Origin of the sequence: Streptomyces sp. NPDC048696, assembly GCF_043198895.1 — a bacterium.
GTDB lineage: Bacteria > Actinomycetota > Actinomycetes > Streptomycetales > Streptomycetaceae > Streptomyces.
Genome location: NZ_JBICVJ010000003.1, coordinates 1 through 109,592, shown reverse-complemented (window position 1 = coordinate 109,592; position 109,592 = coordinate 1). Strand labels below are relative to the sequence as shown.

Genomic DNA, 109,592 nt, shown 5'->3' with positions numbered 1-109,592 from the left:
CAGGTCCATTCCCTCACCGATCAGCGGCAGTTCGTGCACCGGCAGCCCCAACTCGCCCACCACCCGCCGCTGTTCCCGTTCCAGCTCCACCCGCTCCGCGTGCTCGGCGGCCTCCTGGAGCAGCGGTGTGACCAGCTTGGCCGAGCCGGTGACCCCGGCGCGGGTGAGCGCCTTGGCGACCTCCTTGCGCCGGTCGCCGGTGACGCCCCGGACCGCCTCCTCGTCCAGCAGGTGCGGGCGGACCATGTTCACGATGACGGCGCCGGTCGGCAGCTCGGCGGCGCGCAGCTCGGCGATGCCGTCGGCGGTCTCCTGGACCGGCATCTCCTCAAGCAGCGTCACCAGGTGCACGGCCGTCTCGGGCGACTTGAGGACGCGCATCACGGCCTGCGCCTGGTTGTGTATCGGCCCGATCTTGGCGAGCCCGGCGACCTCGTCGTTGACGTTGAGGAAGCGGGTGATCCGGCCGGTGGGCGGTGCGTCCATGACCACATGGTCGTACGCGTACCGCCCCTGCTTGTCCTTACGCCTGACGGCTTCGCACGCCTTGCCGGTCAGCAGGACGTCGCGGACGCCCGGCGCGATGGTGGTGGCGAAGTCGATGGCGCCGAGCTTCTTCAGGGCGCGGCCGGCCGAGCCCAGCTTGTAGAACATCTGGAGGTAGTCGAGCAGGGCCCGCTCGGCGTCGATCGCCAGCGCGTACACCTCCCCGCCGCCCGGCGCCACGGCGATCTTCCGCTCCTCGTACGGGAACGCCTCCGTCTCGAAGAGCTGTGCGATGCCCTGTCTGCCCTCGACCTCGACGAGGAGCGTGCGCTTGCCCTCCGTCGCGAGGGCGAGCGCGAGGGCAGCGGCGACCGTGGTCTTGCCGGTACCGCCCTTGCCGCTGACGACCTGGAGCCTGCTCACACAGTCGAGCCTAACCAGTCGCCCGACGGCCTACGCATGAGGCTGCCTCCGGCAGCGGCTACAGTCGGCCACATGACCAAGTGGGAATACGCGACCGTGCCCCTTCTCGTGCACGCGACCAAGCAGATTCTGGACACCTGGGGCGAGGACGGCTGGGAGCTGGTCCAGGTCGTTCCCGGGCCGAACAACCCCGAGCAGCTGGTGGCCTACCTGAAGCGGGAGAAGCAGGCATGAGCGGTGCGGTTGAGGCGAAGCTGGCCGAGCTCGGCCTGACGTTGCCGGAGGTCGTGCCGCCGCTGGCCGCGTACCAGCCGGCCGTGCGGTCGGGTGTGTACGTGTTCACGGCCGGGCAGCTGCCCATGGTCGACGGGAAGCTGACGCTGACCGGCAAGGTGGGCGCGGAGGTGACGGCCGAGGAGGCGAAGGACGCGGCGCGTATCTGTGCGCTGAACGCTCTCGCGGCGGTGAAGTCGGTCGCGGGTGACCTTGATCGCATCGCGCGCGTGGTGAAGGTCGTGGGGTTCGTCGCCTCGGCGAGCGACTTCACGGGGCAGCCCGGCGTGATCAATGGTGCGAGTGAGCTGCTCGGCGCGGTCCTGGGCGACAAGGGTGTGCACGCCCGCAGCGCGGTCGGCGTCGCGGTCCTGCCGCTGGACGCGCCGGTCGAGGTCGAGATCCAGGTCGAGCTGACGGAGTAGTCGCGGCGGGTGGGGGGCGTGGGTTTTCGCCCGCGGACCGTGCGGCGTTGCTCGCGCCCCTTCGTTTGTCCGCGGACCGTGCTGGGCTGGTCGCGCAGTTCCCCGCGCCCCTGAAAGCCTGCGGCTGAGCTGAGTCTTCGGCTGCGGCGTACTACCTAGGGGCGCGGGGAACTGCGCGACCAGCCCCCACCGGCCCGCAGCCGAAATCCGCGCACCCAAGCGGAGCTATTAGCAACCGCAGGAGCGGCGGATCACCAGGCGGGACGGGAACTGCTTGAGGCGTTCGCGGCGGGAGCCCGCTACGCGGAGTGCGTCGTCCAGGACCAGGTCCACCGCCGCGCGGGCCATCGCGGGGCGGTCGGAGGCGACCGTGGTGAGGGGCGGGTCCGTCAGACCGGCCTCCTTCACGTCGTCGAAGCCCGCCACCGCCAGCTCCCCGGGCACGTCGATCCGCAGCTCACGGGCGGCGCGCAGCACCCCGATCGCCTGGTCGTCGGTGGAGCAGAAGATCGCCGGGGGCCGCTCGGGCCCGGCGAGAATGTCCAGCGCGACCCGGTACGCGTCGTACCGGTTGTACGGGGCTTGAAAGAGGCGGCCTTCGAGGGAGCGGCCGGACTCGACCATCGCCCGCCGCCAGCCCTCCACGTGGTCCGCCACCGGGTCGCCGACCGCCGGGGTCGACTCGACCCCGCCGAGGCACGCCACGTACGCGTGACCGTGTTCCAGCAGATGACGGGTGGCCAGCTGCGCCCCGCCGATGTCGTCCGTGACGACCGCCACGTCGTCGATCGCCTCCGGCCGTTCGTGGAGGAGCACCACGCGCGCGTCCCAGGCGTCGATCTCCGCCGCCGCGCGCTCGCTGGGGCCCTGGCTGACCAGGATCAGACCGGCGACCCGCATACCGAGGAAGGCCCGCAGGTAGTGGACCTCGCGGTCGTCCAGATAGTCGGAGTTGCCGACCAGGACCATTTTTCCGCGCTCGGCGGCCGCCTGCTCCACCGCGTGCGCCATCTCCGCGAAGAACGGCTGGCGCGCGTCCGGGACGATCATGCCTATGAGGTCCGTGCGCCGCGACGCCATCGCCTGGGCAACCCGGTCGGGCCGGTAGCCCAGCTCCTTGATCGCGGCGAGTACCCGCTCGCGCGTGGCCGGGGCGACCGGCCTCGGTCCGTTGTTGATGACATAGCTGACGACCGCGGTCGACGTACCCGCCAGTCTCGCCACATCATCCCGCGTCACCTTGGCCACGAGCGGGAGTCTACGCGGGGTGACCTACCTCTGGGCAGGGCGTACGGAGGCTTCCTCCGCCTCCGTCCGGGCCGGGACCGATGGGGAGGCCACGGATTCCGCGGCCGCCTTGGCCTTGGCCTCCGCCGCCGACTTCGCCTTGGCCTCCTCGGCCGCCCGTTCGACCTTCTCGGGCGTCACGAACCGGTATCCGACATTGCGGACAGTGCCGATCAGGGACTCGTGCTCGGGGCCGAGCTTGGCCCGCAGCCGCCGTACGTGGACGTCGACCGTGCGCGTACCGCCGAAGTAGTCGTAGCCCCAGACCTCCTGGAGCAGCTGCGCGCGCGTGAAGACCCGGCCCGGGTGCTGGGCGAGGTACTTCAGGAGCTCGAACTCCTTGAAGGTCAGGTCCAGGACCCGGCCCTTCAGCTTCGCGCTGTACGTCGCCTCGTCCACGGACAGATCGCCGTTGCGGATCTCCATGGGGGAGTCGTCCGAGGTGATCTGCTGGCGGCCCATCGCGAGCCGCAGCCGCGCCTCGACCTCGGCGGGACCCGCGGTGTCGAGCAGTACGTCGTCGATGCCCCAGTCGGCGGTGACGGCGGCCAGACCGCCCTCGGTGACCACCAGGAGCAGCGGACAGCCGGGCCCGGTGGAGCGCAGCAGCTGGCACAGCGACCGGATCTGCGGCAGATCGCGGCGGCCGTCGACGAGGATGACGTCGGCACCGGGGGTGTCGACGAGGGCCGGGCCCTCGGCGGGGGCCACCCGCACGTTGTGCAGCAGCAGGCCGAGGGCGGGAAGCACCTCCGTCGACGGCTGGAGGGCATTGGTCAGGAGCAGCAGAGAGCTCATCGCACCCCACCTGCCCAGGTCGTCGGCTTCGTATCGTGCACGGTCTGCTCGCCCATAACGTCGGTTCCTCCTCGGTCCCTGCGAGGACGTTTACGGCACTGCTTCGTACTTCTCGTACTGCTTCCCGTACTCGCGTACGGACGTCTCTTCCGTACTTCGTACGGTCGGCTCCCGCGCCCCCGGAAGCCTGTCGAGTCTTCTTTGTGAGCCTTCGGTCACCTGCCTGTAACAACGGGCCGGAAACGCAAAAGGACCCGGGGGCTGCGCTGCCCGGATCCTCTGCCCAGCAGAATAGCCCACATGAGTTCCGAGCCAGAGGGCCGATTTCACACTGTGGATGTTTCCTCGATCACCAGGGGACCTCGGCGGGCCACTCTGCGCACCTCGGACGGCGTGCCGATCGAGGCGGTCCACGATCCGTGCGCGGCGGGTGCGACGGACACCGTGATCGTGGTCGCGCACGGCTTCACGGGCTCGGCGGACCGCCCGGCGGTGCGGCGGGCGGCGGGGGTGTTCGCCCAGTACACGGGCGTGGTGTCGTTCTCGTTCCGGGGCCACGGCCGCTCCGGCGGGCGCTCCACGGTCGGCGACCGGGAGGTCCTGGACCTGGCGGCGGCGGTGGAGTGGGCGAGATCACTCGGCTACGCGCGCGTGGCGACCGTCGGGTTCTCGATGGGCGGCTCGGTGGTGCTGCGGCACGCGGCGACGCACAAGGGGAGCACGGAGGCGTGCCCGGCGCACACGGATGCCGCGGTTTCGGTGAGTGCGCCCGCCCGTTGGTACTACCGGGGGACCGCGCCCATGCGGCGGCTGCACTGGCTGGTGACCCGGCCCGCCGGCCGCCTGGTCGGCCGGTTCGGCTTCGCGACCCGGATCGACTCCGAGGAGTGGGACCCGGTGCCGCTCTCGCCGGTCGAGGCGGTTCCGCTGATCGCGCCGACCCCGCTTCTGATCGTCCACGGCGACCGCGACCCGTACTTCCCGCTGGACCACCCGAGGATGCTGGCGGCGGCCGGGCCCGCGCGGTTGTGGCTGGAGCCGGGCATGGGGCACGCGGAGAACGCGGCGGGCGAGGAGCTGCTGAGGCGTATCGCCCAGTGGGTGTCGCAGTGGGTGTCGGTGGCGTAGCCCATCATGGGGGGCGACGAAAGGAGTGTCGCCATGGCAGCGGGAACCATCCGCTTCTGGGCCGCGGCCAAAGCCGCCGCCGGTGTCGCCGAGGAGCCGTATACGGCGGCCACGCTGGCGGAGGCGCTCGACGCGGTGCGCGAGCGCCACCCGGGCGAGCTGACCCGGGTACTGCTCAGATGTTCGTTCCTCGTCGACGGCGATCCCGTCGGGACCCGCGGGCATGAGACCGTACGGCTTGCCGAGGGCGGCACGGTCGAGGTGCTCCCGCCGTTCGCAGGAGGGTGACCCCCCAGTCATGAGCGATCAGCAGTACCCGCCGTATCCGTACGACGAGCGCTATCCGCAGTACGACCAGTACGGGCAGCCGGTCCAGCAGCAGCATCCGCAGCACCAGCACCAGCAGCAGTACGAGGCGTACCAGCAGTACGACCAGTACGGGCAGCCGGTCCAGCAGCACGCGGTCCAGCAGCCGGTCCAGCACCAGCAGCACCAGCAGCCGCAGCAGTTCCCGCACGACCCGTCGTACCAGGAGCAGCAGCAGTACACGCAGACGTGGGAGGGCCAGACCTGGGACACCCAGTACCAGCCCACCATCCAGCCGCAGCCCGTGCAGCAGCCGGTCCAGGAGCAGTACGCGCAGGCGTACGCGCAGCCCGCCGCCGACACCGCGTATCCGCCGCCGCGGGCGGAGTCGGCACCGCTGCCTCCGGAGGCGCCGGCCCGGGAACCGGCGCCGGCCGAGCCCGTCCGGGCCGACGGCCCCGCGTACGGCTCGCCCACGATCGTCGGCAACACCCGCGTCACCGACGCCCAGCGCGCGCGTGCCGAGGGGCGTTCGCCGATCATCGCGCCGGGGATGCAGCCCGCCGCGCTCACCGCCGTCCTCGGCCTGCTGCTCGCGGGCGGGGCCGCGCTCGGCAACTACGCGCTGGTGGCGCCGCTGGTGCTGCTCCAGGCGGTCACGGCCGCGGGCTGGTTCCGGCTGAACGGGATGTGGCCCGCCCGCCAGGGCATCGCGCTCGCCTTCGCGGGCGGCCTGGTGGCCGACGTGGCGCTCCTGGCGGTCGGCGACGACCACGGGCCCGCCGCGATCCTGGGCACGCTCGGAGTGTGGGTGCTGCTCACCCTCGTCCTCCAGCTGCGCAGCCACGCGGATCCGGACGAGCGGATGTACGGCCTGATGGCGTCCGTCACCTCGGCGGCGCTCACGGTCCTGGCGGCCGGATACCTCGCCGCGATCCCGCACGCCGTCTCGGTGGGCGCGGTCGCGGTGGCGGTCGCGGTGCCCGCGCGCGCGTTGCCGCTGCCGGGCCCCGTCTCGGTCGCCGTCTGTCTGCTCGCGGCCGCGGGCGCCGGGATCGCGGTCGGCCAGATGACCGACATCGGTGCCTCCGGCGCGCTGCTGGGCCTCGCGGCCGGGGTGTGCGCGCTGATCGGGCTGCGGGTGGCCAGCTACGACTACCCGTCGCGCTTCGTGCACATGACCGCCGGAGTGGCAATGCCCCTCACGGCGGCTGTTCCCGCTTTGTATCTGATCGGTCGAGTGATCGGGTAATTCCGGAGGTTAGGCTCGCATCCGTACGACCGGGCCGATCGGCAGCGGGCTTGATCGCCGACAGATTGAACGACCACGGGTGGGGGACACGTACGCAATGCGCGCACTCCGAATATGGCTGATCGTCGCGGTGGTCCTCGGCGGCCTCTTCGTCGCCGCGGACCGCATCGCGGTCAATGTGGTCGAGTCGAAGGTGGCCGACCGGATCAAGAGCAGTCAGGGGCTGAACGCCACCCCGGACGTCTCCATCACCGGGTTCCCCTTCCTCACCCAGGCGCTCGGCAAGGAGTTCGACGAGGTCGACGTGCGCCTGGGCGGCGTCACCGCCACCGCCGACGGCCACTCGGTCAACGTCACAGAGGTCAAGGCGAAGCTGCACGACGTGAAGGTGAACGGCGGCTACTCGTCCGCCACGGTCGTACGGGCCGACGGCTCGGCCCGTATCTCCTACGCCGACCTGGCGAAGGCCGCGCCCAAGGGCGCCACCGTCTCGTACGCGGGCCCCGAGCGGGCCGCCAAGGGGCAGATCCAGGTCAGCGGGCAGCTCACCGATCTGCTCGACGGGGCGGGTGTGCAGGTCCCGACGAGCCTGCGGCTGCTGCTGGCCGGTCGTACGGTCAGCACGTACAGCACCGTCACGCTGGAGGGCGGCTCCACCGTGCGGGTGCGGTCGGAGGGGCTGCCGAAGCTGCCGGTGGCGGGGTTCGACGAGAAGTTGCGCAAGGCCGTGGACTACGACCTGAAGATCGCGGGGATGCCGCGGGGGATCAAGCTCGACAAGGTCGAGGCCGCGCAGGATGGACTCCGGTTCAGTGGGACTGGGACGAACGTCTCCCTGGCCGGCTGAACCTCTCGGAGGCTGTGTTTCGTCTGCGGGCCGGTGGGGGCTGGACGCGCAGTTCCCCGCGCCCCTAAAGGCCCCAAAGCAGCGGGTGCGGCCCCGGCAGCACGTCCGTGCGGGTCATAGCCGGATTGTGAGACGAGTGTGTCCGGTGGGTAGATGGCTTGCCGGGTGACGGCGCTCCTACCGCCCCGGAAGGCCTTCTTCGGCCAATCTTGTCCCGGATCATGGACGATCGTGTCTCAAAATACGACACACCGGTGACAGGGGCGCGTCCGCGTCCCTACGATCGGGGCTATGAAGCGACAGGCGGATCTCACGAAGCGGCGGGCAGTCGACCTGTGCCGCGTCGCCGCCATGCTCTGTCGCCGCGCCTGAGCGGAACGCTCAATTCCCGCATTCCCCAGGCCCTTTCGGGCGATCCGTTCCGTTCCGGATCGTCAGGGCCCGCGCCGCAGCACTCCGCGCACGCACACAGCGCACCCGCACCCCGCGCAACCCCGCCGCACACTGCCCCGGAGGAGAACCCGCATGAGCCGCAGCGACGTCCTGGTAGACGCCGACTGGGTCGAGGCCCACATCGACGACCCGAAGGTCGCCCTCGTCGAGGTGGACGAGGACACCTCGGCGTACGAGAAGAACCACATCAGGAACGCGATCCGGATCGACTGGACCAAGGACCTCCAGGACCCGGTCCGCCGTGACTTCATCGACCAGGAGGGCTTCGAGAAGCTCCTGTCGGCGAAGGGCATCGCGAACGACACCACCGTCGTCCTCTACGGCGGCAACAACAACTGGTTCGCCTCGTACGCCTACTGGTACTTCAAGCTCTACGGCCACGACAGCGTCAAGCTGCTCGACGGCGGCCGCAAGAAGTGGGAGCTGGACTCGCGCGACCTGGTCGACGGGTCGCAGGTCCCGAGCCGCCCGGCCACCGAGTACAAGGCCAAGCCCCAGAACACCGCGATCCGCGCCTTCCGCGACGACGTGGTGGCGGCCATCGGTTCGCAGAACCTGGTCGACGTGCGCTCGCCCGACGAGTTCAGCGGCAAGCTGCTCGCCCCGGCCCACCTCCCGCAGGAGCAGTCGCAGCGCCCGGGCCACGTCCCGTCCGCCCGCAACATCCCGTGGTCGAAGAACGCCAACGACGACGGCACCTTCAAGTCGGACGACGCCCTGAAGGAGCTGTACGCGGCCGAGCAGGTCGACCTGGCGAAGGACACCATCGCGTACTGCCGCATCGGTGAGCGCTCGGCCCTGACGTGGTTCGTGCTGCACGAGCTGCTCGGCGTGACGAACGTCAAGAACTACGACGGCTCGTGGACCGAGTACGGCTCCCTCGTCGGCGTGCCGATCGAGCTCGGCGCCAACAAGTAACAGCGCGCAGCCCGTTCGGCCCCCCCAAGAACACAAACCGTAAGGAAGAACCATGTGTGGAGCGAAGGCAGGCGGCCCCGACGCCTCGACGATCAAGCCCGGTGAGACCACCATCCAGGGCCAGGTGACCCGCGACGGCGAGCCGGTGGTGGGCTACGTCCGCCTCCTGGACTCGACCGGTGAGTTCACCGCCGAGGTCCCGACCTCGGCGACGGGCCAGTTCCGCTTCTACGCGGCCGAGGGCACCTGGACCGTGCGCGCGCTGGTCCCCGGCGGCCAGGCCGACCGCACGGTCGTCGCTCAGACGGGCGGACTCGCGGAGGTCGCCATCGCCGTGTGACGGCGCGGCGACGCGTGAACCGGCCGGAGGGCCGCACCCCAGGGGGTTGGACGCTTACCTGGACCGGGTGCGGCCCTCCGTGCCGTTTTCGGGCGGCCGATACGGTCGTACGCTGGATTCATGTTGGCCCGTCGGCGGCGCGAGTACTTCTGGCTGATGGGCGGATGCCTGGTCCTGTTCGTGTCCGCCTGGGGCTTCGTACGGCTGTGGTCGGTCCCGGCGGCCGTCGCGATGTGCGTGGTCGCGATGGTGATCCCGCCGGTCGCGGCGATGGTGGCGAACCGGCGCGGCCCGGACGACCGCTGGTGGGACGACCCCTCCGGGGACCCGAAGTCCGACGAGTGGTGGGACGAGCTGGACGGGAAGAAGAAGTACTGAGCCCGTACCTGGATGCGCGAGCCGTACGTGTTCTCAGTACACCAGCGCCTGCGTCTCGTCCTTCATCACTTCCTGTACGAAGACCTGCGCGCCCGCGATCCGTACGCCGTCCAGGACGTCCTTCTCGGTGATGTCGCGCCGGACCGCGCACTGTGTGCACAGGGTGATCGTGCCGGCCGCCAGGATCGACTCGATCAGGTCGGGCAGCGGCGCGGCGTGCGGCAGCTCGAACTCCGCCGCCCGCCCCGGCAGCGCGAACCACGACGACTCGCCGGTCAGCCAGAGGGAGACCTCGACCCCGCTGGCGACGGCGACCGCCGCCACGGTGAACGCCTGCGAGCACCGCTCGGGGGCGTCGGCCCCGGCGGTCACCTTGATCACGAGCTTCTTCGCCATGTGCGGAACTGTACGGGGGCGTACCCCCGCGGTGATCGCTCCCACCGCCGCCGCGCGCCTCGCGGCCCACCTCACAGAGAGCGCCGTGGCCGAACCCATTAGGCTGGGGTACGGCCCTTTACTGCCCACACGCTCATCCGAGGAGCACCCCGTGCTTGAGGCTTTCTTCGAAACCCTGCTGGTCCTGGTCTGCGTCGGTGTCCTCGCCTTCGCCGGTCTGGCCGTGAAGAAGCTGTACCAGGGCCAGCGCTGACCGCGCCCCAGCCGCAGACGTAACGAAAGACTGATCGAAGCCTCATGATCGAGATCCCGTCCGACCTGAACCCGGACCTCGTCCCCCTCGCCTTCCTCCTTGGTACGTGGGAGGGCGCCGGTGTCACCGACTTCCCGGGTGCCGAGAAGGCCAATTTCGGCCAGTCCGTCACCTTCAGCCACGACGGCCGGGACTTCCTGGAGTACGTGTCGCACTCCTGGATCCTCGACGCCGAGGGCAACAAGGTGCGGCCGCTGGAGTCCGAGTCCGGCTACTGGCGCATCGACAAGGACCGCAAGGTCGAGGTCGTCATGGTCCGCGACCAGGGCGTCGTGGAGATCTGGTACGGCGAGCTCGCCCACCAGAAGCCGCAGATCGACCTGGTCACCGACGCCGTGGCGCGCACCGCCGCCTCCGGCCCGTACACCGGTGGCAAGCGGCTCTACGGCTACGTCAAGAGCGACCTCATGTGGGTCGGCGAGAAGGCGACGCCCGAGGTCGAGCTGCGCCCGTACATGTCCGCGCACCTGAAGAAGGTCGTCACGCCCGAGGAGGTCGCGGCCATGGCGCGCGGTCTCGGCGACCTGCCCGACGACGGGATCGCCTTCTTCAAGTAGGCGATCGGGGCCGTCGAGGCCATCGGGGCGATCGAGAAGTACGCGATCAAGCCGGTAATCCCGCCGTGGCTCCTACACTGGGCGTGTGGTGACCACCGACTGGCAGAGCGACCTCCGCAGGCGCGGGTACCGGCTGACCCCTCAGCGCCAGCTCGTGCTGGAGGCCGTCGACGTACTGGAACACGCGACGCCCGACGACATCCTCACCGAGGTGCGGAAGACGGCGGGCGGCGTGAACATCTCCACCGTGTACCGGACCCTGGAGCTCCTGGAGGAGCTGGGTCTGGTCTCGCACGCCCATCTGGGCCACGGCGCCCCGACGTACCACCTGGCCGACCGCCATCACCACATCCATCTGGTCTGCCGGGACTGTACGTCGGTGATCGAGGCCGATGTGGACATCGCGGCCGAGTTCACCGCCAAGCTCTGCGCGACCTTCGGCTTCGAGACGGACATGAAGCACTTCGCGATCTTCGGGCAGTGCCGCAAGTGCGCGGAGGCCTCGGCCTCGGCCGAAGGCGCGGCAGCCTCGGCCCCGGAAGCTCCGGCTGAGGAATCTTCAAGTACCGCGTCGTAGGCTTGCGTACATGCAGCGACATTCAACGACCAGCCCTCTGCTGTCCCTGCCCGGCGCCGTGCCCGCCGAGGCGCCGGACGAGGGTGTCGCCGCGCATTACGGCGACCTCTTCCGGGAGCAGCGCGCACTCGCCGACGGCGCCGGCTTCGTCGACCTCTCGCACCGCGGTGTCATCACCGTCACCGGCGACGACCGGCTGAGCTGGCTGCACCTGCTGCTCACCCAGCACGTCAGCGATCTGGCGCCGGGCCTGGCCACCGAGGCGCTGATCCTCTCCGCGCACGGCCACGTCGAGCACGCGCTCTACCTCGTCGACGACGGTACGACGGTGTGGGCGCACGTCGAGCCCGGTACGCAGCAGGACCTCATCGCGTATCTGGAGTCGATGAAGTTCTTCTACCGCGTCGAAGTCGCCGACCGGACGGGCGAGTTCGCGGTGGTGCACCTGCCCGCCGGGTCCATCGCCGAGGTGCCCGCCGACACGGTCGTACGGGAGACCCCGCACGGGCGTGACCTGTTCCTGCGCCGCGCCGAGCTGGAGAAGTTCGCCGCCGAGCACGGGCCCGCCGCCGGGATCCTGGCGTACGAGGCGCTGCGGGTGGAGTCGCACCGGCCCCGGCTCGGCCTGGAGACCGACCACCGGACGATCCCGCACGAGCTGGGCTGGATCGGGACCGCCGTGCATCTGCAGAAGGGGTGCTACCGGGGGCAGGAGACGGTCGCCCGGGTCCAGAACCTCGGCAAGCCGCCGCGCCGCCTCGTCTTCCTGCACCTAGACGGCAGCGAGGTGCTTCTGCCCGCGCACGGGACGCCGCTGCGGGTGGCGGCGGACGGCGAGGAGGGCCGCCAGATCGGCTTCATCACGACGTCGGCCCGCCACCACGAGCTGGGCCCGATCGCCCTGGCCCTGGTCAAGCGCAACGTACCGCTGGACGCGGAGCTGCTGGCCGGGAACACGGCGGCGGCCCAGGAGGTCGTGGTCGAGCCGTAGCCGGGGCTGCGCCCCCTGCGCCACCGCTTCGGGGCTGCGCCCCATGCCCCGTCGTCATTCGTCCGCGGGCCGGTGGGGGCTGGTCGTTCCCCCAAGTTCTCGGCTCCGCTCGAACAGGGGGGACCCCCATCGCGGCGGAGCCGCACAATGTCGCAGCCCCGCGCCCCTTATCGGCGGGGGCTAGACCTCCACCAGCACCGTGAACGGGCCGTGGTTCGTCAGGGACACCCTCATGTCCGCGCCGAAGCGGCCCGTTTCCACCGTCGCGCCCAGGGCTCGCAGCTGGGTCACCACCTCGTCGACCAGGGGCTCGGCCACCTCGCCGGGCGCGGCCGCGTTCCAGGTGGGGCGGCGGCCCTTGCGGGCGTCCCCGTACAGGGTGAACTGGGAGATCACCAGAAGCGGCGCGGCCACGTCCGAGCAGGACTTCTCGTCCGCCAGGATCCGCACCGACCACAGCTTTCGCGCCAACTGCGCCGCCTTCTCGGGCGTATCGCCGTGGGTGACCCCCACCAGCACACACAGGCCCTCGCCCACGATCTCGCCGACCGTCTCACCGGCCACGACGACGCTCGCGCCGTCCACCCTCTGTACCACCGCTCGCATGAGGCCCAACCTATTGCACCGGCCAATCCAGTCTCACGGGGGCCGAACGGGTGGTGTGTGTCTGCATATGCACCACTGGGAGTGGCACGATGCTGACAGGCGGTGCGATCCATCCCGCACCGGTCGAGGGGACGGTAAGACGCATGAGCACTTCTGGCGGCGGGCCGCAGTCGCCCGGCCCCGTATCGCTGACCCGGACGAGCCCGCGGGCCGAGCGGTCGGCCATCACGAGGCCGCCCGCACAGCGTGCCGGTGACCATCTGCCCGTACCGAAAACATACGATCTGACCACCTTGCGGCTGCCGGAGCTGCGGACGCTGCGGCGTCAGTCGCAGCGCGACGAGGCCGACCTCAGCTATGTGCGGCGGCTGCTGCACGGGCGCATCGACATCCTGCGGGCCGAGCTCGCCCGGCGCACCGGCCCGCACACGCCCGTGGTGGACCGGCTCTCCGAGATCCTGGCGGACGCGCCCTCCTCGCACCGGGCCTCCGCCCGCCACGTCACGCTCTCCACCCCGCGCAGCGCCGAGTACCGGCTCCTCGCGGCGGAAATGGACGCCGAGGTCCAGCTCTCCGACCTCGACGCGCGTACGGACGACGAGCTGCACACCGCCATGGGGCGGCTCATCCGCTACGAGCAGCAGGTCTCGCGGCGCCGCCAGCACCTCCAGCGCACGGCGGACGATTGCAGTGCCGAGATCGCCCGCAGGTACCGTGAAGGCGAAGCACAAGTAGACGACCTGCTCATCTGACCACCGATTCTGACCATCGAATCGAAGGACACAAGGCGGGTCCACGCCCGGAAGGCCCCGCCATGACCATCGACACCGTCATACCCCCGGTCCTCGCCGAAGTCGTACGTTCCGGTTTCGTCGAGGGCCACCATCGGGGCTCGCTGGTGGTGCTGGCGGCCGACGGCAGCGTGGAGCTCGCGCTCGGCGACCCGGCGGCGCCCGTCTTCCCGCGCTCCAGCAACAAGCCGATGCAGGCCGCGGCCGTCCTGCGGGCCGGGCTCGACCTGTCCGGGGAGCGCCTGGCGCTCGCCGCCGCCAGCCACTCCGGCGAGGGCTTCCACCTCGACCTCGTCCGCAAGATGCTCACCGAGCACGGGCTGACCCCCGACGACCTCCAGACCCCGCCCGACCTGCCGCTGGACCCGGCGGAGGCCGAGACGTACCTGGCGGCCGGGCACGTACGCGACCGGCTCACCATGAACTGCTCCGGCAAGCACGCGGCCATGCTCGCGGCCTGCCGCCTCAACGGCTGGGACGAGGCGACCTACCTCGACCCGGCCCACCCGCTCCAGCGCCTCGTCCACGACTGCGTGGAGTCGGCGGCGGGCGAGCCGGTGGCGTCGGTCGGCACGGACGGTTGCGGGGCGCCGCTGATGGCGATCTCGCTGACGGGTCTGGCCCGAGCGTTCCGTACGTTCGTGCTCGCCGAGCCGGGTACGCCCGAGCGCCGGGTGGCGGACGCGATGCGCGCGCACCCCGAGTACGTGGCGGGCACCCGCCGCCCCGACACCTGGCTGATGCGCGAGGTGCCCGGGGTGCTGTCGAAGATGGGCGCGGAGGCGGTCCAGGCGGTGGCCCTGCCGGACGGCCGCGCGCTCGCCTTCAAGATCGACGACGGCTCGGCGCGGGCTCTCGGCCCGGTCCTGTCCCGCGCCCTGCGCCTGCTGGGCGTGGACACCCCGGCGCTCGACCGCATCGGCGACGCACCGCTGCTCGGGGGGCCGGTGCGGGTGGGAGAGGTGAGGGCGGCGTTCTAGTCGCTCGGCTTTCGTCCGCGGACCGTCTTGGGCTGGTCGCGCAGTTCCCCGCGCCCCTGAAGGAGGGCCCGAAGGGCCCATCCAAGGGGCGCGGGGAACTGCGCGAGCAACCCAGCACGGTCCGCAGACGAACAGGTCCCTCGGAGAGTTTCGGGAAGGGGCGGGGTGGGGGAAGAAGGGCGTCAGCCCCCACCGCCCCGCGGCCGCAAAAATCAGGCGACAGCCAAACCGCCCGCTGCCTAGCGTGACCGTATGAGCCCCGACGCACAGGCCGACGTACCGGTCCGCAAGGTCGCCGAAACCGAGTTCACGGACTGGCTGAAGGCCGTGAACGTCGGCTTCCTGCGCCCCCCGCTGGTGTCGGAGACCGACGCGGCGGGGCGCCGCGAGAACACCGACCTCGCCCGCACGCAGGGCGCGTTCGACGGCGACCGCTGCGTGGCCACGTTCCGCAGCTTCGCCCAGGAGCTGACGGTCGTCGGCGGCGCCGCGATACCGACGAGCGCGGTCACCAACGTCACCGTCTCGCCCACGCACCGCCGCCGCGGCCTGCTCAGCCGGATGATGGCGAACGAGCTGGCCGAGGCGAAGGAGCGCGGCGACGTCGCGGCCACGCTCATCGCCGCCGAGTACCCGATCTACGGCCGCTACGGCTTCGGCCCGGCCACCTCGGTCGCCGAGTGGGAGATCGAGGTCGGCCGGACGGGCCTGGACCCGCGCTGGTCGGGCCCCGAGGACGGCGGCCGTATCGACCTGATCACCTCGGAGGACGTACGCAAGCTCGGCCCCGAGCTCTTCGAGCGCTTCCGGGCCGTCCAGCCCGGCACGGTCAGCCGCAACCAGCGCTGGTGGGACCTGAACACGGGCGCGACCCAGCGCACCGGCCACCCCTGGACCGAGCCGTTCTGGGCGCTCCACCGCTCGGCCACGGGCGAGCCGGAGGGCCTGGCGGCGTACACGGCCGACGAGACGTGGACCGACGCCAAGCAGCCGCTCAACACGGCGACGGTCAGGGGCCTGATAGCCCTGACCCCGGCCGCCGAGCGCGCGCTGTGGCACTTCGTCTGCTCGATCGACTGGATCACCAAGGTCCGTACGGGCCACCGCGCCCCCGACGACCTCCTCCCGCACCTGTTCCCGGACCCGCGGGCGGCCCGCCCGGTGACGCAGGCGGACTTCCTGTGGGTGCGGCTGCTGGACGTCGTACGAGCCCTCGAATCCCGTACGTATCCCACGACGGACTCCCTGGTCCTGGAGGTCGTCGACGCGACGGGCCCGACCGCCGGCCGCTACCACCTGGCCGCCACCCCGTCCGGCGCCACCTGCGCCCCCACCTCGGCGTCGCCGGATCTGATCCTGGACGTACGGGAGTTGGGGACGCTGTACCTGGGCGACGAGTCGGCGGTACGGCTGGCGGCGCTCGGCCGGGTCGCGCAGGGGACCCCGGGGGCGGCGACCCGGGCGGACGCCCTGTTCCGGACGCCCCGGCGGCCGTGGTGCCCGGACATGTTCTGAGCGGTGTCCGAACGGGTTCCGCCGGGTTCCGCGGGGTCAGTTCAGTCCGGGCTGCACGATCAGCACGGCCAGGATCACCGCACCGAGGCTGGTGCAGGTGTGGTTGTGGCCCTTGAAGCCGATGCTCAGCAACAGCAGCGCCACCATGCCCATGACCCCGAACTGCCACTGGACGAGCTGTTCGAAGCCGACGGCGAAGATGGCGAACGTGAGCGTGATCAGAGGCATGGGGTCCCTCCTTGTCGAGGCCCGGCGAGTCCGCCGGGGTCCGGTCGGGTGAGGACCGGTCCGCTCGGGGCGAGCGGGCCGGGCGTGCGGGGAAGTGCGCTGCAAATCGGGCCGGGCGAGGGTGCGTTGTAGCGTGCGAGTGTGATTGACCCTCGGGAATTGCTCTGCGATGCCAAGTACGTGTTCTTCGACTTTGACGGCCCCATCTGCCGGTTGTTCTCCGGCCACCCGGCGAGTGTGATCGCCGAGCGGATGCGGCGAGCCATGGCCGCTCACGGGATCCCGCTGGATCCGGTGGCTGATCCGCACGCCGTGCTCCGCGTTGCGGCAGAGCTCGCCGACCGGACTGTCGTGGCCGAGCTGGAGCAGATGCTGACCGAGGAGGAAGTGCGCGCTGCGGCCACGGCCCGCCCCACCGCGTCTGCCGACCCGCTGATCCGTGCGCTGCACGGGACGGGTCGTCGGCTCGCCGTGACGACGAACAACTCGGCGGCAGCGGCGGCAAGTTATCTTGCGTCGAGGGGCCTCGCCGGCTGCTTCGGGGGCCAGGTGTACGGCCGGTCCGGCGATCCCGCGCGACTCAAGCCGGACCCGGACTGCGTGATCCGAGCGCTGGAGGGGACGGGCGCCCACGCGTCGGATGCCTTGCTGCTCGGGGACAGCCGGAGCGACTGGTTGGCGGCACGGGCGGCGGGCGTCGCCTTTCTCGGCTATGCCCGCAACGAGAGGAAGTGGGAAGAGCTGCGGCCTGCGACGGTCGTCGTCCGTTCCCTGGAGCAGGTGCTGGATGCGGTGCTGCGTACACACGGAGACTGACTCGGCCATGTTCATCTCCAGTCGGGCCGAGGCGGCTAGGCAGTCTAATTAGACTGCGCTAGTGCTTATTTGACAGTAAGCCAGATAAACCAGCTTGATCGGCAGTCAAATAAGCAAACCTTGACCGAAAGTCGTGTGCGCCACTCGGTCAAGTTGTACGGTTTCCCTATGGCCACTGAACGCCCAGGCGCCCAGGAGGGCGAGGTTCCGCAAGGGGGCAAGTGGACGGCTAAGAAGATCGCCGGCGAACTGCGCTCCCGGATCAACCGAGGTGTCCGAGGCTACGAGCTCGGACAACGACTCCCCACGCACAATGAATTGGCGAACGAGTTCAGCGTTTCCCTGAGTACGGTCCAGGGAGCGATGGACGAGCTCAAGAGCGAGGGCTGGATCGAGTCCCGCCAGGGCAGCCAGGCGAAGGTGCTGCGCGCGCAGCAGGTCTACACGCCGCCCGCACCGGACGGGCGCTCCGCACCCGAAGGATTCCAGTCCATCCTCGCGAACGCGTTCACGGCACAAGAGGTGACGCTGGACGCCTTCTGTCTGACGACCGAGTCCCTGGCCGACCACCTCGGCGTGCTGGCCCGTGGGCTCGCCGGTCAACGGACGCGCGACGAGGCCGGGGTGCCGCGCAGCATCGCGATGAGGCTCCTGCTGCCCGCAGCCGATCCGAAGCCGGTCTTCCCGTCCGCGGCCGACGATCCGGACGACAGCCGACCGTACGAACGCTGGGCCGCCATGGTGGATCTGCATATCCTGCGGCTGCGCCGGACGCTCGACGCGCTGCGCCGGGGCGGGTTCGTGTCGGAGGTGCGCATCGAGGTCCGCCGGGTGCCGGTTACACCGGCTTTCAAGCTCTACCTGTTCAACAAGGTGACCGTGCTCCAGGGCTATTACATGGTGGAGCAGCGCGAGATGCTGCTGGACGACGATGAGCGAGTGCAGGCGCTGGACGTTCTGGGCCTCCAGTCGAGGCTCTTCCGCTACGAGAAGAGCGTCGACACGGAGTCTCAGGGATCGCTCTTGGTCGAGGCTGCGCAGAAATGGTTCGACTCGTGGTGGGAGCATATCGGGGTGGCGTCCGGCCCGGCCGCTAAACGCTCAGCAGCACCTTCCCCACCACCCCCCGCCCCTCGATAGCCGCATGCGCGTCCGCCGCCCGTTCCAGGGGGAACACCGCGCCGATCACCGGGCGCAGGCGGCCCGCCGCCGCCTCCGACAGGGCGCGGGTGACCAGGGCGACGCGGCGTTCGGGGGTGAGCTGGACGTCGGGGATGCCGAGGAGGGTGATGGTGCGGCGGGCCGCCTCCGCCGGGTCGACGGGGGCGAAGCCGCCCGTGGGGGCGCCGTGGGCGGAGAAGCGGCCGCCGGTCGCGGTCAACGGGAAGGCCCGTACGCCCAGTTCGCCGCCCACCCCGTCCAGGACCACGTCGGCGCCCGCCTCGCCCAGCACCTCGCGGGCCTGGGTCGGCCAGTCGGGCGAGCCCGCGTCGATCACTTCGTGCGCGCCCAACTCCCGTACGAGAGCCAGCTTTTCCTCGCCCCGCGCCACCGCCACCACCCGCGCCCCCATCGAGCGGGCGAGCTGGACCAGGAGCGTGCCCATGCCGCCGGACGCGCCCGTGATCAGGACCGTCTCGCCCGCCTTGAGGGCGGTGAGGTCGAGCAGGGCCAGTGCCGTCACGCCGTCGTGGACCAGCGCGGCCGCCTCGCGCAGGCCGAGGCCGTCGGGGATGGGGGCGAGGTGGTCGGCGGGGACGGCGGCGAGCGAGGCGTAGCTGCCGGGTTCGACGGCGGCGACCACCCGGCGGCCGGCCCAGGCGACCGCGTCCACCGCGGCGCCGGTCGACGTCACCGTGCCCGCGACGGCGCCGCCGGGCACGTACGGCGGTGCCACGTCGAAGTACTCGCCGAACGCGCCCGCCCGTATCTGCGTCTGCACGAAGAGCGTGTCGATGTGGTCCACGGCCACCACCACCTCGTCCGGTCCGGCCACCGGGTCCGCCAGCTCCGCCGGAACCAGTACCTCCGGGCCACCGAACTCCTTGACCTGTGCCACGCGCATGCCGATCCCCACTTCCGTACTCCGTTGTCACCGGTACGGGACGAGTCTTCGACCTCAAGCGGACTTCAGGTCAAGCGCGGGTCCGCACGGCCGCACGGCCGCCCGTACGCCCGCTTCAGCTGCCCGTACGCTCGCCTCATGGGTTTGCGGGAGCAGAAGAAGCAGCGGACGTACCAGTCCGTCTCGGACGTGGCGATCGCGCTCTTCCTTGAGAAGGGCTTCGACAACGTGCCGGTCGCGGAGGTGGCGGCGGCCGCCGGGATCTCCAAGCCCACCCTCTTCCGCTACTTCCCGGCCAAGGAGGACCTGGCCCTGCACCGGTTCTCCGACCATGAGGACGAGGCCGCCCGGGTCGTCGCGCAGGGCCGCGCCGACGGCCTCGCGCCGCTCGCCGCCCTGCGCCGCCACTTCCTGGCGGGCCTGGCCGACCGCGATCCGGTGACCGGGCTGAACGACGACCCGCGCGTACGGGCCTACCACGGGCTGCTCTACGGCACGCCGAGCCTGGTGGCGCGGCTGTTCGCGTACCAGGGGCGGGCCGAGGACGCGCTCGCCGCCGCCCTCGGCTCCGACATCGGGGCGCGCCTCGCGGCGGGCCAGATCGTCGCCGTGCAGCGGATCCTCGCCGAGGAGAACTGGCGGCGGATCCAGGCGGGCGAGAGCGCGGAGGCGGTGTATCCGACGGCCGTGGAGGCGGCCGAGGGGGCGTTCGCGCAGCTGGGGGAGGGGTTGGGGCGGTATGCGTAACCCCTGCGTCCGGCGCGTCCGGTCGGTGATCTTTCGTTACTGAGTAAATAATTTAACCGGGTTGCGTTATGGTGGATGCATGACGCCACTCGACCGCGAACTCACTCGGGAACGGGCCTATCACCAGACCTGCCGCGAGGCCCTGACCGGCATGGTCGAGGGCGCGGACGTGCAGGTCGTCCAGGGCGAGAACGCGTTCGCCTCCGGCGCGGACGCCGAAGTGCTCGGCTATCAACTGCGCAGCTGGGCCAAGGAGTTGCGGGAGGAGCCGGACGGGCCGCTGTTCTTCGGACGGCTCGACTTCGCGGCGGCCAGCGGACCCGGCGGACCCGGCGGACCCGGCGACCACGCCGGGCAGAGCTATCACATCGGGCGCCGCCGCATCAGCGAGCACCCCTCGGCGCCGCCGCTCGTCGTCGACTGGCGGGCGCCGGTCTCGCGGACGTTCTACCAGGCCGGGGCCCGCGACCCGATGGGCGTCGCGGTCCGCCGCCGCTTCGGCTGGGCCCCCGGCAGCCGGGGCGCCGCCGAGGACCTGACGAGCCTGGAGGACGAGCGGCTGGGCGAGGCGGCACCCGGCGGGATGCCCACCGGCGGGATGCCCACCGACGGGACGCCCGCCGACGGCGTCGACGCCCCCGACCCGGCCGCCGCCCGCCCCGGCACCATCCTCGCCACCGAGATCGAGCGCCCCCGCGTCGGCCCCATGCGCGACATCGCCGCCACGATCCAGCCCGAACAGGACGACCTCGTACGCGCCGGGCTCGACCGTTCGATCTGTGTGCAGGGCGCCCCCGGCACCGGCAAGACGGCGGTCGGGCTGCACCGGGCCGCGTATCTGCTCTACACCCATCCGCAGCGCATCCGGCGCGGCGGACTGCTCGTCCTCGGGCCCAACCGGACCTTCCTGCACTACATCGCCCAGGTCCTGCCCGCCCTCGGCGAGGCCGGGATCCGGCAGTCGACGGTCGACGAGGAGATCGCGCGCGTGCCGGTCCGCGCGGTGGACGAGCCGGACGCGGCGGCCCTCAAGCACGACGCCCGGATGGCGCGGGTGCTGCATCGCGCGCTCTACGCGCGCGTGGGCGTTCCCGAGGCGCCCGTCGCGGTGCCGGACGGCTCGTACCGGTGGCGGGTGTCGCTGGGGGAGCTGACGGAGATCGTCGAGGCGGTACGGGCCGAGGAGCCGCCGTACGCGGTCGGGCGCGAGCGGGTCCGCAGCCGGGCCGTGCGCGTCATCCAGCTCCAGGCCGAACACCGCGCCGGTCCCATGAACAACACCTGGCTGCAACGGATTTCGCGGGCCCGCCCGGTCTCGGCGTTCGTGGACACCGCCTGGCCGAAGGTCACGCCCGAGGAGGTGCTGGCGGCCCTGTTCACCGACCCGGACGCGCTGGCGGCGGCCGCCGACGGCATCCTCGCCGCCGACGAGCACAAGCACCTGCTGTGGCCGAAGCCGCCGCGCTCGTACAAGTCGGCCAAGTGGTCGGCGGCCGATCTGGTCCTGCTCGACGAGCTCGCGGGCCTGATCGAACGGCCCGAGGGGTACGGCCACATCGTCGTCGACGAGGCCCAGGACCTCTCGCCGATGCAGTGCCGCGCCATCGCCCGCCGCTCCGGCTTCGGCTCGCTGACCGTGCTCGGCGACCTGGCCCAGGGCACCACGCCGTGGGCGGCCCGCGACTGGCCCGGACAGATGGCGCATCTGGGCAAGCCGGACGCGCGCGTAGTGCCGCTCACGACCGGCTTCCGCGTCCCGGCGGCGATCGTGGCGCTCGCCAACCGCCTCCTCGGCGACCTCGACGTCTGCGTACCGCCGTCGCGATCGCTGCGCCGGGACGGCGAGTTGACGATGACGCGGGTGGCGGACGTACGGGCCGGGGTGGTCCGGTCCGTACGGGCGGCGCTGGCGCACGAGGGCTCGGTGGGCGTGATCGCGCGCGACGCGGACGTGCCCGCGCTGCGCGAGGCGCTGGCGGCGGCGGGCGTGGCGACGGCCGAGCCGGACGACCTGACGTCGGCGGCGCGGGTGACGGTGCTGCCCGCGACGGTCGCGAAGGGGCTGGAGTACGACCATGTGGTGGCCGTGGAGCCGGCCGCGATCGCGGAGGCGGAGAAGCGGGGTCCGCACCGCCTGTACGTGGTCCTGACGCGGGCGGTCTCGCGCCTCGACGTACTGCACAGCAGGCCGCTGCCGACGGCGCTGGACGGGGCGGGCGGGGCGGGCGGGGTCAACCTGGCGGATCCATAAGGCGATTGGTGCGCGAAGGGCGTCGGGTCACTATGTTGTGGAGCGTTCAAGCAAGGATCGAGCAAGCGCGACACACGACCGCTTACCTCTCCTGGGGGACCCACAGCCATGTCCACTTCTCCGTCTTCTCCCTCTCCCGAATCCCCGGCCGTCGGTCCGGCGGCCGCCGCCCTGCCCGGCTACACGCCCGGCACCTGGACGATCGACCCGATCCACTCCGAAGTCGCCTTCTCCGTACGGCACCTGGGCATCGCCAATGTGCGCGGCCGGTTCGACGCGTTCGAGGCCGAGATCGTGCTCGCCGAGGACCCGCTGGAGTCCTCGGTCACCGCGGCGATCCAGATCGCGTCCGTGTCGACCGGGCACGAGCAGCGCGACAACCACATACGGTCGGAGGACTTCCTGCACGCGGCGGAGTTCCCCGAGATGACCTTCCGCTCGACCGGCGTCCGGGCGGCGGACGGCGACGGCTTCCTGGTCGACGGCGAACTGACCGTGCGCGGCGTCACCCGTCCCGTCACCCTCGACCTGGAGCTGATCGGCTTCGGCAAGGGCTACGAGGGCCGCTCCGTGGCGGGCTTCTCCGCGACCACCCAGATCAGCCGCAAGGCGTTCGGCGTGCACGGCGGCGCGGGGGGCGCGGCGCTCGGCGACACGGTGAAGATCACGCTGGACGTGGAGGCGGGCCAGGCCTCCTGAGCGCAGGCTTCCTGAGCCCGGACGGTACGGCCTCTCTCCCCGCGATGCCCGCCCCGGCACGTGGCGCGGCACACTTTTGCAAGCACCTGCTTGCAAAAGTTAGCGGGGAGGGGGCAGTATCGGGGTATGGCATCGCTCAACGTCGGCAATCTCGGCGAGTTCCTGCGCGAGCAGCGGCGTAATGCGCAGCTGTCGTTGCGGCAGCTCGCGGATGCCGCCGGGGTGTCCAATCCGTATCTGAGCCAGATCGAGCGCGGGCTGCGCAAGCCGAGCGCGGACATTCTGCAGCAGCTCGCCAAGGCGCTGCGGATCTCCGCCGAGACGCTGTACGTGCAGGCCGGGATCCTCGACGAGCGGGCGCCGGAGGCGGCGGAGACGCGCAGCGTCATCCTCGCCGACCCGTCGCTCGACGAACGCCAGAAGCAGGTGCTGATCCAGATCTACGAGTCCTTCCGCAAGGAGAACGGGCTCGACGCACCCCAGGCTTTTGGCGGCGAGAGCGGCGAGAGCGGCAAGGGCTCCGGCGACAGCGACGACGGCGATGCCGCATCGGCTCCCCCGAGCTGATCCACGTACCGATCCGGGAGGAAACCAGCATGGCCGTCACCGATGAGCTGCGTAATGTCCTGACCGACCCGAAGCCGGGCTACTTCGTCGCCGGCGCCCTCGACCTCGGCGTGAAGCAGGCCGCGAAGGTACCGGCGCTCGTGGAGCGGTTCCAGGCCGAGGTCCCGGCGCGTATCGAGGCCGTACGGAACACGGACCCCAAGGCCGTCCAGGACAAGGTCGTCGACCGGGCCAAGGAGGCGCAGGCCGCCGTCACCGCGAAGGTGACCGGGGTCGTCGGCGCCCTCGACGGCGACGTGAAGAAGCTCGGCGACTCCGTGCAGCACCTCGCCCTCCAGGTGGTCGGCATCACCGCCGAGTCCCTGGTCAAGGTGCGCGAGGGGTACGACAAGGTGGCCGAGCACGGCAAGGGCGTCGTCAAGGAGTGGCGCGGCGAGGCCGCCGAGGAGATCTCCGAGATCGGCCAGGCGGTGGAGCCGAAGGAGTCGGAGCCCGCGGCGGACTCCGCCTCGTCCGAGGACTCCGCGGACGCCAAGCCCGCCGCCAGGAAGACCACCGCGCGCAAGAGCGCCGCGAAGAAGACGGCGGCCAAGCCCGCCGAGTGAGCGAGCGGCGAGTGGGCGACCGGCCAGGGTGCCGGACCGGCGCAGGGGCCGGTTCCGGCGGCGGGCACGTTTTCGTCGCCCGGAGCGTTTGACGGGTACCTTGGCCGCGTAGGGACGACCCGTACGGAAGGTGGTGGACAGCGGTGCTGATGCAGGGTTTCGCGGGGTTCATGTGGCTGCTGAGTACAGCCCTGACCGCATTGAGCCTCTTCGCGCTCCTCGACGCGGCCTTCCGCCGGGAAGACGCGTTCCGCGCGACGGACAAGCAGACGAAGCCGTTCTGGCTGATCATTCTGGCCATCGCGCTGTTCGTCAGCGTGCTGTTCCCGCTGCTGTCGTTCCTGCCGATCATCGGCGCGGTGGCCGTGATCGTCTACATCGTGGACGTACGTCCTGCGGTACGGGCGATTTCCGGCCGTGGCGGCCGTGGCGGCGGCCGCCGGGGCGGCTCCAGCAGCGACGGTCCGTACGGGCCGTACAACGGCGGACGGTAGATCCGGGGCCCCGAGCGGGTTCCGCGGGGCGCCCGCGCCCCGGCCGTGCCGTCCCCGCCCGCCTCACGACGCCTGCGTCGCCCCCGTCCGCTCAAGCAGCAACACCGCCACGTCGTCGGTGAGTTCACCGCCGTTGAGCTCGCGGGCCTCCGTCACGGCGGCCTCCAGCAGGGCCTCGCCGCGCAGGCCCGCCGTCAGGCGGCGGTTGATCATGTCGAGCATGCCGTCCTGACCCAGGCGCTGGTCGCCCTGGCCGGTGCGGCCCTCGATCAGGCCGTCCGTGTACATCAACAGGCTCCACTCGGCGCCCAGTTCGACCCGGCGGCGCGGCCACCGCGTCTGCGGCAGCAGGCCGAGGGCCGGGCCGCCGCTCTCGTACGCCAGCAGGCTCGCGGGGCTGTCCGCGCGGGTGACCAGCGGGGCCGGATGTCCCGCCAGGCTCAGCTCGGCGCGGTGGCCGTCGGGGGCGATGTCGACCGTGCAGAGCGTCGCGAAGATCTCGTCGCTGTCGCGCTCGTGCTCCAGCACCTGCTGAAGGGTCGTCAGCAGCGCGTCGCCGCACAGACCCGCCAGCGTCAACGCCCGCCAGGCGATGCGGAGTTCGACCCCGAGGGCGGCCTCGTCGGGGCCGTGGCCGCAGACGTCGCCGATCATGGCGTGGACGGTGCCGTCGGGGGTGCGGACCGTGTCGTAGAAGTCGCCGCCGAGCAGGGCGCGGGAGCGGCCCGGGCGGTAGCGGGCGGCGAACCGCAGGTCGGAGCCGTCGAGGAGCGGGGTCGGCAGGAGGCCGCGCTCCAGGCGGGCGTTCTCCTGCGCGCGCAGCCGGGACTCGGCGAGCTTGTACTGCGCCACATCGGCGCGCTTGCGCTCCACCGCGTACCGGATGGCGCGGCTGAGCACCTTGCCGTCGAGCTCGTCGCGGAAGAGGTAGTCCTGCGCGCCGACACGGACGGCTTCCGCCGCGCGTTCGGCGTGCGTGGAGGGCGTGAGCGCGAGGACCGCGTGGCGCGGGGCGAGCCGGAGCAGATGCCGTAGCGCGGCGAGCTCGTCGTCGGGGTCGCGGCCGGGCAGCGCGAGGTCGAGCAGGATGCAGTTCACATCGTCGGTGAGCAGCCGCTCGGCCTCGGTGAGATTACGGGCGGTACGGATCCGCACCCGCGTCCCGGCCGTGTGCAGCAGCTCGGACACCGCGAAGGGGCCGACGGGGTCGTCCTCGATGACGAGCAGATTGAGCGCGCTCGTCCCCGCGGCGGCACCCGTCCCGGCGACGACACCGGCCCCCGCCGGGACACCGGTCCCGACCAGCCCGCCGGTCCCGCCGGAGACACTGGTCCCACCGGAACCCCCCGCCCCGGCAAGCGCTCCCGCCGCCACAGACGCACCCGTCCCCATCGCCGCTCCCGGAAACCCCGCCCCCGCAGCGCCCCCGGGGACGCAGGCCCCCGGCAGGACGGGCGCGGGCGAGGCAGGATCCACAGGCCTGGCCAGAGGGCTCCGCCCGGGCAGGGGCGGCTGCGCGGCCGGATCCGTCGTGTCGGCCGAAGGGGACCGTCCGGCCACAGGGGCCCGCCCGGTCGGGTCGGTCGGTCCGCCCGGCGGTGTCGCCCCGGCCATGGACGTCCGCCCGGCCGGGTCCGCAGGCCCGGTCGGCAGTGCCGCCCCGGCCAGGGGGTTCGGCCCGGCCGGGGGCGTCGGAGGCCATATGTGAGGTGCGGGCATCGTTCCGGTCCTTCCCTCCCCCCGAGGGCGCCGCGGAACGCAAAGCCACGTGCCGCCAGTCCCGGACCTTAGCCTCAGACGCCCGGGCAACGGAATGGCGCGCGGTGACTGTTCGGCAAATGCCCATCGGCATATGCCGCATGCCTCACTTGTCCGGGCGGACGACCCCCAGGATCGGCATCGTGCCCGCGCCCGTGATCGTCACATTCCGCCCCGGCCGCGGGGCGTGCACGATCGCGCCGTCGCCGATGTACATCCCGACGTGCGTCGCGTCCGCGAAGTAAATGATCAGATCGCCCGGTCGCATGTCCTTGATGTCGACATGCCGCAGTTGCGCCCACTGCTCCTGCGAGGTGCGCGGGATGCCCTGGCCCGCCGCCAGCCAGGCCTGCGAGGTCAGGCCGGAGCAGTCGTACGTCCGCGGCCCCTCCGCGCCCCACTCGTACGGCTTGCCGATCTGGTCGGTGGCGAACTTCACCGCCCGCTTGCCCTGTTCGCTCGCCCTGCCGTTGATCTCCCGCAATATGCCCGAACTGAGCCAGTCCGTCTGGGCCTTGAACTGCTGCTCCTGCTCCAGCTGGGCCAGCCGCTCGCGCTCCTTCGCCTCCAGCTGGGACTCCAGCTTCTCGGCGGCCGCGATCTTGTCGGTGATCTCCTTCTTGGCGGTCTCCTTCTTGACCCGGTTCGCCTCCAGCTTGGTCCACTGGGCGGAGGCGTCCTTCGAGTACTGCGCCAAGTCGGCCTGCGTGCGGTTCAGTTCGGCCAGCATCCCCTGGGTGGCCTGCTGGCCCTCGCGCAGCCGGTCGGCGCCGTCCAGGAACGCGTCCGGGTTGCCGCTCAGCATCATCTGCGCGCCCAGCGGCAGCCCGCCCGTGCGGTACTGCTGCCGGGCCGCGGCGCCCGCCTGGTCCTTGAGCCGCTTGATGCGCTCCTCGCCCTTGACGATCTCCTGGGCGATCTTCACGATCTGCGCGGACTGGACCTTGGTCTGCTCCTCGGCCAGGTTGTACGCCTCGGTCGCGACCGCCGCCTGTCGGTACAGCTCGTCTATTTCCTTGCGCACGTCGTCAAGGCTCTTCGTCCCCGGGGCGGGCGGGGTCGAAGGCGGCGTCGCCGTGGTCGTCGGCTCCGGCTTCGGGCTCGGCGCGGCGAACGCCGTGGTCGGCATCGCCAGCACGGTCAGGGCGCACACCACGGTGATCGCGGTGGCCAAACGGCGTTGTCGCACGAAAACTCTCCCCCTCCGGACATCCGGAATCCCCAGGTCCCACATCACGTCGGACAGCAAGCACGCACCACATCCCGCAGGTCACGCGGAACGTGGATGTGATTAACCGTCAGTAACATCTCGCAACATCGCGATGGTGCCACGCCGTTCGCCAAAACGACAGAGGCGGACGGGCACCTGACGGGTCACTCCCCGCATGTGGGACGAACGGCACGACGTGTGCGTTCCCCGTGCGGGGGTGACGTGTGGAGTGACCGGCAGGGTCCGTGCGTACGCCAGCGCAGTGCCCCAAGGCCGAGCCCGGGCCCGTCACCCCCGAGGCGCCAGCGCTTCCCACTCCACCGTGACCTCCCCCTGGCGCCAGCGCCTGGGCCCGTCCGTGAGCGGCCAGTTGGCCGCCAGGTCCCGGACCGCCCGCATCCAGCGCTGGCGCGCGCCCAGCGACGCGTACGGCGCCGCCGCGGCCCACGCGCGGTCGAAGTCGCGCAGGAACGCATGCACCGGCTCGCCCGGCACATTGCGGTGGATCAGCGCCTTCGGGAGCCGCTCGGCCAGGTCGGAGGGGCGCTCCAGGGACCCGAGGCGGGTCGCGAAGGTCACCGTGCGCGGCCCGGACCGATCGAGGGCCACCCACACATGCCGCCGCCCGATCTCGTCGCAGGTGCCCTCGACGAGCAGTCCGCCGTCCGCGAGCCGGGCGCACAGCCGCGCCCAGACCGCCGCGACCTCGCCCTCCTCGTACTGCCGCAGCACGTTCGCCGCCCGGATCAGCAGCGGCGGACGGGGCAGCGGGACCTCGAAGCCGCCGTGCACGAAGGTGAGCCCGTCCCGCTCGTACGGCTTCGCGGCGGCGACCCGGGCCGGTTCGATCTCGATCCCGACGACGGATACGGCGGGCGCGGCGGTGCGCAGCCGCTGGAGCAGTTCCACGGCCGTCCAGGGGGCCGCCCCGTACCCGAGGTCGACCGCGATGGGCGCCTCGGCGCGGCGCAGCGCGGGCCCGTGCGCGTCGGCGATCCAGCGGTCCATGCGGCGCAGCCGGTTGGGGTTGGTGGTGCCGCGCGTGACGGTGCCGACGGGCCGGCGGGGAGCGGGTGGAGCCATGTCCCGAGCCTACGGCGGCCGCCTCGCGCGCTCCCGCCCGGGCAAAATTTTCGGCAAACCGGAAAGAAACGAAGGCGAGCGGAAATGAAAAAGAGGCTTCCGGTGGTTACGCGTTCTTGAGGGGACGCCCGCGTCCCTTCCGCGCCATGCCCCTGTCGAGCGCAGTCCGACGAGCGCAGTCCAGTCGAGGAGGACGTCGACCGTGAGCCAGTACGTGTCCCGGTTCGCCGGCTCCCTGGCGGGGCCGCCCAGGCTCCGCCTCCCCGGCGGCCACCGCAGGCCGCGCCGGATCGCCATGCTCAGCGTCCACACCTCCCCCCTGCACCAGCCCGGCACGGGCGACGCGGGCGGCATGAACGTCTACATCGTGGAGCTCGCCAAGCGCCTCGCAGCGATCAACATCGAGGTCGAGATCTTCACGCGCGCGACCACGGGCGGGCTCGCCCCGACGGTCGAGATGGCGCCCGGGGTACTGGTGCGGCACATCGACGCGGGCCCGTACGAGGGTCTGGCCAAGGAGGAGCTGCCCGCGCAGCTGTGCGCCTTCACGCACGGCGTGATGCAGGCGTGGGCGGGCCACCGCCCCGGCCACTACGACCTGGTCCACTCCCACTACTGGCTCTCCGGCCACGTCGGCTGGCTCGCCGCCGAGCGCTGGGGCGTCCCCCTCGTCCATGCCATGCACACCATGGCCAAGGTCAAGAACGCGGCGCTCGCCGACGGCGACACGCCCGAGCCCGCCGCGCGCGTGATCGGCGAGACGCAGATCGTCGACGCGGCGGACCGGCTGATCGCCAACACGGCCGAGGAGGCGGACGAGCTGGTCCGCTTCTACGACGCCGACCCCGGCAAGGTCGCCGTCGTCCACCCCGGCGTGAACCTGGAGCGCTTCCGCCCGGCGGACGGCCGGGCCGCGGCCCGGGCCCGCCTCGGGCTGCCGCAGGACGCCCTGATCCCGCTCTTCGCGGGCCGCATCCAGCCGCTGAAGGCGCCGGACGTCCTGCTCAGGGCGGTGGCGGTGCTGCTGACCGAGAACCCCTCGCTGCGCTCGCGGATCGTGGTCCCGGTGATCGGCGGCCCCAGCGGCAGCGGCCTGGCGAAGCCGGAGGGCCTGCACAAGCTGGCCGCGCGGCTCGGCATCTCGGACGTGGTGCGGTTCCATCCGCCGGTCGGCCAGGACCGCCTCGCGGACTGGTTCCGCGCGGCATCGGTGCTGGTCATGCCCTCGTACAGCGAATCCTTCGGCCTGGTCGCCATCGAGGCGCAGGCGGCCGGCACCCCGGTCGTGGCGGCCGAGGTGGGCGGCCTTCCGGTGGCCGTGCGGGACGGCACGACCGGCTTCCTCGTCCCCGGCCACGACCCGGTCGACTACGCCCGCGCGCTGCGCCGCTTCGCCGACGAGCCGGCGCTGGTGGACCGGATGGGCGCGGCCGCCGCCCACCACGCCCAGTCCTTCGGCTGGGGCACGGCGGCCTCGGCCACCGCCGACGTCTACACCGCGGCGATGCACGAACACCGCCGTCGCGTACGCTCGCACCATGGCTGACGCGCGGCAGGTCGTCGACGAGTTCCTCAAGGGCGCCGAGCTCGAATGGGAGACCCCCGAGCCCGGTTCGTACGTGGTGAAGCTCCCCGGCACCCGGAAGCTCTCCACCACGTGCTCGCTGAAGATCGGCAACCACTCGCTCTCCGTGAACGCGTTCGTGGTCCGCCACCCCGACGAGAACGAGCCGGCCGTGCACCGCTGGCTCCTGGAGCGCAACCTGCGCCTGTACGGCGTGAGTTACGCGATCGACAGCCTCGGCGACGTCTACCTCGCCGGCAAGCTCCCGCTGGCGTCGGTGACCCCGGACGAGCTCGACCGCCTCCTCGGCACGGTCCTGGAGGAGGCGGACGGCTCCTTCAACACGCTCCTGGAGCTGGGCTTCGCGTCGGCGATCCGGCGGGAGTACGAGTGGCGGGTCTCGCGCGGGGAGTCGACGCGGAACCTGGACGCGTTCGCGCATCTGACGGGCCGTCCGAGCGACTGACGGGGTCGCGAACGGCCGGTCGGTACGGGGCTCGACGTGCCCCGTAGCCGGACCGAGTCGGTCAGCCGACCGTCTCCGCCTCCGTGGCCTTCTCCGTCTTCTCCGCGACGGCCGCCTCCTCGCCGTCCTCCCCCGCCAGCGCCCGCCGCAGCAGGACCGCGTACCCGGCGGCCGCCACGCAGCCGACCACCGCGCAGCCGATCCACAGCACCGTCGGGCCGGGGCCGTCCACCACCCAGCCGGCCAGGATCGGGGCGACGAAGCCCGCCACCGCCCAGGACATGCCCATCACGCCCTGGTAGCGGCCGCGGGCGTGCTCCGGGGCCAGGCGCGCGGTCGCGGCGGCGTTGGTCGGCACGTGCACCATCTCGCCGAGCGTCCACACCACCACGGTCGCCGCGAACACCAGAGGCGTCCCGGCCAGCGCCGTCACCCCGGTCCCGGTGGCGAAGAGCAGCGAGGAGACGGTGAGCAGCGCGGCCGGCGAGCGCTTCTCGGTGATCTTGTTGACCAGCAGCTGGAGGGCGACTATCACCACGCCGTTGACGGCGATGACCATGCCGTAGGAGTGGGCGGGCAGGCCCTCGCGGGCCATGGTCAGCGGCAGGCCCACCCAGGGGGCAGTGAAGATCAGGCAGACGAGCAGGTTGAGCAGGAGCAGGGTCCGGAACGGGGCGTCCTTCAGGACGTCGACGATCGTCACCCGCTGCTCGGCGGCCGCCTTGGAGGCGGCGTCCTCCTTCACCGCCGGACGGGTCTCGGGCAGCCGCAGGAAGACGATCAGCGCGCACAGCACGGTCGCCACGGCGTCGGCCAGGAACAGCGTGCGGTAGCCGAGGAAGACCGCGGCGCCGCCGCCCAGCGCGGCGATGGCGAAGCCCAGGTTGAGCGCCCAGTAGTTCAGCGCGTAGGCCCGGCGCCGTTCGGACTCGGGGACCATGTCGGCGATGGTCGCGGCGATCGAGGGCCGCACGGCCTGCATCGCGACGCCCATCAGGAGCACCACGGCGGCGATCCCGACGGCGTTGGTCACCACGGCCAGCGCGGCCGCGCACGTCGCCCCCGCCAGATGCGTCGCGATCATCGTCGGCCGCCGCCCCCACCGGTCGGTGAGCATCCCGCCCAGCGGCGATCCGGCGACTCCGCCGAGTCCGTGCAGCGCGACGACGATTCCGGCGTACCAGGCCGAGTAGCCGAGCTCCTGCGTGAGATAGAGGGAGAGGAAGGTGAGGACGAAGGCGCCGGTGCGGTTCACCAGCGTGGAGGTCCACAGCCACCAGAAGCCGCCGGGCAGGCCCGAGACGGTCTGACGGGCTGAACTTCTGAGCGAGGCGATGGACATCGGTGACAGCCCCCCGTGGGATGTAAGCAGCTCAACTACAGTCCGTAACTTACGTAACCCCTCGTCTCAGCCGCCACCGAATTGACGATGAGCGTCAATCGTCGGCCGTCGATTACGCTCGGGCGCATGGCCGACGCACCGTACAAGCTGATCCTCCTCCGCCACGGCGAGAGCGAATGGAACGAGAAGAACCTGTTCACCGGCTGGGTGGACGTCAACCTCACCCCGAAGGGCGAGAAGGAGGCGGCGCGCGGCGGTGAGCTGCTCAAGGACGCCGGTCTGCTCCCCGACGTGCTGCACACCTCCCTCCAGAAGCGCGCGATCCGCACGGCGCAGCTGGCGCTGGAGTCCGCGGACCGCCACTGGATCCCGGTGCACCGCAGCTGGCGCCTGAACGAGCGCCACTACGGCGCGCTCCAGGGCAAGGACAAGGCGCAGACGCTCGCCGAGTTCGGCGAGGAGCAGTTCATGCTGTGGCGCCGCTCGTACGACACCCCGCCGCCGGCGCTTGCGGACGGCACGGAGTTCTCGCAGAGCGACGACGCCCGCTACGCGACGATCCCGCCGGAGCTGCGCCCGCGGACCGAGTGCCTCAAGGACGTCGTCACGCGCATGCTGCCGTACTGGTACGACGGCATCGTCCCGGACCTGCTCGCGGGCCGTACGGTCCTGGTCGCGGCCCACGGCAACAGCCTGCGCGCCCTGGTCAAGCACCTCGACGGCATCTCCGACGCCGACATCGCGGGCCTGAACATCCCGACCGGCATCCCGCTCGTCTACGAGCTCGACGCCGACTTCAAGCCGGTCAAGCCCGGCGGCACCTACCTCGACCCGGACGCGGCTGCGGCCGCGATCGAGGCGGTCAAGAACCAGGGCAAGAAGAAGTAGCCCGCTCTTTGCGGCAGCCCGCTCTTCGTGAGCGAAAGGGGCCCCCGTCCGTTGCGGACGGGGGCCCCTTCTCGGTCGTGCGCGGACTGTCACGCGTCAGCCGCAGCCGCCGCCGCACTGGCAGGAGCCGCCCGACTGGCAGCCGCAGGAGCAGCCGGGGCCGCACTGGCAGCCGCTCTGGGGGGCGGGCTGTGGCGCTGTGGTCGTCGGGGAAACGGGCATGGTTCCCTCCCTGGGTAGGCGTGCCTCACCGGCATACGAAGCCTCAACCCTGTTCATGCCCGCTCCCAAGGGCGCATCACCGGCGCATTCGCGCAGTGGGGGCAATGCGCGCCTTCGTACGCATCGATGCGCCCCCGCCCCGCGCTCCAGCCGTGCGCCCCCATCCGAACAACCGGTCCGCGCGCCCTCGGCTACGCGCCCTCGACCTGCACCGGCGGCTGGAGGTCGTCCGCGTGTTCGCCCGTGACCAGGTAGACCACGCGCTTGGCGACCGACACCGCGTGGTCCGCGAAGCGCTCGTAGTAGCGGCCGAGGAGGGTGACGTCGACCGCCGTCTCGATGCCGTGCTTCCAGCGGTCGTCCATCAGGTGCTGGAAGAGCGTGCGGTGCAGGAGGTCCATCTCGTCGTCGTCCTGCTCCAGCTGGAGCGCCAGGTCGACGTCCTTGGTGATGATCACCTCGGCGGCCTTCGCCATCAGGCGCTGGGCGAGCTGGCCCATCTCCAGGATCGTGGCGTGCAGATCGCGCGGAACCGCGCGCTCCGGGTAGCGCAGCCGGGTCAGCTTGGCGACGTGCTGGGCCAGGTCGCCGGAGCGCTCCAGGTCGGCGCTCATCCGCAGCGAGGTGACCACGATCCGCAGATCCGTGGCGACCGGCTGCTGGCGGGCCAGCAGGGCTATCGCGCGGGCCTCCAGGTCGTGCTGGAGATCGTCGACCTTCTGGTCGGCCGCGATGACGCTCTCGGCGAGCTTGAGGTCGGCGTCGAGCATGGCCGTCGTGGCGCGCCCGATCGCCGACCCGACAAGGCGGGCCATCTCGACCAGGCCCTCGCCGATCGAGTCCAGTTCCTCGTGGTACGCGTCCCGCATGGGTGTCCTTCTTTCAATGACTCCGGGGGGCCGGGGGCGGCTGTGACCCCCACGCTCCCACGTTCCGTGGGTTACGCGTCCGATTCGGCCACACCAAGTGAACCGGCACTATCACCATGGTGAACTCTGGGCGACGAACGTTCGAGCAGACACCCGGATGGCTGGGAGAGTGTCGGTGCGCCCGCATAACCTGGATGCATGGACGTGAACGCGGCGGTCGCCGCAGCGGCAGCGATCGCCGGGTTGTGCACCGGCGTCATCGCCATGCTGGCGTTCCGCTGGAGCGAGCGCGACCAGGCGCGGCCCACCCGGACCTCCCTGCACACGGACGCGGTGCTGCCGCCCGGCGTGGACACCGTGCTGTCGGTGCTCCGCTCCTCGGCGGTGGTGCTCGACGAGAGCGACTCGGTCGTCAAGGCCAGCTCCGCGGCGTACGCACTGGGGCTGGTCAGGGGCGGAAAGCTGGCCGTGGAGCCGATGCTCCACATGGCCCGGGACACCCGCAGGGACGGGGAGATACGCCAGGTCGAGCTCGACCTGCCCCGCCGGGGCACCGGCCGGGGCGAGGCCCTCGCGGTCTCGGCGCGCGTGGCGCCGCTGGGCTCGCGGCTCGTGCTGCTCCTGGTCGAGGACCTCACCGAGGCCCGCCGCATCGAGGCGGTCCGGCGCGACTTCGTCGCCAACGTCAGCCATGAGCTCAAGACGCCGGTCGGCGCGCTCTCGCTGCTCTCCGAGGCCGTCATGGACGCCTCGGACGACCCCGAGGCGATCACCCGCTTCGCGGGCCGCATGCAGATCGAGGCGAACCGGCTGACCAATCTGGTCCAGGAGCTCATCGACCTGTCCCGGGTGCAGAACGACGACCCGCTGGAGGACGCCGAGCCGGTCCGGGTCGACGAGCTGGTCGCCGAGGCCATCGACCGCTCCCGCCACCCCGCGTCCACCAAGCAGATCACCATGGCCGCGGGCGGCACCGCCGACCTGTACGTCTGGGGCAACCGCGGCCAGCTCGCCGCCGCCCTCGGCAACCTCGTCGAGAACGCGGTCAACTACTCCCCGGCCAGGACGCGGGTCGGCATCGCGGGCCGCCGCGTGGCCGCGCCCGGCGGGGACCTGATCGAGATAGCCGTGACCGACCAGGGCATCGGCATCTCGGAGAAGGACCGGGAGCGCGTCTTCGAGCGCTTCTACCGCGTCGACCCGGCCCGCTCCCGCGCCACCGGTGGTACGGGCCTGGGCCTGGCCATCGTCAAACACGTGGCCGCCTCGCACGGCGGGGAGGTCACCGTCTGGAGCTCCGAGGGACAGGGCTCCACCTTCACCCTACGGCTGCCGGAGGCCGGCGCGGTCCGGGACCGCACCACCACCTCCGCCGACACCGCAGGCCCGGACGACGACGCCGTCGACGAGCCGTACGACACCTTCCCCCCTGCCGCGCACGACTCACACACTGTGCTCCCTGCCCCGGAGGTCCTTCCGTGACCCGAGTGCTCGTCGTCGAGGACGAGGAATCGTTCAGCGACGCCCTGTCCTACATGCTTCGCAAAGAGGGCTTCGAGGTCGCCGTGGCGGCCACCGGGCCCGACGGGCTGGACGAGTTCGAGCGCAACGGCGCCGACCTCGTCCTGCTCGACCTGATGCTGCCGGGGCTGCCCGGCACGGAGGTCTGCCGCCAGCTGCGCGGCCGCTCCAACGTCCCGGTGATCATGGTGACCGCCAAGGACAGCGAGATCGACAAGGTCGTGGGCCTCGAAATAGGAGCCGACGACTACGTCACCAAGCCCTTCTCGTCCCGCGAGCTCGTCGCCCGCATCCGCGCGGTGCTGCGCCGGCGCGGCGAGCCGGAGGAGGTCACCCCGGCGGCCCTGGAGGCGGGCCCGGTCCGGATGGACGTGGACCGCCATGTGGTCACGGTCTCCGGCGGCAAGGTCGACCTCCCGCTGAAGGAGTTCGACCTCCTGGAGATGCTGCTGCGCAACGCGGGCCGCGTGCTGACCCGTATGCAGCTCATCGACAGAGTCTGGGGCGCGGACTACGTCGGCGACACCAAGACCCTCGACGTCCACGTCAAGCGCCTCCGCGCCAAGATCGAGCCGGACCCGGGCGCGCCGCGGTACTTGGTGACGGTGCGAGGGCTGGGCTACAAGTTCGAGCCGTAAGCCGCTGGCCGCGCTGCGAGCCGTAGACACCGGTTGCGCCGCGAGCCGTGAACAGCGGCCGCATATGAGGAGGGGCCCCGGACATCTGTCCGGGGCCCCTCCTCATGCGTACCTGCGTACGTACGCGTGCGTCAGTGACCCGCACCCGTGGTCGCGGTGCCGGACGGCTTGCCGCCCTTGGCGGGGGTGCCCGACGGCTTGCCCGAGGGCTTGCCGCCCTCCGGCTTGCCGCTCTCGGTGGCGCCCGGCGCCGTGGTGGCGCCCGGGGCGCCCGGCGTGGCCGCCGGGGGCTTGGGGAGCTCGCTCGGGCCGTAGCCCTCGAAGTAGCTCGTGGCCGGGATCACGTAGGCGCGCAGGGTCACCTCGCCGGCGGTGCTCAGCTGGAAGGTGACGGGCTGGGCGTCGCCGTTCCTGGCGGCCTCCTTGCCGTTCTCGACCACGGCGGACGCGTTGTCCTTGCCGCCGAGCAGCAGCGAGCCGTGCGCGGGCACGGTGAGCGCGCTCTGGCCCTTGGCGGGGGACAGCTTCACGGCCGCGCCCGAGGCCGACAGCTTGACCGCGTCGAGCGTCTGCGCCTTGTCGCCGTTGTTGAAGATCGTCGCCGTGATGACGGCGGGACCGGCGGCGTCGGCCTTCGGCTGCGTCAGAACGGTCGCGTTCTGGATCTTGATGTCGCCGACCTTGACGGCGGCGTTGTCCGGCTTCACTTCGAGCGTCTGCGCGTCGTTGCCCGCCGAGCAGGCGGCGAGAGAGGCGAGCGAGAACGCGATGGCAGAGGCGGCGAGGGCGCCGCGTCGAAGGCTGCGGCTCACGGCGGCGGCAACTCCTTGGACGTAAGGACATCTAAAGGACGGCTAAGTGTGTGTCAGCTGGCTTAGGTTACCGAGGCGCCCCGCCGCCCCCGCACCCGACCCGCCCCTGGGGCCGTGTCCGGCGCACCGGACCGCGCACCGGGTCGCCGATCACCCCGCCGTCCGGACCCCCGGCCGCGCCGCGAGCTCCGCGCACCCTTCCTGATCTCCCCGTTTCCTTACGCCGTTCACATATCCCCGATGATCAATTCCCCGGACCGCCACGCATTCCTTACCGAAAACGCGCCGGGAGTTCCCGGGAGGTTCCCGGGAAGCGCTCGGGAACTCTCCGTCCGGCTCCGGGTGATCAATTCACGAAAAAATCGCGGGAGCACCCGAACGGGTGACCGGTTGTCGAACGGAGCAGTGGAAGTTCACCGCTTCGAAGCCGACAAAACGGGACGTTCGGCCCTGCGGAAGGGGGTTGCGGAGAGTGTGCGGGGCATGTTTCCCTTGCCCCGAACAGCGGCTCCGACCTGCGGATACCCCTTCCCGTGAACCCTCCGCAGCACGTTCGTGATGCTGTTGTCAAGCCCCGAGATATGCCCTGACCTGCGAAAACGCCATTCAGAACACGCTGTTCTCGTGTTACCCTGGATAGCCACGGAAGGGGTACCTGTCACATGACGTTCAAGGTTGGCGACACCGTGGTCTATCCCCATCACGGGGCCGCGCTGATCGAGGCCATCGAAACTCGCCAGATCAAAGGCGTGGACAAGACCTACTTGGTGCTCAAGGTCGCCCAGGGCGACTTGACGGTGCGCGTACCCGCGGACAATGCGGAGTTCGTAGGCGTGCGCGATGTGGTCGGTCAGGACGGGCTGGACCGGGTCTTCGAGGTGCTTCGCGCACCGTACGCGGAGGAGCCCACCAACTGGTCCCGTCGCTACAAGGCAAATCTGGAGAAGCTCGCCTCCGGCGATGTCATCAAGGTCGCCGAAGTGGTGCGCGACCTGTGGCGTCGTGAGCGCGAGCGCGGACTCTCCGCAGGTGAGAAGCGCATGCTCGCCAAGGCGCGCCAGATTCTGGTGAGCGAGCTCGCACTCGCTGAGAACACCAACGAAGACAAGGCCGAGGCCCTCCTCGACGAGGTTCTCGCGTCCTGACACCGGGGACCCGGGGGCGCGACCCCTGGAGTACCCGCATTGCCGCGGTGCCCGCTGACCAGCAGTGATCATGCTGCTGTGTCGCCGGGCGCTGCGGCATGTTCGGACATATTCGTACGTTCGTATTCCTACGTACCGTACGGCCCCCGTACTCGGCCCGCCTCGTACGTCGGCGGGCCGGGCCCGGGCCGCTCGCTCGACCGGTCGTCACGGAAGGGGCCGGTCAGGGCGTTGCGCCCGGCACTCCCCCAGCCACCGGCCGGGGGTACCCCCAGGCCATACCCATGTCGCCGGAGGACACAAACCTTGTCTGAGGAAACGCGCGTTTTCCGCACCGCCGCGGTGATTCCCGCGGCCGGCCGCGGCGTGCGGCTCGGCCCGGGCGCCCCCAAGGCGCTCCGCGCGCTGAACGGCACTCCCATGCTCATCCACGCCGTCCGGGCGATGGCCGCCTCCCGTGCGGTCTCGCTCGTCGTCGTCGTGGCCCCGCCGGACGGCGCCACCGAGGTCAAGAACCTGCTGGCCGAGCACGCGCTGCCGGAGCGCACCGACTTCCTCGTGGTGCCGGGCGGCGAGTCCCGCCAGGAGTCCGTGCGGCTCGGCCTGGACGCGCTGCCGCCCGGCATCGACGTGGTGCTCGTGCACGACGCGGCCCGCCCGCTGGTGCCGGTCGACACCGTCGACGCGGTGATCGAGGCCGTACGGGACGGGGCCCCGGCCGTCGTCCCCGCGCTGCCGCTGGCCGACACGGTCAAGCAGGTCGAGCCGCGCGAGGGCGGCGCGCCCGAGCCGGTGCTCGCCACGCCCGACCGCTCCCGGCTGCGCGCGGTGCAGACCCCGCAGGGCTTCGACCGCGCCACGCTGGTCCGCGCCCACGAGAGCGTCACCGACAACGTCACGGACGACGCGTCCATGGTCGAGCAGCTGGGCCTGACGGTCGTGGCCGTGCCCGGCCACGAGGAGGCGTTCAAGGTGACCCGCCCGCTGGACCTGGTCCTCGCGGAGGCCGTCCTCGCCCGCAGGAGGGCCAACGATGGCTTCTGAGATTCCTGCGACTTCTGGGACTCCTGGGACCCCTGTCGTCCCCGTGATGCCCCAGGTGGGCATCGGCACCGACATCCACGCCTTCGAGGAGGGTCGCGAGCTGTGGTGCGCGGGGTTGCTCTGGGAGGGCGAGGGCCCCGGCCTCGCGGGCCACTCCGACGCCGACGTCGTCGCCCACGCCGCCTGCAACGCGCTGTTCTCGGCGGCGGGCCTCGGCGACCTCGGCGCCCACTTCGGCACCGGCCGGCCCGAGTGGTCCGGCGCCTCCGGCGTCACGCTGCTCACCGAGGCCGCCCGGATCGTCCGGGCGGCGGGCTTCGGCGTAGGCAACGTGGCTGTGCAGGTCGTCGGCCCCCGGCCGAAGATCGGCAAGCGGCGCGACGAGGCGCAGAAGGTGCTCTCGGACGCGGTCGGCGCCCCGGTCTCGGTCTCCGGCGCCACCACCGACGGCCTGGGCTTCCCCGGCCGCGGCGACGGTCTCGCGGCGATCGCGACGGCGCTGGTCTACCGGACGGGCTGACCGGACGGGCCGACCGGTCCCGCAGGCCCTTTCGGCAGCTCCGTCCGCAGCCCCTTCCGCTCCTTTCCGGACAGGTCCGGAAAAGCTTCTGTCACACTTCGGTGCCCCGTGCCCCAAAGGGTCGCGGGGCACTGCTACGGGGCCACTACCCTGGACTCGTGACTATTCGCCTGTACGACACCAGCGCCCGGCAGATCCGCGACTTCACCCCGCTAGTGCCGGGCTGTGTCTCGATCTACCTCTGTGGCGCGACCGTGCAGGCCGCACCGCACATCGGACACGTCCGGTCCTACCTGAACTTCGACATCATGCGCCGCTGGTTCCAATACCGCGGCCACGACGTCACGTTCATCCGCAACGTCACCGACATCGACGACAAGATCATCACGAAGTCGGCCGAGCAGGGCCGCCCTTGGTGGTCCATCGGCTACGAGAACGAGCGCGCCTTCAACGACGGCTATGACGCGCTGGGTTGCCTGCCGCCCACGTACGAACCGCGGGCGACCGGGCACGTGCCCGAGATGATCGAGATGATGCGCACGCTGATCGAGCGCGGTCACGCGTACGAGGCGGACGGCAGCGTCTACTTCGACGTGCGCTCCTTCCCCGGCTATCTGGAGCTGTCCAACCAGGACATCGACGATCTGCGCCAGCCCGCCGAGGACGGCATCACCGGCAAGCGCGACCCGCGCGACTTCGCCATGTGGAAGGCCACCAAGCCGGGCGAGCCCGACTGGGAGACGCCCTGGGGCCGCGGCCGGCCGGGCTGGCACCTGGAGTGCTCGGCGATGGCCCACAAGTACCTGGGCAGCGCCTTCGACATCCACGGCGGCGGTCTCGACCTGATCTTCCCGCACCACGAGAACGAGATCGCGCAGGCCAAGGCGTTCGGCGACGCGTTCGCCGCGTACTGGGTGCACAACGCCTGGGTGACGATGAGCGGCGAGAAGATGTCGAAGTCGCTCGGCAACTCGGTCCTGGTCTCGGAGATGACCAAGGTGTGGCGGCCGATCGTGCTCCGCTACTACCTGGGCACCCCGCACTACCGCTCGATGATCGAGTACAGCGAGGAGGCGCTGCGCGAGGCCGAGTCGGCGTTCGCGCGGATCGAGGGCTTCGTCCAGCGGGTCGTCGAGAAGGCCGGGGGAGTGGTGGAGCCGGCCGCCGAGGTGCCGCTCGCGTTCGCCGAGGCGATGGACGACGACCTCGGCGTCCCGCAGGCGCTCGCGATCATCCACACCACGGTCCGCCAGGGCAACAGCGCGCTGGCCGCCGACGACAAGGAGGCGGCCGTCGCCCGCCTGGCCGAGGTCCGGGCGATGCTCGGCGTCCTCGGCCTGGACCCGCTGGACGCGCACTGGGCGGGCGAGGCCGACCGCGGCGAGGACCTGCACGGGGCCGTCGACACGCTCGTACGCCTGGTGCTGGAACAGCGCGAGGCGGCCCGCACCCGCAAGGACTGGGCCACCGCGGACGCCATCCGCGACCAGCTGACCCAGTCCGGCCTGGTCATCGAGGACAGCCCCAGCGGCCCCCGCTGGAGCCTCGGCCCCCGCTGACGGGGAAGCGCGATGTGCCGCCCGGGCGACTGGGCGGCACACTTCATATACGTACGTACGCAGGACCCACGGACGAAACGACGCCCCGTAGGTCGCAGAATCACGGAAACAGGTAGGTCATGGCCGGGAACAGCCAGCGCAGGAACCGCCGCACGTCCAACAAGAAGGGCGCTACGGTCGGCAGCGGTGGCCAGCGACGCCGGGGCCTGGAGGGCAAGGGCCCCACGCCCAAGGCCGAGGACCGCAAGAAGCACAAGAAGAACCGCATCGCCACCGCCAAGGCCAAGCAGGCCGCGAACCGCCGTCCGGCCCCGCGCCGCGGCGGCGTCAAGGGCACGTCCGAGATGGTCGTCGGCCGCAACCCGGTCTTCGAGGCGCTGCGCGACGGTGTCCCGGCGATCACGCTCTACGTCCAGCAGTACATCGACAACGACGAGCGCGTACGCGACGTCCTCAAGCTCGCGGGCGAGCGCGGCAACATCAACCTGATGGAGGCCCCGCGCCTCGAACTCGACCGGATGACGAACGGCCTGAACCACCAGGGCCTCGTCCTCCAGGTCCCGCCGTACGAGTACGCGCACCCGCAGGACCTCCTGGAGGCGGCGTACGACAACCACGACCAGCCGCTGATCGTCGCCCTCGACGGGGTGACCGACCCGCGCAACCTCGGCGCGATCGTCCGCTCCACCTCCGCCTTCGGCGGCCACGGCGTGGTCGTGCCGGAGCGGCGCGCGGCCGGGATGACGGCGGGCGCCTGGAAGTCCTCGGCGGGCACGGCCGCCCGTACGCCGGTCTCCCGCGTCACCAACCTCACCCGCGCCCTTGAGGACTACAAGAAGGCCGGTGTCACGGTCGTGGGCCTGGCGGCCGACGGCGAGCACACGGTCGAGTCCCTGGAGGCGCTCGGCGGCCCGGTCGTCATCGTCATCGGCAGCGAGGGCAAGGGCCTGGGCCGCCTGGTCGGCGAGACCTGCGACTACCGGGTGCGGATCTCGATGCCGGGCGGCGCGGAGTCGCTGAACGCCGGTGTCGCGGCGGGCATCGTGCTGTACGAGGCGGCGCGCCGGCGCAAGGGCTGACGTGTGGAGCCCGCCTGCGCGTGTGCACGCGCGCGTAGGCGGTCCCGCGTGTCCACGCGCGCGTGGGCGCGCGTCGGTGGCCCGTAGCGGTGACCCATAGGGCCGACGCCCGTCCGGCGTAAGTGATCTTGACGGGCCTCGGACACATCGCCCCCGTCAAGGCAGTGTCCTAAACCTCCATCACTCGGTTAGATGAGTGTGGACACCAGAACGCCCCGGCCCGGGTTCGACGATCAGCCTGCCCTGAGTATGGTCAAGGTGGACGCCGACCCCGCGCAGGTCATCGTCAACCACGCCAGTTTCCGCGTGCATTTCGCCCCGAAGTCCATGCCCAGGCGGACGCTGGCGGACCCGACGAGGATGCCGGCCTCGGGTGCCGCGCGCCGCCGGGCGCCGGTGGTGTGGAGCGGCCGGGCGGCGCCCGGGGCGACCGGGCTGCTGCAGGCGGTCCGGGGCCTGGACGGGCCGGGCGCGTTCGACGCGGGCGCGACCCAGACGATCCCGCGCATCGACGACACCATGCCGACGCCGGTGGTCGTCGCCCCCCGCGCGCCGCTGGGCGAGCCGGGCGTGGCCGACACCGCGCTGCTCCAGGCGGTCCGGCCCCCCGCGTACGACCAAGGGGCGTACGGGGACGACGAGTTCGACGTCCACGAGCCCGGCGACGACGAGGCCGAGGGCGGCGCGCGCGGCCACCGGCACGGCGCGGATCCGGTGCGGCACGCGTACTACCCGGGCCGCCGGATGAACCTCGGCGTGGTCCTGCTCCCGCTGCGCGTCTTCCTCGGCTTCATCTCCGTGTACGCGGGCATGGGCAAGCTCTGCGACCCCGTCTACTTCGACGGCGGCGAGCGCGGCTCGATGATGAAGTGGCTGAACTCGCTGCACCCGTGGGCCCTCGCCGAGCCGCTGCGCGCCTTCGCGCTCCAGCATCCGGTCGGGGCGGGGCTCTCGGTGGCCTTCCTGCAGATCGTGGTGGGCGTGCTCACCATGCTGGGTCTGTGGCAGCGGGTCGCGGCGGTGTTCGGGGCGCTGCTGTCCGCGGTGCTCCTGGTGACGGTGAGCTGGCAGACGGTTCCCGCGTACGACGCGCCGGACTTCATCTACCTGGCGGCCTGGTCGCCGCTGATCGCGGCGGGCGCGCCGGTGTACTCGCTGGACGCGCGGCTCGCGGGCGAGGCCTGGCGCCGGCTCGGCCCGCGCTCCACGCTGTGGGAGCTGCGGCGGCGGGTGCTGCGGCGGGGGACCGTCATGGCGACCGTCGTGGTCGGCCTGACGCTGCTGATCGGCTCGCTGCTCGGCGGGGCGGTGCGCTCCACCGAGATGGTGACGGTCCCGGGTCCCAACTCCGACCCCACCAACTACCTGCCGGGTACGCCGCTGGCGCCGGAGCCGCACGCGAAGCCGGTGCGGCGCGGTCCTTCGCCGCGGCCGTCGGTGAGCGGGTCGGCGTCCGCGAAGCCGTCGAAGCGGGCGGGGGCGCCGAAGTCGGCGGTCCGGGACTCGGGGGCGGTGGGGAGTGTGCCGTCCCAGACCCAGGGCACGGTCGGGCACAAGCCGTCGGCGTCGCGCCACACGTCACCGGCGGCCCCGTCGACGACGTCCGCGGGTCCGACGTCCTCGGGCTCCTCCGGCTCGTCCCCGTCGTCGACGTCGGGCACGTCCGGCAACCGGAACCCGATCGGGGGGTTGCTGGGCTGACGGCGGTCGTGCCGAGCGATTCGTCTGCGGGCCGGTGGGGGCTGGCGCCTGTCTTCCCCCACCCCGCCCCTTCCCGAAGGCCTCCGGCGGTTGTCGCTTCGTCTGGCCGCCGGTGGGGGCTGGTCGCGCAGTTCCCCGCGCCCCTTAAATGGGCCCTTCGGGCCCTCCTTTAGGGGCGCGGGGAACTGCGCGAGCAACCCAGCACGGTCCGCAGACGAATCGGGGCGCAGGGGCGCAGCCCCGCTCAGGGGTCCGGGGGCGGAGCCCCCGGGAGTCAAATCCCCTGGCCCGACAGTTCCTTCGCCGCCTCCGTCAGATCCTTCGCCGTGTCGATCGCCCGCCAGTACGCGCCGTGCGGCAGCGGGTAGCCGGCCAGGCGGCGTTCGCGGGCCAGGCGGGGGAACGTGGTGCGCTCGTGGTCGCCGCGGTCCGGGAGCAGCCCGGTGAAGGCCGCGGAGAACACGTACACACCCGCGTTGATCAGATACGGCGACGGCGGCGACTCGATGAAGTCGGTGATGTGGCCGAAGGCGTCGGTCTCGACGGCGCCCCACGGGATCCGGGGCCGGGCCAGGGCGAGCGTCGCGGTCGCGTCGCGCTCGCCGTGGAATGCCGCCATCTCGCGCAGCGAGAAGCGCGTCCAGATGTCACCGTTGGTGGCGTACCACGGCCGGTCGGGGTGCGGCAGCCGCGCGGCCGCGTACTTGAGGCCGCCCCCGCGCCCCAGCGGCTCGCCCTCGACCACGGTCGTGACGCGCAGCGGCAGATCCGCCGAGGAAAGCCAGTCCTGGAGCACACCGGCGAGATGGCCGCAGGAGATCACGGCGTCGGTGACGCCCTCCGCGGCCAGCCAGGCAAGCTGATGGCCGATGATCGGGGTCCCCGTCCCGGGGATCTCGACCATCGGCTTGGGGCGGTCGTCGGTATACGGACGCAGTCGTGAGCCCTGGCCGCCCGCCAGGACCACGGCCTGCGTCGGGAAGGTCGAAGTCGTGCTCGCAGTCATGCCGTGAACCATATGCCGTGCGCAGGCCGCGGTACGGCTGGTACGGCGGCTCAGGACTCCTGGGCCACGCCCGATGCGAACGAGGTGTCGCAGACGGGCCGCGAGAACGACTGGGCCTTGGCGGGGCCGTACTGCTCCACGGCGGCCCGGCCGAGCGCCCGCGCGATCGACATGCAGTGCTTGGCGAGGGAGGGGCGGCGCTCCACCTCGCGCTGAAGGTGGGTGAGAGCGGTACCGGGGTCCTTCTCCTGGAGCTCGACGAGGAGCGCGTCGCGCAGGATGTCCTGCGGGGCACGGGACTTCGCGCGTACGGAGACGTCCTCGGCGGAGGCGGTCAGCAGCTGCGAGTCGCTGGTCCCGGCCCAGTTGACCCGGGTGACCGCGAGCGTCCCGGAGAGGACGAGGACGACGGGCAGGACGAGAGCTAGGGTGCGGCCGATTCGGCGGGCTGTGTGCGTCACGGAGGCGAGCGTAGCGGGGGGTAATGATTTGGCGACATTTAGTCACCCGGTCGGGGGATGGTTCGAGGCGGCGTTTCGAATCCGGTGTTGACGAACGCAGTTCGAAATGGCCGTTGTGCCGGGGTATTTGTCGACACCTCCGCCCGGCTCCCCGGACCTTCTCCAAAGGGAGAGCCCCGCACCCCGGTAGGTGGGTGCGGGGCCGGCTGACGTGCCGCCGTACGTCAGCCGCTGAGGCACCGGCCGCCGAGCCGAGGCGTCAGTCGCTGAGGCGCTCGCCCGTCGACGTCGAGAAGACGTGGGTCTCGCCCGGGCGCGGGACGACGTGGAGCTGGGTGCCCTTCTCCGGGACCGAGCGGCCGTTCACGCGGACCACGAGGTCCTTCTGCTCGCCGCCGACCTCGGCGGTGCCGTAGACGTAACCGTCGGCGCCGAGCTCCTCGACGACGTTCACGGTCACGGCGAGACCGGCGGGGGCGTCTTCGGCCTCCTTGGTGAGAGACGCCGTGGATGCAGCCGCGCCGCCGTTGTGCTCGACGATGTCGAAGTGCTCGGGACGCACGCCGACCGTCACCGTGCGGTCGCCCTTGTCGGCGGCCGCGGACAGCGCCTCGCGGCTCACCGGCACCACGCTGTTGCCGAACTTCACGCCGCCGTCGGTGATCGGGACCTCGACCAGGTTCATGGCCGGGGAGCCGATGAAGCCCGCGACGAAGAGGTTGGCCGGGCGGTCGTACATGTTGCGCGGCGAGTCCACCTGCTGGAGCAGGCCGTCCTTGAGCACGGCCACGCGGTCGCCCATGGTCATGGCCTCGACCTGGTCGTGGGTGACGTACACCGTGGTGATGCCCAGGCGCCGCTGGAGCGAGGCGATCTGCGTACGGGTGGAGACGCGGAGCTTGGCGTCGAGGTTCGACAGCGGCTCGTCCATCAGGAAGACCTGCGGCTCGCGGACGATGGCGCGGCCCATCGCGACGCGCTGGCGCTGGCCGCCGGAGAGCGCCTTGGGCTTGCGGTCCAGGTACTCGGTGAGGTCGAGGATCTTCGCCGCCTCCTCGACCTTCTTGCGGATCTCCGCCTTGTTGACGCCCGCGATCTTGAGCGCGAAGCCCATGTTGTCGGCGACGCTCATGTGCGGGTACAGCGCGTAGTTCTGGAACACCATCGCGATGTCCCGGTCCTTCGGCGGGAGGTGCGTGACGTCGCGCTCGCCGATGCGGATGGATCCGCCGTTGACGTCCTCAAGTCCCGCGAGCATGCGCAGGGAGGTGGACTTTCCGCAGCCCGAGGGGCCGACGAGGACGAGGAACTCGCCGTCCTCGATCTCGATGTCGAGGCCGTCGACCGCGGGCTTGGTGGAGCCCGGGTAGATCCGCGTCGCCTTGTCGAACGTGACAGTGGCCATGGGAGACCTGTCCCTTCACCGGCAGGAACGTGCCGGACGATCCGAGTAGAGGGAGAAGTGGTGTAGTCCACCTGGGTGGACTGGGACGAGACGCTACCCGCAGATGTCCGGTCTGTCAGCAGGCCGGCGGACGGGATTTCGACGGGTTCGCGGCGGGATCGCCGCGGGAGTCCGACGCGAACCTCCCGGACCCGGCGGGGGCGAACTCCGTGGAGCGCGCAATCGGGCTCTGTGTAGAGTGAGGTAGCCCTTCGCACGCGGGCCGTTCCGGTTGGGGCGAACGCGTGCGATGCCGCCTTAGCTCAGTTGGCTAGAGCGCTTGACTTGTAATCTTGAGGTCGTCGGTTCGATTCCGACAGGCGGCTCCATCGCACCACCCCGCACCACCCGTCCCGGACCGATCAAGGTCCGGGACAATTGTTTTTCCGGGCCGCGATGCAGCGGTGCCGGGTGGGGCAGAAGGGGCAGGGGGCCACAGGGGTATGAGTCGTCGTTCCAGCGGGCTGATCGGGGTCTGGGCCGAGGCGCAGCGGCAGCAGCAGCGCCAGCAGGAGGCCCGGCGCCGGGCGTCGATGCAGCAGCAGCGGCAGCGCGAACGCGAGCAGCGGGCACAGGAGCGGGACGCCGCGCGCGCCACCCGCGAACAGCAGGCGGCCTACCGCCAGAGCCGGGAGGCGGACGCGCGGCTGCGCACCCAGGAACTGGACGCGCGGGTGGACGCGCTGACCGGCCTCCTCGCGGCGGGCTGCGCCGCGCAGCCGTTCACCACCGGGTCGCTGCGGCGCACCCAGGAGAGCATCGAGCCGTTCGCGCCCGGCGCGCTGGCGCAGCCGGTCGCGATGCCGGACCCGGCCCGCTACCAGGCGCAGGGCGGCTGGACCGCCAACCGCCGGGACCGGGCCCAGCAGGAGGCGCAGGCCGCCTACCAGCGGGACTGGGACGCGGCGCAGCTGGCGGAGACCGAGCGGCGCCGGCGGCTGGCCGAGTACCGGGACCGGTACGACGCCTGGGCGGCCGCGCGGCTCGCCGAGGTCCAGGGGCTCGACGAGGGCGTCGACGAGCTGGTGGCCGGGCTGCGGGCGGCCGATCCGGGCGCGGTGGTGGAGTACTTCTCGGCCGCCCTGTACGCGGCGGCGATCTGGCCGGAGGGCTTCCCGCGCCGGCTGTCGTGCTCGTACGACCGGGGTGCGAAGCAGTTGGTCCTGGACTGGGAGCTGCCCGCGTTCGACGTCGTCCCGGCGGCCAAGTCCGTACGGTATGTGGCCAGTTCGGACGAGGAGCGGGAGGCCGCGCGACCGGCGGCCCAGCGGCGGGCGCTCTACCGGGACACGCTCGCCCAGAGCGTGCTGCTGGTGGTGCGGGACCTGTTCGCGGCCGACGAGTACGGCGTACTGGAGTCGGTGGCGCTCAACGGGTTCGTCGACGACGTCGATCCCGCGACCGGACGGCGGGCCGAGATCTTCCTGGCCACGGTGATGGTCGAGCGGACCGCGCTGGCCGCCCTCAACCTGGCGCAGGTGAGCGCGGTGGACTGCCTGGTGGACGCGCTGCACGGGCAGCTCTCATCCCGTCCCGACCAGCGCGCGGCCGTACGTCCGCTGCGCCGGCCCGGGGAGCTGGGCGCGGGCGTGGTCTCGCACGGCAGCGACGAGGACGAGCCCGACCTGTTCGTGATGGACCCCATCGAATTCGAGGTCCTGGTCGCGGAGTTGTTCCGCGCCCGGGGCATGCGGGCGGTGACCACCCAGCGCTCGAACGACGGCGGCGTCGACGTCGAGGCGCTGGACGCGGACCCGATCAGCGGCGGCCGCATCATCGTCCAGGTCAAGCGCTACCGGAACACGGTCCCGCCGACGGCCGTACGCGACCTGTACGGCACGGTCCAGGGCGCGGGCGCCAACAAGGGCGTCCTGGTGACCACGTCGGGCTTCGGCCCCGGTTCGTACGCCTTCGCCCAGGGCAAGCCGCTGACCCTGGTGTCCGGGGCGGAGCTGGTGGACCTGCTGCACGAGTGCGGGCTGCGGGGGCGGCTGGGGGAGCGGGGCGAGCGGGCGCCTTCGAGCGAGCGGACGCCCACTTTGGTGGACACGCCGCTGGCTCCGGCCGCCTCGGAGCCCGAGGACGACTTCAACGTCCTGGGGATGACGTGGGCCGGGGCGGTGGCGCTGGATGTGTGCGTGCTGGTGTGCGAGGGGAACCGGGTGCTCGACGACGACCACTTCGTGTTCTTCAACAACCGTGAGGTGCCCGGGGGTTCGGTGCGGATGGTGCCGGGGGCGGTCGAGGACCGGGCGGCGGTACGGGTGGCGTTCGACGCGCTCCCGCCGCGCGCGGACCGGCTCGTCCTGGTCGCCTCCGTCGACCCCGAGGTGAACCCGGACGCGGACCTGTCCGGCTTCACCGACGCGGGCATCCTGCTGCGCGACGCGACGGGCGCGGAGCTGGACCGCCTGCCGGTCTCGGACGGCCGCGCGGGCGAAACGGCCCTGGTCCTCGGCTCGTTCCGGCGCCGCCCGGGCGACGACTGGGACTTCGTCCTGGGCGGCCGCGGCTATACGGGCGGCCTGGAGGCGCTGATCGGGGACTTCGGGATAGAGGTGGAGTAGTACCCAGCTGTGGGCATGCATGCCGCCAGGCGCGGGGTGAGGGCTCAGGCGGGGGTGCGGGCGTCCGGGGACGGGGTGCCGCTGTGCCCACCCGTGCCGCCCCAGCGGCACGATTGCCCACAGCTGGGTAGACGGGCCCCCGCATCGGGTCAGTGCCGCCCCGAAACCCGGTCCGCGATCGCCGCGACCCGGTCCGTGCGGGCCGACCGCGCGGACAGCTCGCGCCGGTCCGCCCCCCGATACGCCGCGTACATCCCCCGGACCCCCGCCCACCGGAACGGCTCCGGCTCCCACCGCCGCACCCGGTGCCCGACCCACGGCAGTGCGGTCAGCTCCGTGGCCCCGCCCTGCCCCGAGTCCTGCCGCACCAGATCCCGCAGCGTACGCGCCGCGAGGTTCGCCGTGGCGACCCCGGACCCGACGTAACCGCCCGCCCACCCCAGCCCCGTGGACCGGTCGAGCGTGACCGTCGCGCACCAGTCGCGCGGCACGCCGAGCACCCCCGACCACGCGTGCGTCACCGACACCCCCGCCAGCTGCGGGAAGAACCGGATCAGGATCTCCCGCAGCGCCTCGACGGTCTCGGGCCGCGTACGGCCGTCGTTGTCCGTACGGGACCCGAACCGGTACGGGACCCCGCGTCCGCCGATCGCGATCCGGTCGTCGGCGGTGCGCTGCGCGTACATGTACGCGTGCGCCATGTCGCCCAGCGTCTCGCGCCCCGCCCAGCCGATGGACTCCCACAGCTCGGCGGGCAGCGGCTCGGTGGCGATCATGGACGAGTTCATCGGCAGCCAGGCCCGCCGCTGGCCCTTCAGGGACGCGGTGAACCCCTCGGTGCAGCGCAGGACGTAAGGCGCGCGCACGGTGCCGTACGGAGTGACGGCGTGCTTGGGCCGGATCTCGGTGACCGGCGTCGACTCGTACACCGTGACGCCCAGCGCCTCGACGGCCGCCGCCAGACCCTTGACCAGCTTCACGGGGTGCACGCGGGCGCCGTGCGGGGTCCAGCCGGAGCCGACGGCCCCGGCGACCCGGACGCGCTCGGCGGTCTCGCGCGCCCCGAGCAGCAGCCGGTCCTTCTCGCCGAACTCCAGCTCGGCGGCGTGGAACGCCTTGAGGCGGCTCAACTGGGCGGGCGTGTACGCCACTTCGAGCACTCCGCCCTGATGGACATCGGCGTCGATGGACTCCTCGGCGGCGACCCGGACGACCTCGTCGACGGTGTCGTTCATGGCCCGCTGGAGCCGTACGGCGGCGTCGCGGCCGTGCAGCCGGGCGTACCGGTCGCGGCCCGCGATGCCGTTGTACAGCCAGCCGCCGTTGCGCCCGGAGGCGCCGTAGCCGCAGAAGCGGGCTTCGAGGACGGCGATGTCGAGGAACGGGACGGCCTTCTTGAGGTAGTACGCCGTCCACAGCCCCGTGTAGCCGCCGCCCACGATCACGACGTCCGCCGTGGCGTCGCCGGTCAAGGGCTCGCGGGGGGCGGGGATGCCGTCCTGCGCGTACCAGAAGGAGATGCCGCCGTTGATCGTGCGCGTGGTCATGGGCGTTGTTGGTACACCCCGTACGAACGCCTGTCCAGAGACGGAATCCGCAGGACTTTGGTCCCCGCGGGTCGGGACTTCCGGCGCGCCGGACGCGTCCGCGCGACACATAGGTTCCCTATGAAAGGGTTTGGGTCGGTCTGTGGCCGACACCGGCCGACGCCGGGGACGCTGGGAGAGATGGCTCGTATGACGGCCGTACGCAGGACGACGGTTTACAGGGTTCGCCGCGCGGCGCTGGCGCTGGTGGTGGCGACGACGGTGGGCGTCTCGGCGGCCGCGTGCGGTGCGGATTCGGGCTCCGGCGGGTCGTCCTCGGGCACCGAGGAGCTGGCCGTGAAGACCTCCCCGCACGCGGCGAAGCTCGCGAAGCTGCCCGCGAAGGCGGAGGGTGCGGAAATCGTCGTGGGCAGCCCGCGGGCCGCGCACACGATCACGGTGTACGAGGACCCGCGCTGCCCGTTCTGCGCGAAGTTCGAGACGTCGGGCGCGGTGCCGCTCACCGACCTCGCGGCGGCCGGGAAGGTCAGGATCCGCTACACGATCGCGTCCTTCCTCGACCGCAACCTCGGCGGCGGCGGATCCGAGCGGGCCGCGAACGCGCTGCGGGCGTCCGTGGACGCGGGGAAGTTCGCGGAGTACCACGCGGCCGTGTTCGCCAGCCAGCCCGAGGACGAGTCGAGCGACGGCTACACCGCTGACAACCTGCTCCGCATCGCCGACAAGGTCCCCGGTCTGCGGAGCGCGGCCTTCGACAAGGCGGTGCGCGAGGGCACGTACAAGGAGTGGGTGGCCTCGGCGGAGAAGGCGTTCGAGAAGTCCGGTGTGAACTCCAGCCCGACCGTCCTGATCGACGGCAAGCGCCCGCCGGGCGACGGCGCGGCGATCCTGGACGCGCAGGAGTTCGCGAAGGTGCTCAAGGACGCGGGGATCGCCTGAAGGCCCGGCCCGCCGCGGTGACCGTCCCGGCCGGATCCCAGGGCGGCCCGCCCCGCCCCCGTACGAGCGGGTAGCAGGCCAGCCCGATGAGTACGGCCGTGAAGTGGCCGAGGTCGGTGAAGGTGCGCCCGGTGGCGAGCGGGGCGGCGTAGACGGCGAGCAGGACGGCGAGATACAGATACCGCCAGGGCGGGGCGATCCGGAACACGAGCACGCCCTCGACCCCTGCGAGCGCGTAACTGACCCCGATATCAAGGGTGTTGACGGCGTGGTGCGGGGCGACGCCGTGCCGGACCGCCCAGAGCAGGGCGCCCTCGCTGATGTACGTGGCGAGGACGTGGGCGAGGACGACGACCGCGAGCCAGCGGCGGGTGCCGAGCCAGCGTTCGGCCTGCGCGTGGAAGACGGAGTACAGGACGGCGTACGGGAGCCAGTGGCCGCCGTCGATCCACAGCGCGCTGGTGATCAGTACGCGTACGGGATTGGTCGACAGCGCATGGATGTTGGTCGACCGCTGCCGCAGGAAGTCCTCCTCGAACTCCGGGGACATGTGGTGCAGCGCGATGGTGGTCCCGAACAGCACGACCAGCCAGAGGTAGGTGCCGGGGGCGCTGCGGACGTAACGCGGGGCGGCGGCCGCGAGACGTGGTCCTGTCCGGAGGAATCGGCTCATGGGCCGATTCACGCACGCGGGTAGGGTCGGGCGGGTGATCGACATTCCGGAGGAGTTCGCCGCGGCGCTGACCCGGTTCAACGGTGCGCGGGGCCGGGCGTTCGCGGCCGCGCTGCCCGGCCGGACGGAGGAGTTCGCGGCGCGCTGGGGGCTGCGCCCGGCCGGGCCCGCGATGCACGGGATGTGCGCGCTCGTGCTGCCGGTGACGGCGGACGACGGCACCCCGGCGGTGCTCAAGCTCCAGCTGGTGGACGAGGAGACCGCGGGCGAGCCGGTGGCGCTGCGGGCGTGGGGCGGCGCGGGCGCGGCCCGGCTGCTGCGGCACGACGAGGACACCGGCACGATGCTGCTCGAACGCCTCGATCCAGACCGGCAGTTGGCGGACGTGACCGACTCCCGGGAGGCGGTCCTGGTCATCGCGGATCTGCTCTCTCGTCTCACATCCGTACCGGCCCCGCCCGGCATGCGCCGCCTCGCCGATGTCGCCGCCGGGATGCTGGAGGAGACACCCCGGGCGGTACGCGAGCTCCGCGACCCCGCCGAACGGCGGCTCCTGGAGGACTGCGCGGCGGCCGTGCGGGAGGTGGCCGGCGAGCCGGGCGACCGGCTGCTGCACTGGGACCTCCACTACGAGAACGTGCTCGCCGCCGAGCGCGAGCCGTGGCTCGCCATCGACCCCAAGCCACTGGCGGGCGACCCCGGCTTCGAGCTGCTGCCCGCGCTCGTCAACCGCTACGACGCGGCGGAACTGCGGTGGCGCTTCGACGCGATGACGGAGGTCCTGGGCCTGGACCGCGCCCGGGCGCGCGCGTGGACGCTGGGCCGGGTGCTGCAGAACTGCCTCTGGGAGATCGAGGACGGCTGCGAGCCGGAGGCGGAGCAGGTGGAGGTGGGGCGGGTGGTGCGGGGTTGGTGATAGGTGGCGGGCGAGGCTGGTGGTGAGTGCCGGGCGGGGCTGGTGACGGGTGCCGGGCGGGACCGTCCCGGGTTGCTCGCGTCTGAGCACGCCACGAGGGCTGGGGCACTCCCCTCTCTCCCCGGCGGCCCGTCCCGAAGACCGGAATGCCCCCGACCGCTCCGCCGCGCCCGGATTACGCTACGGCCATGATTCGTACCGCGACGCCCGCAGACATCCCCGTGATCCACGCCATGGTCCGCGAACTGGCCGAGTACGAGAAGTGCCCGGACGACGCGAAGGCGACCGAGGAACAGCTCCACGAAGCACTGTTCGGCGAACACCCCGCGGCCTTCGCCCACATCGCCGAATCCGACGACGGCGCCCCGGCGGGCTTCGCGCTCTGGTTCCTCAACTTCTCGACGTGGCGCGGGGTGCACGGCATCTACCTGGAAGACCTGTACGTCCGCCCCGACCAGCGCGGCGCCGGCCACGGCAAGGCTCTCCTGACCGAACTGGCCCGCATCTGCGTGACCCGCGGCTACGGCCGCCTGGAGTGGTCGGTCCTGAACTGGAACGCCCCGTCGATCGCGTTCTACGAATCGCTGGGGGCGCGGCCGCAGGACGAGTGGACGGTCTATCGGCTGGCGGACGGGGCGTTGGGGGAGCTGGGCGGTGCGAGCAGCTGATCGAGAAGCCGGTGCGCGTCCGCGACACCGAGCGCTCCCAGCTCCACGTACCCGCGCCCGGCACTGGTGACCAGCGGGCGCACCCGGGCGGTTTGGGCCTCGGCGATGCCTGCGCGGGTGAGGGCGGTGCGCAGCTGGGCGGCGACGTGCCTTCCACCCTTGCACAAGGTAGGTGTCGGTCTCGTCGTCCAGGTAGATGGTGGGCGACTTCAGCACCCATGGAAGGCATCCGAGACGGTCTCGGGCGTCACGGAATCAAGACCACCTTGCCCGTCGTCCCCCGATTCTCCAGCGCGCGATGCGCCTCCGCCGCCTCCGCCAGCGGGTAGCGCTGGACCGCCGGGCGGAGGCGGCCCGCGGCGGCCTCTGTCAGGGCGCGGGTTTCCAGGGTGCGGAGGGGGTCCGGGCCGCCCGCTCGGGACAGCATGGTCGGGCCCAGGACGCTTTCGGAGGTGATGCCGCGTTCCGTCAGGTACTCCTGCGTGAACGTCAGCGGGCCGCCGTCGCGGATTCCCTCGCTCGACCAGCCGAAGACCAGGTGGCGGCCGCCGGGGCCGAGGAGGTCCACCGCCGCTCGGGCGGTGGGGCCGCCCACCGGGTCGAAGACTGTCGTGGCGTGGTCGTGGCCGGCGGAGGTGAGGAACTCGCCCACCAATTCAGGCCAGTTGGGGAGCAGGTAGTCGAGTGCCAGGTCCGCGCCGTTCGCCCGTACTCGTGCCGTCTTCGCGGGGCCGCCCGCAAGGCCCACCACCGTCGCGCCCGCGTTCTTCGCGTACTGCACAAGCAGCGTGCCGATGCCCCCGGCCGCCGCCGGGACGATCGCGACCGAGTCCGGGCCGAGGTCGGCGAACTGGACGATGCCCATCGCCGTACGACCCGTGCCGATCATCGCGACCGCCTCGGCGGGATCGAGGTTCGGGGGGATCTCGTGGAGCTTGGCGGCGTCGACGACGGCCAGTTCGGCGTAGCCTCCGGGCGCCATCCCGAGGTGGGCGACGACCGGCTTGCCGAGCCAGTCGGGGTCGGTGCCCTCGCCGAGCGCGTCGACCGTGCCCGCGACCTCCCGCCCGGGGACGGTGGGCAGCGCGGCGGGTGCCGGGTACGGGCCGGTCAGGCCCTCGCGCAGCGCGGTGTCGAGCAGGTGCACCCCGGCCGCGGCGACGGCGATCCGCACCTGGCCGGGGCCGGGGACGGGGTCCTCGGTCTTCTCGTACGTGAGGTTCGAGGCCGGGCCGAAGGCGTGGAGGCGGATGGCGTGCATGGGGGTCACCTTGCTCGTGTGGGTGGTGGGGTGCCCCTTAGCCTTCGTCCTCAAGTGTGCTTGAGGTCAAGCGGACTTGAGTGCGGTCAGACGCAGGCTCCGCACCGCCAGCCGCGCCGCCTTGATTCCGCTGGTGAAGGCCACCTCCGAGAGCACCCCGGGCGCCGCGACCATGTCGCCCGCGACGTACACGCCGTGGCCCCGGTCGATCGCCGGGCGGTCGCGCCAGGTGGTGCCGGGGAGGTCGACCGCGCCCGTACGACCGGCCGCGAGCGCGTCGCGGCGCCAGGAGACCCGCTGGCGCCAGCCCGCGAACGCGGCGTCGAGCAGCCGCTCCCCGCGTGCGACACCGTCGGCCTTCGACTCGTGCGGGGCGATCGGGAACTGGGCCTGGATCAGCTGGTGTCCGGCGGGCGCGAGGGTGCGGCCGTGGGCGGTGAAACGTTCGATCCAGCCGGGCGCCTCCAGGTCGGAGACGATGAACGGGTCGCCCCGGCGCGTGGTGAGCCCGAGGTCGAGCAGGGCGGTCCGGCCGCCGGTCCAGCGCAGCGAGTCGTCCCCGAGCAGCCGCCGGGCGGCCTCCAGCGAGGTGGCGACGACGACGGGACCGTGGTCGTCGGGAAGCGCGTCCACGCGCGCGGTGGTCTCCACATGCACACCCAGCTCCCACGCGCGCGTGGCCATCCGCTCCACGAGCGCGCCCCAGCCGCCCACCGGATACCGCGCCTCCGGCGGCAGCGCGGCGGCCCGGTGCAGGCGTTCCTGGACGAAGGCGGCGGAGAGCGAGCCAGGATCGTGGTGGAAGACCGCGACGGCGGCGTAGTGCGCGGCCGCGCGGGCCGCCTTGGCGCCGACGATCTGGGCCGCCCAGGAGGCGAAGTCCTGGTCCGCAGGGGCGAGTTCGGGACTGTGCCGGGCCAGCTTGAGCAGGGCGAGCGGCGGGGTGTGGCGCAGCGTGCCGTCCCAGTGGAAGCGGAATCGCGCGGCTTCCAGCGGCGGTACGGAGGCGACCGGCCCCAGCAGCCCGCGCCGCTTGAGCCAGGCCCAGTGCGGACCGCCGTTGTAGAGGGCGTGCGGACCGTCGTTGGTGAGGTACGGACCCTCGGCCGTACGCGCGCGTCCGCCCAGCGTGTGGTGCGACTCGTACAGGTTCACGCGTGCGCCGGACTCGGCGGCGGTGATGGCCGCGGTGAGCCCGGCGAGGCCGCCGCCGATGACGGTGATCCGGTCCATGCTGCTCTCCTGTCGCTGTGCGGGCACTCACCGTTAGAGACGGAGAACGGTAGGTGGAATGTGACAGGCGACTGAATGTGGCAGGTAAGGGGCGGGGCGGTTGTCAGTGGTGTGGTCCAGCATGGAGTCATGGCGAAGAGGGCGAGAGAAGTGACGGCGGTGCGGCGTCCGGAGGTGCGGCTGCCGCCGCTGGCACCGCACGGTCCGGCGGAGCTGGAGGCGGAAGGGGATTACGACGGCCTGGAGTTCCGCAACCTGGATCTGTCGGGCCAGAACGGCAACGGTTCGCGCTTCATGGACTGCGGCCTGTACGGCTGCGTCCTGGACGAGACCCGGCTCGCCGGCGCGCGCCTCATCGACTCGGTGCTCTCGGGTGTACGGGGCGTGGGCACCGACCTGTCCCGCACCTCCCTGCGGGACGTGGAGATCCACGACGTCCGGATGGGCGGGGTCCAGCTGTACGGCGCGGTCCTGGAGCGGGTCCTGATCCGCGGCGGCAAGATCGACTACCTCAACCTGCGGGACGCGGAGCTGCGGGACGTGGTCTTCGAGAACTGTGTGCTCGCCGAGCCGGACTTCGCGATGGCCCGCCTGGACCGGGTGGCGTTCGCGGGCTGCGAGCTGCGGCGGGCGGACTTCACGGGGACGCGGATGAAGGACGTGGACCTGCGGGGGGCGGCGGTCCTGGACATCGCGCGGGGCGTGGACCGCCTGGCGGGCGCGGTGATCACGCCGACGCAGCTGGTGGATCTGGCGCCGGCGTTCGCGGCGGAGGTGGGGGTGCGGGTGGTGGGGTGACGGTGCCTGTACGGCTCCCGTACGGCTAGTCCGTGAGGCGGGGGAAGCGGGACTGGATGGTCCAGATCGCCGGGTTCTCGGCCAGGTCGTCGTGCATGTCCGTGAGGTCGGCGATCACGTCGTGCAGGAAGTCGCGGGCCTCGCGGCGCAGGAGGCGGTGGCTGAACGTGAGCGGGGGCTCGTCGCCCGGCATCCAGTCGGCCTCGACGTCCACCCAGCCGAACCGCCGCTCGAACAGCATCCGGTCCGTGGACTCGGTGAAGTCGATCTCGGCGTACTGCGGGCGGGACGACCGGCTGCCCCGGGGGTCCTGGTCCAGCGCCTCGACGGTGTCGCACAGCGCCCAGGCGAAGTCAAGCACCGGGACCCATCCCCAGGCTGTGGACACCTCGCGGTCCGCGTTGGTGTCCGCGAGGTAGACGTCGCCGCAGAAGAGGTCGTGGCGCAGGGCGTGTACGTCCGCGCGGCGGTAGTCGGTCTGCGGGGGGTCGGGGAAGCGGTTGGAGAGGGAGTAGCCGATGTCGAGCACGGTCGATGGTCCCACGGATGGGGTTCGCACCCCTTCCGGAGCCCCCCGGTGCTGCGCCCCGGCCCCCATGCCGGGGCTCCGCCCCGAACCCCGTTTCCGCCTCCGGCGGGCATTCCCCACCCCGCCCCTTCCCGGCTGTGACATTTTGCGGCTCCGCCGCGTGGCTCCGGCGGTGGTCGTTTCGTCTGGCCGCCGGTGGGGGCTGATCGCTCCCCCAAGTTCTCGACTCCGCTCGAACAGGGGGGACCCCCATCGCGGCGGAGCCGCAAATGTCACAGCCCCGCGCCCCTGAAAGGCGGGCCGGTGGTTTGTCTGCGGGTGGTGTGTGGCTGGTCGCGCAGTTCCCCGCGCCCCTTGATGGGCCCTGCGGGCCCTCTTAGGGGCGCGGGGCTGTGTCGATTTGCGGCTCCGCCGCGTGGGCGCGGGCAACCCAGCACGGTCCGCAGACGAACCGGGACCGGGGTGCAGGGGCGCAGCCCCGCGTACTCACCCACCCAGCCGGGGTCCGGGGGCCCCGCCCCCGGGAACGCCACCTCCGCCCCCACCCACCCCAGCCGGGGTCCGGGGCGGAGCCCCGGAGCGGGGTGCAGGGGCCGCAGGCCCCGCCGGGGGCACGGGGGCGGAGCCCCCAGGGGGTGCAGGGGGCGCAGCCCCCGCGAAGGGGTCCGGGGGCGCAGCCCCCGGGAAAACCACCTCCACCTCCACCCACCCGCGGAGGGTTGAGGGAACGGGCGGGGTGGGGGAAATCGTCCCGTTACGGCAGCAGGCGCTGCTCCTTCGCCACGGACACCGCGCCCGCCCGCGTGTCCACCCCCAACTTCTCGTAGATCCGGCCCAGATGCGTCTTCACCGTGGCCTCGCTGATGAACAGCGCCCGCGCGATGTCGCGGTTGGCGAGGCCCTGGGACAGCTGGGCCAGGATGTCCCGCTCGCGGTCGGTGAGCGCGGGGCGGCCCGCGCCGCGCATGCGCTCCATGACGCGGCTCGCCACCGGCGGCGACAGGGTCGTACGGCCCTGCGCCGCCGCCCGGATCGCCGCGAACAGCTCCTCCGGGCGTTCGGCCTTCAGCAGATACCCCGTCGCCCCGGCCGCGATCGCCCGCGTGATGTCCGCGTCCGTGTCGTACGTGGTCAGGACGAGCACCCGCACCCCCGTCGCCGAGATGCGCCGCGTCGCCTCGACCCCGTCGATGCCCGGGCCGAGCTGGAGGTCCATCAGCACCACGTCCGGCCGCTCCTTGGCGGCGGCCGCCACCGCCTCCTCGCCGCTCCCCGCCTCCCCGACCACCTCGATGTCGGGCTCGCTGCCGAGCAGCGCGAGCAGTCCGGCCCGTACGACCGCGTGGTCGTCGCAGAGCAGGATCCGGATGCGTACGGGGGTCACAGGCGCTTCTCCCACTCAGGCTCGGACTCCAGAGGGATCGATGCCGACAGCACCGCTCCCTCTCCCGGCGCCGACTCCACCGTGAGGCTGCCCCCGAGCTGCCGCACCCGCGCGCGCATCGCGGGCAGCCCGTGGCCCCTCCCGTCGCGCCCCTCGCGCCCGCCCCCGGCCTCCGGCACCACGAAACCGCGGCCGTCGTCGGCGACGTCCAGCACGATCTGGTCACCCAGATAGGTCAACGTGAGCGCGGCGCTGCGCGCGCCGGCGTGCTCGCGTACGTTCGCCAGCGCCCCCTGCGCGATCCGCAGCAGCGCGGACTCGACGCGGTCGGGCAGCGCGGTGGGCGTCCCGTCGACGTACAGTCGTACGGCGAGAGGGCCCCCCGCGCCGGACCCCTCCGACTCCCGCGCCGCCAGTGCCCGCAGCGCCTCCGGCAAGCTCCCGCCCGCCGCGAGCTCCGCGGGCGCGAGGTCGTGGACGAAGCGGCGGGCCTCCGCGAGGCTGCGTTCGGCGATCGACTCGGCCGTACGGACATGGCGGCGGGCCGCCGCCGGGTCGGACTCCCAGACCCGTTCCGACGCCTGGAGCAGCATCTGCTGGCTGGACAGGCCCTGCGCCAGCGTGTCGTGGATCTCCATCGACAGGCGCTGGCGCTCGGCGAGCGTGCCCTCGCGGCGCTCGGTGGCGGCCAGTTCGCGCCGGGTGCGGAGCAGGTCGTCGATGAGCAGGCGCTGGCGGTCGGCCTGGCGCTGCATATGGACGAACACGGCGGTGGCGACGGCCGCGACGGCGGGCGGCGCGAACACGAGGTTCGGGTCGAAGCCCTCGGCGAGCATCAGCTGCGCGGCGACGACGAAGGCGGTCAGAAGGCCCACCAGGACCAGCGCCGCCCGGGTCGGCAGGGTCCGCAGCCCCGTGTAGAACAGCGGCACCGCGCACCACGCGAAACTCGGCGCGAGCACCACGAGCACCATCCACACCGCCACGACCACGCCGAGCCACACCGCCCGCCCGGGCGTCGGCCGCGACCCCGGGGCCAGTACGTACGCCGGGCCCAGCACGTACAGCACCGCCAGCGCGACCGAGAGCGCGATGATCCACGGGGTGCGGGGGTCGCCCGGGTGGCGGATCAGGAAGCGCGCGAGCGAGGCGGCGAGGAGGAGGAAGAAGGCGGCGTGCATGACGGCGGGCAGCCACCGCTCGTCGGCGGCCGCCGCCCCCACGCCGTCGCTCGGGGCGGCCGCCGCCCCCACGCCGTCGCTCACCGTCCCCGCCTCCCGCGCCATCCCCGCCTCCCTCACCGTCGTCCTGCTTCTGACCTGCGCGTACGTACGCGTCCTTACTCATCCTGACCCGGCCGGGCCACCCCCGCATCAACCGATCGGTTGACGGGTGGGTCCACCGGTACGGGAGCGGTGACGAGCCGGTACGCCGACGGGGTGAGCCGGGGGCCGGGCCCAGGATCGAAGCATGGACATGAACACGAACCGCCTCACCAGCCGTAACCGGAAGATCCTCGTCGGCGTGCTTGCCGCGGCCGCCCTCGGGGCCGGGACCTTCGGCGCGGTCAGCGCCACCGCCGCGCCCGCCAAGGCCGGTACGGCCCCGGCCGCCGACCCCGCCCCGCGCGAGCTCACCCAGTCCACCCACCTCACCGTCGACGCCGCCATGAAGGCCGCCGACGCCGCGCTCGACGCCGCCCGGCACGACAACCAGCGCGTCTCCGTCGCGGTCGTCGACCGGAACGGCAACACCGTCGTCACCCTGCGCGGGGACGGCGCGGGCCCGCAGTCGTACGAGTCCGCCGGGCGCAAGGCGTACACGGCCGTCTCCTGGAACGCCCCCACCTCCGTCCTCGCGGGCCGCCTCGCCCAGGCCCCGAACCTCAAGGACATCCCCGGCACCCTCTTCCTCGCGGGCGGCGCCCCCGTCCAGGCGAAGGGCGCCCCTGTCGCGGGCATCGGCGTCGCGGGGGCGCCGAGTGGTGACCTGGACGAGAAGTACGCCGCGGCGGGCGTGGCGGCCCTGACCAAGTAGCTTCCGTCCGCGGACCGTGCTGGGTTGCGCGCGCCCGCGCGGCGGAGCCGCAAATTGACACAGCCCCGCGCCCCTAAAGGGGGCCCGAAGGGCCCATCAAGGGGCGCGGGGAACTGCGCGACCAGCCCAGCACGGTCCGCAGCGAAACGGCCGCCCCCGGCACCCCCGATCCATCCGCCCCCCACCCCGTGGCAAGCGCGCCCCCCACCCCCGCCCCATAGACTCGCCCCGTGGATCACCCCAGCGCGATACGCCGGCTGGCCGTCCCCGGCGCGGCCCTCACGCTCGTCCTCGCCCTCACCGGCTGCACCGGTGGGGTGGAGGGCAAACCCGGTGCGGCCGGGGTGGGGGACAAGCTCTTTCCGAAGCTGGGCAACGGCGGGTACGACGTCGAGCACTACAGCCTCGCCCTCGACTACGACCCGGCCCGCAACCACCTCACCGGCACCGTCACCCTCACCGCCCGCGCCACCCAGAACCTCAGCGCCTTCAACCTCGACTTCGCGGGCATGGACGTCGGCTCGGCGACCGTCGGGGGCAAGCGCGCCGACGCCAACCGGGCGGGCGACGAGCTGACCCTGCGTCCGGCCGACGAGCTCAAGAAGGGCGACGACTTCAGCGCGAGCGTCAGCTACTCCGGCACGCCGAAGACCCTCACCGACCAGGACGACTCGCACGAGGGCTGGCTGCGTACCGCCGACGGCGCCGTCGCGCTGGGCGAGCCGTCCGGCGCGATGGCGTGGTTCCCGTCCAACAACCACCCGAGCGACAAGGCCACCTACGACATCAAGGTGACCGTGCCGCAGGGCCTGCGGGCGATCTCCAACGGTGAGCTGAAGTCGACGTCCACGTCCGGCGGGCGGACGACCTTCACCTGGCACACCGGCGAGCCGATGGCGACGTATCTGGCCACGGTCGCCATCGGCAAGTACGACATCAAGGAATCCAGGACGCCGTCAGGAATCCCTGTCTACACGGCAGTCGCCCCGGCCGCCGAGAAGGACTCCGCCGACGTCGTCGCCAAGCTGCCCGAGATCCTTGAGTGGGAGAAACAGAACTTCGGGCCGTATCCGTTCTCCTCCACCGGCGTCGTCGTCGCCCCCAAGGGCTCCGCCGAGTACGCCCTGGAGACCCAGAACCGCCCGGTGATCCCGGTCGACCAGCTCGACACCACGACCCTCGCCCACGAGCTCGCCCACCAGTGGTTCGGCGACTCGGTCACGCCGAAGCAGTGGCGGGACATGTGGCTGAACGAGAGCTTCGCGACGTACGCGGAGTGGCTCTACAGCGAGGACCACGGCGGCCAGTCGGCGCAGGCGCACTTCGAGGAGCAGTACAAGAAGGCCGCCGACGACAACATCTGGGCCTTCCCGCCCGCCGCGCCGCCGTCGGCCGCGCACATCTCGGACGAGCCGGTGTACCAGCGCGGCGCGATGGTGCTCCACCAGATCCGCAAGGCCGTCGGCGACGACGCCTTCTACGACATCGTGCAGGGCTGGGCGAAGGACCGCCGGCACGCGAACGCCTCCACCGACGACTTCACCCGTTACGTCGAGGAGAAGTCCGGCCACGACCTGACGGACCTGTGGGACACCTGGCTCTACGGGGACGGGAAGCCCAAGTCCCCGTAGAGCCAGGCGAGTTACGTACGTACGACTGCCGTCGTCACTTCACGTTGACGGCGGTCCAGGTCGCCGCCACCGCCTTGTACTCGGCGCTGCCCGCCCCGTACAGGTCGGACGCCGCCTGCAGGGTCGTCGTGCGCGCCTTCGCGTAGTTGGTCGTCGACGTCATGTACGTCGACAGGGCCTTGTACCAGATCTTGTACGCCTTGGTCCGGCCGATCCCGGTGAGCTTGGAGCCGTCGTACGTCGGGGAGTTGTAGCTGACGCCGTTGATGACCTTCGCGCCGCTGCCCTCGGACAGCAGGTAGAAGAAGTGGTTGGCGACGCCGGAGGAGTAGTGCACGTCCTTGTTGCCGACCGAGCTCGACCAGTAGTCGGCCGACTGGCCGTCCTTGCTGGGCTTGTCCATGTAGCGCAGCGGGGTGCCGTTGCCGTTGATGTCGATCTTCTCGCCGATGAGGTAGTCGCCGGGGTCGGACGGGTTGTTGGCGAAGAACTCCACCGAGGTGCCGAAGATGTCGCTGGTGCCCTCGTTGAGGCCGCCGGACTCGCGGCTGTAGTTGAGCTTGGCGGTGGCGGCGGTGAGGCCGTGGCTCATCTCGTGCCCGGCGACGTCGAGCGCGGTGAGCGGCTTGCGGTTGCCCGCGCCGTCGCCGTACGTCATGCAGAAGCAGCCGTCGTCCCAGAACGCGTTGACGTACGCGTTGCCGTAGTGGACCCGGGAGTACGCGGCCTTGCCGTTGCCCGCGATGCCGTTGCGGTTGAGCTCGGTCTTGTAGAAGTCCCAGGTCACGGCGGCGCCGTAGTGCGCGTCGACGCCCGCGGTCTCCCGGTTGCCGGGTGTGCCGTCGCCCCAGGTGTCGACGGACTTGGTGAAGAGCGTGCCGGTCCCGGAGGAGCCGCCCTTGAGGTCGTACGTCTTGTGCCCGCCGCGCCCCGCGTCGGTCAGGCTGTACGTGGACCCGCTCTTGGTCGTCCCGAGCGTGACCTTGCCCGAGTACTCGCTGGTCCCGGTGCCGGTGTCGATGGCCTCGTACGCGTAGAGCCGCGCCCCGGTGGCGGCGTCGGTGATGACGTGGCGCTCGCTGGGGGTGCCGTCGGGCTGCGTGCCCCTGATGATCGCCTCGTACGCGAGGACGGGCTTGCTGCCCGCGGCCCAGACGACCTTGCGGGCGTTCGTGGGGGCGGCCTTGAGGGAGACGCCGGAGGTGGCGACGGCTATGCGCGCGTCGCTCGCCCTGCTGACCCCCTTCAGACCGCCGTCCTTCTTGGCGTGCACGACGAGGTCGCCGCCGAGGACGGGCAGGCCGTCGTAGGTGCGTTCGTAGCGGGTGTGGACGGTGCCGTCGGCGTCCTTGATGACATCGCGGACGACCAGCGCCTCCTTGGCGCCGAGCCCGATCTGCCGGGCGGTGGCGGGGGCGGCGTTCTGTGCGTCCTGCATGGCGCCGGCCCGCTCCGCCACGCTCAGCGAGAGCGCACTGGCCCCCGCCTCACGGTTGGCGGCGCCCGCGGTGGTGCCGGACTGTACGCCGACGACGACCATGGCCGCGGTGGCGGCAAGGGCTGCGGCACGCAAAGTAGTTCTCACCTGGGGGTCTCCTTCACTCGATCCGGGCGCGTGGGGACGCGTGGGGGGTGGTGCGAGTGGGTGGTGCCCGTGCGCATGCAGATGGCGCTGCATGGGGTGCGGCGTCTGGTCTGCATGTGGTGCGTGGGTGGAGCGTGCCAGCAGATGACCACTTTTTGACAGGGCGCCGACAAATATTTGACCGGAATGTGTCCGTCAGGGGGTCAGCGGTGTCCGGTAAGCGATGTGATCCGGTCGTGGCGGCGCCAATCGGAGGCCGGGCTCAGGGCTGCCACATCAACTCCCGTACGCATGTGCGCTCTTGACCCGACTCCATCCTGAAGGGATGGTCGTGCAATAAGGCGTAACCGCCCTCATCGCGGGAGACAGCCATGTCCCTACAGTTCATCGCGAAGGACCCCGACACGGACGAGCGCAACTGCCCGACCGTGTGGGTGGACCTCGACTCGGAAGAGATGCTGTTCCAAGGGTGGAAGCCGGACGAATCGAGGCTGGCCGAGTGCCTGACGACCGGTCCGATCCCGGACAGTGAAGCGGTTGTACGGCTGCCCCTGCGCATGGTGGCCGCGATCAGAGAGGCGTGCGATGCAGCAGAGCGGGCCGGTGTTCGACTTCGATGAGGTGCTGGCCCGCAGCACCCGCTCCGCCGTGCACCTTGAGATGCGGGACGCCTACGCGGTCGACATCGAGACAGGCCGCTACGCCGACTGGAAGGCAGGCAAGCGCTACGACCCGGCTGACCGGACGCAGTGGTGGCGACCCTGGCATTCACTGATCACCGAGACAGTTGCGCGCGGGGTCGTCGTACGACGCGCTCGCATTGTTTCCGAGCCGGTCTCCGAGTACATCCGCTTCGAGTACGACGGCACGTTCATGAACGTCGCCGCAGGCGAGTTGGTCCGCTGGCTCCCACGGCGCCAGGCGTCCGGCCTGGCCCTGCCGGGGAACGACTTCTGGGTGTTCGACGACAGGATCGTCCGCTTCGGGCACTTCTCGGGACACGGCGAATACCTGGGAGAGGAGTGGACCGAAGAGCCGGCCGTCACCGATCTCTGCTCGTCGGCCTTCGAGGCGGTGTGGCAACGTGCCGTTCCCCACGAGGAGTTCAAGGTCTGACTGCCAGGTCTGACTGCAAGCTCATGCCCACTTCACCGTCGTCCAGCGCCCAAGCCGCCCGTGAGGCGCTTGCCGGGCGCCTGCGCGAACTGCGCCTGGACGCTGGGATCACAGGGCGTGAGCTGGCTTCCCGTGCTGGTTGGAGCACCGCCAAGGCATCCCGCATCGAGAATGCCAAGACGCCCCCTTCGGACGCCGATATCCGGGCGTGGTGCACGGCCACCGACGCGGAGGATCAGACAGCGGACCTGATCGCGGCGAACCGGACCGCCGACTCCATGTACGTGGAGTGGCGCAGGAAGCAGCGCACGGGGCTGCGCAGACTCCAGGAGTCTGCGATCCCTCTGTACGAGCAGACTCGGCTGTTCCGCGTGTACTGCTCCAACGTCGTCCCCGGATTGATCCAGACGGACGCGTACGCACGGGCGCTGCTGACGGCGATCACCGAATTCCGGCAGATCCCGAATGACGTGGATCGAGCAGTGCAGGCGCGCATGGCCCGATCCCATGTGATCCGCGAAGGGGACCACCGGTTCGCGCTGATCATCGAGGAGGACGTGCTGCACTACGGCTTCGGGGACGCCGAGGTCATAGCCGGTCAGCTCGGCTATCTCCTGGCCGTCATGTCGCTGCCGTCGGTCTCGCTGGGCGTCATCCCACGCACCGCCCCACGTCGCATGTGGCCCATCGAGACATTCATGGTGTTCGACGACCAGCGAGCAGCCGTCGAACTTCTGTCGGCGGACGTGACGGTCAGAGCACCGACTGAAGTCGCCTTGTACGTACGGGCATTCGTCGAGCTGGCGGAGATGGCCGTCTACGGGGCACGAGCCCGTGAACTGATCACAGATGCGATTACTTCGCTCGGGTAAGTCGTGTGCAATTTCGCGTAACGCCATGGAGAGTCAACTGCACCCTTCTCTAGCGTTGTTGCTCCACGGACAATGAGCGAGGGGACGGCCCCATGACCAACCCGGCCACCTATCCCGGCCCGCCTGTCGAACTCCCCCTACGGCTGGAAGCCGACCCCGCACCGGCGCCCTACTGCGATGTGTGCGGCGCGCTGGACCAGCAGCGCCGCGAGGCACGGGCCGAGAGCAACCTTTCGGCGGTCTCCGACGCGAACGTCGAGATCCGCGACCACCCGCACAACACGAGGTGGCAGCGCTCGTGATCCCCATGGACCAGTACAAGGCCGTCCTCGCCGAGGCGGAACACGCTGCGGCCCTGCTGCGGAACGCTCTCACCCGCGTCGGCATCACCGAATCCCAGGCGGCCCGGGTGCGCCCGCTGGTCGCCAGTGGCGGGCGCGGGTATGTGGAGCTGGGAGCCCTCGGTATCGCAGACGCGCACAGGCTTCTCGACGCCCTCCGTCCGGGCGCGGGCGGGCCCGACGGCGGCGCCGACTGTTGCGGTCCGGGGAACGCGGAAGAGGCCAGACCCCGAGGTCTGGCCCCTCACCTGTCACGCAACCCGCGCAGCGGGAGCTGAGCGGATCACCTGTCGCCGGACTCAGACGTTGACGCCGAAGTCCTTGGCGATGCCGACGAGGCCCGAGGCGTAACCCTGGCCCACCGCGCGGAACTTCCACTCCGTGCCGTTGCGGTACAGCTCGCCGAAGACCATCGCGGTCTCGGTGGCGGCGTCCTCGCTCAGGTCGTAGCGGGCGATCTCGGCGCCGCCGGCCTGGTTGACGATACGGATGTACGCGTTGCGGACCTGGCCGAAGTTCTGCGAGCGGTTCTCCGCGTCGTAGATGGAGACCGGGAAGACGATCTTGTCGACGTCGGCGGGGAGGCCCGCGAGGTTGACGTTGATCGACTCGTCGTCGCCCTCGCCCTGGCCGGTGGTGTTGTCACCGGTGTGGACGATGGTCTGGTCCGGCGTCGACTTGTTGTTGAAGAAGACGAAGTGGGCGTCGGAGTAGACCTTGCCCGTGGCGTTCACCGCGATCGCCGAGGCGTCGAGGTCGAAGTCGGTGCCGGTGGTGGTGCGGACGTCCCAGCCGAGGCCCACCGAGACGGCGGTCAGGCCCGGGGCCTCCTTGGTGAGCGAGACGTTGCCGCCCTTGGACAGGCTTACAGCCATGGGGTGTCCCCTTTGTTGTATTCGTCGTGTTCGTCGCGATGTGCGGGCTACGGCCGTTCCCGAAGCTACCGTCACCCCTCATAACGTCCGTGGGGGAGTGTGAGGTTCCAGCTCGCTTTACTTTCTTTGCCCGGGCGTGACGACTGCTCTGTCCGCCGCAAAAGCGGGTGACGTGGGTCCGTCGGCGGGGGACCATGGACGGCATGTCCGGGCCCTACTTCATCCGCGGCTCCGTCTCCCTTCCGGAGGCCGAGCTCATGTGGCGTTTCTCGCGGTCCTCCGGGCCCGGCGGGCAGCACGTCAACACCAGTGACTCGCAGGTCGAGCTGCGGTTCGACCTGGCGCGTACGGAGGCGTTCCCGGAGGTGTGGAAGGCGCGGGCGCTGGAGCGGCTGGCCTCGCGGCTGGTGGGCGGCGTCGTGACCGTACGGGCGTCGGAGCACCGGTCGCAGTGGCGGAACCGGGAGACGGCGGCGGTCCGGCTCGCGGCGCTGCTCGCGGAGGCGACGGCGCCGCCGCCGAAGCCGCGCCGCGCGACGAAGATCCCTCGCGGGATCAATGAGCGGCGACTGCGGGAGAAGAAGGCGCGGGCGGACACGAAGCGGGGGCGCAGCGGGCGGGACTGGTAGTGGCCCCACCCCGCCCCTTCCCTAAACCCTCCGGGGGTGGGTGGGGGTGGAGGCGGGTTTCCCGGGGGCTCCGCCCCCGGCCCCCTTTGCGGGGGCTGCGCCCCCTGCACCCCGCCTTGGGGGTGGGGGGAGGAGGTTTCCCGGGGGCTCCGCCCCGGACCCCGGCGGGGTCTGCGGCCCCTGCACCCCGCTTTCGGGGCTCCGCCCCGGACCCCGGCGGGGCCTGCGGCCCCTGCACCCCGCTCTCGGGGCTCCGCCCCCGACCCCGCCGGGGTGGGCGGGGGACCGGGGCCCCGCCCCGAGCCGGAGCCCTCACCCCAACTGCCGGTACCTGCCCCGGAAGTACGACAGCGGACCCCCCTCCGCGCTCGGCAGGTCCACCCCCAGTACTCGCGCGATGACCAGCGTGTGGTCGCCCGCCTCCACGCGTTGTTCCGTGCGGCATTCCAGGGTCGACAGGGCGCCGCCCACCAAAGGCGCGCCGCTCAGGGGGCCGCGCTTGTACGGGATGTCGTCGAAGAGCAGGCGGTCGCTGATGCGGCCCTTCATCGCGAAGCGGCCCGCTACGTGGCGCTGGCTCTCCGCCAGGACCGAGACCGCCCACAGCGGCTGTTCCGCGAGCAGGTCGTCCATGCGGGAGCCGTTGCGTACGCTCACCAGGACCAGGGGCGGGTCGATGGACACGGACAGGAACGCCGTCGCCGTCATGCCGACGTCCTCGCCGCGCGGGCCGGCGTCGGCGTCGTGGGCGGTCACCAGGACCACTCCGGAGGCCAGCCGGGACATCGCGGCCCGGAACTCGTCGTTGCTCACCCCCTCAGCATGCGGGTTCTGCGCCGGGAGGGACGGAAGAGCTCGGAGAAGGTCTGTCTGCAACACGTACGGAACGCTAGTCTCCGGGATCCACCCCGCACATCGGCCCCTGGGACCAGAAGGGAGCAGAACACGACCTAGGGCTGGGGCCGGAGACCTAGGACCTGGGGATTATTCGGGGCGATCTCGACTAACCACCCTTTTGGGGCCCCGCCGCCTGCCCCGCCCTTGTCCCGGAACCCTTCCCGCCCCCACCCACCCCCTCCTGCAAAGTCGACCGTCCGTTCGACCGTCAACCCGGGCCAAAAACCGGCATTAATGCCCGTTTGCTGATGCGAACGAATCGACTCCTCGTGCCGGACGAAACCGGCCCTCTCGTCACCCCATGTGACTTGAGTCACAGAGTGCAGTAATTGTTGACCCTGTGTACCGAGTGGGCAGCTCGCTGTGATTCAGTGACGGGGACACTGCACGAAAAGCGCCCAACAGACGCCCACAGAGAAGTCGCGCCGATCAAGAATCCTGGAGTTGCTGTCGAGGTCTCGGGGAGAGCGAGCAATGGAGACCGAGTCGGAGCCGTACGTCCGTCTTGCGACCCTGCGGCAGCTGCATCAGGTGGTCACCGACCTGAACACGGCCCGCAGTCTGGCGGACACGCTGCAGACCGTCGCCGACGGCGTCATCGCCGGGCTCGGATACGAGCTGGCCTGCGTCAATCTCGTACGCCCTGACGGGGATCTGGTCGTCGCGGCCTTCGCCGGGAACGCCGCCGCCGAGGCTCTGATCACCGGGCGCGTCGGGTCGCGGGCGTCCTGGGAGCGGCGGCTCACCATGGGCGAGGGCTGGGGCGATCTGCGGTTCATCCCGCACACCGAGGGCTGGGTGCTCCTTGAGGACGACGTCCCGCAGTGGTACACCGAGGGGCCCGAGCCCCGCTTCGAGGACGAGTGGCACCCCCAGGACCGGCTCTACGCGCCGATGTACGCGTCGGGCGGCGGGCGGGAGCTCCTCGGCGTCATCTCGGTCGACAAGCCGCGCAACGGGCGGCGCCCCGGCGCGTGGGGGCGCGAAGCGCTCCAGATGTACGCCTCCCAGTCCGCCATTGCGATCAGCAACGCCAGGCTTCGCGCAAACATGCAGCGCGCTCTGGTCCGCCTGGAGCGCGAGCAGCAGGCGCTGCGGGCCAGCGAGGAGAGCTTCCGGCAGGCCTTCGAGTACGCGCCGTCCGGCATGGCCATCGCCGAGATGGGCGGTGACCAGCACGGACGTCTGCTGCGCACCAACGATGCGCTCTGCCGGCTGCTCGGCCGGCCCGCCTCCGTGATGCGCCGCTACTCGTTCGCCGACCTCGTCCACCCCGAGGACATCGGCCTGCTGCTGCGCACCTCGGCCGAGGGAGGCCGCGCTGAGCTGCGGCTCGGCCGCCGCGACAACACCTATGTCTGGGTCTCGCTGCGCAACTCCGTCGTCGCCGATACCGCCGACGGTCCCCGTTTTCTGCTCACCCATGTAGAGGACATCGAGGAGCGCAAGCGGCACGAGCTCCAGCTCGCCCACCGCGCCTCGCACGACTCGCTCACCGGTCTGCCCAACAGCGCCGAGCTGCGCGCCCGCCTCTCCGCGCGCCTGTGCCAGCGGCCGTACGCGGTGGGCGCGAGCGCCGTGGAGGCGCTGGACGCGGCGTACGGGGCGCACGACGGGCGCGGCGAGACGCCGGGGCACGCCGTGTGCGCGCCCGGCGGCTTCGACTTCGAGGCGGTGCCGGGCGCCGGGCCCTTCGACCACCACGTCCACACCGTGGCGCCGCCCGAGGGCGACCTCGACGACGGCAGCAAGGGCCTCGCCGTCCTCTTCTGCGACCTCGACGGCTTCAAGTCGATCAACGACCGGTTCGGCCACAACACCGGCGACGCCGTCCTCATCGAGGTCGCGCGCCGGCTCACCACCGGAGTGCGCGACGGGGACACGGTCGCCCGCCTCGGCGGCGACGAGTTCGTCGTCCTCGCCGACGGCCTGGGCGCCGCCGACGCCGCCGACCTCGCCGTCCGGCTGCGCAACGCGATCATCCCGCCGATAAGGGTGGACGGCCGCGCGGTGCGGGTCGGGGCGAGTTTCGGCATCGGCTGGGCCAGCTGCGGGATGTCCGTCGAGGAGATCCTGCGCTCCGCCGACCAGCGGATGTACATCGAGAAGCGGTCGCGCTCCAAGGTCCACCGCCGGGCCGGATAGCGATACGCCCCCGTCCGTTCTTTGGTCGTACGGTCGAGGGCCAAGCCATGGTGTCGGCCGTTCGGGGTAGGCTCGGCCGGTCGGCGACGGCTGGCGAACAGTGAGGAGTGACCCCGGATGACGCCCGGCAACAACGGCGCGAGCACGCCCGAGGACGACGATCCGTTCGGCTATCTGTACGAGGACGGGCAGGCCTCCGGAGCCACCCCGCCCCGGTCCGGCGGTTACGGCTACGGCTACCCCGGTCCTGCCGCCCCGCAGCAGCCCGGCGTGCCCAGAACCTCGTACAACCAGGTCCGTACGGTCGGCGAGCGGCAGTACGGGCAGGTCCCGCCGCAGCAGCAGTACGGCCAGGGTCAGCCGGGCCAGCAGCAGTATGGTCAGCAGCAGTACAACCAGCAGCCGTACGGGCAGCCCACCGCGCAGTACGCCGCGCCCGAGACGTACCCCGGCGGTGCGCCCACCCGCCAGGGGCCGCCCGCCGACGGCGGTCACGGTGGTGGCCGCAATGGTCGCGGCCCCAACACCAAGGGCCTGCTGATCGGCGCGGTCGCGGTCGTCGCGGCGGTCGTCATCGGCATCGGTGTCGCGCTGCTCAGCAACAGCGACAGCAAGAAGGACGACAACGCGGGCGCCAAGCCGTCCGGCGGCGCGTCCAACAGCACCCCGAGCCAGCCCTCCGACACGCCGTCGAACTCGGCGTCCGCCCCGGCTGCGGCCCTGCCGAAGCAGGACGCGGCGACGCTGAAGCTGGGCGGCGGCACGGTTCTGGCCAAGGACGTCAAGGGCGCGCAGGGCACGGGCGGCGCGTACGTCAACGGCTTCAACCAGATCGGGGCCTCGCTCACCTGGCAGGCGGACCTGCCGTCCGACGGCGGGTACTACCTCTACGTGCGGTACGCCACCCCGGCGAAGGAAGCCAACGCCACGGTCACGGTCAACGGCACGGCGAACGCGCAGCCGGTCCGGCTGGGGAACTTCATAGGGTCCACCGACCCGAACCTGGAGAAGAACTGGCAGACCACCTGGACCCAGGTCTCCCTCAAGAAGGGGTCGAACACCATCAAGTTCTCCTGTGAGCAGGGGAACCAGTGTGATGCGGTGTTCGACTGGGTCGAGATCAGTAAGACGAAGAAGTAGTCGACGGGCCGGGTTTGTTGGGTCGCTGCGGGCCGGTGGGGGGGGGCTGAGCGCGCAGTTCCCCGCGCCCCTAGGGGTTGCGCCTCAGCCCGCAGGCGTGTCGTGCAGGGGGGTCGCCCGGACCCTGTCCAGCAACTCCCCGTACGCCCCCGCGTCGTACTCCCCCGCCGCCGGTGCCATGACCGTCGCCGTCGACAGGGCCACCGCCCTTGTCAGGCGGTCCGGCCATGGCAGGGACCGCACCAGGGACGACAGCAGGGACGCCACCGCCGAGTCGCCCGCGCCCGTGGGGTTGCCCTGGACCGGGGTCGGTGGGGTGGCCTGCCAGGTGCCGTCCGGGGTGACCGCGAGCATGCCCTGGGCGCCCAGCGAGGCGACCACCGTGTGGGCGCCACGTCTGCGCGCTTCCCGGGCCGCGCGCAGCGGTTCGCGGGTGCCGGTGAGGCGGGCCAGTTCGTCGGCGTTGGGCTTGACCAGGTCGGGGCGGGCGGCGAGGCCCCGGCGCAGGGGTTCGCCGCTGGTGTCCAGGAGCACGGGGACGCCGGCCGCGCGGGCCCTGCGGATCAGGTCCGCGTACGCGCCCACCGGCACCCCGGGCGGCAGGCTGCCGCAGAGCGCCACCGCGTCCGCGTCCCGCAGCAGCGGCTCGTAGGCTGCCAGGAACGTGTCCCACTCGGTGGCCGTGATGTGCGGGCCGGGCTCGTTGAGCTGGGTGGTGTCGCCGGTGGCCGTGTCCACGACCGCGATCGTGCGGCGGGTGGTCCCGGCGATGGGGACCAGCGCGTCGACGGGCGCCAGTGGGGCGAGCAGTTCGCGCAGCACCGCGCCGGTGCGCCCGCCCGCGAAGCCGGTGACGACGCTCTCGTGGCCGAGGGCCGCCAGTACGCGGGCGACGTTGACGCCCTTGCCGCCGGGCCGTTCGGTGACCTCGTCCACGCGGTGGCTGGCGTGCGGGACGAGCGCCGGGACCCGGTAGGTGATGTCGAGCGCGGTGTTCAGCGTGACGGTGAGGATCACGAGGTGATCATGCCAAAGACACCCTGGCCGGGCCCAGACCCCGTGAACGGTCGGGTGGAGCGGGAGTCCTGGACCCGGGTGCCGGGGAAACCGCCGTCGGGTCAGGCCGCGCCCGGCGCCACGATCCACTCGCCCCGCCGCATCACGCCCCTGACCGTGAACTCCGCGTCCAGGACCACCAGATCCGCGTCCTTGCCCGGCTCAAGCGAGCCGACCCTGTCGTACACGCCGAGCAGGCGCGCCGGATTGGCCGAGATGGCGCGGACGGTGTCCTCGACCGAGAGGCCGTCGACGGTCACCGCGCGCCGGAACGCGCGGTCCAGGGTGAGCGTGGAGCCCGCGATCGAGCCGCCCTCGACCAGGCGGGCGACGCCCTCCTTGACCTCGACCTCCAGCGGCCCGAGGCGGTAGAGCCCGTCGCCGAACCCGGCCGCGTCCATCGCGTCCGTGATGAACGCGACCCGGCCCGCGCCCTTGTGGTGGAAGGCGAGTTCGAGGGCGGCGGGGTGCAGATGCGTGCCGTCGTTGATCAGCTCGACGGTGACGCGCTCGTCCTCCAGGAGGGCCGCGATCGGGCCGGGCGCGCGGTGGCCGAGCGCGGGCATCGCGTTGAAGAGGTGGGTGGCGACGCTCGCCCCGGCGTCGATCGCCTCGACGGTCTGCTCGTAGGTGGCGTCGGTGTGGCCGATGGCCGCGACGACGCCGTGCTCGGCGAGCAGCCGTACGGAGTCGAGGCCGCCGGGCAGTTCGGTGGCGAGCGTGACCATCTTCGCGGTGCCGCGCGCGGCGTCCATCAGCTTGCGCACCTCGGCCGGGTCCGGGTGGCGCAGCAGGTCCTCGCTGTGCGCGCCCTTGCGGCAGGGCGAGATGAACGGGCCCTCGAAGTGGATGCCCGCGAGGTCGCCCTGCTCGACGAGCTCGGACAGCAGTCCGGCGCGCTGGGCCAGGCCGTCCATCTCGCCGGTGACCGTGGAGGCGACCAGGGTGGTGGTGCCGTGCAGGCGGTGGGTGTGGACGCCCTTGAGGACGTCCTCGACCGTGCCGTTGGTGAAGGAGGCGCCGCCGCCGCCGTGTACGTGCATGTCGACGAAGCCGGGCACGACCCAGTGGCCGGTGAGGTCGACGCGGGCCGCGTCGTCCGGCGCCGCACCGGCGATCCTCCCGCCCTCGACGATCACGCGTCCGTTCTCGACGACGCCGGTCGGCAGGACGACGCGGGCGCCGGAGAGAACCAAGCTAGCGGCCATCAGGCGGTTACCTCCGAGGAAGGGGGAGTGGGGGCGCAGTCGTGCTCGTCGAGCAGGTCCCAGGCGAGCAGGCCCGCGCCCAGGCAGCCCGCCGTGTCGCCCAGCGCGGCCGGGACGATCGAGGGCAGCTTCTGGAACGTCACGCGCTCCTGGACGGCCGCCCGCAGCGGTACGAACAAGGTTTCCCCGGCTTCGGCGAGTCCGCCACCGATGATCAGCGTGCGGGGGTCGAGCAGGGTGAGCGCGGTGACCAGGCCGTCGGCGAGCGCGTCGACCGCGTCCTGCCAGACGGCCAGCGCCTTCGGGTCGCCGGACTCGACGGCCTTGGCGCAGTCCGCCGCGTCCGCGTCCGCGTCACCGCTGGCCTCGGCCCACGCCTGGGTGACGGCGGAGGCGGAGGCGAGCCGCTCCAGGCAGCCGCGCTGGCCGCAGCCGCACTCGACGCCGCCGGGGCGTACGACGATGTGGCCGATCTCGCCCGCGTAGCCGTGGGCGCCCGGCTCGATGCGGCCGTCGATCCCGATGGCCCCGGCGATCCCGGTGCCGAGCGGGACGAACAGGAACCGGTCGGCGCCCTTGCCCGCGCCGATCCGGCCCTCGGCGAGGCCGCCGGTGCGCACGTCGTGGCCGAGGGCGACCGGGATGCCGTCCAGGCGCTCGCTGAGCAGCCGCCGCATCGGGACGTCGGCCCAGCCCAGGTTGGCCGCGTAGACCGCGATGCCGCCTTCGGCGTCGACGATGCCGGGCACGGCGACGCCGGCCGCCAGGGCGCTCTCGCCGAGGTGCCGCTCGCCGTACGCCCGCAGCTCGGCGGCGAAGTCGAGGATGCCCTCGACGACGGCGTCCGCGCCGCGCTCGCGGCCGGTGGGCCTGCGGGCCTCGTGCAGCAGGCTGCCGTCCGCCCCGATGAGGGCGGCTTTCATCCCGGTGCCGCCCACATCCAGGGCGATGACGTGTCTCACGGGGGACAGTCTGGCTCGTTCACCCATGAAAGGTCTAGTCCACTCACCGTGCGACGGGTAAGCGTTTTCCCAAGTCCCGTACGGATTGCGGGCGTACGCGCGTTCGCCTCGCGGCAGAAGTTGCGGAAGTGAGACCCAAGTGGTGTAGACCTCAGACCCGGCTGCGGGAGAAGATCGCAGCTCATGTAGACAGGACGTTACGAACAGGGCGTTCACGGGGGAACGACTGGCGAAGACGACGAGGGTGGAGCAGTACACGTGCAGCGGCGACGCTTGGCAGGGACGACGGCGGCGGTTGTCGCACTGGGTATGACAGTCGGCCTCTCCGGATGCGGCAGCGACAGCGGCTCCAAGAGCGTCACCCTCAAGCTGGTGGCCGCCGACTACGACATCGCGGGCGGCGACTCCACCAAGGCGTACTGGCACAACGTTGTCAGCGAGTTCGAGAAGAAGAACCCGGGCATCAAGGTCGACGTCTCCGTCTACTCCTGGGACGTCGTCGACGCCAAGGTCGCCGAGATGGTGAAGGCGGGCAAGGCCCCCGACATCGCGCAGATCGGCGCGTACTCCGACTACGCCGCGAGCGGCAAGCTCTACGCCGTCGACCAGATGCTCTCCATCCCCGTCCAGGCGAACTTCCTGGCGCCGCTCGCGGACGCGGGCGAGATGAAGCGCACCCAGTACGGCATCCCGTTCGTCGCCTCCACGCGGCTGCTGTTCTACAACAAGACGCTGTTCAAGAAGGCGCACATCGAGCCCCCCACCACCTGGGCCCAGCTGGAGTCCGACGCGAAGGCGCTGAAGGCCAAGGGCGTGAAGACCCCGTTCGCGCTGCCGCTCGGCAGCGAGGAGGCCCAGGCCGAGACGATGATGTGGCTGCTCAGCGGCGGTGGCGGCTACGTCAACCAGGTCGCCGGGTACGACATCGACTCGCCGGAGAACGTCAAGACGTTCCAGTGGCTGCAGAAGAACCTCGTCGGCGAGGGCCTCACGGGACCGGTCGCGCCCGGCAGGCTCAACCGGCAGGCCGCGTTCGACGCCTTCGCCAAGGGCGAGGTCGGCATGCTCAACGGCCACCCGTCGCTGATGGGGGAGGCCCGCAAGAAGGGCGTCGAGTACGGGATGGTCCCGCTGCCCGGCGTCGAGGGCAAGGCCAAGGCGTCGATGGGTGTCGCCGACTGGATCATGGGCTTCAAGCAGAACGGCCACCGGGAGCAGATCGGGAAGTTCCTGGACTTCACGTTCAACGACCAGAACGTGTCGGCGTTCGCGGACAAGTACGACCTGCTGCCCGCGACGCGCTCGGCGTCCCAGGCGATGCAGAAGGACGGCAAGCACCAGGACCTCGCCGAGTTCCTGGCCGCCCTGCCGTCCTCGGAGCTGCCGCCGGTCGGCAAGACGTCCTGGCCCAAGGTCAGCGAGACGGTCAAGAAGCGGATCGGCGAGGCCGTGCAGCCGAACGGCGACCCGAAGTCGGTCCTGGAAGGCATCGCGAAGGTCGCGCTCGAAGCGGAGAACGCGGAGTAGGTGCGCGCAGTGCGTACGGGGTGGGTCGGCCCCGTCGACCCGATACGTTGGATCGTATGACCGACAACCCCCTCGGCGAGCGCGAGAAGGCCGTGCTCGCCATGGAAGCCCGCTCCTGGGCCGGCCCCGGCGCCAAGGAGCGGGCCGTACGGGAGCGGCTGGGGATCTCGCCGACCCACTACTACCAGCTCCTCAACGCCCTCCTCGACGACGAGCGCGCCCTCGCCCACGACCCGGTCACGGTCAACCGCCTGCGCCGCGTCCGCGAGGCCCAGCGCGAACGGCGTTCGTAACGCGACGACCATGGCTGTGCCCGGGTGCCGCCGCTAGGGTCGTGCCATGGGCAGCCAACCGCACCCCCTGCCGACCCCTGCCACCTCCGCCGGGCGCGACGCGCTCGCCGCGGTCCTGGCGGCGCCCGAGCGGACCGTGGTCGCGCTCGACTTCGACGGGACGCTCGCCGAGATCGTCCCCGACCCGGAGCAGGCCCGGGCGCACCCCGGCGCCGTGCCCGCGCTCGCGGCGCTGGCGCCCAAGGTCGCCTCGGTCGCGGTGATCACCGGGCGCCCGGCGGGCGTGGCCGTACGGTACGGGGGGTTCGCGGGCGTCGCGGGTCTTGAACACCTCGTCGTGCTCGGGCACTACGGCGCCGAGCGCTGGGACGCGGTCAGCGGGACCGTGCACGCCCCGGCCCCGCACCCCGGTGTCGCCGCCGCGCGGGCCGAACTCCCGGGCGTACTCGACTCGCACGGGGCGTGGCGCGGTACGTGGATCGAGGAGAAGGGGCGGGCCGTCGCGGTCCACACGCGGCGGGCGGGCGACCCGGAGGCCGCGTTCGCTGCGCTGCGGGCCCCGCTGGCCGAGCTGGCCGCCCGGCACGGGCTGATCCTGGAGCCCGGGCGGCTGGTCCTGGAGCTGCGGCCGCCGGGGATGGACAAGGGGATGGCGTTGGCGTCGTATCTGCGGGAGGTGTCCGCGGGGGCGGTGGTGTACGCGGGGGACGACCTCGGCGACCTGCCCGCGTTCGCCGCCGTCGAAAAACTCCGCTCGGACGGGGTGCCGGGTCTGCTGGTGTGCAGCGGGTCGACGGAGGTGCCGGAACTGGCGGACCGGGCCGACGTGTTGGTACCGGGCCCGTCGGCGGTGGTCGACTTCCTCGCGACGCTGGCGTCCCGCCTGTAGAGCCCCCACCCCACCCCTTCCCGAAAGCCCTGGGCGGGCGGCCTGGTTCTTCGTCTGCGGACCGTGCTGGGTTGCTCGCGCAGTTCCCCGCGCCCCTAAGGAGGGCTCGAAGGGCCCATTTAAGGGGCGCGGGGCTGTGACATATGCGGCTCCGCCGCGTGGGCGCGACCAGCCCCCACCGAGCCGCGGACGAACGACAAATCAGCGCCCCCCGGCGGAGCGCAGCGCGTCCAGCTGGTCCAGGAACCAGCGCTGGGGCGGCAGCGCGGTCGCGGCCGCGGCCAGACGCTTCGTGCGGGCCGCACGCTCCTCGCGGCCCATCGACAGCGCCTCGTGCAGCGCGGCCGCCGTGCCGGACACGTCGTACGGGTTCACCACCACCGCGTCGGAGCCGAGCTCCGAACACGCCCCCGCCTCCCGCGACAGCACCAGCACGCACCCGTCGTCCGACACGACCGGCACCTCCTTGGCGACCAGGTTCATCCCGTCCCGGATGGGGTTCACCAGCGCCACGTCCGCCAGCCGGTACGCCGCCAGCGACCGCGCGAAGTCGTCCTTGACGTGGAGGACCACCGGGGTCCAACCCGGCGTTCCGTAAGCGAAGTTGATGGCCGAGGCCAGCCTCGCGACCTCCGCCGTGTACTCCCGGTACACCGCCAGGTCCTGCCGCGACGGGTACGCGAACGCCACATGCACCACCCGCTCGCGCCACTCGGGCCGCTCGTCCAGGAGCTGCCGGTACGCCAGCAGCCCCCGCACGATGTTCTTCGACAGCTCCGTGCGGTCGACCCGCACGATCGCCTTGCGGCCCGCGCCGATCTCCTCGCGCAGCGCCGCCATCCGCTCCGCCACGTCCGGCTCGTGGGACCGGCGCCGCAGGAACTCCGCGTCCGCGCCGAGCGCGTGCACCCCGATCGCGGTGGCCCCCGTACCGCCGACGACGTCCTCGCAGCAGCGGGCGAAGGCGTCGGCCCAGCGGCGGGTGAGGAAGCCGAGCCGGTCCGCGCCGAGCATGCCGCGCAGCAGCCGCGCGGCCACGTCGTCCGGCAGCATCCGGAAGTACTCCACCGGCGCCCACGGCGTGTGCGAGAAGTGGCCGATCCGCAGGTCGGGGCGGAGCTCGCGGAGCATCCCCGGGACCAGGGCCAGGTGGTAGTCCTGGACGAGGACCGCCGCCCCCTCGGCCGCCGCGTCCGCCAGCGCCTCGGCGAACGCCCGGTTGTACGTCTCGTACGCCCCCCACCGCCGCCGGAACTCCGCGTCGAAGACCGGCTCCAGAGGGGTCTGGTAGAGCATGTGGTGGACGAACCAGAGCACCGAGTTCGCGATCCCGTTGTACGCGTCCGCGTGCACATCGGCGTCGATGTCGAGCATCCGCACGCCCGGCTCGGCGACCCCGCGCCGCACGGCCTCGCGGTCGCCGTCGCCGAGCGCCGAGCACACCCACAGCGAGTCGGCGTCCTGGCCGATCGCGGAGAGGCCCGAGACCACTCCGCCGCCGCCGCGCCGGGACGTGAGCGTCCCGTCGTCGCCGAGGGCGTAGGAGACCGGGCCGCGGTTGGACGCGACGAGGACCTGGGCAGCGCGCGCGGAGACCATGGACACGAACCTAGCCCGTAGCGGAATGCCTCAAACGTGCGAACGGGGGCACCGGCCCCTGATGGTCACGCCCGCTTACGCCGCCCGATGCACCGCGTACTCCGAGATTTCCCGCATCGGCGGGCGCTCCTCGGTGTCCACCGGGTACGTACGCGGGGTGAAGCCGTCCTCGCCGCGCTCGAACTGGGTCAGCGCCGGGCGGACCAAGTGGGCGCGGGAGAGCCGCAGTTGGGCCGTGCGGTAGATCGCGGCGGCCATCCGGCCGAGTGCCTGGCCGTCCTGATGGCGGTGCTTGCGTACGCCGACGTCCACCTGGGCCAGCGCGTCCAGGCCCACCGTGTGCAGCGCGTCGACGAGCAGCCCCAGCTCCACTCCGTAACCGACCGGGAAGGGCAGCCGCTCCAGGAGCGAGCGGCGGGCCGCGTACTCGCCGCCGAGCGGCTGGACGAACCCGGCGAGCTGCGGCCAGTGCAGATTGAGCAGCGGGCGCGCCACCAGCTCGGTCACCCGACCGCCCTGACCTGCGGCGGAGCCCAGCGGGCGGTCGTACATCGCCTTGACGAAGGCCACGTCCGCATCGGTCAGGAGCGGGCCGACGATCCCGGACACGAAACCCGCGTCGAACTCCTTCAGATCCGCGTCGACGAAGCACACGATGTCACCGGTGGTGACCAGGAGCGAGCGCCACAGCACCTCGCCCTTGCCGGGCAGGGCCGGGATCCGGGGCAGGATCGCGTCCCGGTGCACGACCCGGGCGCCGGCGGCGGCCGCGACCTCGGCCGTACGGTCGGTGGAGCCGGAGTCGATCACCACCAGCTCGTCGACCAGCGGCACCTCCTCGGTCATCAGCTCGCGCCGGATGGCGGCGACGATCTCGCCGACGGTGGCTTCCTCGTCGAGCGCGGGCAGGACCACGCTGACCGTGCTGCCGCCGCGGCGCTTGGCGGCGATGATCCGGTCCAGCGGCCGGTCGGCCGCGGACCAGGAACGCCTGCTCAGCCAGCGCTCCACCTCTTCCAACACGAGCCGGGGCCTCCTTGTACGGGTTTGTGTGATCCATCTCGCGGTTCGGACGACTGTCTCAACCGTCCAAGCCTTCGGTTACAGTCTTGAACAACGCGGATGACCGTCGCATGTCGGGGTCGTCGCGCGAACAAATGCCCGGGTCATGGACCCGGTGCCACAGCGCTCATCCAGAGGGACTGAGGGAACGGCCCGTTGAAGTCCCGGCAACCCTCCTGCCGACCGCGAGGTCACGGTGGGGAAGGTGCCAATTCCGTCTCATGGCGAAATGCGCCATGGGGAAGATGAGGAGAAAGGGCCTCGCCATCATGGCTGTGCACACCGTCACCACCGCTGACGCCGCGGTAAACGCCTCCAGCACCGTGAACCTCGGTCCCGCCGTCGCGCTTTCCTGCCGGGAATGCGGCGAGCGGTTCGACCTCGGCCCCATCTTCGCCTGCGCCCTGTGTTTCGGTCCGCTCGAAGTGGCGTACGACCTTCCGACCGGCGACCCCGAGGCGCTGCGGAGGCGCATCGAAGCGGGCCCGGACAACATCTGGCGCTATGCGCCGCTGCTGCCCGTTCCGGCCAATGTGGCTGAAAAGCCCAACCTGAATCCCGGCTTCACCAAGCTCGTCAAGGCCGACAATCTCGCCCGCGAGCTCGGTGTCACCGGCGGCCTTTACGTGAAGGACGACTCCGGCAACCCGACGCACTCCTTCAAGGACCGCGTCGTCGCGATCGCCGTCGAGGCCGCCCGCGCGTTCGGCTTCACCACGCTCTCCTGCTCCTCCACCGGCAACCTCGCGGGCGCGGTCGGCGCGGCCGCCGCCCGGGCGGGCTTCCGCTCCTGTGTGTTCATCCCGCACGACCTGGAGCAGGGCAAGGTCGTGATGGCCGCGGTGTACGGCGGTGAGCTGGTCGGCATCGAGGGCAACTACGACGACGTCAACCGCTTCTGCTCGGAGCTCATCGGGGACCCGCTCGGCGAGGGCTGGGGCTTCGTGAACGTGAACCTGCGCCCGTACTACGGCGAGGGCTCCAAGACGCTGGCGTACGAGATCTGCGAGCAGCTGGGCTGGCGGCTGCCCGACCAGATCGTCATCCCGATCGCCTCCGGCTCGCAGCTCACGAAGATCGACAAGGGTCTCCAGGAGCTCATCAAGCTGGGCCTCGTCGAGGACAGGCCGTACAAGATCTTCGGCGCCCAGGCCGAGGGCTGCTCGCCGGTCTCCACCGCCTTCAAGGCGGGCCACGACGTGGTCCGGCCGCAGAAGCCGAACACCATCGCCAAGTCGCTGGCCATCGGCAACCCGGCGGACGGCCCGTACGTCCTGGACATCGCCCGGCGCACCGGCGGCGCGGTGGAGGACGTGAACGACGAGCAGGTCGTCGACGCGATCAAGCTGCTCGCCCGGACCGAGGGCATCTTCGCCGAGACGGCGGGCGGTGTGACGGTCGGTGTCACCCGCAAGCTCATCGACAGCGGGCTGCTCGACCCGGCGCTCACTACTGTCGTCCTCAACACGGGCGACGGCCTCAAGACCCTGGACGCCGTGGCCCCGACGACCGGCCCGACCGCGACGATCCGCCCGAGCCTGGACGCGTTCCGCGACGCGGGCCTCGCCCACTGACCCACCGGCCACGGAAAGGCAGCACACCATGAGCGTCAACGTCCGCATCCCCACCATTCTCCGTACGTACACCGGTGGCAGGGCCGAGGTCGCGGCCGAGGGTGCCACCCTCGCCGAGGTCATCGCCGACCTGGAGAAGAACCACACCGGGATCGCCGCGCGCGTCCTGGACGACCAGGGCAAGCTGCGCCGCTTCGTCAACGTGTACGTCAACGACGACGACGTCCGGTTCGAGCAGGGTCTTGAGACGGCCACGCCGGACGGCGCGGGCGTCTCGATCATTCCGGCGGTCGCCGGAGGCTGCTGAGCCTGCTGGACCCGAGGGCGAATCACTCCCCTTCGCAGCACGCAGAGTTACCTGAATTGCCCCCTCCGCAAGCTAAGCGGAGGGGGCAATTCAGTGTGGTTGAGCGCGGTACAGTGGGGAAGTCCCCTTCGTTGTGCGTGCCACGTGCATATGAGAACGCGACGAACCGGCGTCGAGAAGCGGTCAAAGTGTTCGAGCATATTGCTCCTTAAGTGCGCTTTGCCCGGCCCGACTTGCCCCGGAATGCTGGAATAGGCGGCATTCCGCTCCTCACCCCTGCCCGGAATTCTCGTCCGATTGACCTGTTGCAGAGGGCAGTTGGGCAGATACATTCAGCCGCGGTCGACGCGTTCCGGCGCACACCCTCTCCTGTCGGAGGGTGCAGGTCTGACCCGGGTCCGCGAAGTGTGGTCCCGTGCAAGGGCCAGTAATAGGGGAGTTAGGCATGGCTCAGGGCACCGTCAAGTGGTTCAACGCGGAGAAGGGGTACGGCTTCATCGCGGTCGACGGTGGTGCGGATGTTTTCGTCCACTACAGCGCGATCCAGATGGACGGCTACCGCACCCTTGAAGAAGGTCAGCGAGTCGAGTTCGAGATCTCGCAGGGCCAGAAGGGTCCGCAGGCGGACATGGTCAAGCTCGCCGTCTGATCTCGGCGCGATCGGCCACCGACGCACTCACGCCGTGGGGCCCGCATCCTCTGTAAAAGGATGCGGGCCCCACGTGCGTGTCCGCGCGCCGGAGCGCGCGCCGGAGCCCGTCCCCGGACCCGCCCCCGAGTCCGCCCCCGGCAGGGCGGCGGCGGTGGGACGGCCTTGCACTCTCCTGGGTCGAGTGCTAATCATTGGCGTTAGCACTCTGCTGGTGAGAGTGACAGAACTTGGATCGGGTCGGTGAGGTCCGCGAGCCGCGTGGGGCAAGGAACCACAAGGCTTGCAGGCCGTCCGTCGCGGGCGCCTCTCGATCCGGAGCAATCCACCCCAGTCCGGGAGGACCACTTCACATGGCCAAGATCATCGCGTTCGACGAGGAGGCACGGCGCGGTCTCGAGCGCGGGATGAACCAGCTCGCCGACGCCGTTAAGGTCACCCTCGGCCCCAAGGGCCGTAACGTCGTCCTTGAGAAGAAGTGGGGCGCCCCCACGATCACCAACGATGGTGTTTCCATCGCCAAGGAGATCGAGCTGGAGGACCCGTACGAGAAGATCGGCGCCGAGCTGGTCAAGGAAGTCGCGAAGAAGACGGACGACGTCGCCGGTGACGGCACGACGACCGCGACCGTCCTGGCCCAGGCGCTGGTCCGCGAGGGCCTGCGCAACGTCGCCGCCGGCGCCAACCCGATGGCCCTGAAGCGCGGCATCGAGAAGGCCGTCGAGGCCGTCTCGGGCGCCCTGCTGGAGCAGGCCAAGGATGTCGAGACCAAGGAGCAGATCGCTTCCACGGCCTCCATCTCCGCCGCCGACACCCAGATCGGCGAGCTCATCGCCGAGGCCATGGACAAGGTCGGCAAGGAAGGCGTCATCACCGTCGAGGAGTCCCAGACCTTCGGTCTGGAGCTTGAGCTCACCGAGGGTATGCGCTTCGACAAGGGCTACATCTCGGCGTACTTCGCGACCGACATGGAGCGCATGGAAGCCGCGCTCGACGACCCGTACATCCTGATCGTCAACTCGAAGATCGGCTCGGTCAAGGACCTGCTGCCGCTCCTTGAGAAGGTCATGCAGTCGGGCAAGCCGCTCCTGATCATCGCCGAGGACGTCGAGGGCGAGGCCCTGTCGACCCTGGTCGTGAACAAGATCCGCGGCACCTTCAAGTCCGTCGCCGTCAAGGCCCCGGGCTTCGGCGACCGCCGCAAGGCGATGCTGAACGACATCGCCATCCTCACCGGCGGCACGGTCATCTCCGAGGAGGTCGGCCTCAAGCTGGAGAACGCGGGCCTCGACCTGCTCGGCCGCGCCCGCAAGGTCGTCATCACCAAGGACGAGACCACCATCGTCGACGGTGCCGGTGACAGCGACCAGGTCGCCGGTCGCGTGAACCAGATCCGCGCCGAGATCGAGAACTCGGACTCGGACTACGACCGCGAGAAGCTCCAGGAGCGCCTGGCGAAGCTGGCCGGCGGCGTGGCCGTCATCAAGGCCGGTGCCGCCACCGAGGTCGAGCTCAAGGAGCGCAAGCACCGCATCGAGGACGCCGTTCGCAACGCGAAGGCGGCCGTCGAGGAGGGCATCGTCGCCGGCGGTGGCGTGGCCCTGCTCCAGGCCTCCTCGGTCTTCGAGAAGCTGGACCTGTCGGGTGACGAGGCGACCGGCGCCAACGCCGTGAAGCTCGCCCTGGAGGCCCCGCTCAAGCAGATCGCCGTCAACGGTGGCCTTGAGGGCGGCGTCGTCGTCGAGAAGGTGCGCAACCTGGCCGTCGGCCACGGTCTGAACGCCGCGACCGGCGAGTACGTCGACATGATCGCCGAGGGCATCATCGACCCGGCGAAGGTCACGCGCTCCGCGCTGCAGAACGCCGCGTCGATCGCCGCGCTGTTCCTGACCACCGAGGCCGTCATCGCCGACAAGCCGGAGAAGGCCGCCGCGGCCGCTCCGGGCGGCATGCCGGGCGGTGACATGGACTTCTGATCCTTCTCGAAGGATCGGTGGCCCGGTTACGTACGGAGGGCGGCACCCCACGCCGGGGGTGCCGCCCTTCGGCGTGTGCGGGGGTTTTCGGCGCGGGTCAGCAGGCGTCGTCGGTGACCCGCGTCCTGATCACGGCTTCGCCGTTGCCCAGCGGGGTGACGACGACGTGCATACAGAACGCCGCGTCGGTGCCGGGGCCGGTGATGTCGTACGCCGAGGGGTCCTTGCCGCTGCTGCGCAGCACGAGCGGGTCGGTGAACCACTGGGCCGCGCCGGTGTTGTTCATGGCGTCCTCGATGATCCGCGCGTAGTCGTTTCCGGAGAACGCCTCGGACGGCGCGTAGTTGCGCTGCGTCGTCCCGTCCAGGTCGTGCGCCGCCTGGTGGGCGGCGTCCCGCAGCTCGCCCCGGCTCCAGTTCGTCTCGTCGTTCACGACGTAGATGCCGACGCCGACGACGACCAGGGTGAGGATGATGAGGGTGAGACCGACGGGGTTGGCGGGGTTGTAGGCGAAACGGCCGTTGACGCGCATGAAGACGGGTTCGGGTTCGCGGTCGGACGTGGTCATGACGAGATCGTAAGGCGGTCGCCGCGTACCGGAGTTGCCGCCCCGGGCTACCCGAGCGCCGCGCGCAGATGCCCGTCCGCGCGCTCCAGGCGCCGCGTCGCCGTCGCCGCGTCGACGTCCGCGAGCAGCATCAGGATCGCCGTCTTCACCTCGCCGTCGGCGGCCGTCAGGGCGGACTCGATATGGTCGTCGCCCGCGCCCGTCGCGAGCGAGACGATCCGGCGCGAGCGGGCGCGCAGCTTCTCGTTTGAGGCGCGTACGTCGACCATGAGGTTCCCGTACGTCTTGCCGAGGCGGATCATCGTGATCGTCGAGATCATGTTGAGGACGAGCTTCTGGGCGGTGCCCGCCTTCAGCCGGGTGGAGCCGGTCAGCAGCTCCGGGCCGACCACGACCTCGATGCCGTGGTCGGCGGCGGCCGCGAGCGGGCTGTCCGCGTTGCAGGAGAGCCCGATGGTCAGCGCGCCCAGGGCCCGCGCGTGCTCGACCGCGCCGACGGCGTACGGGGTGCGGCCCGAGGCGGAGATCCCGACGACGGTGTCGTCCGCGTCAAGGACGAGAGCGTCGAGGTCGGCGGCCGCCAACTCCCTTGAGTCCTCGGCTCCTTCGACCGCCTGGAGCATCGCGGACGGGCCGCCCGCGATGAGCCCCACGACCCGCGAGGGGTCGGTGGCGAACGTCGGCGGGCACTCGCTGGCGTCCAGCACGCCGAGCCGCCCGGCGGTGCCCGCGCCCGCGTAGACGAGCCGCCCGCCGCGCGCCATCCGCTCGGCGGTGGCGTCGATCGCGGCGGCGATCTGCGGGAGCCGCGCGGCGACGGCGGCCGGGACGCTCGCGTCCTCGCCGTTCATGATGCGGGCGATCTCGGCGGTCGCAAGACGGTCGATGTCGGCGAGCTCGGGCCGGAACGCCTCGGTGGTCAACTGAGCCAGCTGGGCGCGGAGTTCCCCGTACGCGGAAGTCATGGAAGTGCGCTCTTTCCGTACGTGTGCGAGGGCACCCGGGGTCAGCGGGTGCGCGGGCTGCGGCGGTGGGCGAGTGCTTCGTACGACGCGGCGAGGGCCGGGGCCGCCGTCTCGTACGTACGCTGGGCGATGCCGATGAACAGGCAGTCCACGACGAGGAGTTGACTCGTCCGGGACGACATCGCGGCCGGGCGCAGCTCGCTCTCGCGGGCGGTCGAGGTGGTCAGTATGTGGTCGGCGTACTGGGAGACCGGCCCGTCCGGGCGTCCGGTGATGGCGACGGTGGTGGCCCCGCGGTCGAAGGCGACGCGCAGCGGCTCGATGACGTCGCCGGTGGAGCCGGAGTGGGTGATGGCGACGGCGGCGTCGCCGGATCTGAGCTGCACGGCGTTGGTGACCGCGAGGTGCGGGTCGGTGTGGGCGTGCGCGATGAGCCCGATCCGAAGCAGCTTCTGGGCGAGGTCCTGGCCGACGAGCGAGGAGGCGCCGACGCCGTAGATGTCGACGCGGCGGGCCTGCGCGAGGGCCGCGACGGCCGCGCCGAGCTGGCCGGTGTCGAGGGCGGCGGCGGTGTCGGCGAGGGTCTGCCGCTCGTCGTGGGCGAGCTTGGCGACGACGTCCGCGATCGGGTCGTCGACCGCGATGTCGGCGGTGACGGCCGGGGCGCGCCCCGACTGCTGCTGGGCGGCGAGCCCGGCGAGCGCCAGACGCAGATCGCGGTAGCCGGGGTAGCCGAGGACGCGGGCGGTGCGCACGACCGTGGCCTCGCTGGTGCCGGTGAGCTCGGCGAGACCGGTGACCGTGAGGGCGGCGCAGCCGGCCGGGTCCTGGGCGACCGCCTCGGCGACGCGCTGCATCGAGCGGGTCATGGACGGCGCGAGGGTGCGCACCTTGGCCGCGAGGGCGGCGGGGGCGGGGGGTGCCGTGCCGCCGGTGAAAATTTCCTTCACGTCATCGGTCACCCCTGGAAGGTATTTTCGCGCGGGGGGCGGGTCAAGGGTGCGGACGCGGGGAACGGGAGGTGGCGGGGGGTCCCCGGGTCCGGCCGGGGCCGTCGGGGTGACAATGGCTGCATGGACGACGTCGACCCCCTGGAGCAGTCCCTGCACGCCGCACGCGCTCTCGTGCTGGCGGATCTGGCCGCGCGCGACGTGGCCCAGGCCGATGTGGTCTCGCTGGTCGAGGACGCGGTGACGCACCGCCGCTGGTGGGTGGAGCAGTGGCCGGACGGCGCGGAGTTCGTGGCCGGTCTGGTCGCCCAGGACGTGCAGGACGCGCTCCTGGAGAAGTACGGACGCTGGCCCATCTGCCCGGTCTGCGACGCCGGGGACCCGCACGCGCTCGACGTGGAGCCGGAGCTCGGCCCCGACCCGCACTGGGTGTGCGGCAAGGCCGGGGTGACGGTGGCCCCGGTCGGCGGCCTCGGCACGGGCCCCGTCGCGTGACCCTCTACATCGATCCGCCGACCTGGCCGGGCCATGGCCGTATGTGGTCGCACCTGGTCAGCGACGTGTCGTACGACGAGCTGCACGCGTTCGCGGCCTCCATCGGCTGCCCGCCGCGCGCCTTCGAGCGGGACCACTACGACGTGCCGTCGGAGCGCTACGAGGACGCGGTGCGGGCGGGCGCGGTGGAGATCGGCTCGAAGGAACTGGTGCGCAGGCTCACGGGGGCGGGGCTGCGGCGGCCCAAGGGGCGGGCGGGCGCGTAGCCCGTCAGGCGTGTTCCGCCACGGACCGCGCCTGCGCCCGCACGGACCGGGCCACCACCCGCGAGCGGGACTTGTGCAGCCGCAGGGAGACCGTGACCAGGGCCAGGGCCGCCAGGGTCATGGCCGCGCCCGACCACGCGGTGGCCCGGTAGCCGAGGCCCGCGCTGATGACCGCGCCGCCGAGCCAGGGGCCGCCCGTGTTGCCCAGGTTGAAGGACGACGTGGTGGTGGCGCCCGCCAGGGTGGGGGCGGCGCCGCCGACGTTGAACATCCGGGCGTTGAGCGCCGGGGCCGTGTAGAACGCCGAGACTCCGAGCAGGAACGAGAGGGCGATCGCGGCCACCGGGTGCGCGCCGAACAGGGCCAGCGCCACCAGGAACGCCGTCGAGGCCGTGATGCCGCTGAGCAGCACCCCGAACAGGTGCGCGTCCGCGACCCGGCCGCCGATCGTCGTACCGACGAGGGCGCCCGCGCCGAAGAGGCCGAGGATCGCCGGGACCCAGCCGGAGTCGACCTGGGCGACGTCGGTGAGCAGCGGCTTGAGGTAGCTGAACGCGCAGAACACGCCGCCCGCCGCGAGCGCGGTGATCGCGATCGAGAGCAGCACCTGCGGGTCGCGGTAGATCCGCAGCTCGGTGGCGAGCTGCGGCTTCTCGGCCGGGAGCGGGATGCGCGGGATGAGCGTCACGATGCCGACGAGGGCGATCGCGGAGGCCGCGCCGACGGCCCAGAACGCGGCCCGCCAGCCCAGGTTGTCGCCGAGTACCGCGCCGAGCGGGACGCCGAGGACGTTGGCGATCGAGAGCCCGCCGATCATGACGGCCATGGCCCGGGCCCGCGCGTTCACCGGCACCATCGCGATGGCCACGGCGGCTCCGACCGCCCAGAATCCGGCGCAGGCCAGCGCGCTCAGCACCCGGGAGACGAAGAGCAGCGCGTAGTTCGGGGCGAGCGCGCCGCCGACCTGGCCGAGCCCGAACGCCGTGATCAGCGCGATGAGTGTGGTGCGGCGCGGCAGCCGGAGCGTCGCCACCGCCAGCAGCGGCGCGCCCACCACCATGCCGATCGCGAACGCCGAGATCAGCAGCCCCGCCTGCGGGATCGACACGTCCATGTCGTCCGCGATGGCGGGCAGCAGCCCGGTGAGCATGAACTCACTGGTGCCGAGCGCGAAGACGGAGAGGCCGAGGATGTAGACGGCCAGCGGCATACGGGGGCGGGCCGAGGCGTCGGTGAGGTCGGTGTCGGGGAGGTCGGTTCCGGGCGCGGCGGAGTGATCGGCGGAGGAGGGCATATCAGGAGTCAACAGGGTCGATGACCATTACATTCCCGTCGCTCCAGCCTCATCCGTACCCCCTGATACATACCGGCTACGTCAGCAGCTCCAGCTCCGACGTCAGGTTCTCGCGGGCCCGCGCCTCCCACTCCCGCGTGCCGTGCGGCGTACGGAACAGCCTCGGCAGATCGAGCAGCTGGCGCAGGACCGCCGCGCGGCCCGCCCGGAAGGTGTCGTCCGGGACGAAGGCGTACTCGGCGCGGACCGCCGCCGCGTACGCCGCGTACTCCTCCGGGTCCCCGGCCAGCACCGCCAGGTCCGCGTCGCACAGGACCTCGCCGTTCGTGTCGCCCTCGTGCGGGTCGTGCGTGACGGTGAGCCGGACGAGCCGGGCGACCTCGGCGGTGGCCTCGGGGCTCAACCCGGCCTCGGGCAGGGCACGTTCGGCCAGGGCCGCGCTGCGCTCCTCGTTCTCCGAGCGGTCCGGCCGGTACACGGCGTCGTGGAACCAGGCCGCGAGGCGTACGAGCTCGGCGTCCTCGGCGTACTCCGCCAGCGTGTCGACGTGGCCGAGCACCGCCGCGAGGTGGGCGGTGGTGTGGTACCTGCGGTGCGGCTCGGCCCAGGCGGCGAGCAGCCGGTCGGCGTACGGGGCCGGGTCCGGCTCCGGGTCCGGCTCCGGGTCCGGCTCCTCGCCCGGGCGGGCGGCCAGGAGCGTGCGGGTCCAGCGGGCACGGAGGTCGTCGAGGTCGTCGCTGAGGTTGTCGCTGAGGTCGTCGAGGTCGGCCATGGGGTGAGCGTAGCCACTCCTCCCTCGGGGTAGCCCCCGCACCCGCTCGGGGGACTGCCGGATGGGGGCGCGGGGCCCGGTCCGGGAACGTGGGGGACATGGTTGCTTCCGTTTCCCGCAGGAGTCTGCTGGGCGCCGGTGCCGGTGCCGCCGTGCTCGTGGCCACGACGGGTGGGTCGGCGTTCGCGGCCGCCAGGCCCGGGGCGGCGCCCGGTGCGCCGTCCGCCCAGGGCGTCCGGCTCACCCTGCCCGCGCCCACCGGCCCCCACCCGGTCGGCACCGTGTCCGTCCGGCTCGTCGACCGGAGCCGGCGCGATCCCTGGGTGAGCACTCGCCCGTACCGGGAGCTGATGGTGAGCGTGCGCCACCCGGCAAGGGACGTACGCGGCCACCGGCTCGCCCCGCAGATGCTCCCGGGCGCGGCCGCCGACTTCGACCGGCTCAACTCGCTGGAGGGGGTGCCGCACGGCAAGGTCGACTGGGCGGCGACGCGCAGCCACGCGTACACCTCGGCGCCCGTCGGATGCCACGGCCTCCCCGTCGTCCTCTACTCGCCCGGCGCGGGCGACCCCCGCACGCTGGGCACCACGCTCTGCGACGAACTCGCCTCGCGCGGCTATGCGGTGGTCATGGTCGACCACACCTATGACGCCGGGGCGGTCGAGTTCCCCGGCTCCCGCGTGGAGCGCACGGTGCTGGGGGAGGAGTACGCGAAGGCCGAGAAGGCCGGACCGGCGGCGGTCACGGCGCTGCTGAAGAAGGCCGTGGACGTCCGGGTCGCCGACACCCGTTACGTACTGGACCGGCTCGGCGCGCTGTCCGCCGCGCTGCCCGGCGGCTCGCGCGGCACCCTCGACCTGTCGGCCGTCGGGATGTTCGGCCAGTCCGCGGGCGGCTTCACCGCCGCGCAGACCATGCACGACGACCGGCGACTCAGGGCCGTGCTCAACATGGACGGCGTGATGGGGTACGTCCAGAACGACGACGACCCGGCGAACCCGTCCCCGGTCGGCACCGACGGCCTGGACCGGCCGCTGCTGCTGATGGGCAAGGACGGCAACGACCACCACACCGTCCCCTCCTGGGGCCTCACCTGGGACCACAGCAGCGGCTGGCACCGCGATCTGACCCTGTGCGGCGGGGAGCACGCGAGCTTCACCGACCTTCAGTCCCAAGTGCCGCAGATCGGGAGGGCGTTGGGGCTGACGCCGGAGGTGGTCGCCAAGAACGTCGGCACCGTCGACCCGGCGCGTTCGGTCGCGGCCCAGCGGGCGTACGTGTCGGCGTTCTTCGACCGGTGGCTGCGGGGCGGGGACGGGGCTCTGCTGGACGGCCCGTCGGCGCGGTGGCCGGAGGTGCGGTTCGTGAAGTGAGCGTAGGTGTACGCAGAGAAGTCGGCCCCGGAGTTTTCGAACCCGGGGCCGACTTCCGTATACGTACGACTCACGCCGCCTTGAAGGTCCGCAGCCGCAGTGAGTTGCCGACCACGAAGACGGACGAGAAGGCCATCGCCGCGCCCGCGATCATCGGGTTGAGGAGTCCGGCCGCGGCGAGGGGGAGGGCGGCGACGTTGTAGGCGAAGGCCCAGAACAGGTTCGTACGGATCGTGCCCAGCGTCCGGCGGGAGAGGCGGATGGCGTCGGCGGCGGCGCGCAGGTCGCCCCGTACGAGGGTGAGGTCGCCCGCCTCGATCGCGGCGTCCGTGCCCGTGCCCATCGCCAGGCCCAGGTCGGCCTGGGCGAGCGCGGCCGCGTCGTTGACGCCGTCGCCGACCATCGCCACCGAACGGCCCTCAGCCTGAAGGCGCTTGACCACGTCGACCTTGTCCTGCGGCATGACCTCGGCGATCACCTGCTCGATGCCCACCTCGGCGGCGACGGACTCGGCCACCGCGCGGTTGTCGCCGGTGAGCAGGATCGGGGTGAGGCCGAGGGCGCGCAGCCGCCGGACCGCCTCGGCGCTGGTGTCCTTGACCGCGTCGGCGACCTCCAGGACCGCCCGCGCCTCGCCGTCCCAGGCGACGAGCACGGCCGTACGTCCGGCAGCCTCGGCGGTGTGCCGGGCGCGTGCCAGGTCGGCGGGCAGGGTGATCTGCCTTCCCCAAGCTCTCGACTTCGCTCGACCAGGGGAGGCCCCATTGGCGAGCAGCTTCTCGCGGCCGACGAGGACCGCGTGGCCGTCCACGATGCCCTGCACGCCGAGGCCCGCGAGGTCGGCGAAGTCCTCGGGGGTGGGGAGCGTGCCGACCCGCTCGGCGGCGCCGTCGGCGACGGCGCGGGCTATGGGGTGCTCTGAGGCGTGCTCCAACGCGCCCGCCAGGCGCAGGACTTCGGCCTCGGTGGTGGTGGGGGCGGTGTGGATGGCGCGGAGGGTCATGCGGCCGGTGGTGACGGTGCCGGTCTTGTCGAGGACGATCGTGTCGACGCGGCGGGTGGTCTCCAGGACCTCCGGGCCCTTGATGAGGATGCCGAGCTGGGCTCCTCGTCCCGTGCCGACCATGAGGGCGGTGGGGGTGGCGAGGCCCAGGGCGCAGGGGCAGGCGATGATCAGGACGGCGACCGCCGCCGTGAACGCCGCGGTCAGGCTGTGGCCGCTGAGCAGCCAGTACGCGAGGGTGCCCAGCGCGAGGGCGATCACGACCGGGACGAACACGGCGGAGATGCGGTCCGCGAGGCGCTGGGCCGCCGCCTTGCCGTTCTGGGCGTCCTCGACGAGGCGGGCCATCCTGGCCAGCTGGGTGTCGGCGCCGACGCGGGTCGCCTCGACGACCAGGCGGCCGCCGACGTTCAGGGTGGCGCCGGTGACGGGGTCGCCGACGGTCACGTCGACCGGGACGGACTCGCCCGTCAGCATCGACGCGTCCACCGCGCTGCCGCCCTCGACGACCGTGCCGTCCGTGGCGATCTTCTCGCCGGGGCGGACGAGGAAGCGGTCGCCGGTGCGGAGGTCGGTGACGGGGATGCGGAGTTCGGTGCCGTCTGTTGCGTTCAGTACGGTGACGTCCTTGGCGCCGAGTTCCAGCAGCGCCTGCAGGGCCGCGCCCGCCTTGCGCTTCGACTTCGCCTCGAAGTAACGGCCGGCCAGGATGAACGCGGTGACGCCGGCGGCGGCTTCCAGGTAGATGTTGGAGGCGCCGCTGCCGCCGCCCGCGGTGAGCTCGAAGCCGTGGCGCATGCCGGGCATTCCGGCGTCGCCGAGGAACAGGGCCCACAGGGACCAGGTGAACGCGGCGAGCGTGCCGACGGAGATGAGCGTGTCCATCGTGGCCGCGCCGTGCCTTGCGTTGGTGAGGGCGGCGCGGTGGAAGGGGTACGCGCCCCAGACGACCACCGGCGCGGCGAGCATGAGGCTCAGCCACTGCCAGTTGTCGAACTGGAGGGCGGGGAGCATCGCCAGGGCGATGACGGGGGTGGCGAGCAGGGTCGAGACGACTAGGCGCTGCTTGAGCGCGGCAAGCCCACCCGCCCGCCCGTTCGGCGGGGTTGCGTCGGCCCGGGCCCCGGCGGGGTGGTCGACCACCGTCGGCGTCTGCACGTCCGTGCCGGGTGCGCCCGCCTGCGGCGGGCCGGGCGTCCTCCCGCCCGCCCGCCCATGCGTAGAGGTTGCGTCGGCTCGGGCCTCCGTGCCGGGGTCCTCCGCCGTCGGCGTCTGCACGTCCGTGCTGGGTGCGCCCGCCTGCGGCGGGCCGGACTTCCCACCCGCCCGCCCGTTTGAAGGGGTTGGGACGGCCCGGGTCTCTCGTGGGTGGGCACCCGCCGTCGGCGGCTGCACGTCCTTGGGTGCTGCGCCCGCCTGCGGCGGGCCGGACTTCCCACCCGCCCGCCCGTTTGAAGGGGTTGGGACGGCCCGGGTCTCTCGTGGGTGGGCACCCGCCGTCGGCGTCTGCACGTCCGTGGGTGCTGCGCCCGCCTGCGGCGGGCCGGACTTCCCACCCGCCCGCCCGTATGAAGGGGTTGCGTTGGCTCGGGCCTCCGTGCCGTGGCCGTTCGCCGTCGGCGGCCGCCCGTCCGTGCCGGGTGCACCCGCCTGCGGCGGGTGGGGCGCCCCACCGGCCGCGCCGGGCGCGCCCGCCTGCGTCCTGGCCGCCGTCGCCGCCTGCGGCCCGGCCATCGGCGCCGCCCCGGCCGTCCGCCGCGCCGCCTGCGCCTGCGGCGCCCACCGCGGCGCCACCGGCTCCGCCGTGTACCCCGTCTTGACGACCGTCGCCACCAGGTCCGTCACCCGGGTTCCGGAGCTGAAGGCGACCTTCGCCTTCTCCGTGGCGTAGTTGACCGTGGCCGTCACGCCGTCCATCCGGTTGAGCTTCTTCTCGATGCGGGCCGCGCAGGACGCGCAGGTCATGCCGCCGATGGCCAGCTCGACCTCGCCGGTCGGCGATGCGGCGGTGTCGGCGTTTGCGTGTGCGGTGCTGCTGCTCATGCGGGCGGCCCTCCCCGTTCGATGTTCGGAGTTGATACCCCCTAGGGGTATATTTTCTTGCGGGTTCAGGTATACCCCCTCCCCGTATTGGAGTGCAAGGGGGAGGAGGTGTGGATGCCGTCCGTGCTGGTGTCGGCGGTGTCGGTGCGGGCCGTGGCGCGTAGGCTGGTATTGGACTAGACCTGTTGACGTGTGGACAGCCGAGGAATTGGGGTCAGATGAGCAACCGCGCACTGCTTGAGGTGATCGCTCTCGACGCGGAGGACGCCGTCGCGGCGCAGGCGGGCGGGGCGGACCGTCTTGAGCTGGTCACCGACATGGCGGCCGACGGGCTGACCCCGTCCCGGGAGACCTTCGCGGCGATCCGCGCCGCCGTGGACATCCCGCTGCGCGTGATGCTCCGCTCGGCGGACGGGTTCGCGGCGGGGGACGTGGACGCGCTCGTACGCGACGCGCGGGCGCTGCGGGCCGAGGGCGCGGAGGAGTTCGTGCTGGGGTTCCTCGACGACGCCGGGGCGCCGGACATGGTGGCCGTGCGGGCGCTGGTGGCGGAGCTGGACGGGTGCCGGTGGACGTTCCACCGGGCGATCGACCGGGCCGCCGACCGGGACGGGCTGCGCAAGGAGCTGGCGGGGGTGGCGGGGCTCGACACGTATCTGACGGCCGGTGCGGCGGGAGGTGTCGACGACGGTCTTTCGACGCTGGTCGCCGAGGCGGGACGTTCTGGTGAGCCCGGTTACGAGCCGCGGATCCTGGTGGGCGGCGGGCTGCGACTCGACCACCTGCCGGTGCTGCGCCGCGCCGGGGTCGACGCGGTCCACATCGGGGGCGCGTCGCGGCCCGGCGGCTGGGACGCACCGGTGGCGGCGGACGCGGTCGCGCAGTGGCGCCGGGCCCTGGACGCGTAGCCCCACCCCGCCCCTTCACCTAAACCCTCCGGGGGTGGGTGGGGGAGGGGGAGGGGGAGGTTTTCCCGGGGCTCCGCCCCGGACCCCTTCGCGGGGCCTGCGGCCCCTGCACCCCGCTTTCGGGGCCCCGCCCCGGACCCCGGGCGGGGGCTCCGCCCCTGCACCCCGCTTCGGGGCCCTGCCCCGGGACCCCGGGCGGGGGCTGCGTCCCTGCACCCCGCTCCTGCACCCCGCTCGGGGCTCCGCTCCTGCACCCCGCTCGGGGCTCCGCCCCTGCACCCCGCTCGGGGCCCTGCCCCGGGAACCCGGCCGGGGTGGGTGGGGGATGGGGGCTTCGCCCCCTACTTCCCCACCCCCACCTCCACCCCCGAAACCGTCGCCACAACGCCCCCCTCCTCCACCCGCACATCCCGTATCTGCAACTCCCGCGCCTCCTTCGGGAGTGTGAACGAGAAGGACAGGCGGTCGGAGAGTTCCGGGGGGCGCATCGCGATCAGGCCCGTCAGCAGTTTCGGGTCTATGCCTATCTTCGACAGGAGCCAGGGGTGGTCGGCGACCACGTCGACCAGGTTGACCTGGGTCAGCTGGTCCAGGAAGCGGGGTGTGCCGGTCAGCTCGTGCAGCTTCGACTCGTTGCGCAGCGCCAGGTCCACGTCCTTCTGCGGGACTCCCAGCCGCTGCACCACCGCCGGTACCGACAGCAGCGCCTTCACCCGTGCCGTGTCGCGGCTGATGAGTTCGGCGGTCTCCCGGTGCAGCGTCAGGCCGCGGTTGCGGCCCGGCCGGTACGTGGCGAGGCCCGGCATGTCGAGGCTCATGCCGTCGATGTCCGTGGCCAGGCCACTCGTGCCGACGGGTCGTACCTGGGCCTCGGCCCGTACGCGCAGCTCCTGCCCGGCGATGCTCAGCTTGCCGTCCGCGCCCACCGTGTTGTCGCTCACCCGGCTGAACTTCAGCTGTGAGGCCGTGAGTTCGCGGTTCATGTCGTCGAAGGACAGGGTGACCCGGCCGTTGAGGCTGCCGATGACCGCGCTGCGGATGTCGTTCGGCAGATCCCCCGTCAGCTTGATGTCCCGCGCACTGGCCTGCACCTTCGTGAGCGACACCCGGTCGGCCGCCACATGCGGCACGGTCACGTCCACCCGGTCCAGATGCTTGTCCAGGACCTGGGTGAGGAACGGGAATCCATGGATGTCCACCTGCGGGGCGGCCGCGAGGTGGAGTTCGTCCTGGAGCGCCCGCTGCGCCTTCTTCTCCGCGTACATCGCCGCGCACCGGTCCGCGAGCACCAGGAACCCGACCAGCACGACCAGCGCGAACAGCAGCTTGGCCAGCCGGGGGAGCGCGGCGAACGGGCTGCGCCGGCGCCGTCGGCTGCGCCTGGCGCGGCGGCCGTTCCCGGACCGCCGGTGGTCGGGCGGGGACCACGGGTCGTCCTCCGGCTCGGCGTACATGATGCCGAGGTCGAGGGGGAGGAGCCGCGGTGGGGGCGCGGGGTCCAGCTCGGGGTCGGGGTCGGCGAGCGCGGCCAGTTCGTCGTAGGGATTGCGGGGACGGGACGGCATGCGTGTGGGGGGTCGCATCAGCTCATCCCATCACACGCACCCCATTCGCATGAAAGTGCTACCAGCGGTACGTCCGAAAGCGGCGGCGGCACCGCTACCCGGCCACCGGCGATGTGATCGTTCACGGAAACCGCCTTCCCGGAAGCGCCACTGTGATGGTGTGGCCTTCTGCGTACGAGTACGAGTACGAGTCCAGGGAGGCCGCCTTGTCCCGAACGCCGCGGCAGATCTTCGAGAGTTGCGTCTACGCCGGTGCCGTGACCCGGAATGCCGACGCCTTCGCCGAGAACTTCACCGTGGACGGTGTCTTCGAGGCGCCGCTCGTGCCCGTCGACGCCGCCTTCCCCCGGAGGCTGGTGGGTCGCGAGGAGATCCGTGGCGGCATGGCGGCGTACTACGAGCGACAGGCCAAGGACCTGCGCTCGCCCAACCTTGAGAAGTCCCAATACGTACTGCACACCACCGCCGATCCCGACGTGTTCATCGCCGAGATCGACACGGTCTTCGACGGGGACGGGGATGGGGACGCAGGTGACGTGGCCGTCTCGCTGGTCCAGATCTTTCGTATCCGCGACGGGAAGATCGCCCGCCTGCGGGACTATTTCGGGCCCGAGCTCATGAGCTGAGGGCCCAGGACCCGCAGGGCCCGGCGCTCGCCCTGTCGCCGGCCGCGTGGGCGGAGTTCGTCCCGTACGCGGCCGGCCAGGAGCGGGCTACTTCCAGATCAGGCCCTTGCCGAGCGTCATGAACGGGTCGCCCCAGTACTCCGCCGACGCCACCGCCGTCGTCGCCGACGGGGCCAGCGCGATCGCGCAGCCCTGCTGCGTCTTGCCGTTCGTGAAGTCCTTGGGCAGCGCGTCGCTGTTGCACTTCTCGAACGTGCCGATGATCGTCAGGTCCTGCGCCTCGCTGCCGTCCCCGAGGTGGCCCTTGATGTGGCCCACGGAGGCGTAGTCGAGGGGCGTGGTGCCGATGTTCTTGACCGAGTAGTGGATGTAGTACGGGACCTTGCCGGACGCCTTGTCGCCGAGCTTGAGCGGCGCCAGGTCGGCGGGGGCGCCCTTCTCGATCGAGGTGACGGTCAGGGCGATCCGGCCCTTGGTGGTGGTGCCGTACTTGAACGGGAACTGCGCCGCCTCGCCGATCTTGAACGTCTGCCCGCCCTTGGCGTCACCGGCGGCCCCGCCCTGATCGGCGGGGGCGCTCGGCTGGGTGGACTGGCCGGGCTGCGACGACGGCGACGCGGGCGAACTCGGCGCGGCGGTCGGGCTCTTGGTCGCCCCGTCCGAGCTGTCGTCGCTCTTGCACGCGCTCAGCGCGAGCGAACCGACGACGACCAGACCGGCCGCACCGAGCGTGGTGGCCTTGCGCATGGCGAAGATGCTCATGTTCGTACTCCCCCGTGACTGTGGTGACTGTGGAACGCCTGTGTCCGGCGATCTCTGCGAACAGAGTTCCTAGTCCAGGAGCGACCGGCTCCGCCATGCCGATGACCGATTTGCGTAGGCCCGTGGCCGATTCATGACCGCTTCAATACCAAAGCGGTACGAGGCCCGTACGTATCGCCACGCGTCCGCCGGGGTCCCTCACAGCTTCCGCAACACCCCGCGCCAGCCCCAGCCCGCCTCCAGAACCGTGTCCCGCAGGGCATCCCTCATGTCCGAGGTCCTGACGTTCAGCGTCTCGACGAGGTGCCGACGGCCGTCCGCGCCCCGCTCGTACGTCCACTCCTTGTGGACGCCCGACATCTGCCCGCGCCCGTACGTGTGCTCCTTCGCGTCCCACCGCTCTTCGAGCGCCCGCACCTCGTGCCGCTCCCGGTCCAGGCGCATCCGGACCTTGAGCCTCAGCCCCAGCTCCCCGATCCGCCACTCCGCCGCCAGGTCCGCCCTCTCCTGGGCGAAGGCCTCGCGTACGCGGTACGGCACGTCCGGGCCGCCCAGCGCGAGCAGCGCGGCCCGGACCTCGGTGGCGGAACGCGGTACGACGCCGCTCTCCGGGAAGCGGGTGCCGGTCAGTCTGGTGAAGATCCCCATGGCGTGCTCTGTCCCCCGTGGTCAGTCGTGGTCAGTCGGTCTCGGTGAGCTGCGGCGGCAGCGGCGCCGCGTGGCACACCGTCAGGCCCGACACCGCTCGCGTCAGCGCCACGTACAGGCGGCGCAGGCCCGTGCGTTCGTCCGGCTCGCCGTCGACCACGGCGGCGGGCTCGTCCAGGACCACGTAGTCGTACTCCAGGCCCTTCGCCAGCGACGCCGGGACCAGGGTGAGCCGGGACTCGGACGTCGTCTCCTCGCCGGGGGCCAGGAACACCATCCCCGCCGCCGTCAGCGCCTCGGCGAGCGCCGGTACGCGCGCGTCCGCCGCGATCAGGCCCGTCGAGCCCTCGTGCGCCAGCGCCTCGCGGCAGGCCGCCAGGACGTCCGTGTCGAGATCCGCCGACTCGCGTACGTCCAGCGCCCCCGGCGTCTCACGGACGGACTCCACCGGGGTCAGGCCCGGCGAGATCGACGGCAGCAGCCGGGACGCGTACGCGATCACCTCGCGGGGCACGCGGAAACCGGCCGTCAGCTCCTCCACGACCGCGTCCGCCTTGCCCAGATGGCGCAGCGCCTCGGCCCAACTGGCCGTCGCCCAGGGCGTGGTGCCCTGCGCGAGGTCGCCGAGGACCGTCGCCGAGCCGGTCGAGCAGCGGCGGCCGACCGCCCGGTACTGCATGGGGGAGAGGTCCTGCGCCTCGTCGATCACCACATGGCCGAGCGAGTGCGTCCGCGCCACCAGGTCGTTCGCCTCGTCGATCAGCACCGCGTCCGCCGCCGACCACTTCGCGCTCTTCACGCTCCGCGCGGGCTTGGCCCACAGGATCGTCTTCTGCTCGTCGGCGCTCAGCACGCCCTCCGCGCTGGCGGCCAGGAACTCCGGGTCGCACAGCAGGCGCAGCACCAGCTTCGCCGGGTCCACCTGCGGCCAGACCGCCTTGACCACCGCCTTCACGGCCGCGTTGCGCGCCACCGCGTCCTGCACCCGGTCGTCCGGCGCCTCGCCCGCCTGCTCCATCCGGACCAGGACGGCGTGCGCGATGCGCTGCGGCAGGGCCTCGTGGGCCGCGCCGTAGCGGATGTCGCGGTCCATCAACTCCTGGACGATCTCCGCGATCTCGTACGCCGGGACCCGCCAGCGGCGCGAGCCGCGCACCACCACCAGCGGCTCGGTGGGCATCGTGATGTGCGAGCGGACCGCGCGGCGCAGCACCTCGGCCATCCGGGCGTCGCCCTTGACGACGGCGGCGGGCGCCTCGTCGACGCCCTTGACCTCGACGTGCGCCACCAGGTCGGCCACCGTCGCCTGCTTGACCTCCAACTCGCCGAGCGCGGGCAGTACTTGCTCGATGTAGTGCAGGAAGGACGCGTTCGGCCCGATCACCAGCGTGCCGGTGCGCGCCAGGCGCTCGCGGTGCGCGTAGAGCAGATACGCGACCCGGTGCAGGCCCACGGCGGTCTTCCCGGTGCCGGGGCCGCCCTGCACGCACACCGAACCGGAGAGCCCCGACCGTACGATCTCGTCCTGCTCCGGCTGGATGGTCGCCACGATGTCCCGCATGGGACCGACGCGCGGGCGCTCGATCTCCTGCTGGAGCAGCTTGCTGGTGCAGGCCGTCTCCGCCGGGTCGCTCAGGTGCTCGTCCTCGTACGCGGTGAGGTCGCCGCCGGTGTAGCCGAAGCGGCGGCGCAGGCCGATGTCCATGGCGTCCTTCTTGGACGCCCGGTAGAACGGCTGCGAGACCGGCGCACGCCAGTCGATCACCATCGGGTCGCCCTCGGCGTCGTGCACATGGCGGCGGCCGATGTAGAACTGCTCGCCCTCCGCGCCTTCGGCCTGGTCGGCGCCCGGGGCGTGCAGATAGTCGAGGCGGCCGAAGAAGAGCGGGGTGTGCGAGAGGTCGGCGAGCGCCTTGACGCGATCTTCGATCTGGCGCTCCAGGACGGCGGCGTTCACCCAGTTCGCGGTGACGTCGCGGATGTCCAGGGCCTCCACGTCCTCGCGCATCGCCCGCAGGGCGGCGCGGGAGGAGGTGAGGTGGGCGCGCTCGCGCGCGAGCGGGTCGGCCGGGTCGGTGTCGTGGGCGGGGTCGTCTGCGGGTGCGTGCGCGGGCACGGTGCTGCCTCCGGGCTTGCGGCTTGCGGTTCACGGTTCGCGGTTCGCCCTGCGTCAGGGCGGCCGGCCGGTTTCCGTCCGGGCGGCGGCGCTCCTCGCGAGGAGGCGGGAAGGGGAGATTCTAGCCAGCGGCGCGGAGGCGGTCGAACGGTTTTCCGGCGGCGCGCCCCTCGCTGGAGGCCGGTGGACCTCGGGCCGGACCTCGGGCCGGAGCTCGGTCTACGGGGTGACCCCTAGGGAGCGGGGTCCTACCCGTAGGGGATGGGGTTGGACCAGAGGTGGACATGGTGGCGGTCCGGGTTCAGCCCGCAGAGCGATGCAACGGGCGTGGTGGAAAACCATCATTGAGTACATGAGCACCGTGACCTTCACCCCCGCGTCCACCACCCACTCCGACAGCCACAAGGGCCACCACGGCCACCCCGTCGGCAACGCGCTGCGCGCCGCGAAGGCGTTCGCCGGGGCCGCGCTGAGCGTCGTCGTCCTCGGGGAGTACTCCGAAGAGGCGGGTGTGCGCCGCCGCCGCTGAGCCTGACGGTCAGGGGCCGCCGGGTCCCCTAGGGTCGCGGCCGTGAAGTGCCGGACCGTGACAAGAGATTCACTCCCCGTAACCCATTCCTCTCCCGTGACAGGCGCGCTGTCGCTCGTCCTCGCCCTGTCCCCCGTCGCGCTCGCGGCACTCTGTATCGCCCTCCGGATCCCCATGGCGGACGCCCTGGTCTACCGGGCGGAGGGCGCGGCCGTCGCGAACGGCACCGATCTGTACGGCTTCACCGTCACCCCGTGGCACCTGCCCGCCACCTACCCCCCGTTCGCCGCCCTCCTCTTCGTCCCGGCCGCCTGGCTGCCGCTCACGGCGCTCAAGGTGGCCTTCGCCGTCGGGAACGCGGCGCTGCTCGCCCTCCTGGTGCGGCTCTCCTGCCGCTTCGCCGAGATCGCCCCCCGCCCCTGGCCGGTACTCGCCGCCACCGCCGCCGGGCTGTGGCTGGAACCGGTGTTCCAGACGCTCCTGTTCGGCCAGATCAACCTCGCCCTCGCCTGCCTGGTCCTGTGGGACCTCACCAGGCCCCCGGGCGCCCTGGGCAAGGGCGTCGCCGTCGGCGTCGCGGCGGGCGTCAAGCTCACGCCCGCGATCTTCCTCCTGTACGCGCTGCTCAGAGGCAGAAAGCGGGAGGCGGCCACCGGGGCGGCCGCCTTCGCCGCGACCGTGCTGCTCGGCGCGCTCGTCCTGCCCGGCGCCAGCGCGGAGTTCTGGACGCGGCGCCTGTACGAGACCGACCGCGTCGGCAAGGCGTGGATCGTCGACAACCAGTCGCTTCAGGGGCTGCTCGCCCGGCTGCTGCACACGCCCGCGCCGGGCGCGGTGTGGTGGGCGGCGGCGGGCGCGGTCGCGGCGGCGGGCCTGTGGACGGCCCGCCGCGTCGACGAGCGCTGGGGCGTCCTGGTCGTCGCCGTCACCGCGCTGCTGATCTCCCCGATCAGCTGGTCGCACCACTGGGTGTGGTGCGTCCCGCTGCTCGCCCTCCTGCTGGCCGAGGGCCGGATCCGTATCGCCGTGGCCGTCGCCGTGGTCTTCACCGCCCGCACCCTGTGGCTGGTGCCGCACCAGGGGGATCTTGACCTTCATCTCCCCTGGTGGCAGCAGCCGTTGGCGTCCCCGTACCCGCTGCTGGGGCTCGCCGTCCTGGGCGGGGCTGCATGGCGGGCCCGGGCCGGGACTCAGCCGATGTCGCCCGCCAGCAGGTCGTCCGCGTCGACGATGCGGTACGCGTAGCCCTGCTCGGCCAGGAAGCGCTGGCGGTGGGCGGCGAAGTCCTGGTCGATGGTGTCGCGCGCGACCACCGAGTAGAAGTGCGCCTGGTGGCCGTCGGCCTTCGGGCGCAGGACGCGGCCCAGGCGCTGCGCCTCCTCCTGCCGGGACCCGAAGGTGCCCGAGACCTGGATGGCGACGGTCGCCTCCGGCAGGTCGATGGAGAAGTTCGCGACCTTGGAGACGACCAGCACACTGATCTCGCCCTGCCGGAACGCGTCGAACAGCTTCTCGCGCTGCGCGTTGGAGGTCTCGCCCTTGATCACGGGCGCCTTCAAGTGCTCGCCCAGCTCGTCGAGTTGGTCGATGTACTGCCCGATGACCAGGATCTGCTGGCCCGCGAACTTCCGTACCAGCGCCTCCGTCACCTTCCGCTTGGTCGCGGTGGTCGCGCAGAACCGGTACTTCTCCTCGGTCTCGGCGGTCGCGTACGCAAGGCGCTCGCTGTCCGTGAGATTGACCCGGACCTCGACGCAGTCGGCGGGCGCGATGTAGCCCTGCGCCTCGATCTCCTTCCACGGCGCGTCGAACCGCTTGGGCCCGATGAGCGAGAAGACGTCCGACTCGCGGCCGTCCTCCCGTACGAGGGTCGCGGTCAGCCCGAGGCGGCGGCGCGCCTGGAGATCGGCGGTGAACTTGAAGACGGGCGCGGGCAGCAGATGCACCTCGTCGTAGACGATCAGGCCCCAGTCGCGCGAGTCGAAGAGCTCCAGGTGCGGATAGACGCCCTTACGGCGGGTGGTCAGCACCTGGTACGTGGCGATGGTGACGGGCCGGATCTCCTTGCGCGTCCCGCTGTACTCGCCGATCTCGTCCTCGGTCAGCGAGGTCCGCTTCACCAGCTCGTGCTTCCACTGCCGGGCCGAGACGGTGTTGGTGACCAGGATCAGCGTGGTGGCCTTGGCCTGCGCCATCGCCCCGGCCCCGACCAGCGTCTTGCCGGCGCCGCAGGGCAGCACGACCACACCGCTGCCGCCGTGCCAGAACCCCTCGACGGCCTGCTTCTGGTACGGGCGAAGGGACCAGCCGTCCTCGGCGAGCTCGATGGGGTGCGCCTCGCCGTCCACGTATCCGGCCAGGTCCTCGGCGGGCCAGCCGAGCTTCAGCAGGGTCTGCTTGATCTGGCCGCGCTCGGAGGGGTGCACGGCGACGGTGTCCGCGTCGATCCGGGCCCCGACCAGCGGGACGACCTTCTTGGAACGGAGGATCTCCTCCAGCACCGGCCGGTCGGTGGTGGTCAGGACCAGGCCGTGCACCGGGTGCTTGCTGAGGGTGAGGCGGCCGTAGCGCGCCATGGTCTCGGCGACGTCGACGAGCAGCGCGTGCGGCACGGGGTAGCGCGAGAACTCGACCAGCGCGTCCACCACCTGCTCGGCGTCGTGCCCGGCCGCGCGCGCGTTCCACAGCCCCAGCGGGGTCACCCGGTAGGTGTGGATGTGCTCCGGCGCCCGCTCCAGCTCGGCGAAGGGCGCGATGGCACGGCGGCAGGCGTCGGCCTGCTCATGGTCGACTTCCAGGAGCAGGGTCTTGTCCGACTGGACGATCAGTGGCCCGTTCACGCGGTGCACCCTCATTCCGTACGTACGTGGAGGCGGCGAAACCTCCAGTGTGCCTGAGCCGGGAGGAATGCGGGGCGGTCCCTTGTGCGGCCCGGGTCTTTGGTCCCTGGTTTTCCGGCGCCCGGGTTTTCGGGCGCCCGGCTCAGGCCGAGTCGTCGGCGTCGGCCAGCTCCGCGACGCCCGTGATCCGGTGCAGCGGATACGTACGCACCTCGTCGGCGGTGTGGTCGTAGCCCGTCACGAAGCCGCCCTCGACGCGGACCGGGGCGATCACGCGCTGGCTGGCCGCGCCGTCCGCGTTCACATAGCCGATCCAGACGGCCGAGCCGGTCATGGCCGCGGCCTGGACGGTCGCCAGGGTCTCGGCCGGGGTGGTCCGGGGCAGCGCGCCGGGCTCGGCGGGCCCGGCCGCCGCCGTGGTGCGCGGCTGCTCCTTGCGTACGACCGTGGCGGCCTCGTCGCCCGCGCGGATCGCCCGCACCGCCGCGCCCAGCAGGGTGTCGTCCGGCAGCGGCGGGCCCTCCGGGACGGGGACGGGCGGGGTGCGGGGCGGGGTGCGGCGGGTGTCGGCGCGGGCGATCACCACATCGCCCTCGGCGGACTCGGCGGCCGGGGCGAACCCCATCGCGCGCAGCAGCTCCAGGAGCGAGGCGGGGTCGGCCTGGGCGGCGAGCACGGTCGGGGCGAGCCGGCGCAGGCGCAGGGCGGCGGACCGCTTGTCCGCGACGATCTCGTCGAGCAGCGCGTCGTCGTCGCAGCGCACATACGCCGAGGCGGCGCCGACCCGCAGATGGCCGTGGCGGCGGGCCACGTCGTCGATGAGATAGCTGAGCGGCTGCGGCACCGGCGTACGGCTGTGCGCGGCCAGGAACGCGTGCAGATCGGAGGCGGCCTGCCCGGCGTCGAGGGCGCGCCGCACGGAGGCGGGCGTGAATCGGTAGACCGTCGCGCCACCCTTCGACTCGATGTCCGCGAGGACGTTCAGGGTCGCGGCGAGCGGGCGGCGCAGCGGGCCCGGGGCGACGGCGGTCAGGTCGGCCTGGAGCAGGACGTGGTCCACGGGCTCGGGCAGATGCGGCGCGAGCGCGGCGGCGGCGGAGAGGCCGAGCAGGGTGGTGGTCCCGGGTGACGCGGCCGGTTCGAGGAGCGCGCGGCCGTGCGCGGAGAGGGCGCCGCGCCCGGTCACGCCCAGCAACTCGGCCTCGTCCAGGGTCCATTGAGCCAGCTTGGGGCGCAGGTCCTCGGGGCCGGTGCGGGCCGGGTGCTCCCAGCGCAGCCGGTCGAGCAGCGTCCCCGGGTCGGGGGCGGCGCCCTCGGGCAGGCGGGCGAGCAGCGTCAGGACGCGGTGGCGGACCTCGGGCGCCGGGGAGCGGTCCAGGTCGGGGCCGAGCGCGGACAGGGTGCGGCCCCGGGTGTCCTGGCCGCCGACGAGACCCGGGGTGCGGGTCGCCGAGAGCCAGGCGGCGGCCAGGCGCGACCAGCGTTCGGCGGGCGGCAGCTCCAGCCAGTCGTCGCAGGCGGGCGTGGGCGCGTACCGCTCGTCGGCCTCGCCGTCGGAGGCCACAAGCCCGGCCGCGTAGGCGAGTTCGAGCCAGAACGCGGCGGTCTGCTCGGTGGTGTCGAGCGCGACGGCCGTCCGCTTCAGGTCGCGCACGCTCAGGCCGCCCGCGCGCAGCACGGCCGGGCCGCCCTCGTCCCACTCGGCCAGCAGGTCCTCGATCATGGTCAGCGCGGTCAGCGCCTGGCCCGCCGCCGTGCTGTCGACGACCCTCGGCGCGTACTCGCGCGCCGGCGCGACGGCGGGCGCGACCGGCTCGGGCGCCCGGTGCGCGCGCCCGGCGCGCAGATGCAGGGCGACCTCGCGGGGCAGCACGAGCGTGCGGGCGGAGGTCGGCAGCAGCAGGCCGTGGTCGCGCAGCCAGCGCACGGGCGGCGGCGGATCCGCCGACACCTCCCCGTACGGCGGCCCCCACACCAGCCGGTCGAGCACGCCCAGCGCCTCCGGCCCAGCGGTGTCCAGGAGCTCCGACATCCGCTGCCGGTCGGTGAAGAGCGAGGTCAGCGCGGCGACGGCGGAGACGGGGTCATGGGTGGCGGGCAGCCCGACGGCCCGCAGGATCTCCTGGACCCGCCCCGGCGACATCCCGGCCGTGGCCTCGGCGACGGTCGGGCCGAGGCCGGTGGGGGAGGGGTGCGCGGGGGAGGGCGCGAGCAGTTCGCGTGCGGTACGTACGAGGCGCAGCCGGTCGTCGCCGCCCCAGACCAGCGCCTGCTCCCGCAGTGCGGTGAGCGCGCCGGGCAGCGCGGCCTCGACCGCCCGGTCGCCGTCGTCGCCGCCGAGCAGCGCGAGCAGGACGTCGTACGGGGCCGGGTCGGGCGCGACCGCCAGCGCCTGCGCTGTCTGCAGCGCGAACCGGTCGAGACGTTCCAGCGCCCGCACGACGGAGGCCCGTGTCCCGGCCCGGGTCGCGAGCTGCGTCAGATCGCTCGGTACGGGGGTGAGCAGATCGGGCCGGGCGCGCAGGAGGGCGGCGAGGGAGGCGTCGGGACGGGAGCGGAGGGCTTCGGCGAGGGTGCGGGGGGCGGTGGCGGGGGTGCTTGCGGAGGTGCCTGTGAAGGCGCGGGTGTCCGTGCCGGAGGTGGCATCCGCGCCGGAGCCGCTGGACGTGCCGCCGGGGGCGGACGCGGCCGTGCCGGAGGTGCCGTCCGCGCTCGGCGTGCCGCTCGCTCCGGTTGTTGCTTCGGGCACGTGCGCCTCCTGGTTGCGCTCGCCGGTCCCCATCCGCCCCACGGTAGCCGCTGCGCGCTACCGTCAGGGCAGGGAGGCGGCGGCGGGCCCCGGCGGGGCGGGTCGGGGCACGGAGGGGAACGGCGTGGGGATCGAGAGCGACCAGCTGGTCTACGACTATCTGAGCCGGGTCGGCGACCTGGCCCAGCAGCGGCAGCTGCCTTCGGGCACGCGGATGCGCCTGGTGTCGTCGCTGCGCGACGAGATCGACCGCAGACGGGCGAAGTACGGCAGCGACACCCCGGCCGCGGTGCGCCGGATCCTGGGGCGGCTGGGTACGCCGGACGAGGTGGTCGAGTCGGTCGCCGTCGGCGGGGAGTACGCGGCGCCGCCCGAGGTGGAGGCGGCGGGGCGGGGAGTGCCCGGGCAGCGGGACGGGGGGCGGTCCGGCGACACGGGGCCGCCGAAACTGTTCCCGCGCCGGCTTCCGAAGCTTCCGCGCCCGCGCGCGTCGTCGCCCTCGGCGGGCGTGACCGACCCCGAGCCGTCCCGGACCGCCGCGTCACCGCCGCACCTCGCGGGCATGGACGAACTCGGCCCGTCCGACGGCGAACCCGACTGGTGGCGCATCGAGCAGGGCCCGTTCGCGGGCGGGCCCGGGGAGTCGGTGGCGGGGTTCGTGGGCGGGGTGGAGATCCCGGAGATATTGAAGCCGCCCGTGAAGGAGGAAGAGGGCGAGGAGGAGCTGGAGGAGGACGGTGCGGGGGAGCCGGAGGAGGCGGTCGAGTCACCGCCCTCCGAGACCCGGCCCCGGCGCTGGCGAGCCCTGATCCCGTCCAAGCGACGCTCGGCACCGGCCCGCTCCGGCCCCGGCTTCACCAACCCCTTGCTGCTGCTCTCGGCGGCGCTCCTGGTGGGCGGGGCGTTGTTCGGCAACCTGTACGCGCTGGGCGGCGGTTGGCTGCTCGCGTACCTCTCGCGGCGGCTGACGCCCGCGGAGAAGAAGTGGGGGGTCCTCGGCCTGCCCGCGCTGACCCTGGCGGGCGGCCTGGTCTGGCTCTGGGGGCGCCGCGACGGGCGCTGGGGCGCGCCGATAGCCGAGGGGGCGGTGGGGGATGCGGCGGCGGGGATGTGGCCGTGGCTGCTCCGTATCGCGGCGGTGTCGCTGGCGCTGTTCGTGGCCTGGCGCTCGCAGCGGGCGCGGTGACGACGGGTGCGGTGGTTCGCCTGCGGGCCGGGTGGGGCTGACGCCGGTCGTCCCCAACCCCACCCCTTCCCAAAAGCCTCCGGCGGTGGCCGGTCGTCTGCGGGTGGGTGGGGGCTGGTCGCGCAGTTCCCCGCGCCCCTTGATGGGCCCTGCGGGCCCTCCTGGAGATGGGCCCGGAGGGCCCTCTTAGGGGCGCGGGGAACTG

Annotated in this window: 108 protein-coding genes, 1 tRNA gene, 1 pseudogene and 1 riboswitch (1 of these 111 running past the window's edge); of the genes and pseudogenes, 66 read left to right on the top strand and 44 right to left on the bottom strand. The window is 72.0% G+C overall.

The genetic code is table 11. The features are described from left to right. Window positions 1-909: the 5' portion of an ArsA-related P-loop ATPase gene (locus ACGFRG_RS06655; RefSeq protein ID WP_361428762.1), read on the bottom strand. Its footprint begins 54 nt before the window's first position; 909 of the gene's 963 nt are visible here — the first part of the coding sequence; its start codon is at window positions 907-909; its stop codon lies beyond the left edge, outside the window. Between the two features lie 72 nt (window positions 910-981). Here ACGFRG_RS06655 and ACGFRG_RS06650 point away from each other — a divergent pair, with 72 nt between their 5' ends. Together ACGFRG_RS06650 and ACGFRG_RS06645 are read left to right on the top strand one after the other, a co-directional pair. Beyond that, complete coding sequence (locus tag ACGFRG_RS06650) at window positions 982-1,143, top strand: DUF4177 domain-containing protein (RefSeq protein WP_003975360.1); 162 nt, start codon at window positions 982-984, stop codon at window positions 1,141-1,143. Continuing rightward, window positions 1,140-1,607, top strand: coding sequence for a RidA family protein (locus ACGFRG_RS06645; RefSeq protein WP_361428764.1), 468 nt, complete (start codon window positions 1,140-1,142; stop codon window positions 1,605-1,607). The genes ACGFRG_RS06650 and ACGFRG_RS06645 overlap by 4 nt, the downstream gene beginning before the upstream one ends. Before the next feature lie 228 nt (window positions 1,608-1,835). Here the strand turns inward: ACGFRG_RS06645 and ACGFRG_RS06640 are convergent, their stop codons facing one another. Further along, a complete protein-coding gene (locus ACGFRG_RS06640; protein WP_361428766.1) occupies window positions 1,836-2,855 on the bottom strand; it encodes a LacI family DNA-binding transcriptional regulator in 1,020 nt (339 codons plus the stop codon). 24 nt (window positions 2,856-2,879) lie between these two features. Further along, entirely contained in the window at window positions 2,880-3,692 is an 813-nt protein-coding gene (locus ACGFRG_RS06635; RefSeq protein WP_361428768.1) for a response regulator transcription factor, read from the bottom strand. A gap of 300 nt (window positions 3,693-3,992) precedes the next feature. On the opposite strand from ACGFRG_RS06635, the gene ACGFRG_RS06630 reads away from it, so the two are divergent. The 8 genes from ACGFRG_RS06630 to ACGFRG_RS06595 all read left to right on the top strand — a co-directional run bounded on the left by ACGFRG_RS06630 (window position 3,993) and on the right by ACGFRG_RS06595 (window position 9,314). Beyond that, window positions 3,993-4,820, top strand: a complete 828-nt coding sequence (locus ACGFRG_RS06630; protein ID WP_393261970.1) for an alpha/beta hydrolase family protein — start codon at window positions 3,993-3,995, stop codon at window positions 4,818-4,820. 33 nt (window positions 4,821-4,853) lie between these two features. Further along, window positions 4,854-5,108: a MoaD/ThiS family protein gene (locus ACGFRG_RS06625; RefSeq protein WP_361428772.1), complete on the top strand. Its 255-nt coding sequence runs from the start codon at window positions 4,854-4,856 to the stop codon at window positions 5,106-5,108. A gap of 10 nt (window positions 5,109-5,118) precedes the next feature. Next, window positions 5,119-6,378: a hypothetical protein gene (locus tag ACGFRG_RS06620; protein ID WP_393261967.1), complete on the top strand. Its 1,260-nt coding sequence runs from the start codon at window positions 5,119-5,121 to the stop codon at window positions 6,376-6,378. A gap of 97 nt (window positions 6,379-6,475) precedes the next feature. Further along, window positions 6,476-7,225: a DUF2993 domain-containing protein gene (locus tag ACGFRG_RS06615; RefSeq protein WP_361428776.1), complete on the top strand. Its 750-nt coding sequence runs from the start codon at window positions 6,476-6,478 to the stop codon at window positions 7,223-7,225. Window positions 7,226-7,516: 291 nt separating this feature from the next. Then, a complete protein-coding gene (locus tag ACGFRG_RS06610) occupies window positions 7,517-7,597 on the top strand; it encodes a putative leader peptide (protein ID WP_361428811.1) in 81 nt (26 codons plus the stop codon). Between the two features lie 153 nt (window positions 7,598-7,750). Further along, a complete protein-coding gene (locus ACGFRG_RS06605; RefSeq protein ID WP_361428778.1) occupies window positions 7,751-8,596 on the top strand; it encodes a sulfurtransferase in 846 nt (281 codons plus the stop codon). Window positions 8,597-8,648: 52 nt separating this feature from the next. After that, on the top strand, window positions 8,649-8,936 hold the full coding sequence (locus ACGFRG_RS06600; protein WP_361428780.1) for a DUF1416 domain-containing protein: 288 nt from the start codon (window positions 8,649-8,651) through the stop codon (window positions 8,934-8,936). Window positions 8,937-9,056: 120 nt separating this feature from the next. Then, a complete protein-coding gene (locus ACGFRG_RS06595; RefSeq protein ID WP_101388965.1) occupies window positions 9,057-9,314 on the top strand; it encodes a DUF3099 domain-containing protein in 258 nt (85 codons plus the stop codon). A gap of 33 nt (window positions 9,315-9,347) precedes the next feature. Here ACGFRG_RS06595 and ACGFRG_RS06590 read toward each other — a convergent pair whose 3' ends face one another. Then, window positions 9,348-9,710, bottom strand: coding sequence for a DsrE family protein (locus ACGFRG_RS06590; RefSeq protein ID WP_361428782.1), 363 nt, complete (start codon window positions 9,708-9,710; stop codon window positions 9,348-9,350). Between the two features lie 297 nt (window positions 9,711-10,007). Between ACGFRG_RS06590 and ACGFRG_RS06585 the strand changes: the two genes are divergently transcribed. The 3 genes from ACGFRG_RS06585 to ACGFRG_RS06575 all read left to right on the top strand — a co-directional run bounded on the left by ACGFRG_RS06585 (window position 10,008) and on the right by ACGFRG_RS06575 (window position 12,148). Beyond that, a complete protein-coding gene (locus ACGFRG_RS06585; protein ID WP_361428784.1) occupies window positions 10,008-10,580 on the top strand; it encodes an FABP family protein in 573 nt (190 codons plus the stop codon). Between the two features lie 85 nt (window positions 10,581-10,665). Beyond that, window positions 10,666-11,157 (top strand): Fur family transcriptional regulator, encoded by a 492-nt coding sequence (locus ACGFRG_RS06580; RefSeq protein WP_393261962.1) that lies wholly within the window; start codon window positions 10,666-10,668, stop codon window positions 11,155-11,157. A 10-nt stretch (window positions 11,158-11,167) separates the two neighbouring features. Continuing rightward, a complete protein-coding gene (locus tag ACGFRG_RS06575; RefSeq protein ID WP_361428788.1) occupies window positions 11,168-12,148 on the top strand; it encodes a folate-binding protein in 981 nt (326 codons plus the stop codon). 180 nt (window positions 12,149-12,328) lie between these two features. Here the strand turns inward: ACGFRG_RS06575 and dtd are convergent, their stop codons facing one another. After that, window positions 12,329-12,754: a D-aminoacyl-tRNA deacylase gene (gene dtd, locus ACGFRG_RS06570; protein WP_361428790.1), complete on the bottom strand. Its 426-nt coding sequence runs from the start codon at window positions 12,752-12,754 to the stop codon at window positions 12,329-12,331. Between the two features lie 143 nt (window positions 12,755-12,897). Here dtd and ACGFRG_RS06565 point away from each other — a divergent pair, with 143 nt between their 5' ends. From ACGFRG_RS06565 to ACGFRG_RS06555, 3 genes are all read left to right on the top strand, one after another. Continuing rightward, the gene (locus ACGFRG_RS06565; RefSeq protein WP_361428792.1) at window positions 12,898-13,506 is read left to right on the top strand and encodes an ABC transporter substrate-binding protein; all 609 of its coding nucleotides are present in this window, start codon (window positions 12,898-12,900) and stop codon (window positions 13,504-13,506) included. 62 nt (window positions 13,507-13,568) lie between these two features. After that, on the top strand, window positions 13,569-14,525 hold the full coding sequence (locus ACGFRG_RS06560) for an asparaginase (RefSeq protein WP_361428794.1): 957 nt from the start codon (window positions 13,569-13,571) through the stop codon (window positions 14,523-14,525). A gap of 252 nt (window positions 14,526-14,777) precedes the next feature. Beyond that, a complete protein-coding gene (locus ACGFRG_RS06555) occupies window positions 14,778-16,040 on the top strand; it encodes a GNAT family N-acetyltransferase (protein WP_393261957.1) in 1,263 nt (420 codons plus the stop codon). Between the two features lie 36 nt (window positions 16,041-16,076). On the opposite strand, the gene ACGFRG_RS06550 is transcribed toward ACGFRG_RS06555, so the two are convergent. Further along, window positions 16,077-16,268, bottom strand: a complete 192-nt coding sequence (locus tag ACGFRG_RS06550) for a hypothetical protein (RefSeq protein ID WP_361433295.1) — start codon at window positions 16,266-16,268, stop codon at window positions 16,077-16,079. A gap of 141 nt (window positions 16,269-16,409) precedes the next feature. Here ACGFRG_RS06550 and ACGFRG_RS06545 point away from each other — a divergent pair, with 141 nt between their 5' ends. Further along, window positions 16,410-17,084 (top strand): HAD family hydrolase, encoded by a 675-nt coding sequence (locus ACGFRG_RS06545; protein WP_393261955.1) that lies wholly within the window; start codon window positions 16,410-16,412, stop codon window positions 17,082-17,084. A gap of 168 nt (window positions 17,085-17,252) precedes the next feature. Then, on the top strand, window positions 17,253-18,224 hold the full coding sequence (locus tag ACGFRG_RS06540; RefSeq protein WP_393261952.1) for a GntR family transcriptional regulator: 972 nt from the start codon (window positions 17,253-17,255) through the stop codon (window positions 18,222-18,224). Here ACGFRG_RS06540 and ACGFRG_RS06535 read toward each other — a convergent pair. Continuing rightward, window positions 18,178-19,149: a zinc-binding dehydrogenase gene (locus ACGFRG_RS06535; protein WP_393261950.1), complete on the bottom strand. Its 972-nt coding sequence runs from the start codon at window positions 19,147-19,149 to the stop codon at window positions 18,178-18,180. The two genes, ACGFRG_RS06540 and ACGFRG_RS06535, sit on opposite strands and share 47 nt — an antisense overlap. Window positions 19,150-19,287: 138 nt before the next feature. On the opposite strand from ACGFRG_RS06535, the gene ACGFRG_RS06530 reads away from it, so the two are divergent. From ACGFRG_RS06530 to ACGFRG_RS06505, 6 genes are all read left to right on the top strand, one after another. Next, a complete protein-coding gene (locus ACGFRG_RS06530) occupies window positions 19,288-19,896 on the top strand; it encodes a TetR family transcriptional regulator (protein WP_361433282.1) in 609 nt (202 codons plus the stop codon). A gap of 79 nt (window positions 19,897-19,975) precedes the next feature. After that, window positions 19,976-22,147 (top strand): HelD family protein, encoded by a 2,172-nt coding sequence (locus tag ACGFRG_RS06525; RefSeq protein WP_393261946.1) that lies wholly within the window; start codon window positions 19,976-19,978, stop codon window positions 22,145-22,147. A 108-nt stretch (window positions 22,148-22,255) separates the two neighbouring features. Next, window positions 22,256-22,846, top strand: coding sequence for a YceI family protein (locus ACGFRG_RS06520; RefSeq protein ID WP_393261943.1), 591 nt, complete (start codon window positions 22,256-22,258; stop codon window positions 22,844-22,846). 126 nt (window positions 22,847-22,972) lie between these two features. After that, window positions 22,973-23,413 (top strand): helix-turn-helix transcriptional regulator, encoded by a 441-nt coding sequence (locus ACGFRG_RS06515; RefSeq protein WP_361433275.1) that lies wholly within the window; start codon window positions 22,973-22,975, stop codon window positions 23,411-23,413. Window positions 23,414-23,442: 29 nt separating this feature from the next. Continuing rightward, entirely contained in the window at window positions 23,443-24,018 is a 576-nt protein-coding gene (locus tag ACGFRG_RS06510) for a hypothetical protein (RefSeq protein WP_393261939.1), read from the top strand. A gap of 149 nt (window positions 24,019-24,167) precedes the next feature. After that, the gene (locus tag ACGFRG_RS06505) at window positions 24,168-24,512 is read left to right on the top strand and encodes a DUF2516 family protein (protein WP_361433304.1); all 345 of its coding nucleotides are present in this window, start codon (window positions 24,168-24,170) and stop codon (window positions 24,510-24,512) included. A gap of 63 nt (window positions 24,513-24,575) precedes the next feature. Here ACGFRG_RS06505 and ACGFRG_RS06500 read toward each other — a convergent pair whose 3' ends face one another. The 3 genes from ACGFRG_RS06500 to ACGFRG_RS06490 form a co-directional block, all read right to left on the bottom strand. After that, entirely contained in the window at window positions 24,576-25,904 is a 1,329-nt protein-coding gene (locus ACGFRG_RS06500; RefSeq protein WP_393261936.1) for a PP2C family protein-serine/threonine phosphatase, read from the bottom strand. Window positions 25,905-26,376: 472 nt separating this feature from the next. Beyond that, window positions 26,377-27,399 (bottom strand): NlpC/P60 family protein, encoded by a 1,023-nt coding sequence (locus ACGFRG_RS06495; RefSeq protein WP_393262697.1) that lies wholly within the window; start codon window positions 27,397-27,399, stop codon window positions 26,377-26,379. Window positions 27,400-27,768: 369 nt separating this feature from the next. Beyond that, entirely contained in the window at window positions 27,769-28,563 is a 795-nt protein-coding gene (locus ACGFRG_RS06490; protein ID WP_361433269.1) for a class I SAM-dependent methyltransferase, read from the bottom strand. Between the two features lie 202 nt (window positions 28,564-28,765). Between ACGFRG_RS06490 and mshA the strand changes: the two genes are divergently transcribed. Together mshA and ACGFRG_RS06480 are read left to right on the top strand one after the other, a co-directional pair. Then, the gene (gene mshA / locus ACGFRG_RS06485; RefSeq protein WP_361433267.1) at window positions 28,766-30,109 is read left to right on the top strand and encodes a D-inositol-3-phosphate glycosyltransferase; all 1,344 of its coding nucleotides are present in this window, start codon (window positions 28,766-28,768) and stop codon (window positions 30,107-30,109) included. Beyond that, window positions 30,102-30,593, top strand: coding sequence for a YbjN domain-containing protein (locus ACGFRG_RS06480; protein ID WP_393261933.1), 492 nt, complete (start codon window positions 30,102-30,104; stop codon window positions 30,591-30,593). The genes mshA and ACGFRG_RS06480 overlap by 8 nt, the downstream gene beginning before the upstream one ends. Window positions 30,594-30,654: 61 nt before the next feature. Here the strand turns inward: ACGFRG_RS06480 and ACGFRG_RS06475 are convergent, their stop codons facing one another. Continuing rightward, the gene (locus tag ACGFRG_RS06475; protein WP_361433262.1) at window positions 30,655-31,935 is read right to left on the bottom strand and encodes an MFS transporter; all 1,281 of its coding nucleotides are present in this window, start codon (window positions 31,933-31,935) and stop codon (window positions 30,655-30,657) included. 126 nt (window positions 31,936-32,061) lie between these two features. Here ACGFRG_RS06475 and ACGFRG_RS06470 point away from each other — a divergent pair, with 126 nt between their 5' ends. After that, the gene (locus ACGFRG_RS06470; RefSeq protein WP_361433259.1) at window positions 32,062-32,823 is read left to right on the top strand and encodes a phosphoglyceromutase; all 762 of its coding nucleotides are present in this window, start codon (window positions 32,062-32,064) and stop codon (window positions 32,821-32,823) included. Window positions 32,824-33,236: 413 nt separating this feature from the next. On the opposite strand, the gene phoU is transcribed toward ACGFRG_RS06470, so the two are convergent. Next, a complete protein-coding gene (phoU, locus tag ACGFRG_RS06465; RefSeq protein ID WP_361433257.1) occupies window positions 33,237-33,914 on the bottom strand; it encodes a phosphate signaling complex protein PhoU in 678 nt (225 codons plus the stop codon). A 198-nt stretch (window positions 33,915-34,112) separates the two neighbouring features. On the opposite strand from phoU, the gene ACGFRG_RS06460 reads away from it, so the two are divergent. Together ACGFRG_RS06460 and ACGFRG_RS06455 are read left to right on the top strand one after the other, a co-directional pair. Continuing rightward, window positions 34,113-35,396 (top strand): sensor histidine kinase, encoded by a 1,284-nt coding sequence (locus ACGFRG_RS06460; protein WP_393261928.1) that lies wholly within the window; start codon window positions 34,113-34,115, stop codon window positions 35,394-35,396. Further along, the gene (locus ACGFRG_RS06455; protein WP_017242433.1) at window positions 35,393-36,073 is read left to right on the top strand and encodes a response regulator transcription factor; all 681 of its coding nucleotides are present in this window, start codon (window positions 35,393-35,395) and stop codon (window positions 36,071-36,073) included. The genes ACGFRG_RS06460 and ACGFRG_RS06455 overlap by 4 nt, the downstream gene beginning before the upstream one ends. A 131-nt stretch (window positions 36,074-36,204) precedes the next feature. Here the strand turns inward: ACGFRG_RS06455 and ACGFRG_RS06450 are convergent, their stop codons facing one another. After that, window positions 36,205-36,885 (bottom strand): DUF461 domain-containing protein, encoded by a 681-nt coding sequence (locus ACGFRG_RS06450; protein ID WP_393261925.1) that lies wholly within the window; start codon window positions 36,883-36,885, stop codon window positions 36,205-36,207. Between the two features lie 662 nt (window positions 36,886-37,547). On the opposite strand from ACGFRG_RS06450, the gene ACGFRG_RS06445 reads away from it, so the two are divergent. The 6 genes from ACGFRG_RS06445 to ACGFRG_RS06420 all read left to right on the top strand — a co-directional run bounded on the left by ACGFRG_RS06445 (window position 37,548) and on the right by ACGFRG_RS06420 (window position 43,933). After that, window positions 37,548-38,030: a CarD family transcriptional regulator gene (locus tag ACGFRG_RS06445; protein ID WP_003953493.1), complete on the top strand. Its 483-nt coding sequence runs from the start codon at window positions 37,548-37,550 to the stop codon at window positions 38,028-38,030. 306 nt (window positions 38,031-38,336) lie between these two features. Further along, on the top strand, window positions 38,337-39,074 hold the full coding sequence (gene ispD / locus ACGFRG_RS06440; protein ID WP_361433250.1) for a 2-C-methyl-D-erythritol 4-phosphate cytidylyltransferase: 738 nt from the start codon (window positions 38,337-38,339) through the stop codon (window positions 39,072-39,074). Next, window positions 39,064-39,594 carry a 2-C-methyl-D-erythritol 2,4-cyclodiphosphate synthase gene (ispF, locus tag ACGFRG_RS06435; protein WP_361433247.1) on the top strand — a complete coding sequence of 177 codons (531 nt, stop codon included), beginning with the start codon at window positions 39,064-39,066 and terminating at the stop codon, window positions 39,592-39,594. Before ispD ends, ispF begins: the two co-directional genes overlap by 11 nt. 158 nt (window positions 39,595-39,752) lie before the next feature. Then, window positions 39,753-41,153: a cysteine--tRNA ligase gene (gene cysS, locus ACGFRG_RS06430; RefSeq protein ID WP_361433244.1), complete on the top strand. Its 1,401-nt coding sequence runs from the start codon at window positions 39,753-39,755 to the stop codon at window positions 41,151-41,153. Between the two features lie 119 nt (window positions 41,154-41,272). Then, window positions 41,273-42,232, top strand: a complete 960-nt coding sequence (gene rlmB / locus ACGFRG_RS06425; protein WP_361433242.1) for a 23S rRNA (guanosine(2251)-2'-O)-methyltransferase RlmB — start codon at window positions 41,273-41,275, stop codon at window positions 42,230-42,232. A 192-nt stretch (window positions 42,233-42,424) separates the two neighbouring features. Continuing rightward, window positions 42,425-43,933 carry a DoxX family protein gene (locus ACGFRG_RS06420; RefSeq protein WP_361433239.1) on the top strand — a complete coding sequence of 503 codons (1,509 nt, stop codon included), beginning with the start codon at window positions 42,425-42,427 and terminating at the stop codon, window positions 43,931-43,933. A gap of 274 nt (window positions 43,934-44,207) precedes the next feature. On the opposite strand, the gene ACGFRG_RS06415 is transcribed toward ACGFRG_RS06420, so the two are convergent. The 3 genes from ACGFRG_RS06415 to ACGFRG_RS06405 form a co-directional block, all read right to left on the bottom strand. Then, window positions 44,208-44,939, bottom strand: a complete 732-nt coding sequence (locus ACGFRG_RS06415) for a nucleotidyltransferase family protein (RefSeq protein ID WP_361431074.1) — start codon at window positions 44,937-44,939, stop codon at window positions 44,208-44,210. A gap of 50 nt (window positions 44,940-44,989) precedes the next feature. Then, window positions 44,990-45,400, bottom strand: a complete 411-nt coding sequence (locus ACGFRG_RS06410) for a hypothetical protein (RefSeq protein ID WP_361431072.1) — start codon at window positions 45,398-45,400, stop codon at window positions 44,990-44,992. A gap of 259 nt (window positions 45,401-45,659) precedes the next feature. Beyond that, entirely contained in the window at window positions 45,660-46,805 is a 1,146-nt protein-coding gene (locus ACGFRG_RS06405; protein WP_361431070.1) for a sn-glycerol-3-phosphate ABC transporter ATP-binding protein UgpC, read from the bottom strand. Window positions 46,806-47,096: 291 nt separating this feature from the next. On the opposite strand from ACGFRG_RS06405, the gene ACGFRG_RS06400 reads away from it, so the two are divergent. Continuing rightward, a tRNA-Thr gene (locus ACGFRG_RS06400) sits at window positions 47,097-47,173 on the top strand. Between the two features lie 114 nt (window positions 47,174-47,287). After that, window positions 47,288-49,411, top strand: a complete 2,124-nt coding sequence (locus ACGFRG_RS06395) for a restriction endonuclease (RefSeq protein ID WP_393261918.1) — start codon at window positions 47,288-47,290, stop codon at window positions 49,409-49,411. Between the two features lie 149 nt (window positions 49,412-49,560). On the opposite strand, the gene ACGFRG_RS06390 is transcribed toward ACGFRG_RS06395, so the two are convergent. Next, the gene (locus ACGFRG_RS06390; RefSeq protein ID WP_393261916.1) at window positions 49,561-50,958 is read right to left on the bottom strand and encodes an NAD(P)/FAD-dependent oxidoreductase; all 1,398 of its coding nucleotides are present in this window, start codon (window positions 50,956-50,958) and stop codon (window positions 49,561-49,563) included. Window positions 50,959-51,138: 180 nt separating this feature from the next. Between ACGFRG_RS06390 and ACGFRG_RS06385 the strand changes: the two genes are divergently transcribed. Beyond that, window positions 51,139-51,897: a DsbA family protein gene (locus ACGFRG_RS06385; protein WP_393261914.1), complete on the top strand. Its 759-nt coding sequence runs from the start codon at window positions 51,139-51,141 to the stop codon at window positions 51,895-51,897. Here the strand turns inward: ACGFRG_RS06385 and ACGFRG_RS06380 are convergent. Next, window positions 51,875-52,570, bottom strand: a complete 696-nt coding sequence (locus ACGFRG_RS06380; RefSeq protein WP_361431059.1) for a rhomboid-like protein — start codon at window positions 52,568-52,570, stop codon at window positions 51,875-51,877. The genes ACGFRG_RS06385 and ACGFRG_RS06380 overlap by 23 nt on opposite strands. On the opposite strand from ACGFRG_RS06380, the gene ACGFRG_RS06375 reads away from it, so the two are divergent. Both ACGFRG_RS06375 and ACGFRG_RS06370 read left to right on the top strand, forming a co-directional pair. Continuing rightward, entirely contained in the window at window positions 52,569-53,486 is a 918-nt protein-coding gene (locus ACGFRG_RS06375; protein WP_361431057.1) for an aminoglycoside phosphotransferase family protein, read from the top strand. The genes ACGFRG_RS06380 and ACGFRG_RS06375 overlap by 2 nt on opposite strands. Before the next feature lie 188 nt (window positions 53,487-53,674). Next, the gene (locus ACGFRG_RS06370) at window positions 53,675-54,154 is read left to right on the top strand and encodes a GNAT family N-acetyltransferase (RefSeq protein ID WP_361431055.1); all 480 of its coding nucleotides are present in this window, start codon (window positions 53,675-53,677) and stop codon (window positions 54,152-54,154) included. Window positions 54,155-54,401: 247 nt separating this feature from the next. On the opposite strand, the gene ACGFRG_RS06365 is transcribed toward ACGFRG_RS06370, so the two are convergent. Continuing rightward, a complete protein-coding gene (locus tag ACGFRG_RS06365; protein ID WP_393261909.1) occupies window positions 54,402-55,415 on the bottom strand; it encodes a zinc-binding dehydrogenase in 1,014 nt (337 codons plus the stop codon). A 66-nt stretch (window positions 55,416-55,481) separates the two neighbouring features. Then, window positions 55,482-56,648: an FAD-dependent oxidoreductase gene (locus tag ACGFRG_RS06360; protein ID WP_393261906.1), complete on the bottom strand. Its 1,167-nt coding sequence runs from the start codon at window positions 56,646-56,648 to the stop codon at window positions 55,482-55,484. Window positions 56,649-56,777: 129 nt separating this feature from the next. On the opposite strand from ACGFRG_RS06360, the gene ACGFRG_RS06355 reads away from it, so the two are divergent. Further along, a complete protein-coding gene (locus ACGFRG_RS06355; protein WP_361431047.1) occupies window positions 56,778-57,446 on the top strand; it encodes a pentapeptide repeat-containing protein in 669 nt (222 codons plus the stop codon). A gap of 25 nt (window positions 57,447-57,471) precedes the next feature. Here the strand turns inward: ACGFRG_RS06355 and ACGFRG_RS06350 are convergent, their stop codons facing one another. The 3 genes from ACGFRG_RS06350 to ACGFRG_RS06340 form a co-directional block, all read right to left on the bottom strand. After that, window positions 57,472-57,975: a hypothetical protein gene (locus ACGFRG_RS06350; protein ID WP_361431085.1), complete on the bottom strand. Its 504-nt coding sequence runs from the start codon at window positions 57,973-57,975 to the stop codon at window positions 57,472-57,474. Window positions 57,976-58,729: 754 nt separating this feature from the next. Then, window positions 58,730-59,359, bottom strand: a complete 630-nt coding sequence (locus ACGFRG_RS06345; protein ID WP_361431045.1) for a response regulator transcription factor — start codon at window positions 59,357-59,359, stop codon at window positions 58,730-58,732. Next, window positions 59,356-60,645 (bottom strand): sensor histidine kinase, encoded by a 1,290-nt coding sequence (locus ACGFRG_RS06340; protein ID WP_393261902.1) that lies wholly within the window; start codon window positions 60,643-60,645, stop codon window positions 59,356-59,358. The genes ACGFRG_RS06345 and ACGFRG_RS06340 overlap by 4 nt, the downstream gene beginning before the upstream one ends. A gap of 190 nt (window positions 60,646-60,835) precedes the next feature. Here ACGFRG_RS06340 and ACGFRG_RS06335 point away from each other — a divergent pair, with 190 nt between their 5' ends. Beyond that, window positions 60,836-61,396, top strand: a complete 561-nt coding sequence (locus tag ACGFRG_RS06335) for a heme-binding protein (protein WP_361431083.1) — start codon at window positions 60,836-60,838, stop codon at window positions 61,394-61,396. A 230-nt stretch (window positions 61,397-61,626) separates the two neighbouring features. Then, window positions 61,627-63,027 carry a M1 family metallopeptidase gene (locus ACGFRG_RS06330; protein ID WP_361431039.1) on the top strand — a complete coding sequence of 467 codons (1,401 nt, stop codon included), beginning with the start codon at window positions 61,627-61,629 and terminating at the stop codon, window positions 63,025-63,027. Between the two features lie 34 nt (window positions 63,028-63,061). Here ACGFRG_RS06330 and ACGFRG_RS06325 read toward each other — a convergent pair whose 3' ends face one another. After that, window positions 63,062-64,567, bottom strand: coding sequence for a M4 family metallopeptidase (locus ACGFRG_RS06325; protein WP_393262694.1), 1,506 nt, complete (start codon window positions 64,565-64,567; stop codon window positions 63,062-63,064). Window positions 64,568-64,983: 416 nt separating this feature from the next. On the opposite strand from ACGFRG_RS06325, the gene ACGFRG_RS06320 reads away from it, so the two are divergent. The 5 genes from ACGFRG_RS06320 (at window position 64,984) to ACGFRG_RS06300 (ending at window position 67,219) form a co-directional block, all read left to right on the top strand. After that, window positions 64,984-65,232: a hypothetical protein gene (locus ACGFRG_RS06320; protein WP_361431036.1), complete on the top strand. Its 249-nt coding sequence runs from the start codon at window positions 64,984-64,986 to the stop codon at window positions 65,230-65,232. Beyond that, on the top strand, window positions 65,198-65,728 hold the full coding sequence (locus ACGFRG_RS06315; protein ID WP_361431033.1) for a DUF6879 family protein: 531 nt from the start codon (window positions 65,198-65,200) through the stop codon (window positions 65,726-65,728). Before ACGFRG_RS06320 ends, ACGFRG_RS06315 begins: the two co-directional genes overlap by 35 nt. Window positions 65,729-65,751: 23 nt before the next feature. Further along, window positions 65,752-66,600, top strand: coding sequence for a helix-turn-helix domain-containing protein (locus ACGFRG_RS06310; protein ID WP_393261899.1), 849 nt, complete (start codon window positions 65,752-65,754; stop codon window positions 66,598-66,600). A 92-nt stretch (window positions 66,601-66,692) separates the two neighbouring features. Next, complete coding sequence (locus ACGFRG_RS06305) at window positions 66,693-66,902, top strand: hypothetical protein (RefSeq protein WP_393261896.1); 210 nt, start codon at window positions 66,693-66,695, stop codon at window positions 66,900-66,902. Continuing rightward, window positions 66,899-67,219: a hypothetical protein gene (locus tag ACGFRG_RS06300; RefSeq protein ID WP_361431026.1), complete on the top strand. Its 321-nt coding sequence runs from the start codon at window positions 66,899-66,901 to the stop codon at window positions 67,217-67,219. The genes ACGFRG_RS06305 and ACGFRG_RS06300 overlap by 4 nt, the downstream gene beginning before the upstream one ends. A 21-nt stretch (window positions 67,220-67,240) precedes the next feature. Here ACGFRG_RS06300 and ACGFRG_RS06295 read toward each other — a convergent pair whose 3' ends face one another. Next, window positions 67,241-67,816 carry a TerD family protein gene (locus tag ACGFRG_RS06295; RefSeq protein WP_361431023.1) on the bottom strand — a complete coding sequence of 192 codons (576 nt, stop codon included), beginning with the start codon at window positions 67,814-67,816 and terminating at the stop codon, window positions 67,241-67,243. Between the two features lie 194 nt (window positions 67,817-68,010). On the opposite strand from ACGFRG_RS06295, the gene arfB reads away from it, so the two are divergent. Further along, window positions 68,011-68,445 (top strand): alternative ribosome rescue aminoacyl-tRNA hydrolase ArfB, encoded by a 435-nt coding sequence (gene arfB / locus ACGFRG_RS06290; protein ID WP_188277025.1) that lies wholly within the window; start codon window positions 68,011-68,013, stop codon window positions 68,443-68,445. 312 nt (window positions 68,446-68,757) lie between these two features. On the opposite strand, the gene ACGFRG_RS06285 is transcribed toward arfB, so the two are convergent. Beyond that, the gene (locus ACGFRG_RS06285) at window positions 68,758-69,324 is read right to left on the bottom strand and encodes a flavin reductase family protein (protein ID WP_393261892.1); all 567 of its coding nucleotides are present in this window, start codon (window positions 69,322-69,324) and stop codon (window positions 68,758-68,760) included. 492 nt (window positions 69,325-69,816) lie between these two features. Here ACGFRG_RS06285 and cdgB point away from each other — a divergent pair, with 492 nt between their 5' ends. Together cdgB and ACGFRG_RS06275 are read left to right on the top strand one after the other, a co-directional pair. Further along, window positions 69,817-71,487, top strand: coding sequence for a diguanylate cyclase CdgB (gene cdgB, locus ACGFRG_RS06280; protein WP_361431019.1), 1,671 nt, complete (start codon window positions 69,817-69,819; stop codon window positions 71,485-71,487). Window positions 71,488-71,604: 117 nt separating this feature from the next. Continuing rightward, window positions 71,605-72,627, top strand: coding sequence for a CBM35 domain-containing protein (locus tag ACGFRG_RS06275; RefSeq protein WP_393261890.1), 1,023 nt, complete (start codon window positions 71,605-71,607; stop codon window positions 72,625-72,627). Between the two features lie 84 nt (window positions 72,628-72,711). On the opposite strand, the gene ACGFRG_RS06270 is transcribed toward ACGFRG_RS06275, so the two are convergent. From ACGFRG_RS06270 to ACGFRG_RS06260, 3 genes are all read right to left on the bottom strand, one after another. Beyond that, the gene (locus ACGFRG_RS06270; protein WP_393261887.1) at window positions 72,712-73,644 is read right to left on the bottom strand and encodes a 1-phosphofructokinase family hexose kinase; all 933 of its coding nucleotides are present in this window, start codon (window positions 73,642-73,644) and stop codon (window positions 72,712-72,714) included. Between the two features lie 101 nt (window positions 73,645-73,745). Further along, window positions 73,746-74,891, bottom strand: coding sequence for an N-acetylglucosamine-6-phosphate deacetylase (gene nagA, locus ACGFRG_RS06265; RefSeq protein ID WP_361431011.1), 1,146 nt, complete (start codon window positions 74,889-74,891; stop codon window positions 73,746-73,748). Then, window positions 74,891-75,853 (bottom strand): ROK family protein, encoded by a 963-nt coding sequence (locus ACGFRG_RS06260; protein WP_361431008.1) that lies wholly within the window; start codon window positions 75,851-75,853, stop codon window positions 74,891-74,893. The genes nagA and ACGFRG_RS06260 overlap by 1 nt, the downstream gene beginning before the upstream one ends. Window positions 75,854-76,162: 309 nt before the next feature. On the opposite strand from ACGFRG_RS06260, the gene ACGFRG_RS06255 reads away from it, so the two are divergent. Genes ACGFRG_RS06255 through otsB form a run of 3 tightly spaced genes read left to right on the top strand, consistent with a single transcriptional unit; the run spans window position 76,163 to window position 78,562 of the window. Then, complete coding sequence (locus ACGFRG_RS06255; RefSeq protein WP_361431006.1) at window positions 76,163-77,380, top strand: extracellular solute-binding protein; 1,218 nt, start codon at window positions 76,163-76,165, stop codon at window positions 77,378-77,380. Window positions 77,381-77,436: 56 nt separating this feature from the next. Then, entirely contained in the window at window positions 77,437-77,673 is a 237-nt protein-coding gene (locus tag ACGFRG_RS06250; RefSeq protein WP_361431003.1) for a DUF3263 domain-containing protein, read from the top strand. A 46-nt stretch (window positions 77,674-77,719) separates the two neighbouring features. Beyond that, window positions 77,720-78,562, top strand: a complete 843-nt coding sequence (gene otsB / locus ACGFRG_RS06245) for a trehalose-phosphatase (RefSeq protein WP_361431002.1) — start codon at window positions 77,720-77,722, stop codon at window positions 78,560-78,562. A gap of 201 nt (window positions 78,563-78,763) precedes the next feature. Here otsB and ACGFRG_RS06240 read toward each other — a convergent pair whose 3' ends face one another. Both ACGFRG_RS06240 and ACGFRG_RS06235 read right to left on the bottom strand, forming a co-directional pair. Next, window positions 78,764-80,161 carry a trehalose-6-phosphate synthase gene (locus ACGFRG_RS06240; RefSeq protein WP_393261881.1) on the bottom strand — a complete coding sequence of 466 codons (1,398 nt, stop codon included), beginning with the start codon at window positions 80,159-80,161 and terminating at the stop codon, window positions 78,764-78,766. Window positions 80,162-80,236: 75 nt separating this feature from the next. Next, the gene (locus ACGFRG_RS06235) at window positions 80,237-81,184 is read right to left on the bottom strand and encodes a glucosyl-3-phosphoglycerate synthase (RefSeq protein WP_393261878.1); all 948 of its coding nucleotides are present in this window, start codon (window positions 81,182-81,184) and stop codon (window positions 80,237-80,239) included. Window positions 81,185-81,347: 163 nt separating this feature from the next. Continuing rightward, window positions 81,348-81,475: riboswitch (SAM riboswitch) on the top strand. A 17-nt stretch (window positions 81,476-81,492) separates the two neighbouring features. On the opposite strand from ACGFRG_RS06235, the gene thrC reads away from it, so the two are divergent. The 4 genes from thrC to groL all read left to right on the top strand — a co-directional run bounded on the left by thrC (window position 81,493) and on the right by groL (window position 85,729). After that, entirely contained in the window at window positions 81,493-82,797 is a 1,305-nt protein-coding gene (gene thrC, locus ACGFRG_RS06230; RefSeq protein ID WP_393261876.1) for a threonine synthase, read from the top strand. Window positions 82,798-82,825: 28 nt separating this feature from the next. Next, complete coding sequence (locus ACGFRG_RS06225; RefSeq protein ID WP_361430997.1) at window positions 82,826-83,104, top strand: MoaD/ThiS family protein; 279 nt, start codon at window positions 82,826-82,828, stop codon at window positions 83,102-83,104. A 445-nt stretch (window positions 83,105-83,549) separates the two neighbouring features. Next, on the top strand, window positions 83,550-83,753 hold the full coding sequence (locus ACGFRG_RS06220; RefSeq protein ID WP_005315736.1) for a cold-shock protein: 204 nt from the start codon (window positions 83,550-83,552) through the stop codon (window positions 83,751-83,753). 353 nt (window positions 83,754-84,106) lie between these two features. Then, complete coding sequence (gene groL, locus ACGFRG_RS06215) at window positions 84,107-85,729, top strand: chaperonin GroEL (RefSeq protein WP_361430996.1); 1,623 nt, start codon at window positions 84,107-84,109, stop codon at window positions 85,727-85,729. 97 nt (window positions 85,730-85,826) lie between these two features. Here the strand turns inward: groL and ACGFRG_RS06210 are convergent, their stop codons facing one another. Genes ACGFRG_RS06210 through ACGFRG_RS06200 form a run of 3 tightly spaced genes read right to left on the bottom strand, consistent with a single transcriptional unit; the run spans window position 85,827 to window position 88,224 of the window. Then, the gene (locus ACGFRG_RS06210) at window positions 85,827-86,297 is read right to left on the bottom strand and encodes a hypothetical protein (RefSeq protein WP_361430995.1); all 471 of its coding nucleotides are present in this window, start codon (window positions 86,295-86,297) and stop codon (window positions 85,827-85,829) included. Between the two features lie 47 nt (window positions 86,298-86,344). Then, window positions 86,345-87,262, bottom strand: a complete 918-nt coding sequence (gene murQ / locus ACGFRG_RS06205; RefSeq protein WP_393261871.1) for an N-acetylmuramic acid 6-phosphate etherase — start codon at window positions 87,260-87,262, stop codon at window positions 86,345-86,347. Window positions 87,263-87,303: 41 nt separating this feature from the next. Beyond that, the gene (locus ACGFRG_RS06200; protein WP_361430993.1) at window positions 87,304-88,224 is read right to left on the bottom strand and encodes a MurR/RpiR family transcriptional regulator; all 921 of its coding nucleotides are present in this window, start codon (window positions 88,222-88,224) and stop codon (window positions 87,304-87,306) included. Window positions 88,225-88,335: 111 nt separating this feature from the next. Between ACGFRG_RS06200 and ACGFRG_RS06195 the strand changes: the two genes are divergently transcribed. Then, window positions 88,336-88,707: a hypothetical protein gene (locus tag ACGFRG_RS06195; protein WP_188277042.1), complete on the top strand. Its 372-nt coding sequence runs from the start codon at window positions 88,336-88,338 to the stop codon at window positions 88,705-88,707. Continuing rightward, window positions 88,704-88,973, top strand: a complete 270-nt coding sequence (locus tag ACGFRG_RS06190) for a DUF4031 domain-containing protein (protein WP_361430992.1) — start codon at window positions 88,704-88,706, stop codon at window positions 88,971-88,973. The genes ACGFRG_RS06195 and ACGFRG_RS06190 overlap by 4 nt, the downstream gene beginning before the upstream one ends. A gap of 4 nt (window positions 88,974-88,977) precedes the next feature. On the opposite strand, the gene ACGFRG_RS06185 is transcribed toward ACGFRG_RS06190, so the two are convergent. Beyond that, on the bottom strand, window positions 88,978-90,183 hold the full coding sequence (locus ACGFRG_RS06185) for a Cmx/CmrA family chloramphenicol efflux MFS transporter (protein WP_361431076.1): 1,206 nt from the start codon (window positions 90,181-90,183) through the stop codon (window positions 88,978-88,980). A 160-nt stretch (window positions 90,184-90,343) separates the two neighbouring features. Beyond that, the gene (locus ACGFRG_RS06180; RefSeq protein WP_393261868.1) at window positions 90,344-91,039 is read right to left on the bottom strand and encodes a hypothetical protein; all 696 of its coding nucleotides are present in this window, start codon (window positions 91,037-91,039) and stop codon (window positions 90,344-90,346) included. A 98-nt stretch (window positions 91,040-91,137) separates the two neighbouring features. Between ACGFRG_RS06180 and ACGFRG_RS06175 the strand changes: the two genes are divergently transcribed. Further along, entirely contained in the window at window positions 91,138-92,412 is a 1,275-nt protein-coding gene (locus ACGFRG_RS06175; RefSeq protein ID WP_393261865.1) for an alpha/beta hydrolase family protein, read from the top strand. Between the two features lie 70 nt (window positions 92,413-92,482). On the opposite strand, the gene ACGFRG_RS06170 is transcribed toward ACGFRG_RS06175, so the two are convergent. Beyond that, a complete protein-coding gene (locus ACGFRG_RS06170; protein WP_393262692.1) occupies window positions 92,483-94,693 on the bottom strand; it encodes a copper-translocating P-type ATPase in 2,211 nt (736 codons plus the stop codon). Window positions 94,694-95,230: 537 nt separating this feature from the next. Then, window positions 95,231-95,458 (bottom strand): annotated as a pseudogene (locus tag ACGFRG_RS06165) (cation transporter); the annotation flags it as partial. Between the two features lie 218 nt (window positions 95,459-95,676). Between ACGFRG_RS06165 and ACGFRG_RS06160 the strand changes: the two are divergent. Continuing rightward, entirely contained in the window at window positions 95,677-96,366 is a 690-nt protein-coding gene (locus ACGFRG_RS06160) for a copper homeostasis protein CutC (protein WP_361430987.1), read from the top strand. Window positions 96,367-96,707: 341 nt separating this feature from the next. Here the strand turns inward: ACGFRG_RS06160 and ACGFRG_RS06155 are convergent, their stop codons facing one another. Further along, entirely contained in the window at window positions 96,708-97,931 is a 1,224-nt protein-coding gene (locus ACGFRG_RS06155) for a DUF2993 domain-containing protein (protein ID WP_393261862.1), read from the bottom strand. Window positions 97,932-98,188: 257 nt separating this feature from the next. Between ACGFRG_RS06155 and ACGFRG_RS06150 the strand changes: the two genes are divergently transcribed. Then, a complete protein-coding gene (locus tag ACGFRG_RS06150) occupies window positions 98,189-98,557 on the top strand; it encodes a nuclear transport factor 2 family protein (RefSeq protein ID WP_393261860.1) in 369 nt (122 codons plus the stop codon). 87 nt (window positions 98,558-98,644) lie between these two features. On the opposite strand, the gene ACGFRG_RS06145 is transcribed toward ACGFRG_RS06150, so the two are convergent. The 3 genes from ACGFRG_RS06145 to ACGFRG_RS06135 form a co-directional block, all read right to left on the bottom strand. Then, entirely contained in the window at window positions 98,645-99,319 is a 675-nt protein-coding gene (locus ACGFRG_RS06145; protein WP_361430984.1) for a hypothetical protein, read from the bottom strand. Between the two features lie 198 nt (window positions 99,320-99,517). Continuing rightward, window positions 99,518-99,967: a hypothetical protein gene (locus tag ACGFRG_RS06140; RefSeq protein ID WP_361430983.1), complete on the bottom strand. Its 450-nt coding sequence runs from the start codon at window positions 99,965-99,967 to the stop codon at window positions 99,518-99,520. A gap of 31 nt (window positions 99,968-99,998) precedes the next feature. Beyond that, window positions 99,999-102,083: a HelD family protein gene (locus ACGFRG_RS06135; protein ID WP_393261858.1), complete on the bottom strand. Its 2,085-nt coding sequence runs from the start codon at window positions 102,081-102,083 to the stop codon at window positions 99,999-100,001. A 352-nt stretch (window positions 102,084-102,435) separates the two neighbouring features. On the opposite strand from ACGFRG_RS06135, the gene ACGFRG_RS06130 reads away from it, so the two are divergent. Together ACGFRG_RS06130 and ACGFRG_RS06125 are read left to right on the top strand one after the other, a co-directional pair. After that, on the top strand, window positions 102,436-102,612 hold the full coding sequence (locus tag ACGFRG_RS06130) for a hypothetical protein (protein WP_361430980.1): 177 nt from the start codon (window positions 102,436-102,438) through the stop codon (window positions 102,610-102,612). A 174-nt stretch (window positions 102,613-102,786) separates the two neighbouring features. Next, window positions 102,787-103,857 (top strand): glycosyltransferase 87 family protein, encoded by a 1,071-nt coding sequence (locus tag ACGFRG_RS06125; RefSeq protein ID WP_393262690.1) that lies wholly within the window; start codon window positions 102,787-102,789, stop codon window positions 103,855-103,857. Here the strand turns inward: ACGFRG_RS06125 and ACGFRG_RS06120 are convergent. Then, window positions 103,803-105,452: a DNA repair helicase XPB gene (locus ACGFRG_RS06120; protein WP_361430977.1), complete on the bottom strand. Its 1,650-nt coding sequence runs from the start codon at window positions 105,450-105,452 to the stop codon at window positions 103,803-103,805. The genes ACGFRG_RS06125 and ACGFRG_RS06120 overlap by 55 nt on opposite strands. Window positions 105,453-105,594: 142 nt before the next feature. Further along, a complete protein-coding gene (locus ACGFRG_RS06115; RefSeq protein WP_393261854.1) occupies window positions 105,595-108,234 on the bottom strand; it encodes a helicase-associated domain-containing protein in 2,640 nt (879 codons plus the stop codon). A 91-nt stretch (window positions 108,235-108,325) separates the two neighbouring features. On the opposite strand from ACGFRG_RS06115, the gene ACGFRG_RS06110 reads away from it, so the two are divergent. Further along, the gene (locus tag ACGFRG_RS06110) at window positions 108,326-109,387 is read left to right on the top strand and encodes a hypothetical protein (protein ID WP_393261851.1); all 1,062 of its coding nucleotides are present in this window, start codon (window positions 108,326-108,328) and stop codon (window positions 109,385-109,387) included. Window positions 109,388-109,592: the final 205 nt, after the last annotated feature.

Excerpts from the sequence above, each read along its gene's own strand:
- ACGFRG_RS06395 (WP_393261918.1), top strand. The coding sequence starts at position 47,288 with ATGAGTCGTCGTTCCAGCGGGCTGATCGGGGTCTGGGCCGAGGCGCAG.
- otsB (WP_361431002.1), top strand. The coding sequence starts at position 77,720 with ATGGGCAGCCAACCGCACCCCCTGCCGACCCCTGCCACCTCCGCCGGG.
- ACGFRG_RS06540 (WP_393261952.1), top strand. The coding sequence starts at position 17,253 with ATGGCCACTGAACGCCCAGGCGCCCAGGAGGGCGAGGTTCCGCAAGGG.
- ACGFRG_RS06475 (WP_361433262.1), bottom strand. The coding sequence starts at position 31,935 with ATGTCCATCGCCTCGCTCAGAAGTTCAGCCCGTCAGACCGTCTCGGGC.
- ACGFRG_RS06520 (WP_393261943.1), top strand. The coding sequence starts at position 22,256 with ATGTCCACTTCTCCGTCTTCTCCCTCTCCCGAATCCCCGGCCGTCGGT.
- ACGFRG_RS06650 (WP_003975360.1), top strand. The coding sequence starts at position 982 with ATGACCAAGTGGGAATACGCGACCGTGCCCCTTCTCGTGCACGCGACC.
- ACGFRG_RS06295 (WP_361431023.1), bottom strand. The coding sequence starts at position 67,816 with ATGGCTGTAAGCCTGTCCAAGGGCGGCAACGTCTCGCTCACCAAGGAG.
- thrC (WP_393261876.1), top strand. The coding sequence starts at position 81,493 with ATGGCTGTGCACACCGTCACCACCGCTGACGCCGCGGTAAACGCCTCC.
- ACGFRG_RS06625 (WP_361428772.1), top strand. The coding sequence starts at position 4,854 with ATGGCAGCGGGAACCATCCGCTTCTGGGCCGCGGCCAAAGCCGCCGCC.
- ACGFRG_RS06480 (WP_393261933.1), top strand. The coding sequence starts at position 30,102 with ATGGCTGACGCGCGGCAGGTCGTCGACGAGTTCCTCAAGGGCGCCGAG.
- ACGFRG_RS06575 (WP_361428788.1), top strand. The coding sequence starts at position 11,168 with ATGCAGCGACATTCAACGACCAGCCCTCTGCTGTCCCTGCCCGGCGCC.
- ACGFRG_RS06250 (WP_361431003.1), top strand. The coding sequence starts at position 77,437 with ATGACCGACAACCCCCTCGGCGAGCGCGAGAAGGCCGTGCTCGCCATG.
- ACGFRG_RS06340 (WP_393261902.1), bottom strand. The coding sequence starts at position 60,645 with ATGGCGCGGGAGGCGGGGACGGTGAGCGACGGCGTGGGGGCGGCGGCC.
- ACGFRG_RS06550 (WP_361433295.1), bottom strand. The coding sequence starts at position 16,268 with ATGCCTCTGATCACGCTCACGTTCGCCATCTTCGCCGTCGGCTTCGAA.
- dtd (WP_361428790.1), bottom strand. The coding sequence starts at position 12,754 with ATGCGAGCGGTGGTACAGAGGGTGGACGGCGCGAGCGTCGTCGTGGCC.
- ACGFRG_RS06180 (WP_393261868.1), bottom strand. The coding sequence starts at position 91,039 with ATGGCCGACCTCGACGACCTCAGCGACAACCTCAGCGACGACCTCGAC.
- ACGFRG_RS06595 (WP_101388965.1), top strand. The coding sequence starts at position 9,057 with ATGTTGGCCCGTCGGCGGCGCGAGTACTTCTGGCTGATGGGCGGATGC.
- ACGFRG_RS06130 (WP_361430980.1), top strand. The coding sequence starts at position 102,436 with ATGAGCACCGTGACCTTCACCCCCGCGTCCACCACCCACTCCGACAGC.
- ACGFRG_RS06500 (WP_393261936.1), bottom strand. The coding sequence starts at position 25,904 with ATGGGGACGGGTGCGTCTGTGGCGGCGGGAGCGCTTGCCGGGGCGGGG.
- ACGFRG_RS06325 (WP_393262694.1), bottom strand. The coding sequence starts at position 64,567 with ATGGTCGTCGTCGGCGTACAGTCCGGCACCACCGCGGGCGCCGCCAAC.
- ACGFRG_RS06610 (WP_361428811.1), top strand. The coding sequence starts at position 7,517 with ATGAAGCGACAGGCGGATCTCACGAAGCGGCGGGCAGTCGACCTGTGC.
- ACGFRG_RS06525 (WP_393261946.1), top strand. The coding sequence starts at position 19,976 with ATGACGCCACTCGACCGCGAACTCACTCGGGAACGGGCCTATCACCAG.
- ACGFRG_RS06255 (WP_361431006.1), top strand. The coding sequence starts at position 76,163 with ATGACAGTCGGCCTCTCCGGATGCGGCAGCGACAGCGGCTCCAAGAGC.
- ACGFRG_RS06225 (WP_361430997.1), top strand. The coding sequence starts at position 82,826 with ATGAGCGTCAACGTCCGCATCCCCACCATTCTCCGTACGTACACCGGT.
- ACGFRG_RS06390 (WP_393261916.1), bottom strand. The coding sequence starts at position 50,958 with ATGACCACGCGCACGATCAACGGCGGCATCTCCTTCTGGTACGCGCAG.
- ACGFRG_RS06380 (WP_361431059.1), bottom strand. The coding sequence starts at position 52,570 with ATGAGCCGATTCCTCCGGACAGGACCACGTCTCGCGGCCGCCGCCCCG.
- ACGFRG_RS06560 (WP_361428794.1), top strand. The coding sequence starts at position 13,569 with ATGACCATCGACACCGTCATACCCCCGGTCCTCGCCGAAGTCGTACGT.
- ACGFRG_RS06645 (WP_361428764.1), top strand. The coding sequence starts at position 1,140 with ATGAGCGGTGCGGTTGAGGCGAAGCTGGCCGAGCTCGGCCTGACGTTG.
- ACGFRG_RS06155 (WP_393261862.1), bottom strand. The coding sequence starts at position 97,931 with ATGCCGTCCCGTCCCCGCAATCCCTACGACGAACTGGCCGCGCTCGCC.
- groL (WP_361430996.1), top strand. The coding sequence starts at position 84,107 with ATGGCCAAGATCATCGCGTTCGACGAGGAGGCACGGCGCGGTCTCGAG.
- ACGFRG_RS06630 (WP_393261970.1), top strand. The coding sequence starts at position 3,993 with ATGAGTTCCGAGCCAGAGGGCCGATTTCACACTGTGGATGTTTCCTCG.
- cdgB (WP_361431019.1), top strand. The coding sequence starts at position 69,817 with ATGGAGACCGAGTCGGAGCCGTACGTCCGTCTTGCGACCCTGCGGCAG.
- ACGFRG_RS06590 (WP_361428782.1), bottom strand. The coding sequence starts at position 9,710 with ATGGCGAAGAAGCTCGTGATCAAGGTGACCGCCGGGGCCGACGCCCCC.
- ACGFRG_RS06125 (WP_393262690.1), top strand. The coding sequence starts at position 102,787 with ATGGCGGACGCCCTGGTCTACCGGGCGGAGGGCGCGGCCGTCGCGAAC.
- ACGFRG_RS06405 (WP_361431070.1), bottom strand. The coding sequence starts at position 46,805 with ATGGCCACTGTCACGTTCGACAAGGCGACGCGGATCTACCCGGGCTCC.
- ACGFRG_RS06365 (WP_393261909.1), bottom strand. The coding sequence starts at position 55,415 with ATGCACGCCATCCGCCTCCACGCCTTCGGCCCGGCCTCGAACCTCACG.
- ACGFRG_RS06145 (WP_361430984.1), bottom strand. The coding sequence starts at position 99,319 with ATGAGCATCTTCGCCATGCGCAAGGCCACCACGCTCGGTGCGGCCGGT.
- ACGFRG_RS06360 (WP_393261906.1), bottom strand. The coding sequence starts at position 56,648 with ATGGACCGGATCACCGTCATCGGCGGCGGCCTCGCCGGGCTCACCGCG.
- ACGFRG_RS06315 (WP_361431033.1), top strand. The coding sequence starts at position 65,198 with ATGCAGCAGAGCGGGCCGGTGTTCGACTTCGATGAGGTGCTGGCCCGC.
- rlmB (WP_361433242.1), top strand. The coding sequence starts at position 41,273 with ATGGCCGGGAACAGCCAGCGCAGGAACCGCCGCACGTCCAACAAGAAG.
- ACGFRG_RS06220 (WP_005315736.1), top strand. The coding sequence starts at position 83,550 with ATGGCTCAGGGCACCGTCAAGTGGTTCAACGCGGAGAAGGGGTACGGC.
- ACGFRG_RS06605 (WP_361428778.1), top strand. The coding sequence starts at position 7,751 with ATGAGCCGCAGCGACGTCCTGGTAGACGCCGACTGGGTCGAGGCCCAC.
- ACGFRG_RS06370 (WP_361431055.1), top strand. The coding sequence starts at position 53,675 with ATGATTCGTACCGCGACGCCCGCAGACATCCCCGTGATCCACGCCATG.
- ACGFRG_RS06115 (WP_393261854.1), bottom strand. The coding sequence starts at position 108,234 with ATGGGGACCGGCGAGCGCAACCAGGAGGCGCACGTGCCCGAAGCAACA.
- ACGFRG_RS06565 (WP_361428792.1), top strand. The coding sequence starts at position 12,898 with ATGAGCACTTCTGGCGGCGGGCCGCAGTCGCCCGGCCCCGTATCGCTG.
- ACGFRG_RS06600 (WP_361428780.1), top strand. The coding sequence starts at position 8,649 with ATGTGTGGAGCGAAGGCAGGCGGCCCCGACGCCTCGACGATCAAGCCC.
- ACGFRG_RS06585 (WP_361428784.1), top strand. The coding sequence starts at position 10,008 with ATGATCGAGATCCCGTCCGACCTGAACCCGGACCTCGTCCCCCTCGCC.
- ACGFRG_RS06335 (WP_361431083.1), top strand. The coding sequence starts at position 60,836 with ATGAACACGAACCGCCTCACCAGCCGTAACCGGAAGATCCTCGTCGGC.
- ACGFRG_RS06530 (WP_361433282.1), top strand. The coding sequence starts at position 19,288 with ATGGGTTTGCGGGAGCAGAAGAAGCAGCGGACGTACCAGTCCGTCTCG.
- ACGFRG_RS06615 (WP_361428776.1), top strand. The coding sequence starts at position 6,476 with ATGCGCGCACTCCGAATATGGCTGATCGTCGCGGTGGTCCTCGGCGGC.
- murQ (WP_393261871.1), bottom strand. The coding sequence starts at position 87,262 with ATGACTTCCGCGTACGGGGAACTCCGCGCCCAGCTGGCTCAGTTGACC.
- phoU (WP_361433257.1), bottom strand. The coding sequence starts at position 33,914 with ATGCGGGACGCGTACCACGAGGAACTGGACTCGATCGGCGAGGGCCTG.
- ACGFRG_RS06535 (WP_393261950.1), bottom strand. The coding sequence starts at position 19,149 with ATGCGCGTGGCACAGGTCAAGGAGTTCGGTGGCCCGGAGGTACTGGTT.
- ACGFRG_RS06305 (WP_393261896.1), top strand. The coding sequence starts at position 66,693 with ATGACCAACCCGGCCACCTATCCCGGCCCGCCTGTCGAACTCCCCCTA.
- ACGFRG_RS06555 (WP_393261957.1), top strand. The coding sequence starts at position 14,778 with ATGAGCCCCGACGCACAGGCCGACGTACCGGTCCGCAAGGTCGCCGAA.
- ACGFRG_RS06385 (WP_393261914.1), top strand. The coding sequence starts at position 51,139 with ATGGCTCGTATGACGGCCGTACGCAGGACGACGGTTTACAGGGTTCGC.
- ACGFRG_RS06275 (WP_393261890.1), top strand. The coding sequence starts at position 71,605 with ATGACGCCCGGCAACAACGGCGCGAGCACGCCCGAGGACGACGATCCG.
- ACGFRG_RS06175 (WP_393261865.1), top strand. The coding sequence starts at position 91,138 with ATGGTTGCTTCCGTTTCCCGCAGGAGTCTGCTGGGCGCCGGTGCCGGT.
- ACGFRG_RS06195 (WP_188277042.1), top strand. The coding sequence starts at position 88,336 with ATGGACGACGTCGACCCCCTGGAGCAGTCCCTGCACGCCGCACGCGCT.
- ACGFRG_RS06510 (WP_393261939.1), top strand. The coding sequence starts at position 23,443 with ATGGCCGTCACCGATGAGCTGCGTAATGTCCTGACCGACCCGAAGCCG.
- ACGFRG_RS06160 (WP_361430987.1), top strand. The coding sequence starts at position 95,677 with ATGAGCAACCGCGCACTGCTTGAGGTGATCGCTCTCGACGCGGAGGAC.
- ACGFRG_RS06240 (WP_393261881.1), bottom strand. The coding sequence starts at position 80,161 with ATGGTCTCCGCGCGCGCTGCCCAGGTCCTCGTCGCGTCCAACCGCGGC.
- ACGFRG_RS06515 (WP_361433275.1), top strand. The coding sequence starts at position 22,973 with ATGGCATCGCTCAACGTCGGCAATCTCGGCGAGTTCCTGCGCGAGCAG.
- ACGFRG_RS06415 (WP_361431074.1), bottom strand. The coding sequence starts at position 44,939 with ATGACTGCGAGCACGACTTCGACCTTCCCGACGCAGGCCGTGGTCCTG.
- ACGFRG_RS06310 (WP_393261899.1), top strand. The coding sequence starts at position 65,752 with ATGCCCACTTCACCGTCGTCCAGCGCCCAAGCCGCCCGTGAGGCGCTT.
- ispF (WP_361433247.1), top strand. The coding sequence starts at position 39,064 with ATGGCTTCTGAGATTCCTGCGACTTCTGGGACTCCTGGGACCCCTGTC.
- ACGFRG_RS06490 (WP_361433269.1), bottom strand. The coding sequence starts at position 28,563 with ATGGCTCCACCCGCTCCCCGCCGGCCCGTCGGCACCGTCACGCGCGGC.
- nagA (WP_361431011.1), bottom strand. The coding sequence starts at position 74,891 with ATGGCCGCTAGCTTGGTTCTCTCCGGCGCCCGCGTCGTCCTGCCGACC.
- ACGFRG_RS06505 (WP_361433304.1), top strand. The coding sequence starts at position 24,168 with ATGCAGGGTTTCGCGGGGTTCATGTGGCTGCTGAGTACAGCCCTGACC.
- ACGFRG_RS06185 (WP_361431076.1), bottom strand. The coding sequence starts at position 90,183 with ATGCCGCTGGCCGTCTACATCCTCGGCCTCTCCGTCTTCGCGCTCGGC.
- ACGFRG_RS06470 (WP_361433259.1), top strand. The coding sequence starts at position 32,062 with ATGGCCGACGCACCGTACAAGCTGATCCTCCTCCGCCACGGCGAGAGC.
- ACGFRG_RS06320 (WP_361431036.1), top strand. The coding sequence starts at position 64,984 with ATGTCCCTACAGTTCATCGCGAAGGACCCCGACACGGACGAGCGCAAC.
- ACGFRG_RS06210 (WP_361430995.1), bottom strand. The coding sequence starts at position 86,297 with ATGACCACGTCCGACCGCGAACCCGAACCCGTCTTCATGCGCGTCAAC.
- ACGFRG_RS06460 (WP_393261928.1), top strand. The coding sequence starts at position 34,113 with ATGGACGTGAACGCGGCGGTCGCCGCAGCGGCAGCGATCGCCGGGTTG.
- ACGFRG_RS06620 (WP_393261967.1), top strand. The coding sequence starts at position 5,119 with ATGAGCGATCAGCAGTACCCGCCGTATCCGTACGACGAGCGCTATCCG.
- arfB (WP_188277025.1), top strand. The coding sequence starts at position 68,011 with ATGGACGGCATGTCCGGGCCCTACTTCATCCGCGGCTCCGTCTCCCTT.
- ACGFRG_RS06635 (WP_361428768.1), bottom strand. The coding sequence starts at position 3,692 with ATGAGCTCTCTGCTGCTCCTGACCAATGCCCTCCAGCCGTCGACGGAG.
- ACGFRG_RS06140 (WP_361430983.1), bottom strand. The coding sequence starts at position 99,967 with ATGGGGATCTTCACCAGACTGACCGGCACCCGCTTCCCGGAGAGCGGC.
- ACGFRG_RS06445 (WP_003953493.1), top strand. The coding sequence starts at position 37,548 with ATGACGTTCAAGGTTGGCGACACCGTGGTCTATCCCCATCACGGGGCC.
- ACGFRG_RS06495 (WP_393262697.1), bottom strand. The coding sequence starts at position 27,399 with ATGCCGACCACGGCGTTCGCCGCGCCGAGCCCGAAGCCGGAGCCGACG.
- ACGFRG_RS06375 (WP_361431057.1), top strand. The coding sequence starts at position 52,569 with ATGGGCCGATTCACGCACGCGGGTAGGGTCGGGCGGGTGATCGACATT.
- ACGFRG_RS06420 (WP_361433239.1), top strand. The coding sequence starts at position 42,425 with ATGAGTGTGGACACCAGAACGCCCCGGCCCGGGTTCGACGATCAGCCT.
- ACGFRG_RS06355 (WP_361431047.1), top strand. The coding sequence starts at position 56,778 with ATGGCGAAGAGGGCGAGAGAAGTGACGGCGGTGCGGCGTCCGGAGGTG.